This is a genomic window from Acidaminococcus massiliensis, from assembly GCF_900095825.1.
Taxonomy (GTDB): domain Bacteria; phylum Bacillota; class Negativicutes; order Acidaminococcales; family Acidaminococcaceae; genus Acidaminococcus; species Acidaminococcus massiliensis.
Window position 1 is genome coordinate 2,409,567 of sequence record NZ_LT608315.1, and the last position, 112,228, is coordinate 2,521,794.

Here is a 112,228-nt window from a genome sequence, read left to right on the forward strand (position 1 = left end):
CCCCCCCGCCGGTACGGCCGCCGAAACAGTGAGTATAGAAGAAAAAAATCCCTGCCGCAGTTGCGGCGGGGATTTTTTTGTCAATGTTCAATGGCCGATGGAAAGCAAATGCGAACCGCATTTGCCGTTAAATAGAGCGGCCCCCTCCGATCCCGACGTTGCCTTTACTTCCCCTTCATATATCGTTTCAATTCTTCATAAAAATTTTCCCGAGTTCCAGCCATGATCACCACAATGATAGCATCGCCTTCCACAATCACTGTATAGGCCAATTCGTAATTGGTTTTATTGTAATAAACATCATAACTGCGGATACCTGCCAAATCCCCTGTTTTTTCCTGACCAAGGGTGGGATCCTGTGCCAAATTTTCCAAAGCCTTCCGAAACAATCCTTTCAGCTTATTATCCTTTATTTTTTTCAGGAACCTGGCTGCCGGCTTCATAAAGCGGATTTCTGCCATCGGTCAATCCTCCGCCGAAAACACGTCATCCATGGTCTCATATTCCTTTTGCCCTTTGGCCACTTTCCTGGCATCGGACAGCATGGCCATCACAGCAGGGCCCACCTGAGCCTGCTTTTCCCGGAAGGCTTCCAAGAGTTCCTGGCCGGACAGACCCTGTGCGATCAGGTCCGCCAAAATGGATTCTGCCAGTTCTCCGCCCTGGTTGGCTGCAATAGGACGGATGATGATGGCATCTCGGGTCAGGAGGCATTCTGCTTCTTTCCCAAAACCCACCTGGGTAAAATATTTTTGAGGAATGGTAAATTGTCTCTTGGAAGTTATGGTCACCCGTTTCTGATCCAGGACCGGTTCTTTCAGCACCGCATTTGTCATAGTGATTTTCTCCTTTATAAAAAGATGGTAAGATTTCCTTGTTTCAAGGAAATCTTACCATCTTTCGCATCGAAAAACAAGAGTATGCTAGAAATAGCATGCCCCCTGGGCGGCCGGGAAGGTCTCCCCTGCGGCGATCCCCTACACCGTCTCTGGCGATCGTTCGAGAACAACGGGGTGCTCCGACAGTCCCTACAGATCCACATAGGGCTGAACTCCGTCATCGTCCTTACGCTGCACTCTGCACTGTTCTTCTCCCATAAAAAGAACCCGTCCCAAAAGGGCGGGTCCTTTCCATCGGCCGCTGACTTCTGACAGCTGACCGGCTGCTGCCTCTGCAGCAGCCTTCTTACCGATTGTTCTTGAAGAAGGCCAGGGCCACTTCGGGGAACAGTGCGTAGGACAGCACGTCTTCCACGGAGGCGTTGGGATAGCCTTTGGCGGCCAGGTCGGCTTTCATCTTGTCCATTTGCGGCGGAATGTCGTCGGCCGGTCTGTGGGTGATGGGAGCGATCGTGGTCTTGCCGGTCTTCTTGACGATCCAGCGGCGCACCACTTTCTTCAGATCTTCGCTGATAGGCCCCGGAGTCTTGCCGTATTTGCCCAAAACAATGTCCTGGATTTCTTTGGGGATCATCTTGTACCGTCCCATCATTACGTTCATGGTAGCCATGGTGCCAACAATCTGGCTGGAAGGAGTCACCAGGGGAGGATACCCCAGGTCGGCCCGGACTCTGGGCACTTCCTTCAGCACTTCTTCGTACTTGTCGGCCATACCCATCTGGGTCAGCTGGTTCAGCATGTTGGACAGCATACCGCCGGGGATCTGGAAGCTCAGGACCTTGGGGTTGATGCTGATGTTGCTGGGCAGGTTGAAGGTCTTCACCAGGTCAGCACGGACTTTCTTGAAGTGGTCCGCAATGGGCCCCAGTTTGTCCATGTCGATGCCCGTATCTCTGGAAGTCCCTTTCAGGGTGTAAACCAGAGATTCGGTGCAGGGATGGCTGGTGGTTTCCGCAAAGGGAGACAGAGCCGTATCCACAATGTCCGCACCGGCTTCAATGCCCTTGAGCAGAGCCATGGAAGCCATACCGCTGGTGCAGTGGGAATGTACATCGATAGGAATATTGATTTCTTTCTTCAGGGCTTCCACCAGGGAAGAACAGGCATAGGGAGCCAAGAGGCCGGACATGTCCTTGATGCAGATGGAGTCAGCTCCCATTTCCACCAGTTCCTTGGCCAGCTTCAGATAGTCGCTGTCCTTGTGGTACGGGCTGATGGTGTACACCAGGGTGCCCTGGGCATGAGCGCCGGCAGCCTTGGTGGCTTTCATGGCGGTTTCCAGGTTCCGGGTATCGTTGAAGGCATCGAAGATACGGATGATGTCGATACCGTTGTCCACGCTGCGTTTTACGAATTCGGTGACCACATCGTCTGCATAGTGGTTGTACCCCAGGATGTTCTGGCCACGGAGCAGCATCTGCAGCTTGGTCTTTTTCACATGTTTCCGGATGGTGCGCAGCCGTTCCCAGGGATCTTCATTCAGGAACCGCAGGCAGGAGTCAAAAGTGGCGCCGCCCCAGGCTTCCAGGGCATAAAAGCCGCAGTCATCCAGTGCTTCCAGTACGGGCAGCATGTCGCTGGTGCGCATACGGGTGGCACAGAGGGACTGATGGCCGTCTCTGAGAACCGTTTCCACGATTTTAACGGGGTTCGGATTGTTCATTGCTCAACCTCCTATAGTTAAGAACAGCCTAATGGTTTTATACAATATCCATTATAACATACAACTGTTCCAGGTGGTAATACAATGTATTTTATTTTAATTATTAGAATGTTCTTATTGCACCCTGGAAAAGGGCATCGTTTTCAGCAGCTGTACCGCCGGTACCATGCCAGATATTCCTGTTCCACTTCTGCAAAAGGCCGCACCTGGTAATCCACCGGCAGCACCAGGGTCCCTTCCTGTTCTCGATTTTCTGGATGATCCATGAGATGATGCAGATCGCTGAACATGAGCGCCCGATCGATCTGCTTCAATTCCGCCGTCTCTTCCGGCGTCAGCGGTCCCCCCAGGAACCGAGCGAATACCGCCTGGAGGAGGCTTTCCTCCAATTCCCGATAACGGGGCATATTGACCTTGTAGGGATGGGGCACATCGGACAAGTAGCATTCCGTGGCATCATGGAGCAGGGCGCCTAAGATCACCCGGCGGCTGTCCCCCCGGGCTTCCGCCTCTTGGGCCGCAGCCATACAGTGCTGCCCTACGGAATAAAAGGTCTTTACATGGCCATTGCCCCGGCACAGAAAGCTCAAGGCATGGGCAATGTCTTCGATCCGGATCTTCTCCGGATCCGGATGGAGGGGATCGAACTGGATCCCCGTATAAGTTGTGATTTCACCTGCAGTCATAACAGCGGGCAGGCCCTCCTTTCCGTCGTCCATCGTAGGTTTAAGGAGCCAGACCGGCCCTTCGGGCCTTTCAGTTGGGATGATTCTGCCTCCTACCATTTTTCCATTAAACCATAAAATGAGAGAATAGAAAAGGGGGTGCTGCACGTAACATGCAACGCCCCCTCCTCTTCACGCCCCCACCGGCCGATACCGTTCCTGCCCCAGCACTTCCAGCATGAAGGCCATGGGGTCCAGGTTCCCTTCCCGGATCATCTGGAAGATCTGGGGGCTGCAGCCGGAGACCAGCACCGCTCCCTGCTGGTTCTGGGTCACTGGCTGCTGGCGGGTCCGGCTGTCCACATTCCAGAAAATCACCTGGGGCAGTTCGTATCCCTGGGCCCGGAACTTTTCCCGGGCCCGCTGGAAGTTGGTCCCTTCTCCCCGGCAGCAGGCCGCGTCGAATTCCATGTCCGAGATCACATACAGCCGCTGAGGCAGCTCTTCCTGGGTCATCCGTTTCCGGACGGCTTCCCGGAGGAGCAGATCGAATACCCCTTGGAGATCCGTATTGGCCACTTCATTGAAAGACATGGTGTACTGGATCTTTTCGGCGATATCCCGTCCCTTGATCTCCACCAACCGGGGATGTTCGCTGAAAGTGATGAAACGGTTCCGGAAAGGCCCCCGGTTCCGTTCGGCAAAATACACCGCCAGGGACTGGGCCACCGCCGCCGGCAGAGGATGGGACCCGCCATACATGGAACCGGATCCATCCGCCACTACCAGGGCGTTCTCTCCCCGGGTGAAATCTTCTTGGGCATTCCAGGTCACATCCAGGGAACGCCGCTGTTCTTCCGTAAGAGGCTGGGCCGGCCGTTCCCAGAATCCGTTGTTTTCCACCAAAGGAGCCACGATATCGTAGGGAGCCAGGGTGCCGGTGTGGAGCTTCTTCTCTCCCTTTTCCACCTGGTCCAGGAAGGCCTGGTACCGTTCGCCATCATTCCGCCAGAAGGCCTGCCGGTATTTGAACAGGGCTTTGGAAGGCTGCCGGTCATAGGCAAAGGTGTAATCCCGGTTCCGGAGATGGTTCTCCAGGAGATGGATTTCCCGCCGCAGCCCGGTGAGAAGCTGCCGATACTCCCGTTCCGTCAGATGGAACTGCCGGGCCAGGTGGCGGGCCTGGTTCACCGTCCGGGTGCAGGAAGCGTTCACCGAAGGCAGCCATTTGGCCAAAAGGGAAACAGGCTGGCCTTCTTTTGCGGACCGTTCGTCCGCTTCCAGCTTCTGCTGGAAGAAAGAAACTGCCTGTTTTTCACAAGGAGTGCCCAACAATTCCAACAAATCATCATACCGGCCATAGTCCGGCACCAGGGGCAGATTTTTCTCGGCTGCTTCCGGGGCAAAAAGGGCCAGCCAATGGAAGATGATCCGGAACACCCGCCGTTCTCCCAAGCCCCCCCGGATATCCCGGGCAAAGAACAGGGTCTTCAGGGCCAGGTCCCGGTTCTCCCCATAGGCCGCCTGGAAAAGCCGGAGGATTTCCCTTTTGGGACTGTGGCGCAGAGCACCGATAGAAGCAAACAGATCCAGGCACGGAGAGCCTGTGCTGGTATAAGTCAGGGCCCCGTTCTCCGTCCGGGTCCAATTGATTTCTTCCTGCAGCAGTCCTGCCATGATGATTCTCCTTTCCATCCCTGCCAAGGTCCCCTTCCACCCGGAGAAGGGCTGCCGGAGCAGCTCTCCTCGCCGGGCAGACTTTCGGCTATCGCAGTTTCTGAAATAGAAAAGCGCTGTAGGTACCTTTCAAGACACGTTTTCCATAATGATCTTGGAAATGTTGGCTGTCCGTGTCTTCCAAAGCATCAAAAGGTTCGGGATCCCCTCCCGCAGACACTTGAAAAGTGCCCAAACCCATTTTCATACTTGTTTTTGCTGTAGATGCTTTCGATGGTTCCATTCTACCGGAAAAAGCCTTTTCCATCATGGAAAAAAAGGTACGAACGATGTTCGCTACCGTTCGTACCTTTGCTGTCTCTCCAGCCGCTCTTTGATTTTCTGCACCAGTCCCGGCGGATCCACCGCCTTCAGGAAAGGACCGAAGGCCAGGATCCGGATCAGCAGTTCTGTCTCATCCGGTTTGTAGTAAAAAAGGGTCAGCCGGTAATGGTCCTCATCCAGCTGCACCGTTTCCTTTTCCAGATCAGAAAAATGCAGGAGCGCCCGTTCCAGGGCTTTCCGCCGGTCCACCAGTTCCAGCACAGCCCGGGCCTTCCAGCGTTTCCGGTCCCGCTGGCGGGCTGATCCCGGCTCCTTCAAATGGATTGCCTGGAGGGAGGATACCCGGAGGGTATAAAGGGTTCCCCGGTCCGAATGGGCCAGGAACCGGAACTTATCGTCCAATCCGGAATATTCCAGGCCGTCCGGATCCGCCTCCAGGGATTGGATCCCTTTCCGGCCCTGGAACTGGACCTGAAGCTTCCGTTTTTCCCGAAGCGCCGTCAGCAGCTGGCGGAAATGGGCTTGATAGACCGGGTCCCCATAAGGATCCCCATCCTGATACTGGTCATAATAGACGAAGAATTCCCGGGAAAACAGCGGCTCCCCCAAAGAAAAAGGAAGTGCCGGTGGCTGGAACAACTGCATCCGGGGATCCTGGAGGACTGCTGCCAGCCAGCGTTTCTCCAAGACGGTCAGAGGGCAGTCCGGGACACTGGCCAGGGGCGTCTTCCCTTCCCGGGTGAGGAGATGGCTTTCTGCCAGGATCCGAGGCAGTTCTAAGGTGCTTTCCCCGAAGGACCCTTCCTGGATCAGCTGGTAGAGCTTTTCCCGGGTCAGCGTTCCCCGGCAGGCTTCCCGGAGTACTTTTGCCAGCACCTGGTAATACCGGCCGTAGATCTCATGGAACAGCATGGTCACCCCTCCTCATACAGGGCCCGGAGCCGGTCCAGATCCTTCCAGAAACGCCGAGTCACCCGCGGATCGGAACATTCCAGCCGAAGGATCCGGCCGAGGAAAGTCCGGAGCCAGGGCAGCATTTCCCGGGCATCGTACACATCGATGGAAAAACGCCATACCGTTGGGCTCACCTGGACCACTTTCCCCTGCCGCTTTTCCCGCAGGAGCCGTTCCGGGATATAGGACTCTTCCGGACCTGCATAAAGATCCAGTTCCACATGATCCAGCCGGGATTTTTTCCCGGAGCCGGCTCCGATGCCCCACAGATACCGGATAAACTGCTTTCCCTCTTTTTCCCGTTCCGCCCACTCTGGGTCCGTTTCCCCTGGTGCTGCTTTTTCCATCCGGTCCAGGCGGAACAGCTGGGGCCTTTTTCCCTTTCCCCGGCCGGCCAGCAGATAATTCCGCCCCGTAGCCGTGCTGCAGTAGACTTTCAGCGGATAGACCTCCAAGGTCTCTCCAGCTTTTCCTTCCTTTTTCTGGAATTCCAGCCGGACCTTCCGTTTTTCTTCATGAGCAGCTGCCAGCTGGCAGAGGATTTCTTGATCCAACGCCCCGGAAAGGTAATGGTGTTTGAAGGAAAGGAAGGCCTCCTGCTCCGGGCACCGGTCCAAGAGATAGGCTCCCACGATCCCCAGGGGCAGCGCCTCTGAGGCAAAGCACAGGGCAGCGGACCAGCCGGCTGGATTCCAAGCTGCATCTGCCAGACGGTAATACAGGCTCTTCCCCACTTTCCGGCTGCAGAAGATGCCCAATTCCACCCCTTCCTTCATTTTGTTCCGGATGGTGGACGCATCGGGCAGCGGACAGTCCGGATTGGCCTGGAGAAGGGCCCCGCAGACCTGGTCCGCCACGGCTGCAAAGGAAAGTTCTCCCTGCCGATGAAAAAGATCCAGCAGCAGGAAGTGGAGGGCCGCATCCCAGGGGGTGAAGCTTTTGGCCCGGAAAGCCTCGTACAAGGGATTATGCCGGACGGTCCGGCAGTCCACCGTCAGGAACACCACTTTCCCTTCCGGTTCTTGGCGGAAACCCATGGCATCCCGGAGCCAGCTTTCCACCCGGCGCCTTTCATTGTCATAGCTCCGGAGGCTCTTGAGCCGGAAATCCTGCCGGGTATGGAAGCCCTGCACATAGAAATCCCGCAGGACGGAACGGGTGGTGTTGAAATCTTTGATCAATTCCTGATAAGCCATGGTACATCCTTACCTCCCACTCTCTCTACACTCTTCACTCTTGCCTCTCCACTCTGCCCTGTTTCCGCTCCAGATCCCGCATCACCCACTGCCAGGCCAACCAGGCAAAAAGGCCGGCCACCAGCCAGGCCATGGGGTCGCAGGCGGCAGAGATGGCGTAGCTGTGGGTCCGCATCCCCAGAAGAGCCGTAAGGCCCCGGGCCGCCAGTTCGAACACCCCGCACAAGGTGGGTGCCAGGGCGTACCCCACCCCCTGCATGGCGTTCCGGTAGATGAAGATGCTGCTGAGCGGCAGGTAGAACCACATGGCGATATCCCCGTAAGTCTGGGCCCAGGGCAAAAGGGCCGTCGGGTCCGCCTCTCCGGAAAAGAAGAATCCCACCAGGAAGGGCAGCAAAAAGTGGAGCACCACCGCCGCCAAGACCGAATAAAGGACCATCACCCGGAGGGCCTTCTTCACCCCTTTCCGGATCCGTCCCAGGTCCGCCTTTCCGAAGTTCTGCCCTGCATAGGTGGCCATGGTCTGACCCATGGAAAGGCACCCCTGGGTCAGCAGCATGGAGACCTTGGAGGCCGCCGTATAAGCCGCTACCGCCGTGGATCCGAACAGGTTGATGGCAGCCTGGGCGATCATGACCCCGGAGGCAGTGATGGAAAACTGCAGGGCCATAGGGACGCCCATCCGGAGCTGTTCCTTGGTTTCATACCGGTACAGGCCCCAATCCTGGGCTTTGGGCACCAATACCGGCACTTTCTTGAAGATGTAGACTACGCACAGGAGCACGGAGATTCCCTGGCTCAGCACCGTAGCCAAGGCCGCCCCGGCCACCCCCATGCCGAACTGGATGATGCACAATAGGTCCAGCCCCACATTGAGACAGGCGGAAAACACCAGGAAAAACAGCGGTGCCTTGCTGTTCCCCACGGACCGGAGGAACACAGAGGCCATGTTGTAGAACACGTTGGTGAAGAGCCCTTGGAAAATGATGGTGATGTAGGTCCGGGCATCGGTCCAGATGTCCGCCGGGGTGTTCATCAGGTCCAGGAGCCAGGGCACGGCGGCAGTGCTGAGAAGAGTCATGGCAAGGGACAGGAGCACCGCCAAAAGGGTGCCGTTGGCCACGCTCCGCCGGACCCCGGCCTCATCTTTGGCCCCGAACCGCTGGGAGGTGAGGATGCCGAACCCGGCGGTGATTCCCAGGGCAAAGCCCAGGACCAGGAACATCAAGGTGCCCGTGGACCCCACCGCCGCCAGGGCTCCGGCCCCCACATACCGGCCCACGATGATCATATCCGCCATGTTGTACAGCTGCTGGAACACGTTGCCGATGAACATGGGGAAAAGGAATTGAAGGATCAGGGGAAGGATCGGTCCCCGGGTCATGTCTTTTTGCATGGTTGTCACACCTCATAGAAAAAAGGGGCTGTTGCTCACGCAACAGCCCCTTTTTATCAGCACAATTTCGCGCCGGCGGGGATGTGGGGATCCAGCATCAGGAGATGGAGTTTCCGTTCTTCCCCTTCCATATGTTCCGCGCTGAGCAGCATCCCGCAGGATTCGATGCCCATCATCTTCCGAGGCGGCAGATTCACGATGGCCACGCAGGTCTTGCCGATCAGGTCTTCCGGATCGTAGTAGGCCTTGATCCCGCTGAGGATGGTCCGGTCGGTGCCGGTGCCGTCATCCAAAGTGAATTGGAGCAGCTTCTTGCTCTTGGGCACGGCGAAGCAGTCCTTCACCTTCACCACCCGGAAATCGCAGTCCGCAAACTTGTCGAAGTCCACATAGTCGGTGAAGAGCGGTTCAATGGTCACATTGGAGAAGTCGATCTTCTCCGGTGCCGCCGTTTCAAAAGCCGGTGCGGCAGCAGCCGTTTCTGCAGCCGCAGGAGCAGCAGCGGCGGCAGGAGCGGCGGCCTTGGCGGCTTCGTTCTTGCCCCCGTCCAAAGGTTTCATGGTAGGGAACAGCAGCACGTCGCGGATGGATACAGCGCCCGTCAGGAACATCACCAAACGGTCGATGCCGATGCCCAAGCCCCCTGTGGGAGGCAGTCCGTGCATCAGGGCATTGATGAAGTCTTCGTCCATCATGCCAGCTTCGTCATCCCCGGCAGCCCGTTCTTCCACCTGCTTTTCGAACCGTTCCTTCTGGTCCAGGGGATCGTTCAGTTCGGTGAAGCCGTTGCACAGTTCCCGGCCGAAGATATACCCTTCGAAACGGTCGGTGATCTCCGGATCCGCCACGCTGCTCTTGGCCAGCGGGGAGATTTCCTTAGGATGGCCGGTGATGAAGATGGGCTGGATCAGGTTCTTTTCCACGAATTCATCGAAGAAGGCGTTGATGATCTTGCCCACGCCCCAGGCGGGTTCCACAGCAACCCCGGCTTCTTTGGCCATCTGCCGGGCCGTTTCCACGTCCTTGACACCGGTGAAGTCCTTGCCGCTGTATTTCTTCACAGCGTCGATCATGGTCATCCGGGGCCAGGGACCAGTTAGATCGATTTCCGTGCCTTCATACTGGATCTTCAGGGTCCCCAGGACCTTTTCCGCACAGGTGGTGACGATTTTTTCCGTCAGGTCCATCATGGTGTTGAAGTCCCCGAAGGCTTCATAGCATTCCAGGGTAGTGAATTCCGGGTTGTGTTTGATGTCCATCCCTTCGTTCCGGAATACCCGGCCCAATTCGTACACCCGTTCCAGACCGCCCACCACCAGACGCTTCAAATTCAGTTCCGTAGCGATCCGGAGATACAGGTCGATGTCCAGGGCATTGTGATGGGTGATGAAGGGCCGTGCAGTGGCACCCCCGGAGATGGTGTTCAGCACAGGGGTCTCCACTTCCAGGTAGCCCTGGTCGTCCAGCACCTGCCGGATGCATTTGATGATCTGGGTCCGTTTCACGAACACGTCCCGGACTTCCGGGTTCACGATCAGATCCACATACCGCTGGCGGTAGCGGATTTCCTTATCTTTCAATCCATGCCATTTTTCCGGCAGGGGTTTCAGGGCCTTGGAGAGGAATTCCAGTTTCTGGACACGGATGGAGGGTTCCCCCATATGGGTCTTGAACACAGTGCCTTCCACTCCCACGATATCCCCGATATCCAGCAGCTTCACCACGCTGTAGGCCTCTTCGCCCATTTCGTCCTTCCGGACGTACAGCTGGATCTTGCCGGTCTTGTCCTGGAGATCCATGAAACAGGTCTTGCCGTGGCCCCGGATAGCCAGGAGACGGCCGGCCACTTTCACCACGGTGCCTGCTGCTTCCATGGCTTCCACCTGGTCGTGGACTTCCTTGGTGTGGTGGGTCCACTGGTAGGCATGGCCAAAGGGCAGGATACCCTTTTCTTCTAATTTATGCATTTTGTCCAGACGGACCTGCATCTGTTCACTGACGTCTTCGTCCGCCAGTGCTTCTTTTTCTACGTCCGGTTGGTTCTTCTTTGCGTCGGACATGAAACCCCTCCTGCTTCTTTCTTTTTCTTCCCGTCTTTATTTTACAGCCTTGTCCGCAGCCTTCTTCTTGGTGCCGGGCCGGCTCACAGATACGATCTTATAATCCAGTTCCCCGATGGGAGTGGTGACCTTCACCACAGCGCCCACCTTTTGCCCCAGGATGGCTTTGCCCACCGGAGATTCATTGGAGATCCGGGGCGGTTCCGCCATGGGGTCCGCTTCCGTGGTCCCTACGACCGTATATTCTTCCTGATCATGGGTCTCCATGTCTTCGATTTTAACTTTGCAGCCCAAGGAAACCGCATTCTTTGTGATTTCAGAATCCTTGATGACCTTGGCATTGCGGATCATGTTCTCCAGAGTCAGGATCCGGCCTTCCACAAAGGCCTGTTCATTCTTGGCATCATCATATTCGGAGTTTTCGCTGATATCACCATAGGAAATGGCGACCTTCAGCCGTTCGGCAACCTGCTGCCGTTTTTCAGAACGGAGATAATCCAGTTCATCTTCTAATTTTTTGAGACCTTCTTCGGTCAGGATTGTTTGCTCAGCCATGTTTCACGACTCCTTTATAGGCTTATTGGCTTCTGCCATATCTTGTAAATTATAGATTTTTACGGGGGTTTTGTCAATGGGAAAGGCCTGCCGGGGCGGGGCCGTCAATGGTCAATTGTCAATGGCCGGAGGAGGCCAAACGCGGACGGCGTTTGGCTTTTGAACATTGTGGCCCCCTGGGTGGCCGGGTTGGGCTCGCCTTCGGCGAGCCCTTACGGCGTTAGGGTCTGGGGATCTCCATGGAAATGTGGGAACGGGATTATCGGGGAATCCGTTTCTTGGGCCGTTGTGATCGAAATCCGATCCCAGCCAGGCGACCCTTCGATGAAACCCGTTGTTTCCCCACCCTCCGACCCTTACGTGGCCTCCGATTTTCCCATTCAAAACCCTTTGCCCCCGGCAAAGGGTCTCCTTTGGCGTGAGCCGTTTTTCCCATAAAAAGAACCCGCCCCCAAAAGGCGGGTTCTTTCCTTTGGCTGCCGGCTAGTGACTAGTGACTATTGGCTGTTCTTACAGCATCCCCTTTACTGCTGCCAGCACGCCGTCGAAGTCGATAGCGTGGGTCACTTCGGGGACGTATTCCACGTAGGTCACCTGGTCGTTTTTATCGATGACCACCACACCCCGGGCTTCCAGGCGCAGGCCGTCCATCAGGAAACCATAGTTTTTCCCGAAGGAGGCGTCCCGGTGATCGGACAGGGTCACTACGTTTTCCACCCCGGCGGCGCCACACCAGCGGGCCTGGGCAAAAGGCAGGTCCATGGATACCGTCAGCACCACCACATCTGGAGAGAGTCCGGTCACATCCTGGTTGAACCACCGGGTCTGGGCATCGCAGACTCCGGTATCCAAGGAGGGCACTACAGAGATGACTTTGATCTTCCCTGCATAATCCTTCAGGGTCTTTTCGGCCAGTTGGTTATCGATGAGTTTGAAATCGGGAGCCTGCTGGCCCACTTTCACTTCCGGCCCCACCAGGGCCACAGGGTTGCCGGCAAAAGTAACGGTACGTTTTTCCATTGTATATTCCTCCTCTATCTGAACAAATGAAATTTTCTTGGTATGTTTATAGTATATCATTTTAATAATAATTCGTAAATAGGTTTTTTTGTAAAGACATCAGAGATGGAAGAAACCAGAACAGCCCCCTGGGCGGCCGGGTTGGGCGTGCCGCAGGCCCGCCCTTCCGTGGCCTCCGGTTTTCACGTTCAAAACCATTTGCCCCCGGCAAAGGGTCTCCTTTGGCGTGAGACGTGAGGCGCCCGGCGTGAGGCGCAAAAAAATCCCCCTGGTTTCCCAGGGGGATTTTTAAACCCTTACGGTCTGATCTTACATCATCCCGGGCATTACGGAACGTTCTATCGGGATAACACGAAAAATGCTGAAGCACTAGGAAATACGCGTTTTTTCGGCGTTTAGCCTGTCGAAAACGTCTGACATGTGTGGACTTTTTGCGGGATTTTTGCCCAATCCCAGCCCAATTTGCCAAAATGTATAACGATGTATAAAGCCGCCGGGGTGTCCGGCGGCTGGTTTTATTTGAGAAACGTTTCGATCATTTTTACTTTTTCTGCTGCCGTCATGGCATCGATTTTTTTTGCAAGGGCTTCCCGGATTTCCGGCGTTTCCAGAACACTATCCTGGATTTCAAACCCCATGGAATAGATAAATCCCGCGGAAATCTTTGCCCCGGCCAGGACCTCGCCCAGAATGTGCATTTCCTCCTGGGAAAACTTCGGCGGTTCCGGCGTCAGCTTCATTATAATATCGTACCTTTCCACGATTTCGCCCAGGCGGCGGGAAAATCCGCCGCCGTCTGTCTGCTCATTCAGCCTATAAAGAGGGTCGTTCATATAGATGGTTTTTTTCATGGTTATCAGCTCCTTTATTTAAATCTAATCAGCATACCAAGCTCGCCCGCCCGGTAAATCTGAAATCCTGCCGGGTTTTCCAGGTCCAGGGTCTTGCCGTCGTCGTCATAAATCCATAACCAGGACGCTTTCGTGTCCAAAATTAAGCGGCTCTGATAATGCTCAGGCACCGGGGTGTCACTGGCAATCAACCAAGGATAATACGTAGCGTCTTCACCAAACGGGATTTCGCCGATTTCTCCCGGCTTGCTGGTACGATAGGCCAAGGAGGCAATATCGCTGCACCCTGCAAAGGCAGAACAATATTTATAATCATCCGCACGGAGATGGTCATACATTGCTTTGTGGTTTAATACCCATTCTTTCGTGATTTCTTTCATGATTACTCGCCCCCCTTAATCCACAAATTCATAGCCGATGGTTTTCCCATTCTTGCTAATGGGTTTGAGCTTGTAGACGTCGGTTCCGATGAACTGGCTAAGAATCTCTCCGCTTGCCACCTCTGAACAACGTTGGTACAAGTTCCCGTCCCATCCATCCAGGCTGTACCACTTGCCGTCCAGCTTAACATACGGCATGGGGCCGTGCCCAACCCTGTATACGTGCATTGCTTCCAGCTTTTTCATTGCTTTCAGCTCCTTTCAAATGGTGGTGGGGCTTTCGCCCCACCGGTTTACCGTGCTTCTTCAACCAGTTGTTTCAGTTCCTTCATCGTTACCGGCTTTTCAAATTCGCCGATTTTTACGATTTGGGGGTTTTTAAATTCCGTCCAGGAATTGCGCCCCAGGCTTACCTGGAAGCAAGTGAACAGTTCATCGGTTGCCCGATTGTAAAACACTTCGTAATAGGCGCCCATGCCTTGCGGGCAGGTCTTGATTTCGCTAACGGTCTTTTTCAGGTTCTTCATGATTTTTTCCTCCTTTGACGGCTTCCGTTTTCCGGTGCCGTTCTCAAGTTCTCCAGGGCGTTCCTTCTTCCCTGTGACTATATAGTATCACATATACGTATAAATTGCAAGAGTTTATACGTATATTTTTTAAAATTTTATACGTATATTTTCTGAAACAATTCTGAAAATATACATTTGCCTCTATTGTGCTTTTAAACGCTTTTTGGCGCGTTTCCCGTTTCCTGCGATAAATCATAAGCGGACAAAAATAAAAATGCTGTAAAACGATTTAAACGCACGATTTTTTCGTGGCAAACAAAAAAACGCCCGCATAAAGCGGGCGTAATACTTTGCAACGATTTATTTTTTAATTGCAACGCAAGCAAGCAGGGCGGCGGCGGCTTCCCAGGCGTTCCGTTGTCGTTTCAGCCGGAGCCTAGTTCGCTTTTCCTCTTGCGCGAATTTCCGCAATGATTCGTTGGTTCTCTTGATTAAGCTCTGTTGCTCTGCCGATTGCGCTGTTAATCTGTCTATTTGACTTTTCAATTTCTGTGACAGTTCCTGTGCTTGCGTTAACTGTTCCTGCAAGGTCGTTAACTGTACTCCCTGCCCGTTGCAGGTCCTCTGTAATTCCTCGTTGATTCTCGCTAATTCTCTGGAGTTCCTTTCCAGCGTCGTTAACTCCTGCTCGCTCAATGTATACATCTTCTCTGGCCCGGTACTGGTATCCAATGATTGCGCCGCATAACAGGGCAACGCAAACAGCAGCAATGACAGGCAACAGGCCGCGAATACGGTTTTTAATTTCTGCAATTCTATCAACCCCTTTCATTTATTCATCCCTCACTGTCAACATGACGTCGTTCCCGGCGTCGATAATCATACGGGACAGCTCCACCCCGTCGGCGTTCTGCATCCGCAAACAACCGTAGGTCGGCTCCCATCCTTGATAATCCGCGTACGGGTCCTCCAGGTCGCTGCCGCCCCCGTGAATGTCCCGCCCCCGCGGGTCACCGGACGTGATATAAAAATTCCCGTAGGCGGGGCCGTAGCACCCGTCCGTGATTTCCGCGCTTGCGTGGGTATAGTCGCCGTTGGGCAAGCTGCCCCGCGGGTCGCCCTCTTCGTTGTATCCCGGGAAAAAGTCAGAACGGCACTCCCATTGCCCGATTACGTTATAATTTTCGTCCATTGCAAAAATTTCCTGCTTGTTCCTCTGGAACTGGATTTCTTTCAGCATTGTTTTCTCCTTCCAGTTTGTCCGGGATTTTATCGTGGTTGCGATTGACAAGATACCCGGCAATTAAAATTGCCCCGGAAATCACCGCCGGGGCAAAACTGGTATTGACGTTTTTTCGCAATTCGTCCAGCATACGGAAATACCAATCTGAATTTAAGCGGTACACCCACCCCGTTGTCCATGCCATAGGCATAAGACAAAGTTCGAAAAGCAGGGCGGCCGCTATAATCATGATAAAGCCCATGGGGGACAATACCGCGGATTTCCAGCGGTTAAGTTGGCGCAACAGGCGTTTAATCATTTTATCGCTTCTTTCATCCGCAATACCGCATCGTGTTTTGCGTCCATCACCCCGTTATCCGCCAATTTTTCGTAGACGGAAAACATTTCTTCAAAATTCTGTTTTTCGTCCGCTGTGGGCGGCTGTTTTTGAAATTGGACGTACATATCGTTAAGGCAACCACGAAGGATTAACTGCATACCCTTACGCATGGCTTTCAGCCCGGAAAAATACGCATAAGCGTAGCCGGACACGGCCCCGATGAAAAGGCCGATGATTACGTTAAAAACGTTGATAAGAATGTCGGTCATTAATGCACCTCACGCAAATTTTATGGTAAATTTAGCCGCAACGCCGCAACTGGCGTTGTTCGTTTGATTGCTCAAATTTGCCGGACGGTAAAAGTCGTGAAAGCTGTCGTTATGGTCGAAACGTCATTCCCTACAGGTTTAGATAATGGGATGAGAAAATTTACATAAGCCCCACCACCGGTAATAAACCCTACCGTTCTGATTTCACGGGAAATCACATCCCCGGCGTGATATTCCATGTTTGTTTTTAAAGCGGATAAATTCGTGGTTAAATCCTCAATCAGTTTATACGCTTCGGGTAAGGACAGTACCTTGCCCGTCATGCTTCCATCCGTCAATGTTGCCATAAAATCAGCTCCTTTATGCATAAGCAATATAAGCACGGACAGTGTAGGTTAACGGGGTAACGGTATCGCTGTTGCCGTAGATGGCATTGGACGCACTGGCATTAATTTTAATTTCCGCCAGTTTTCCACCAAACGAATCAGTACGAATGTCAACACTGTCTGGGTCGCCGTATTCATTATTCCCGGCGTTGTTTGTACCACCATATTGAAAAGCCCCTGTGAAGGTTTTCTCACCCCTATCAATAAGGAATCCGCCGTCAAACTTCCCTGTAATATTCGGCAACCCGGCCGCCACCATGGTTCCCGGTGTCGTGTCCGCTCTCAGATACCTGCCGTTTAAATCGGGTAGCGTAGTCGTCCCCAGATAATCCACCAACCGTTTGTACGTTGTTCCGTCAATCGTCTGCCCGTCCAACGGCAACAGATACTCATGTTCCCCCGTCTTTGTCAGCGGCTTGTAGACAATATCCCCCACACTGTGCTTGCTCAGTGTATCGTTAATATAAAATGTTACAGTTCCGTCAGTTATTACCCCCCCCAGGCTGGATTTTATGCTACTCCAATCGGGTTCAGCTGTACCCGTTGTACCTGCCGTTGTTACAACGATTACGCATCCCGGGGGAAGGTTCGGGGATTCCAGAACGTCCCCCACGCTGTACGCCGTGGAACGCTTGATGTAGCTGTGGGCGGTGCTGATAGAATTGTCAACGTAGTTTTTATTGACCAGTTCCGTACCGTCACTGGGCGTTTTTTCGTACAGAATCGGCCCCGTGATGGTGTCGCCGGCTTTAGCAACCTTCGCCGCAATCTCGTTTGTTACCGTGGTGGAAAAATTCGCATCGTTCCCCAACGCCGTGGCCAGTTCTTTCAGCGTGTTCAAAGCATCCGGGGCGGAATCCACCAAATTAGCTACCGCGGTCTTGACAAACGCCGTGGTGGCAATCGTGGCGCTGTTGTTGTCGGCGTTCGCCGTGGGGGCCGTGGCTGTTCCGCTGACGGACAGGGAAGCCGTGGTGACAGATTGAGCAAGGGCCGTCTTTGTAACATACGTATCTATAATTTTGTTCCCTGCCCCGTCTGCCGTGGCTTTCGCCGCCGTACCTGCAAGGTCGCCCGTTACATTCCCGGTGACGTTGCCCGTTAAATTCCCGGTCAGCGCCCCTGTGATGGTGTCGGCATTTACCGTGGTGGCGGTGATGTCCGTAATCGTTGCCGTTTTACCCGTGATGGTGTCGGCGTTTACCGTGCTGCCGTCGCCGCCTGTAATATTGTCGTGCAGGTACAGCAGGTTATTATTGATGTAGTCCAACACCCCGTCATTCGTGGCGTTAACCAGGGCCGTTTCCTTACCGTACGTCCCGGCGCTGATGATGTTGTTGTTTTCGTCCCGGATTTCCGGGGCCTGAAATGTTTGACGCTTCATTTACTCACTCCTTTAATATCCCGTAACGTCTATAACCATACAGGCGGCCGGACGCGGTAACCCGTCCCAATAGCTCCCACCAATAGGCGCACCCCTGTAAACGTAATTTTTCAACTTCGTGTATCCGTTTTCTGGCACAACAGCGGAAATACCGTAAATAATCCAACCGCCTTGCGTATTGTTCCCCGGTATAATGCCAGTTTCCCAGTTCACCGAACACGTTACAATGGCAAGTTCCCGGTCTGTCGGCAACTTATAGCCGCCGCTTCCAAAATTTAAAATCCTTAAACGTTTCCACGTGGAATCGTATATGCATTTTCCAGCGGAATTAAAAACCTGTAACCCTGTTCCGTGGGCCGCCGCTGTCTGTGGCTCATTCTTGAACGTGTACGTTTTGTACAGGTTTGAAGAACTGCACCCCACGGCCACGATCTTTTCATTGTTTGACAGCATAATTTCATAAGGCAAACGGCGTTGCTCGCTCGTTTCCGTTCCGTCAATTCTCAATGGGTTTCTGGCAATGGTTCCTTCGTATTTTGTCGCCCTGTAGCCTGTCGTACTGTCAAGATATGCAGGCTCCGCCGTTCCCGTTTCTGTAAGGTAAAAATTTTGGTAATTTTCGTCCAGCACTAAAGCCTTATTAGTATTGTATACGGTTATTCCGCTGGTACTCATTTAGTACACCCCCACTACCAACTTTACCCCGCTGTCAATGGCGTGGCTCTGTGTGTTTCCACTGGAATCAACATAGGATGACGCGCTCCACGTAACTTTTCCGCTTGACGTCGTAATACTGCTAGGTAAATAAATGTTTTGGCTACTGGTGGGCAACAGCAAGGCCCACCAGATACTCGCATTTTTTAACATATCACTGCTATAACTGCCGCCATTCCCGGAAATGTCCAATGTTGCAACGACTTTTGCCAGATTGTCCGTAATATCCAGGTCAACGTTTCCGCTGGAATCGAATACCTGCAACCCCTGCGCCACTTTTAACGTCCCCTCCTTCTTCTGCCCGTCAACGTAATACGTTACGGCAACGGGTTCCGGCGTTTTCCCGGTGATTTTCACGGGTTCTGTCGTCGTTACTGTCGTCGTTTCCGTGGTCGTCGTGCTTTTCTTCTTCTTCTTCTTCGTTGCCGCCAACACCACGGCAACGATTACAGCCGCGATTAAAGCCCAGTACATTACCACACCCCCATGCGCACTCTAAGCACGTTGTTACCGTCGTACACTAAAATCAAGTTATCTTTGATTTCTGTCCGCGCCCCCGTGGTCGCCGTCCGTAACGTGCCGATGGTCGCCGTTATTGCACTCAAGCTGTCAACCGCCATTTTGTCTGCCGTCACGGCCCCGGCCTGAATCATGTCTTTAACTACAACGTTTTTGTCGAACAGGGTATCCCCGGTTACGTGCAGGAGTTTCCCGTCAATCTGCACCCCTTCCTTGCTCAGATTAATCTGGGAAATAATTTCCCCAGATTTAACCCGGAGTGCTATGTCGTCGTTTAACTGCGCGATGGCGCTATAGTTTTCTTTCGCTTTCGCGCTGTCGCCCAGGTTCGTAACAATCGACGTGATACTATCCGCGTTCTGCGTTATCTGGCTGGCAAGCTGTTTTTTATCGTCGGCAACGGTTGCCTGTAGGCTGTCCGTGGTTTTCTTGATTTCTGCAACTTTGCCGGATACCCCTTGCGCTTCTTTTACGGCGTCTTTTATAGTGCTGTCGACTTTGGCCAGGCTGATGGCTTCATCTTTAATATTATCAGCGTCAATGATAATTTTGACTGTCGTCCGGGTTTCGGCGGATTTTTCGCCCTCCCCGAACATATCATAGAACGCCACCCGTACGTCATATACGCCTGGTTCACAGTTATAGCTCAGTACGGAGTTTTCCGTCTTGATGGCGTCCCCGTCGTTGACGTATACCACCATACCGATGGCGTCGGACGGGATACCCTCAGCCGCGGAAACAGCGAACCCGGTCATTGTGTTTTTTACCGTGGGGGCGTCGGGCGTCGCCGGTGCGGCCTTGCTGTAGCTCAGCACCGCCGGGGCGCTGTATTTTCCCAGGGCGTTCCGGGCGAACAGGTACAGTTTCCCCGTCCGTCCCGTCAGCGCTACCGTTGCCTTCGTCCCGGTCGTCCGGGCAAGCAGGCCCGCCGTTTCGGCGCCCGGCACATTGTCCCGGCGGATTTCGTAATACATGACGTCCGTATTGGTGACTTCCGCCCATTCCGCCGTTGCCGTCTTGCCGAACGCAACGGTAAACCCGTCCGGCGTGTTGGGCAACACGGTTTTGATGGCAACAGTGATTTTTACCACGGGCGCCAAGTCGGGGTCGGTGCTGGCCGCCCATTTATCGACGGTGGTAACGGCAATTTCGTAGGTATCGCCGACAACGGCCTGGGGGATGACAACTTCATCCTTGCCCTGTCCGCCGAAAATCCACTTGCCATAAAAGCCCAGTTCACTGACTGGCACACCTTCCACCGCGGCCAGGTCTTGTGCTTGCCCGGCGTTTGTTTTATACCAAACCTGCCCGGCGGCGTACGTGTCCAGGTCGGGGGCGTCCCACTGCACAACAATGTCGTAGCGGCTCACCCCGTCCGCCAGGTGGCGGTAACGGTTATAGGCCCTTACGTTCTTAACCGGCGGAATGTAGTATTTTTTTATGGTGTATTCGTAGGCTTTAACGGCTGACAGGTCTTGCACCCCGGCGCCAAAAACGTTAAAAGACACAAATTTTAAATATACCTTTTTGCCCACGTCCTCACTTAAAAACGGGATACGGAGCAGGCTTGCGTCTAAACGCGCAAATTGCGCTCCGGCGTCATGGGCCGCGGCTGTCGTTGTATGCTGCCCACGGATACAGCCGTCAAGCTGCCAGTGCCCGTTGTCTAGCAACGTGGCGCCCTGATAGCTCAGGCACTCGCCGTCAATCCAGCACAACGTGTTTCCGCGTTCGGCGTCCTGCTGGCTGCCGCTTAAAAACGTTCCATTACAGGCAACCTCTATGCTGGTATCCGTGGCTTTGATAGTTTTGGCCAGTGTCCCTACCCGGGCGCTGCTGGCAATGGTCCCGGCCGCCCGGTAGTTGGTCCCGTCGTCGGCAACGTAGACCTCGCACCCGCCCCACAGGTCGCCCTTGCCTTTGGCGCCTATCCATACTTCCAGGCCGCTTGTGGTCAGTTCCGCGGGCGGCTGCATGATAAGAGGCGTGTCCGTGTCCGGTGCGTCCGCGTTGTAATCAATGTATGGTCTATCGTTTTCGTGTACGTCATAAGCCGGTTTCGTCGCTTTCATCGGCGGGCGGCTGATGGCAGTAAACGTCAGGGTTCCCTCCGTGTTTTCCGTCACGCTGTCAATCATAACGGGCGTCTTATCCAGTCCCAGGGCGCTGTCCGTCAATGTTACCAGGTCGCCCACTTCCAGGCGACAAAACGCCCAGCCCAATTTAAACGTAAATTTGTTACGCCCGTACAGGGCGTCTCTTGCCAGCTGCTCAGCTACTTTAACGGCCCGCTCCTTTGTGTAAAACCAGTGTGCTGTTGTGCTGCTGGCCTGCCGGAGGCCGTATTCGGCTATATCGTCTTTCAGTTCGTAGGCAACGGTTTCCGTCTCGTAGCTGTTTTTTCGACTAATAAATTCTACTGGAAAACGGTTATAGATTTCTGAACTGTCCTTGCGCTGGCACGTCACCAGGGCGCCGTCGGACTCTAAAAAATCATCCGCGGTTAAATCGTATTGGATGGCGGTGTCCGGCGTCCAGCTGCCCACCGGCCGGTCAGCTTTGCATACAATTTTAAATTTATTGTTAGACCAAAACATGTACGCGTTGGTCAACGTCATTAGCTCGTTAATAATGTCGTGGGCCGCCTTTGCCTCGGTGGTGTCCGTGGGGCTGGAAATGAGCAAATCAGCTTCCCGGCAATACTTGCGGTAGTTATCCAGGCCAATGATTTCAACGCCAGACAGCCCTACTTTGTCCAGGATGTCCCGGATTACATCCGCGGGGTTTGCGTCCGTCCCGTCGCCGGTGTTGGTCAGCATCCCGCGGACCTCAAAGTTATAATCAGGCATGGAGCCACTATCGCCCAGGTCGATAACCCCGGCCATATATGCCAAGTTGTTATACGTCAGGGCCTTGTCCGGGTGCTTGCCCTGCACGTACGCCCACGGCGCGGTCTGACTCCCGTCGTACAATGTCATACCGATTTGGTCGGAGGGATACTGATATACGTCTTTTCCTAGCCACACCTTGCCGATACTATGGATAGGCCCCTCACACAACCCCAGGATGACGGCAACGGTGTACGTATACGTAATGGATACAGATTTACTTTTGCCGCCCTTGCCGGTCCGCTGCGTCTCTTTATGCTCATGGGCGGTAAAATCATCATAATAAATTACGTTGCCAGCCAGGCGGCTGGTGCCGTATACTACGGGGACAGCGCCACCGTAGCTAGCTGTGGCAACGGTAAAATCACTGATTTTATTGGCCCGCGTCGTTACGGTCCGGCCTCTAAATAGCCCCATGCGCTCTCACCTCGTCTCGCTTTTTGGTACTAAACCGATAAATCCCCCGGAGGCGGCTGTTGCCGTGGGCGTCTAAAAAATCAACGTCATTTACGGAGGACAGGATAACGCCTTGCTCCACCCGGGCATGGCAGACAACGCCATTGCCCATATAAACGCCGCCGTGACTGACGCAACGTCCGTACTGATACAGTAAAAAGTCGCCCCGCTCCATATCATCCACCTTGTCGCAATATCGCTCCACGATGGATTTAAACCACTCATCCCCATGAGACAGGTGCCACATGTTTGAGTAATGTTTTACTTTGATTTCACCGCGCTTAACCAGTCCGGCGTCCTCCAGGCTACAAATTAACAGCATCCCGCAATCCACGCCGTGACCTTTAGCCTTTCCCTCGTTTACGTGTGGGGTGCCCAACCAGGTTAAAGCAGCGGCGGCGATCTGGTCGCCTTGATTGCTCATAACAGCACCTCCTTGCGTGGGATATACGGCGCAATCACCGCGCTGCTATCTGTTTTGGACGCCGTGATCACGCCGCCGGACCCGGTGGAAAAACTCCCCTGGGGATAATATTTCCGTATGGGGAAATTCATGTTCAGCCCGCTTGTTTCCGCCTTGATGGATAGCTGCAGCTGCAACCCGCCCGCGTTCTTGATTTCGATTTTTCCCGCGAACAGGTCTACGGTTCCCACCACGGAACCGTCCCGGAAAAAGCAGCGTTTTAAATGCAGCCTTGCCCGGTCCATGGTCCCGTCCAGCGCTGCCTTCATGATGGGCTTGCTTTCGATCATATCGTTTTTTCCGGCGTAAATGGTCACGCTCAACGTGTCAACGGTCAGTGTAGAGTTCAGTTTAATTTGCTGCCGTTTAAAAAGCAGCTTGCCGTGTTGGTAAACCGTTCCGCCGTTGTTGATATCAATGTCGGCATCCGTATAGTAATAATGGTTGCCGTTTGCCAGGATAATATCGTATAAATCGCAACTTTGTATTTGTTTTTGTGTGTTCAGATACGCCGTCAGGCTTGCATCTACCTGTTTCATCTCACCACGTCCATCTTAAAGCTAGAGGAATTGTTAACGTTCTCAAAAACTCTGGTTAACTCTCCCCCATCGTCGGAAAACCGGACTTTGAACCAATACGTATAATCAGCCGTGACCACAGCCCCTGTTGCTGGTGCCGTGGAAAAGCTGATGACGCCGCCGGAAACACTGTAGCCGCTTGCCTGCTTTTTACCGTCCACGTAGACGGTCACGTCCTCGATGTATTCCGCCGGTTCCACGTATCCGTCCAGGCTCCAAACCGCCTGATATTTTCCCGGCACGATGACTGGCAACGCCCGGCCGGTCTCCCGGTTGAGTGTGTGGTCAAGCCATAAAAACGGCTCATATCCTCCCTTGACACTGGCAACAAATGCCATTAGCTTGTCGGCGGTATCATCGTCAAGTAATCCAAACGTTTCCGTAATGGTCCATTGCGGGTAAAGCTGGTTCGTCAACGTCCGGACCATACCGGATCCGGACGTCTGTACCTGTGTATTCCATTTTTGCTTAAATTTACTGTTCCAGGTCAGGTGTTTGATTTCCTGGGGGAATTTTTTTAAAGCCATTACCATACCCCGCTTTCGGCGGCAAAATTACGATTGTTATCAAACAACGCCTGCTTGATGGCATCCAGGCCGCCGCGCTGTAAAAATGCGTTGAATCCGGACGCGTCAACCGCTGACACGTTTAACGTGACGTTTCCGCCGGAAATCGCGGTAACGCCCCCGTTGCTCCCCAGGTCAGGCACGCGTCCGGCGTTGATGGCGTCCAGGTTGTCCCGCCCAATTCGGTTGACTGCTTGAGACGTAATAACGTACTCCCCGTTGCTCAGCATGGCGGGGATGGAATCGCTTGTCCCGGTGCCAGGACCGGCAACGTACCCGCCGGTTGCAAAACCAAACTTGCCCTTTGTGACGCTCCCAAAATCCATACCAAACAGGGTGTGCCCTGCCCACCGGGCGGCCAGCTTCGGGTCGCCTACGATAGAGTAGATAGCGAACAGGCCTAACCATTCCGTCGCGATTTTTAAAGCGTTTTGAAAAATCGTCTTTACGAAATCACCCAGAGCCGCGCCCGCGGATTTTGTCCCGGTCAAAATGCTACTGAAAGCCTCGCCCATGCTCTTGCCAGCTTCTTGCCAATAGCTGACCATGGCGTCTTTCCAGTTTTTCGTGTTCTTGACCTGGTTCGTTTCGGCCTCTCCAGCGTCAACCAATTTTTGCTTGTAATTATCTACAAATTCCTGCAACGTCTCGTTTTTGGCGGCCATTTCGTCCTTGATGGCTTCCGGACTCATGCCCAGGACCTTTGCCAGGCCGTTAATGCCTGCTTCTTGATCTTCTCCCGCCGTTGCCATAGCCTGGTCGATTTCGGCCATTGCGTCTGTCACGGTCGTTTTGATGGCGTCCACATAGGCTTTAATGCTGTTCGGGTCGGCGCCAAACGTGGCCATTAGCTCCTTGCTGTTTGCCTGCTGCTGTTTATAGCGTTCGGCGTATTGCAGTGCTTCGATTTGTGCCATGTAAAGCTCTTTGGCGTTTCGTTCTTGCTCACTAATACGGTCAGCAACAGCCTGTCTGGTTTCGTCATCTTCGATTCCTTCGGCCAGCTTGATTTCCTTTTCGTAACTATCAATAAGATCATCATACTGTTTTTTATATTCGGCCAGTTTGACCTTCCGGTCGGCGTCTGCTTTAGCCTCGCCGGTCAGCATCGTTGCCCGGACCTTCATTTCTTCTATGGCTGCTTTTTCGTTTGCCTGTCTGATAGCGATCCAGTCGGAGTATTTCTTAATAAGCGCTTCAATCTGACGTTGTTCTTCGGTTAGCTTTTCCTTCTTTTCCTTCGGCTCTTTTGTACCTTTCTCTTCTTTAGGTGCACGGATAGCGGTGTGGAAGTGGTTATCGTCCTCGTTATATTCCTTGGGCACGCCCTTTCGCGGCCCAACTAGTTCGTCCCACGCGGTCCCGACGTATTCCTGGACAGCGCCGCCCAGAGTGGACACGATAGATTTTACTTTGTCCCAAATAGCTTGCAGGGGTCGGAGGATGGGTGCCAGATAACCGGCAATTGTGCTCCCGATATTCCGGGCGGCGTCATTTAGCTTGTAAAAAATAATGATTACAGCTTTCACCGCTGTCCTGACGACTTCCAGTCCAGCGTCGATGGCATCCAGCGCCCATTGGGCAATGCTGCCAAACTCACTAAATGCGCTGGTTCCGTCGCTCCACACCAGGTCCAGTAAATCCTGGGTAAAATCTACCAGGGTTTGCACAATCCCGGATTTGTCGAAAGCCTCAAAAATGGCGCCGCCAATGCCCGCACAGATAGTCACCATGTTGCCCTCGACGTCTCCCCATTCGTCAATGATGTTTTGCTTGCTTTCAGCCATGGAACCGTCAAACGTGTGCATGTAGTCCGTTAGGCTTTTTACGGCGTCCTGGGCGTTCAGGGTGCCGTCGTCCATGGCCTGCATGGCTTCCTCGGCGGTCATCCCTACGGATTCAAACGCCTTGTCCATATCCAGCCCGGACTGCTGCAATTCTTTCATCTGCCGGGAGGATACTTCGCCCGTTGCCTGGATTCTGGCCAGAGTCCGGATAAGCGTTTCCGCCCCCGCCTGTCCCTTCCCCAACCCGGCAGCGGTATCGGCGCACAATTTAATCATGTGGGCAGCGTTGTTTGCACTATACCCCAGATTAACCAGGTCCATGCCCCACTGCTTGACAGCGGTTAAATCATAGTTAGTGTCACGCCCCACGCTGTTAAACAGCTTCCCGGCTTCCGCCGCGTCTTCTGCCGCCGGTTTCCAGGCCGCGAACATAGCCGCGGATTTTTCGGCTGCCGCCCCCATGGCGGCTACGTCCTGGACAAATTGTGCGATGGCAGAGGCAACCTTGACGGCCAGGGTTCCGGCAAATGCCCCGGCGGCTACGTCCAAGGACGTAAAAGCCGCGGTATTGACGCCCAGTTTCCCGGCCACGTTGTCCATCAGCTGGCCCAGGGCGCTGTGTTTTTCTTCCACCTTTTTCAGATTGTTTACTGTGTCTTTGATGGCCTTGTTATACTCTGCGTTGACCTGCTTCTGGGCGGTTAACTTTTCTCGCAAGTCCTGCATCGCTTTGGCCTGTTCGGAGGTCGCGTTGGTGCCAGATTGCGTGGCTTTTTCCAGGTCGCGCAGTTCCTTTTGCATGGCGGATGCGGCTTGTGTCCCTTCGGCCAGGGCGCTGTTCAGCCGTCTTAGCCCTTCATCATTGGTAAAGGTTTCAAGATTGATTTTTGCGTCAGCCATTTTCTCACCTCCTACAGGTCAATGTGTTCCTTTAAGTAATTTAAAAGGTAATCCGTAAAATATTGTTCAATCGCTTGCGCGTTCTTTTCAAAATAAGTTCCGTGTGGTGCATATTCAGGGCCTTTCATACCTTGCCGCGGTCCTCGTTTTCTGATGGCCCGGCCGTATGCCCCCGTGTTGTACCAACGGGCAAAATAGTTTGCGTAAACTGTGGCGTTAACCACGCCTACGTTTTCAATCGTAAATTTTCCTTTTTGTATGTATTTTGCGATTTCCATCCCGCCGAACCCGGTCTGTGGATGGGTACGCCGGATATAGTCGCAGGTCGCATTTTGCGCTTCCCGGGCGGCTTTAACGACGTCCGCGGTAAACCCTGCATCGGTATATTTTTGTATCCTTGCCTGCAGCTCTGCAATGGTTTCCACGTTATCACCTCAAATAATAATAAAGAAGGGCCGCGGTGGCGGCCCTGTTCAGTTATGCCCCGATGGTAAACCCGGTTTTCGTCTCCGGCTTTCCGGTCCCGGTCGCCTTCATGCTATATTCCACCAGGTCCTCCGCCGCACTGGTTTCTTCAAAGCTCGTAACGACGGCGGTAAACTGCATGTAATCCTTGCTATCTACGTCCACGTAGGCAAACTGCAACGCGTTTTTGTCGGTGCATTTGTCGTCGTAAACAAAGGATTTCAGCACGTTTTGCCCCACATCGCCCGCGATTGCCACCAACTTAGAAGAGATTTCAAAACTTTTTCCAGTCGGAGCAGCAATGGACCAGCCTCCGCTGTCTTTCGTTGTCTTACTCTGGGTGTTTACCGTCGGGCTCATAGTAAAATCCTCAGCCCCGCCGATAAGAGTCCATTTCGGGGCCTCAGCCGTGGCCCCGGTACCATAGTTTACGTATAACAGGCGCTTTTTTCCGGAAATTCCGGTCGCGCCGTCAAATTGCGGCAAATTTTCCGCGGTAATGGTTACGCTCATTAAATTACTCCTCCTTAAATTGTCCTACACGAATTTTTAAATTAATGCTTCCGTTCTGCCACTCTCCGGCGTCGCCTACAATCGGCAAACTGATAGATACGGCGCCGATGGTCAGGTCTACCAGGGTAAAACCGTCAGCATTTAAGCTGGTATTTAACGCCGCTCGTCCGTCCGGGCTTGCCAGGCGGCAAAACACAGCCTCCAACTTTTGGGCAACGTCTTTGCGGCCGCGGTAGTTGCTGTAAATTTGTAGGTTTATGGTCATGGTCCACACGGGGCCTGTTTTGGTGTCCCGCGCGTCCATGTCAGCCGCGCCTAAAATCCCATAAGCAAATTCTGCCTGACTCCGAAAATAGTCCTCGATTTCGGTAATTGGCACCGCGCTGTCGAACCATTCCAGCCCTTGCCCGTTTAACGTGGCATATAGGGCTTTACTGATGGCGGTAAAAGGCAATTTGTACGTCATAATTTGCCGCCTCCCGTAATGGCCGTTGCTGTAATCTGCACATAAGCCGGGCGGCTTTCATCAATCAGTAATACGTCGTTGATTTTATACGCTTTTCCGCCCCATTCCAGGCGCCAGGTGCTGTCCAGGTCAGGGCACGTCTTGCGGGTGTCCCTCACCAGGAAATAACGGGTATCAACGGTCGCATAGTCTCCGATAATCTGCTGTTTGCTTTGGCTTTTGACGGTCACAAGCGCCCGCACTTTTAAAAATTCCGTGTAGGTCGTTGCACTGACGCCGCCCAGGGCGTCCCGTTTAGGGGCGCTGGGCTTCATCAGTTTTATAGTCTCTGTAAATCGTCCCGGATTCCGCCGGAACATATCATGCTCCGGCCTTGCTCAGGACGGTAAAGCACTTGCCGTAGGTGTTCAGGTCGGTAAATCTGGCCACGGCCCGCACAATAGTGCTGTTGGTCCGGAACCCGGCTTCCGTGCTAGACTGTACTTCCAGGGCGGGGAACGCGATGTGATAAAGTGCTCTGTAATCGCCCACAACGGCGGTATTGTCAGCCAGGGCGGCGCCTTCTACTACGTGGATGGGGCGGCTTTCAATCTGCCGGACGGTTTCGTTGTTGGCGTCTCTTGCCAGCAGGTAGCGGCCCTGGGTATCTTTGGCGAGGGCCATTGCGGCGAAAGTGTTCTGGTTGACCACCACGGACGCATTGGCCCCGGCGTCCAGCGGGCAGGTAATGATGGCCTTTTTAATGGCGTCGATGGCGGCGACGGTGCCAAAATCGGCAACGGTGTTTTTCTTGACGTCAGTCGGCGCCACCGCTTTAGCCAAAATGTCCTTGTTAACATCGTTGATGTAAATCCGGTTAAACAGGGTAGCAATCAGTGCCACAACATCGGTGGCGCTGTCCCGAATCAGCTCATTAGACACGGGAATAAGCGCGCCCTTGCTAGCCAGGGTAAATGCCAGCTGGGTAAATGCGGCTTTGCCTTCTTTAATGCTGTTGTTTTCGTCAAACGCTTCCAGGGTCACGCCTGCCTGGTTAGCATAATCGATAACGGGGATTTTGCCGGAACGGGTTCCAACGGTCACGCCGGTTACGATGCTTCTCAGGTCTACGCCCTGCCGGTCATTTTCCACGATAGGAAGCAGGATTTCAGGAATCAGGAACCCGCCGTCAGCAGATACGGCGCCGTTCTGCCCGGTGGCCGTTGCCTGAAACGCTGCTTTCATGGTTGCGTCCAGCTGGTTCATTTTTTCGCGATCACCGCGCAGGAAATCCTTCAGGGCGGCGTTAATCATACCTCTAGTTACTTTTTCCATGTTCGTCTTCTTTCCTTTCTCCGCGGCTTCCGCGGTAACGGCGTTTTTATATTCGTCCAGGGCGGCCTGCAGGCGCTGCTGTTCCTCAGCGCTCACCGGTTCCTGGTTTTCAATCTGCTTTTTCAGGCTGGCCTGGATGGCGGCCAGCTCCCTTTTTAATTCCAGGGAGTGCAACATTCAAGATTTTCCTCCATTTCTCGGCCAGGGCGGGGTCCATCTTCCCCGGCGCTTTATTTTTCCGCCGGTAGGCGGTCAGTTGCTCATAGGTGGGGGCGTGTTTGCCCAGCATTGACTGATACACAGGCAGGGATACGCGCCTGATAAGTATATCTTCTTCCCGATCTACCCTCCGCATGTATCCTTCAAAAAGGGCATCCAGCTCTCCAACTGTCAGCCGCTCGAATTCCCACGGCTTTAGGTTCAGTTCCCCATAAGCAATTTTTTCTAGTTCCGTTGCTAAATCGGCAACGGATTCATAGGATTTTATTTTTTGGTCCCCGGCACCACGTTTTTTGGCACTTTTCCAAACGTCCCGGATTTCATCAGGGCGGGAACCAAAACCTTCATGTACAGGTCTTGGGCGCTCATTTCGGCCAGGGCGGCGCCCCAGATTTCGTCAAACGTTTCCGCCGGTGTGTTTTCTGGCATACCGCCGCCGATAAGGCCCCATTTCAGCATTACATAAAAATTCGTCAGGCTGGCCGTAGCCACGGCCTTAAAAAGGCTGTTGCCCGGCAGTTCCTGTTCTGCCCCCATGACGGCTTTCAGCGGATAGGATACGCTGTATTCTTTACCTCCCGCTTTAAATTTTACGGTCTTATCAATCGTTGCCATTTTCTCCTCCTTCATTTCCTTGTTCATTCCCCGGGCTGTCTCCCAGGGCGCCGGTCCCGCCCCGTTGTGTCAACATATCAGCCTCGGGGCTGTCCAATCGCGGATATTTCAGGCTGGCCCGGGCTTCGTTAGGTGTTAAAATCCCGGCACCGGTATAGCTGCACAGGACGGACGCCTTGCTTTGGGCATCCAGTGTGTCAAACACATCATTTACAGTGCCAAAACGCAACCCGGCGTTTCGCTGCCTCTCAGACAGCAGCTTGACGGATAATTCAGCGGCGTATTGCTCCAAAATCGGGGCAATGGTCTGGGAAAAGAACTGCATCATCTGGGACGCGGAAAACGTCGCCGCGCCGGTTCCGCCCATACGGTTTAACATGGCCAGCGGAATCCCGAATAGCGCAGAAATGTCTTCCGCTTTGGACTCTTTAACGATCTGGTAATAATTTCCGACGTCGTTTGTGATGTTGCTTGCTTCCATCCCGGCGGGTAACGGCAAAATGGTTGCGTTACTGTTAGACAGCAGCTCTTTTATTTGTGCTTGCAGCTCTTTCTGTTTAGTCTTACTCAAGTCGGACGTATACGTCAAAACGATGGTTCCGGAAAAGCCGTTGGAAATGGTGCTCCGGATGGCGCCTTCCACTTCCGCGTTTGCCGCTAAGGTATCGCGCAATACAGCCCCAGCCGGGCGGCCTAAAATTCCGTTGGTGGAAAATGCCCGGAAATGTAAAATTTCTTCCGGCAAAATCGTAAACGTTTGGCCGTTCCGGGGGTCCGTATAGCGGTATACCAGCTTTCGTTGCCCATCCAGGATATTGGCATCATCCCACACTACCTGCATACTTCCGGCGTCCAGGGGCACCAGGGCAGTCAGGGCCGTTGTACGGTCGCAGTTGATATACGCAAAAGCGTTGCCGTATAAAAGCCGCTGTTTCTCCATGTATTCCCAAAACGCATACGCGTTAATTCCCGGGTACGGCTGGTAATTCAGCACGTTTGCGCTGCCGGGAACGGCAGCTGGTTCCGCCGTAGAATCCGGGCGGTAAACGGTCCATCGGAACTGTGCCAGGTTTTGAGCCAGAATTTTAACGCATGTTGCAAAAATCACATCTGCGTTTGGGCTGATGTTAAACGTGCGGCCATATCCTACCGGCGCCAGGTTCTGGTACTGTTTCGCCGGGGGATACCCGCGGATATAGGCTTTGATTTTTTCAAACATTTATGCCTCCAGTTCTTTGTCGACGCTGGCAAATAAAGCAGCTAGGGCGGGTGGGACAACGTACGCCTGCGGCTTTTTATCATCCTCTCCGGAATCTGGATCCGGCTTCTTTTCGCCGTCTTCGTTATCATCCTGTTCAGGGTTTTTCGGCTGGCCTTCGTCAAGTTCCGCGGGTTCATCGTCGCCACCCTCTTCCGGTTCGTCGTCCTTGTTTTCTTCCGCATTTGCCCGGGATTTAATTACCAGGTCGTATAAACTCCCGACGGCGGCCAGAGAACCTTCAGGGCGTTCCACCTTTTTCACCACCACGTTATCAAAGTATTCCGCGGCTTCGTCGGCGGTCATCCAAAAATCCCCCGCGTCCATGGCCGCACTTACTTTGTCGATGTCCCGGCAATGGGCAGACAGGATATTTCGCTGGATGGCGTCAATCCGTTTCATGGCTTCCACGGCGTTCTGCAGTTCCTCTTTATTTCCGTCTGCAACGGTCCAGCAGTTATGCAACATCACGACGCTGTTTTCATCCACCACCACTTCGTCGCAAGCCAGGGCGATGATGGCGGCAATGCTGGCAGCCATAACATGGACGTTAGCCGTTGCCTTGTGCTCGTTGTTCTGGATGGCGTTTACAATGGTCAACCCAGAGAATACGTCGCCGCCCGGGCTGTTGATATCCAGGCTGTAATCTTCCGCAGCGCCCTGGATACCGGCCACAAGTTCATCGGTCGCCTCGCAATCATAAACGGCTCCGGTTAAATTAAAATTTTCCATTCCATCATTCCTTTCTGTACAGCTGTAACTGTGTGATCATGGCGCGGGCGCGTGGGTCCATCCCGGCGCTGCCCTCAGCCCATCCGCCTTCCCGGTTGTCGTAGGCGTCGGGGAGCCAAAAATCAAGCACCCAGGCGTCGGCTTTGGCCTTGAAACTTTCGTTGCTATCATAGATTTCCTGAAAATCATCCACGGCGTCCATCAAGTAGCCGTACCCGGTGGAAATTTCACGGTTCAAAATTTTGTCGTCGTCGTCCCCGACAATGTTTAGGTATTCCTTTACTTCTTCCAGCGTGACCATTTATTCACCTCTCACCATTTCCAGCCAATCGTCCACGGCTTCGTTGCCATCAACGTCGCCCCGGTTCCAATCAATGTACGGGGCAATAAACCCCGTCAGCATGGCGTCCACCGGGTCAATCCGCACGTTGCTGTCAGCTCTCAAACTGATTTTTTCCAGACTATAATAACCCGTCGGATTCTTGACCATTACCGCGTTCATCATGGCTTTTTCTAAAATATCTTCGTTTCCGGCACTGTAGATGATTGCTTTATCCTTCCAGAGACCGGACAGGATTTCGATGTACTGGCTCAACGCCTTGGGGCTTTGGTTCTGCAAAATAAACGTGTCGCACATTTCCGCCAGGTGCTCCTGTATACCCGCGATCCCGTAGGGGTCGGCGGCAATGGTCACATAATGCAGGCTATATTTTTCCATGGCCGCCTGGATGTATTCCAGGACCTGCCCGGCGTCGATGTTTTCCCCGCCCCCGCCGGTACATAAAAATAGCTCTTTATCCACATAATCGCGATACGGAAATTTATCCGCGTCCACGTGCATCTGCAATTTGTTTTTTGGCATCCAGGACACAACGTGGCAAAACATCCGCGGGGTTCCTTTAAGGCTCCCGGCTTTTAAAATTTTTCCGTCCTGCTCCTTAACGATAGCCCCAAACCAAACGGAGGTTAAATCCAGAGTGTGGGACAGGTCAATGCCCAGATACCAATCTTTATAGCCCTTGCCCACAACATCAGCAAAACCGACGGGCGCGCCGCAGGCTTTCATCTGCTCAAACGTACACAGCCCGCGATCTTCCGCGGAATACCAAATATTGCATTGCTTTGTTGCAAATGATTGCAGCTCAAACCCTTTAACCTCGTTTGCCGCCCTGGCTTTAGCCGTGTAGGATTTTTTTATATAATCCTTGACGGTGTATCCGTCCTGCTGAAAAAGCAGGACCGGGTTCGCTTTGCCCCATACCTTGATAGATGAAAAATCTTTTTTCGCTATATCCTCTTTATCCGGTTCGCATAAAAACAAGAAATTTTCGTCCGGCAGTGTTCCCTCAAATAAATTTTTCTCTAAGCTCAGCCATTTTTTGTGGTTCGTCCCGCCGATCTCAAACTGCGCGGTGCTCATAGTCACCAGCAATTTATCCTTATAATGCCCTTGCCCGTCCTGGATGGTTTTGGTAATGATTTCATCGCACAACATTTCTTCATCAATGACGGCAACTCGGTTTGTAAATCCATCCAGGGATTTTTTCGCCCCGCTTCCGGTCCGGAACATATCCAGCTTGTTGTTGGTAATCCGACTTTTCGCCCAGCAAGCGGTCCGGTTTACGTTGGTATACGTTTCCGCCAGATACGGGTCGTTGTCGATAAATTTCACAAATTCATCAAAACAGATTTCCGCGTTCTGCCCTTTGCAGCTGGCAAGGATAATATTCTCGTTTCGGTATTTACTCATTGTCATGAGATAATGCAGGACGCCGGATAATAAAAATGATTTCCCGTTACGCCTGGCAACGTAGATATTTGCGGTATTTACTAGATACCCGCCGTCCGGGCGACGTAAACCGAAAATCCCGCACATGATAAATTTCTGCGCTGGATATAGTTCCAGGTGCTTTGCCTTGCCGTCCTGGTCCACATAAATCAGCAGGTTTAAAAATTTAAACATCGTTGCCATTTCATCAGCGGCAAAACGGTATTTTTTGGCAAGGTTTAAAAAGCGGGTAAAGCACAGCAGCTCCGCTCGCCCCAGCAATCCTTTTTTATCGCGCTCAACCAGCGCCCGGTAGTAGTCGCCTACATAGTTTTTGAGTTCCGCGGGGACCTTGGCGGCCCGCAGTTCCTTTTCGTACATTTTCAACCACCACCAAAACGTTTCCTGAATTCCATAATACCTGCCTGGATTCTTTCCAGAGCTGCTTCTTTATCCTTCTTATACATTGCATGGATTTCCGCGTGGCTCTCAATGCTTACCGTAATCAGATTGTCCAGCCGGTAAGCCAGCTCCGGCGCTTCGTCCCGTTCTATGATGTGGTGGACCACCGGCCGCGCGGGGCGGGAATAAACTCCAATCCCCATCATCCATATATCGTAGCCCATGTATTTAATGAGCACATTTTTACGGCACTTTTCCCATTTCCGGCTTCCATACATCTTCCGTGCTTCGTTGTCCTGCATCCGCTTGTTTTGATATTTCCGGGTGCAGGCGGGGCAACGTTTCCCTGCATACAGCTGGTGGCACGTTGGGCAGCGTTTTTTAATCGCTCCCATTTTTTCGGGCGTCCTCCAATAATTCAAAGTATGGGTTTTTGTCGGCTTTTAATTCCTCTTTAATGGAATCAAATTTCAGGGTTTTATATAGTGCAATGGCAATTTTGTTAAATTCTTTATACAGTCCAATCAGCGTTGCCAGCTCTTCCGGCTTCTTGACGCCCAGTCCGTCCTGGATTTCTTTTGATACCTCGTTGCTCATGATCGTAAACCGGCAATACTGCAGTATCAGGTCTTTGTTGACGTCGTTAATGCTGTCACATTTATTTTTTAGACTGTATATAAATTGATAAAGATTATTGATTTCTCTCGTCCTGCTTGCTTTAGCCATTTGCGTTAACCACCTTAAGAAAAAATGGAAACCTACCGCCGAATTGCAAATTCCGTGCCAACTTTTTCAAACCATACCCCCTATTGTGTGAAATCTTTGTGAACAAATTGTGTAATAAAAATACCGTGCCAACTTAATGACACGGTATTTTTACGCTGTCCGTTGCTATCAGAATGGAGAATGCTATGGAAGTCAAAAGCTCTCACCGATATGCAATAGGGGCTGAAAACCATATGAAAGGGATAAACCTACATAATATATTTTACCTCTTTTATGGTCGCCAGTCTACCAACGCTTTGCACAATGCCTCTTTAGCTGCTGCATAATCGCGGCGCAATGTTGTGTATGGTATTTTGATGGTATTGGATATAGTAAGCAGAGGTACGCCATACATACCACGGGTGTATAGCAGATACCTGTAATGCTCGTTGTCAATCCGTTTAACATATCCTTGCATGACCATCAAGTCACGCTTTAACGCTTTAATGCGCTGTGTGTTATCCTCCAGCCTTGCCACATCGTCAGCCATATCATGAGCGGCCCCGCCCTGCACATAGTCGCGGCTGGGGTCAACAGCCGACGGGGAAGAGATAGCGAGGATAAATTCCTTTCGCTCTCCCTCCAGCTCAATCAGGCGGCGCACGATATGGTAAGCCTTATCCAGAAATTGGTCAGCTACGTTCATGGGCTTCTACCACTTCGGCTAATTCTTCCAGACATTTGATGGCCTTACGAATATCTTTACTCCCACCTTTCCTGGGATAACGGTAAAGATATTTAACATTGTCATATATGTACGGTGCTTCTTCCGCGCTGGCGCCCCAGGCCATAATCCGCTGGATTTCCCGGCACTCGATACCGTCCCTCCACGTGTACCGGTCTGCTGCATCGTTGTCGGTGCTCCCAGCCTTGCCAGCTGGCACCCGGCTAGCTGCCGTAATGACGGGGCACTCGTCAAGTATGGACAGCGGCGTGCCGCAGGTGCTCATGTAATGGCAGCGCGGGTCTAAATATTTTTTGTCAGTACTTAATCTAAAAGTACAATAGCTGCACAGTTTGCAAACATCAATATTCGCAACGTGTGCAGGTGGTGCAGGCGGGTTTTGCAATTTATTTTTCATGGTGTATCCTCCTCGTTAAAAAGTCCTCGTAACATTCGCGACCGCAGAAATAAATCTTTTTCCCGCGCCGGTTTTTCGTCCACCATTTCCAGGTCGGAGTGCAGCGGAAAACACCGCCGCACTCGCTGCACGCCCGGAAAACATCAGGTTTTACACACATAATGCCTCCGTCCTAGGTTGTCCTCTGCCAGCCTCTTGCAATGGTCGCCACAAAACCAATAGCGCTTATGTTTGTAATAAAACGTATACGGATATTTGCCCACCAGCGGGACAATAAACTCCTTGCCGCATTTGTCGCAAACATGGCGCCTAGCCTCAATGCTCCCGGCTCTCGTTGTCCCCATCAGATGGCGCGCCCCCAATCCGTGTAACCAGATAACCCGACTACAGCAATAATTGCGGCAACCAGAATATATAAAACGATACCAGCCAGGGCGATTTTTGCCCTCCATTCGTTCATTTTAACCACCCACCTTTGCTAAATAAAATAATTCGTCAGTCAACGGCTTTGCGTATTTTTTAAACATTTTTAGGCTCTCCTGGTAAACGTCCGCGCGCTCGCAGGGAACGATCCGGAGGCCGAATTTAGTATCCTTTTCCAGCCTTGCTCCGCAATCCCGGACGGTAAACAGCGCCTCGAACAGCTCCCGGCAATCGCTGGCATACGTCAATAGCTTTAACCAGAGTTCGGAATCATCCGGCAGCCGTTCCGCGGCTGGGTCCATGACTACCAGCCCCATACCGTCAAAAATAGCATCGTTGACCATCTTTAACGCGTCGTCAACGCTGTAGGCAACGCAGGCCAGGGCGCCTGACGATTTGGCCATATGGATAAACCGAAGCTGCTCTTCCGTCGGTTTGTTTGGTTTTACCTTGACCTCGATAAAAAACATCCGGCCCGTTGTCGGGATGAATCCGGACAGGTCCGGGCGGCCTTTAGGCGCGCCGGTGGAAAACCACCGGCCGTCCTTTGTCTGCACCTTGCCAACATTGATGCGCTCAACGTAGCACCCGCGTTCGGATAAAGCAATTTCAATTTCGTGCATCAGGTCTGTTTCTGTCATGTTTTCCTCCTCCCGGCGCAGGTTGATACAGCCGTTGTCCAAAAGGTCGTGTAAGGTCATGGCTCCACCCCCTCTGGATTAAATATCTGAATAGATAAAACCGATCTTTTTAATTGCTTGTCGTAATAAGTCACCAGTTCCTTTACTGGTTTATCAAGAACATCCTGGACACATCCATACGGCAGGTATGATATGTCATCTTCAAAAATAATCATTCTTTTAGGCTCTAGTGAAAAATTATCAACGTAGTAAATCCGTATCCTTTGATAATTTTTGAGCATTTTTAAAACTTTATTCAGTCTTATCATGCTTTCCGCCTCCTAAACCATCCCTCGTTAAATTTTCGTGCCACGCCCCTATATTTCGGGGGCAGCTCCAAACCCATTTCCGCAGCCTTGTGTAGGCTCCACCCAAATTTATAACCTTTAGCCTTGCGAAAAATTTCCAGTTCCGCAAACGTCTTACAACGTTTATAGTCTCCATACGGGGATTCTTTGATTTCTTCCAGTGTCAGCCCGTCCACCGTTTCCTGCTCCCTGTCCTTATCTCCGCCGCTATTATCCTTTGCGGCCTTAAATTCATATCCGCAATACGGGCAAACAGGCGCCGGTTTAAAAACGTGGAAGCATACCGGGCACTGGGTCACCGTTGTTTCCGCCTGCTTTTTACGCTTTTTAGGCTTGAGGCTCCATTCTCTGTCGTCGTCCGGGAACCCGTGCCTGGTATAGTTGCCCACATGGTCAAGGATTATAGCCTCTTTTTCAGGGTTGCCAGGGTCCGTCCTCATGGGCCGCATGGCCTGCTGGATATACAGCGTCAGGGATTTTGTAGGTCGCAGCAAACATACGGCCTCGCAATCCGGAACGTCAAAACCCTCTCCGAACAAGTCCACGTTGCACAGCACTAGGACACGCCCGGCACGGAAATCGTCAACGATTTTTTGCCGCAATGCTGTTGGCGTCTGTCCGTCCAGGTGTTCCGCGGGTATCCCGGCGGCCTGAAACGCGGCCGCCGTCCCCTTGCTGGATTTAATGCTTGCGCAGTAAACGATAGTCTTTTTACCGTCCGCATAATGCTTCCAGTTTTTTACCGTGTCGCCGAAAATCGCGCCTTTTTCCATCAGCTCCGCCACCTCTTCTGGGGCATAATCTCCGTTGCGGGTGTGCAGTCCCTTTGGGTCGGCCAGGGGCGCGGAATACAGGTGATACGGTGCCAGATAATGGTTATTAATTAACCATTTCGTGCTTACCGACGTTATGAGTTGCTGGAAAACCTTGCCCAGGCCGCCCTCTCCCATCCGCTGCGGTGTCGCCGTAAATCCTACCACCAGGGCTTTTGGAAAATACTCAATGATTTTCTGGTACGTCCTGGATAAAACGTGGTGGGCTTCATCCACGATAATAAGCACGGGCGGGGCCAGGATGCGCAATCGGCGGCTGGCCGTCTGCACCATCATGACACTGCACAGGTCAGGGTCCACGCCTTGCCGGTGCATGGTCCGTTTGATTTGCTCCACCAGCTCCCGCCTGTGGACTAAAAACAGCACCCGCGCCCCGTTGTCCGTAGACGCCCTGGCAATGGTGGCAATGATAACGGATTTACCACCGCCACATCCCAGGACGGCGCACACGCGTTGGTTCCCGCGGTTAATGGCCGTCCTGATATTGTTTACCAGGTCCCTTTGATATGGTCGTAGCTCCATCCGTTAGCCTTCTTCCTTCTTGTTCTCATGCTGCTTTTTGGCGTGCTCTTTCAACCGATTATTTGCCCATCTCAAAAACGCTTCCGCGTCTTTTTTTGCCTCATATCGTTTATAGATTTTTCGGCCTTGTTCATAAATTAAAATGGCCAGTTCAATCGTTGCAAAAATCATCAAAACGTTAAAAACTGTTTGCATGGTTTACTCCTCCCATTCCGGCACGGGATCCGGCTTTGTTTCCGGGAAATCCGTTCGGCCCGTGCTGCCGAAGCCACCGTTGCCCCGCTCTGTTGGTGTCAGTTCGTCTACCTGCACCAGCTCAACCGGCATGTTAAACAGCAGCTGCGCGATACGCTCGCCGTCATAGATTGCGTCCTCCTGCTTCCAGCTAGGGACGTCATAGTCGGGGTCTATCTCACGATACAGCATACAGACCTCTCCGCGGTAATCGCTGTCAATGAGTCCCACACCGATGGGACAAACCAGCATTGTTTTTACTCCCATGCTGGACCTTGCAAGGATAAACGCATGGATACCCTCGGGCATCTCTAGTGCAAACCCTAACGGGGTTTTTGTGGTACATCCGTTAATTCCAGGGATATAATGCAACTTGCGGCCGGAGTCGTAATACTGGTCCTCCCCCGTCCCATCAATCCGTGCGTAACAGTCATAGGCTGCCGCGCCTTTGGTTTTCTTGACGGGCATGTGCCCGCCGGGGAAAACCTTGATTTTTACCACCGGCAATTTAGTCGTTTTTCTCATTTTCCTGCTCCTTTCTCAGCTCATACCGCGCCCGAATCAGTTTCCGGCGCTGCTTGCGGATTTCCGCTATAATCGCGTCGTAATTTCTAATGCAACTATCCGCAACTGATTCTCCTCGTTCCGGAAATGCATCTAAAATATTTAGGTTCAGTTTCATGGCGTCCGCAAAACAATTTATAAATTTCCGTGTATCTACCCACGCGCCGTGTATATTAATCCTTGCCGTTTCCTTGCTCATTTTTTACCTCCTGCGCTATAGCATCCCGCAAACGATACCGCGCCAATCGTAAACGATCAATCGCATCGGCAACTTCATCCTCTGCGTCAAAAAGCCGCTGCACAGAGTCGTTTAATCTTAGATTGTACCCGTGTCGGTATCTCAGGTTCCAATTCAGATCACGGGCAATTTTTTGTGCGTCGTGCATGGCTACCTTGGCGTGGCAAAAAGCCCTTTGGTCAATCATCCCCGTTCCGTCCTTTCTTTGTGCAGCGCCCGGGTCAACGCCAGGATAATCTTATTGTCGCTGTCAATCGTTGCCCCCAGCTTGTGATTTTCAAGCTCTAATTCCTTGATACGTTCCTGCAAGGCTTCGTTTTGACGTTCCAGGTCGTCGATTCTCTCTTCGTCTGCGTCCAGCATTTCGCGCATTTCATCAAATTCGTCCACTTTTTACACCCACTTCCTTGTTTTCCCCAAAATTCCTACATTTTGAATACCAAAATGTAGGAACCGAAAACCCGCATGGATACTAGCTCCACGGTACTTTTCCTACATTCCTACATTTTTTGCAGGAGGGGGTGCCTATATATTTAAATATATCCGGGAAACAGTACTCCACCGGAATTTATTGATATATACGTACCCTTTATATATGTAGGAAATGTAGTAAATGTAGGAAATATAGTATATATATAGGCACCATGCGGGTTTGCGGGTTTCACAAGTTCCTACATCGTTCCTACATTTCCTACATTTCATAATTTCGTCACATTTTACCGGTAACCAAAACTACATAATATGCCTTTGCTCCGCAAATTGATTTGTGCCATAAATACCTCCCATCTTTGGTAAGCAAAATTTTCCCCGTTGCAGCCCACTTTTTCTTAACCGCGGTAAAATTAAATCCTTCGTCGGCCATAAAACGCATTAGCACGGATCTGTTAATACTCACCTCGTTTCCAGTCCGTCCACCCCAGATACGCCCGTCACAGTCCCTGTGCTCCGCATCGTCCTCGTGGGCAACGTAAAATTTATCGGTGTTTTCAGCGATCCAGTCAATGACGGCGGAATATGCACGTTCCGAAACATCAACCTGCTTTTTACTCAGCAAAAACGGGGCAACGTCTTTAACCATTAGGCCAGGGATTTCCGAATTTAAAAAGTAAATCCGGAAAATATCATCCGCAACCATCAGCAGTGCCATGGTCATTGCCTGTTTATCGGTCGTCCCGGTCTTCATCAGCTCCTGGAACGTCAGGTCGTAGGCAGCGCGGACGTCAACCTGCAATGCTTTCTTGATGTATTCCGGGCCCAACGTCCCGTAATGCTCGTTAATCGCCCGGACCACCTGGTTGCCGTGCTCCACCACCGGCCCGTCGCACTCAATCTCAATCACGCGGTTCTTGACGCCGCCGCCGGAATTTTCTCCGGTAACGGGTTCTTCACCGGTAAATATAAATCCAGTGTTCCAGGTTTCCGGCTTTTCCACCCGCCGGTCTGCTGTCATGCGTGCCCGCCCGGTTTTTTCCGTAATACGATATAACAGGCGGTCGTAGCCGTTAAAACGGTCTTTGATGGTTTGCAGTTCGTCGCCGAAAAACGGGATGTTTCGCAATGTGGACGCAATGCCCACCAGGGCGTTGTCCGTCATGTTCATGGTCCGGACCATTGCGCCAAACTGGGGATTTCCCCACACGCTGGCTGCTACCATAATACCCACTGTCTTGCCGCTGCCTGTGCCGCCCCAAAGATGGAACACGTAGGGAAGCCCCTTGATGATTTCCAGCAGCGGGGCAGCCAGGCTTGCGGCAACGGTCAGACGCAGATAGATGTTATCCATCAGCGGCCGCACGATTTTGAGCCATTCTTCTAGGGTGCCTTTTTGCTTGATCGCATTAACCAGAGCATCTCCGGTCGGGCCGGCGTCGATAGTCAGACCGTCCACATACGGGGCAAAACCTCCGTCCTCAGTCCAGCCAAAATGGTCTATAAACGTTTCCCGTGGCATATCCGCCGGGTTCTCCGTTACGCACTCGCTGATATATTTAACCAGATACTGCGCGTTATCCGTCGTAACTTCTAGGCCGTTGTTTGCCAGGTTAACGATACGGTTTTTACTGGCAACGTCGGACCTGTCGGCCGTTACGCTGGACCACTTGCCAGCCTTGTAAAAATCTAGCCGGATACGTTCCTCGCCGGTTTCGGCGTTTACCAAAATACCTGTAGGCAAGGTGGGAATCCTGGAGGCCCATTGATAGGTAAAATCTCCATTGTTTCCCTTTGCGGTCATGCGACGGATCCCTTCATCATCGGCGATCCAGTCACCACACCGTAATGCCAACGGCTGCCCGGTAAAATTGGTAACGTTTTCATTACCCTTTCGCTCCTGTGCCAGCTTGATTCTAGCCGCCTTCAGGTTTTTGTCAAATTCGCGCTTGATTGACAAATCAGACGCCCGGAACATGGCCAGGCTTTCCGCCCGCTGCTGCTGCACCGGGTCGTCAATCTGAATCAGTTTTAACAGAAAATCCTCAGAAATAAGGTCCGCGCGGTCCAGATTTTGGAAATAATCCTCAGAAAATTCCGTTGTTGGAAATTTGTACTCCCGGATTTTTTCCGGGTCGCCTCCGCGCTCCAGGTAATCGGCAACGTCGCCTTTTACAGGGCACTCAGGCCAGATTTCCGGCAGCGGCAGGACCTTTGCCCCGCGTGCCTCCCATGCCTTGCCGTACTCAGCCCCTGGCCCGTCGTTGTCCGGGATAATAACCTTCCGGGTAAACTTTTCTACGGTTTTACGGTCCGTCTCAGACAGGTTCGGACTTTCCGCCCCCGTGTTGGTTGACGTGGCAAGGAATCCCGCGCTGGTCATGGCGTCGGCGCATTTTTCCCCCTCCACGATGTACAGCGTTTCCGTCTTCTTTGCTGCCGTCAACCGGTCAAGGTTGTACAGATTGTTGCAGGGTTTCGGCTTTTTGTAAACCACGGCCCCATCGGGTTTGGTATATAAAAAGCTGAATTTCTTGTGCCCGTCTGCAAATTTTTCCCGGATTTTGCAATAAGCCTCTTTTCCGTCTGGGTTCCGGTAGGTGTAGACAATCCGCTCTATCCGCTTCCCATGGTCTTTTGGCTTTGCTTGGGCAACGGGTGCAGGCGGTTCCCCACCCACGTCCAGGGCCTTTAGCACAGCCGGAAGGGACGCGTGGCATTTATGGCAAAATGCCAGCGTTTTGTCCCCATCCCGATTTATGTACAGATGGTCTTCATCCCCGCACACCGGACACTGCGCCACCAGGGCGCCTCCGCGCTTATGGACGTTATTCAGTTTTCCAAGGATTTCTTCATACGTCAGAACGGACATTCTTCAACGCCCGTCTCGACGGGGGCGGTTGTTGCCGGATTTTCAGCGGCGGGGGAGGGGGCGCCGCTGTCGCTTCCTTTCAGTTTTTTCAGGGACGGGACTTCGAATTTTCCGGCGCGAATATCAGCTGCGGGCAACGTATCTGCGATGTATTGCCGCACCTTGAGCTTGCCGTCTTTATTGATGTATTCTTCCTCGCCGATCACCGCACCGAACGCAAGGCCGTTCAGCGCCGGAGCCTGCTGTTGGTCGGGCAGCGCGTTCCATTGCTCCATAGTCCAGCCGCGGTTCGATTTTTCCAGGGCAATAAGGAAGTGTTTCAGCATCCCCAGGGCCGCGGGTTTATAAGAACGGAACAGCCGGGGGAACGCCCAGTTATTTTCCACGAAATTTTTCTGGTTGTGTCCAGAATACTGGCCCTCTTTGTAGTCCCATTCGATGATGAAATACTGCTTGTCCGGGCGTTCCTCTGCCTTGACAATTTGTAGCACATAGCCGCCGACGGGTGGACGGTTGCCGTTGCCCGTGCTTTCTTCAATGGTCGTCCAGTTAATTTTTTGCATCTTCAGTAACCCCTTTCGTTTCTTTAGCCGGTTCCGCTTTTACGGGTGCCAGGCCGTAAAATTCTCTAATGGCGGTATCAACTGCCTTTAAATCGTTGTCGATTTTATCCGGGAACAGCCCCATGGGTGCTTTGGCCGGGGTGAACCCGTCGGAAACGGTGGTAAACCAGTGTTCCTTCCCGTCCGTTTCGGCCAGTAGCACGATACTGAACAGGCCCTCCACGGTCAGCTGGTTGTCCAGCATTTTCCCGCTTGTCTTTGCCTTGATATATCCGTTTTCGTCCCGGTCGATATGGTGCAGCAGGTAAACGATCACGTCCGGCCCTGTCTGCCGCACAATGAAGTCAATCAGGTTTCGAAAATCCACCGCGCATTGGGTGAATTTACTGTATCCCACGTCTTTAACGTGGTCGAACAGGTAGAACGCCATTAAATATTGACTGTCGTCGATAACGTACGTTTTTAATTTCGGATTTTTTAAAGCGTTTTCGATACCTTCATAACGCACGTTGTTGTACAGCGGTAATTTCTTTCGGAACGGCAGCGGTTTACCGGCAACGTTAAAAACGCCGATTTCGTCTGGGTCGAAATTTCGCAAGCTAGCAGATTTTCCGCTACCGCTGGCACCTAGGATTAAAACAGGCATACCCATTTTTAAATCACCTCGCACACAAATTTGTCCGGCTGTTCGGTCACTGTCACGCCGGGAACGATTTCCCCGTCCGCTGTTACCATGTGGTCACCGTCGGTCTTGCAGGTCTTTTTCAGCTCTGCCCAATCTACGGATTTTTTCACCTTGACAAATTCCGGTGCGCTGGTTTCCGCATATTCCAGCAGGGCCGCGTCGTCCCGGTCAATTTTCGCCGGAACCTTCCGGAATCCGAATTTTCCACCAGGCAGGGAAATGGTCCGTTTCTTTTTCCCGTTCAGGACTTCCTCTGCATATCCGGCGAGCAATGCTTCAAAATGTTCACAATCCCGGTTGTACGGGGCGATGGTGTTTTCCAGCCATTGGTCAAGTTTCCGCTTCTTTGCCTCATAAAACGCCCGGGCGTCCATGATTTCCATCTTTGCCTCGGAAATTTTCTCCAGGCACCAATTCGCCTGGTCGTCGTTTTGCGGCTTCCAGTGTTCCCAGTTCTCAGCCGGTACGGGAGCTGTAAAATCCAGGTAATTAGATTCAAGCATCCTTGTTCACCCCTTCCGTTTTCGCGTCGTCGACTTCCTCAGCAAGGGCTTTTCTCAGGTTCTCAACGTAGGCCGTTGGGACCTCTTTCATGTCCTCAAACCGCGTTTCGTGTGTGTGTAACAGCAGCTCAACGGCTGCACTCTTCAGGTTCATCGACTCCAACCTCCTTTAATAGTGTTTTATAGTCCAGGCCCAAAACCTTGCAGGCTAGATAAATGGTAGATTCAGCAGGGGCGCCGCCGATACTAATCAGATACGCCCATGAGCTTGCGCTCAGCCCTATTTTTGTAGACAGGGTAAAATTTGCGACACATTTAGCAACCCGGGCACGTTCCAGGATTTCTGCGGCTTTTTTGCGCTGTTCCCGGTCCAGGAACGGAAGCTGCATTGGTGCTGTTTTAACCAGGCTGCGCATGGGCACACCGGGCGCGATATAATCACGGATTTTTAAATATTGCCACGGTTCCAGGATGGTGGCCTGGGGCAGCTTTTCCCACCGTGCCAGCCAGCTTGCGTCGTGATCTGCTTGCCTTGCAACCTCCGTAGCTGTAAACCGACGGGAAATTCTGATGTACCGTTCCCAGTCCCGGAAATTGTTTGCCATCTCATTGTCCACCAGCATCACCTCCTTGCTCCAGCCATTCCAGGAAATGCTCCCTGGTGGCCAGGTATTTTTTCCCAATCCGAAAAACCTTCAGCCTCCCGGATTTCATGATTTCCCGCGCTCTGTATTCGCTACAATCCAGGGCGTTCATGACGGCTTCAATATCCAGGACGGACGGCAGCGCCGCCCCGAACGCTGGCCCGCGGAGTTGTGTTTCCAGGTCTTTCACCCGCTGCTCCAGAATGGCAACGCGGGTATCAATGGTTTCCATGGCTTCACCCCTCCCCTTTAATTCATGGTTTCTGTATCATCGCCCAGGACGGCCTCGGCCAGTTTTAAAACACAATGTGCCACCTTGTCCTTATCTTCCGGGTGTTCCTTTATTAATCGTTCAATGTGGGAACCTACGGACGCCAACATGGTTACGGTATCCATGGCCCGGACGACACGGAGACCGTATTTCTCGACTTCCTTTCGGTCGCTTTTGTTGATTTTTCCCGTGTCTTCGGCGCTGCCTAGACGCGTTGCAAAAATCAACGCTTGCTTGAATCCAGCGCCTTGCAATGCACTGGCTGCCAAATCAAAGGCTTGTTTTTCAGTGGTTTCATTTTCCATGGTTTTTCTCCCTTTCGTTCAGTTCGTCGCAGATTTCCCGCGCCTTTGCCCAGTCGTCTTGACGGTATTCGAAAATTGCCAATTTAGGATTGGTTGTTAGGGTTGCCCAAACCGGAAACCCGTCAATATACAATTTTTTCTGGATTGCATATTGACCAAACAGCCTCCTGACAACCCGCCACCTTGCCCGGCTCATGGTTTTGCACACAGCGCACCGGCGATCATAATCAGTACCGCGATGGTCGTTGCTGCCCCGGCAGCCATACCTTTGGCAAATGCTGGCCAGTCCATAAAGTCGACAATAGGGGCCAGTATCGGCGTTAACAGGATTTCTCCAATTCGGTAATCTCGTTTCATGCGGTTTCCTCCTTTTACTCAATTAAATTTAGCAAATATGGTAAAAAAATAATCTGGGATTGCTCTATACGGAATTTTGAGCAATTCACAAGCAAGGATAATCTCTCGTTGTGTCCAATCCACAGCGTTATTTAATTTTAATGAGACCGTCCGTGCGCTAATGCCCATCGCGGTTGCAAACCGTTCCTGTGTATCAAAAACCATTTTGATACGCCCTTTAAGTCGACTATAGTCGAATCGCATTGTTGCCGCCCCCCTTCTTTGCTCAATTTCTTTTAGCAAAGATATAGTAACATTGTTTTTTAAAAAAATCAATAGAAAAGCTCAAAAAAATTTAGCATTTTTTTATTTTCATGGTATAATATTTCTAACGAAAGGAGGAGCCGTATTATGGATGCCTTGGAAACAACCGCTGCCAGGTTAAAGAAAGCATTGAAAATTCGCGAATTAACACAAGCGGATCTTGCTAGAATGACAGGCTTTGGAACTGGAGCAATTTCTCAGTATTGCACTGGGAAAGTAATCCCCCGTCAAAGGGCTTTGTTTACTTTGTCTCAGGCTTTAAATGTTAGCCCCGCGTGGTTAATGGGGGCAAATGTACCAATCGTGCAGGGAGTTGAAAAGCCCCTACTTAAACGCGTACCCATGTTGGGGTATGCGGCAGCGGGCGCGCCCCTAGAGGATATAAACCAGGACACGCCGTATTACGACGTGGATAACCGTTACAAGGTAGATTTTTGCATTACGGTATCCGGCGACTCTATGGTCAACGCGGGCATCAATGACGGGGATATTGTTTTTATCAAGCAGCAGCCAGAGGTAGAGGTCGGCCAGATTGGCTGTTTTGAGATCGACGGAGAGCGGGTATGTCTCAAACGATTTTATAAAACGGATACCGGCGTTATGTTGGTGTCGGAAAATCCGAAATACGCACCCATGGTTTTTAATGTTGATAATTGCCAGGATTTCCGTTGTCTGGGACTGGCCGTACTAAAACAATCCGTTATTAAGTAAAGGAGGCTACTGCCATGAATAAGAAAAAAATCGCTATTACGAGTATCTGTGCCTTAATTGTTTTGGGTGTTTACGCAGCGTCACCTTCCGGAGAAAAATATGTTTTTGAAAATAATAAAATCGTTAAAACGATACAGCTACAAAATAAAAAACAATTAGATGACATAACAGCTGCCTTGAAATCAACAGAAATAGATCCAGAGAAAATAAAATCTTGGAAGACTACAAATCAGTCAGATACAAGTGGCAGGAAATATTATAGTTTTTCGATGGACGGAAAAAGTTACAACTACGGTGTATGGATAAATCCTAACCTTTCAGTCCATTCTGTTATGTTTTCTGGTATAACATTATTCAAAGATGGAAAATTAATAGAAAAAATCTCTGACAATATTCCATCCGAAAAAGAAATGCAACATATGCAAAAGCAGGTCGAAAAAGTAGTGAAAGCAAACCTAAAAACGCCATCTACCGCAAAATTTAGTGATTTTAGGTTTAGGAAGATTCACGGTGTCGGGATCGTAACCGGCTTTGTTGACGCCCAGAATTCTTTTGGTGCTATGATCCGCACCCCTTTTAGTGCGTCGTTTGACTTTAAACAAAACGGAACAATGACCAAAGCGGAAATTGATGGGAACGAGTTAGTAAAGGATTAATCATGGAAATCATCCACTCGCCCAATGGCACCTGGGGCTTCCGCACTGTCGTTGGGCTTGACCCGGCAACGGGCAAACGCAAGCGCGTGTCCCGGTTTGGCTTCCCGCGTCGCAAAGACGCGGAGGCCGCGCTACGGGAAATCCAGGAATCAGTCAAGAAACAACAATATGTACCCGGATCCGCAATCACTTTTGAAGCTTTTGCCGCCGACTGGCTAAAAATCTATAGCCAGCAGGTAAAGGTATCAACGGTCAGGATACGGGAACATAATCTTGCCTGGTTAAATCGTTATTTTGCTAAAATTCCCCTGCAGCAGATAACCAAACGCGATTACCAGATGTTTTTGCTTGACCTCAAAGATAAATTGCAGCCCAACACGATTTGCGGCGTACACGCTACCGCCAAAATGATCTTTAAAAAAGCCAGGGAATTTGAGCTTATTTACAACGATCCGACGGAGTTTGCATCGCCGCCTCGCCCGTCCCGGAAAATTATTGACCCGGAGGCGGACGTACCCCAGTACCTTGAAAAAGCGGACTTGCAACGTTTCCTGGACGAATCCCGAAAACACACCCAGTACGGCGATTACACAGCACTGTTTATGCTGCTGGCCTATACGGGCCTCCGTATAGGGGAAGCCCTTGCCCTGACGTGGGAAGATATTGATCTGGACGCCGCAACGCTCAAAGTAACCAAAACGCTGTATAATCCCGGCAACCGCTATAATGCTTACCAGCTCTTGCCGCCCAAAACGCGGACGTCAGCGCGGATTTTATCGCTGCCCACTCAGTTAGTCGCGGAACTCAAAAAATACCGCCTGGAGGCAACGTCGCGCCGGTTTACGTTTGGGGAATTATGGCATTATCCCCCAGGCTCCCGGGGCGGCTTCGTGTTTACGGCCTTAATGCACCCGGGGTACCCGCTGACCCAGCGCGTAGTCCAGAACCACATAGACCACATACAGGCGGCCATGGTGCCGCCCTTGCCCTGCCGGGTGCATCCTCATATTTTCCGGCACACTCACGCATCATTATTGGCCGAGGCAGGCGTTGACCTGGTGGATATAATGGACCGGTTAGGCCATTCCGATGATACCACAACACGTAAGATTTACTTGCATGTTACAAAACACATGAAACGCCGGGCGGCGGAAAAATTTGCGGAACTCATGGAACGGTAGTCAATCCCCACGTTTTGCCGTCATTTTTCCCATGTTTTTCCCGCCCAGATTTTCACCAGATTTTTACCAGACTTTCACCAGGTTTTTCCTATTTTTCCTACGGTTTCCTATGGTTTCCTATTTTGTATAAAAATAAAACCACCGTGCATAATATACGCGGTGGTTTTATTTGAAATTTTTCTGCCCAATTTCAGCCCAATTTCGGCCCAATTTTATAGGCTTTCGAATACATAAACCTAGGCGTGGTGCAGTTTTTCTGGTTTCTGTTTACATCATCCCGGGCATCCCGCCGCCCATGGCAGGGGCAGGGGCTGCACCTTTCTCAGCCGGTTTGTCAGCTACGACGGCTTCCGTGGTCAGGATCATGGAAGCGATGGAAGCAGCATTCTGGAGAGCACTGCGGGTCACTTTGCAAGGATCCACGATACCTGCTTTGATCATATCCACATATTCTTCCGTAGCAGCGTTGAAGCCGGTGCCTTTGGCAGCCTTCTTCACGGCTTCTACGATCACAGCACCTTCCAGGCCGGCGTTGTTGGCGATTTGCCGTACCGGTGCTTCGATGGCGCGTCTTACGATATCGATACCGGTCTTTTCGTCCCCTTCAGCCTTGGCTTCCAGTTCGTCCAGTACCGGCTGTACCTGCAGCAGAGCAGTGCCGCCGCCGGCTACGATGCCTTCAGCCACAGCAGCACGGGTAGCGTTCAGAGCATCTTCGATACGCAGTTTCTTATCCTTCAGTTCGGTTTCGGTAGCAGCGCCAACCTTGATGACAGCTACGCCACCGGACAGTTTAGCCAGGCGTTCCTGGAGTTTTTCCTTATCGAACTGAGAAGTGGTTTCAGGGATCTGGGCGCGGATGGAAGCGATCCGGTCAGCCACAGCCTGTTTGTCACCGCCGCCGTCCACAATGGTGGTCAGGTCCTTGGTCACCCGAACCTGGCCACAGGTGCCCAGATCTTCCAGGGTAGCGCTGTCCAGTTTCCGGCCTACTTCTTCACTGATCACGGTAGCACCGGTGAGGGTGGCGATATCCTGCAGCATGGCTTTCCGACGGTCGCCGAAGCCAGGAGCCTTCACAGCCACAGCCTTGAAGGTGCCCCGCAGACGGTTCACTACCAAGGTGGCCAGGGCTTCGCCTTCCACGTCTTCAGCAATGATCAGCAGTTCACGCCCTTGCTGCACCACTTTTTCCAGTACAGGCATAATGTCGTTGATCAGAGTGATCTTCCGGTCCGTAATGAAAACGTACGGATTGCTCATGACGGCTTCCATCTTGTCAGGATCCGTTACCATGTAAGGGGAGATATACCCACGGTCGAACTGCATGCCTTTTACGGTTTCCAGAGAAGTATCCATGGTCTTGGATTCTTCTACGGTGATTACGCCGTCATTGCCTACCTTTTCCATGGCATCGGCAATCAGGCCGCCGATTTCTTCGTCGCCAGCGGAAATGGAAGCAACCTGTGCTTTTTCTTCCTTGGTGCTGACGGTCTTAGCGCTCTTCTGGAGTTCATCCACCAGTGCATCGGTGGCTTTCTTGATCCCTTTCTTCAGGACCATGGGGTTGGCACCGGCCACTACGTTCTTCATCCCTTCATGGACGATGGACTGGGCCAGGACCGTAGCCGTGGTGGTCCCATCACCGGCGATGTCGTTGGTCTTGGTAGCTACTTCGCGGACCAGGGCAGCACCCATGTTTTCGAACGGATCTTCCAGTTCGATATCTTTGGCAATGGTCACCCCATCATTGGTGATGGTGGGAGAACCGAATTTCTTTTCCAGGACAACGTTCCGGCCTTTAGGCCCCAGGGTTACCTTTACAGCATCAGCCAGGGCATTGACCCCGCGTTCCAGGCCGCGGCGGGCATCTTCATCAAATTTAATCAGTTTAGCCATTCTAATCGACTCCTTAATTCCAGATAATATACGGTGTGGTATTCTCTACCAGATACGGGACTTCGGAAAGCTTTCAGTCTTCCACGACAGCCAGGATATCGCTGTCTCTGAGGATGATGTAATCTTTCCCATCCAGGGTCACTTCACTGCCGGAGTATTTGGCGAATACCACAACATCTCCCGCCTTCACTTCGGAAGGGACCCGGGTGCCGTTGTCCAACAGACGGCCGGTGCCTACAGCAATGACTTTCCCAGTCTGGGGTTTATCCTTATGAGCCGTATCCGGCAGATAAATCCCGCTGCTGGTCTTTTCTTCTTGTACAATCGGTTCAACTACAACATGGTCATCCAAAGGTTTTAACATTTTACGTATCCCCTTTCATTCTATGAGCAATGGGTTATTTTTGTTTTTATTAGCACTCATTTCACTGGAGTGCTAACTACAGTATCTATAATACCATGTTTCAAAAAAAAATCAAGCCTTTTGACTATTTTTTGTCAAAAGGCCTGAAAACTTTTTTCTGTAAGGTCTGGATCACCCAATCGTAGTTGTCCGGATCATGGGGCAAAAGGCAGCGGCTGCAGTCCTTGTTCCCATCTGCCAGCCGGGTAAACTCTCCTCCGCAGTCTGGGATCAGGTACAAGGGACAGAAGCAGAAAAGACAGCTGAACCGGTCCGAATCCGCTCCTTGGTGGCAGGGAAAGAATTCACACTGCCGATGGGCAAAGGATTTATACCGGCAGCTCATGGTTCCAGGAGCTGCCCATAGGCCACGGCCAGATTTCCAAATTCTTCCATGGAAAGAGATTCCCCTCTCCGTTTGCCGTCGATCCCCCCAGCAGCCAGCAGCTGTTCCACCTGTTCCCCATTGAGGCCCAGGGTCTTCAGGCAGTTGCTGAGCATTTTCCGCCGCTGGGAAAAGGCCGCCTTCACCACTCGGAAGAACAGTTTCGCCGGTACGTCCACTGCCGGATGCTCCCGTTTGTCACAGACCACCACCATGGAATCCACCTTGGGGGCGGGCATAAAATCCCGGGCCGGCACCGGGATGGCCAGCCTCGGCTGGGAATAATACTGCAGGGCCAAGGACAGCGGGCCGTAGTCCTTCCCTCCCGGAGGGGCGATCATCCGCTCCGCCACTTCCTTCTGGACCATCACCACCAGCCTTTGGAGGGGCAGATCCTCTTCCAAAAGGGCAAAGATGATGGGAGTGGTGATGTAATAGGGCAGGTTGGCAGCCACCGTAAAGGGCCGGTGTTCCGTCACTTCCCCCAGATCCACCTTCAGCACGTCCCCAGAGACGATTTCCACATTGTCATACCCTTCCAGGGTCTTGGCCAGCACCGGCAGCAGGTTCCGATCGATTTCCACGCTCTTGACCTGGGCGCCGGTTTCTGCCAGGGCCTGGGTCAGGGTCCCGATCCCCGGTCCGATTTCCAGTACCAAATCTCCGGGACCCACCTGGGCTTCCCGGGCAATCCCCCGGACCACCTGTTCATTGATAAGGAAATTCTGGCCGAATTTCTTTTTAGCCCGGAGCCCAAAGGTATCGAGGATGTACCGGGTCACTTCCCGGCTGGCGATCACTGGATGCAGCATAGTCATTTCCCTTCCCTTGCGATTTCCTCCAGAGCAGCCTGGAATTCCTCCCGGGTCACTCCATAATTGTTCAGCCGATGGACCATCTGTTTGGCATTCCCATAGCCGATGCCCAGAATGGCGCCCAGCCGGTCCCTTCTGGCTACCGCTTCTGACGACCCTGACAGCCCGGAAACAAATAAGTCCCGAGAGGAAAATTCCTTTCGGGGCTCCATTTCCTGGAAACGCACTTTGGACAGGGCTTTCCGGATGGCCTCCGGCCGGGCCTGTTCGATGCCCACATCATGATGGGCCAGAGCCTCTGCCTTGGGCACAAATGCCTGTCCGGCTTTGGGGAAGCGCTCCGTCAGGAATTTCCGGATCCGCTCTCCCGCGCCGTCGGGGTCCGTCAAAATGATGATTCCCCGTTTCCTATAGGCTGCTTCGATCAGGGCCAGGGTATGGGGTGCCAGGGTGAACCCGCCGGTCTCGATGGTTTCAGCATCCACTGCCTTCTTCACCGCCACGGTATCCATCTTGCCTTCTACTACCAGCACTTCTTTCAGCACGATTTTCTCCTGTCTGTCATTCCAAGAAATAAATGGTTACGTCCCGCCGGCCCCAGGAGATGGCATCGCCATAATCTTCCATATAAAGATCGATGGTGTTGCCGTTGATGGCGCCGCCGCAGTCCGCTGCCACTGCAAAACCGTAGCCGGGGATATACATCCGGGTCCCGTAAGGGATCACATCCGGATCCACGGCCACCACCCCATGATAGGGGACTACACCCGTAGAAGTAAGCCCTGTACCGCTGCCTTCTGCCAGAGTGTAGGCAGATGCTTCCACCGTCCGGGCAGAGCGGTAACGGACGAAACCACGGGAGGTTTCGATCATATTCAGGTTGTTTCCCGTACCCACTTCCACAATTTCCGAAACAGGCTCCGTTACGACCTCCGCATGGAGTTCCTGTCTCACAGTCTCACTGCCCACTTTGATTTCCCGATAGGTGACCTTTTCCACCCCGTTCTTGCCGGCAGAGATCACATTCTGTCTGCCCCGGGGCAGGTTGTCATTGTTCCGCATCTCCACTTCATAGGGGATTTCCCGGGTTTCCGTGGCCAGTTTGTTGGTGGGAGAAATGATATGGATGGTCATATCGGGGGTCACTTCCGTATCCAGCCCCGGATAGACCTGGAATCCGCTGTAATCCACTCCCACAGCATTCAGTACATCTCGCACAGTTTTGCGTCCGATGGTATATTCGGTGGTCCTTCCAGCCTTCCACACCTTCACAGGCATTGCGCGCACAACTTCAATAGTGGCTCCGTCGCTGAATTTTTCATCGCCGACTACATCGTAACCGTCGGCCTTCTGAAGAACTACACCGGCTTCTTCCAGGGCACCCTGAACCGTCAGGGCTCTGGTTTTCAGGTTAATCGTCTGTCCGTCCACCTGGATGCTGACGTTTTTCGGCTGGGATGCAAATCCCAGGAAGTTCACGCTGGCAGCCAGCAGCAGAGAAACGACGACCCACTTATAGGGACGCTTAAAAGGTTGTGATTTTCGCAAAATTTCGCCTCCTTAAAGTGCTTGCATCATACCATAAGGAGGCGGATCCTGTCAAAAACGAATTAGTACCAAGTACTAATTTTGAACATTTTCATTTGGGAAATTTGTGACGTTTTTGTAGACTATACACCTGTTTTATAGGGTTTTTACCCTGAAAAACAGCTTTTTCACATTATTTGATGAACTTTCCATGATTTTTTCCGGCGTGGTCCCCCGAAGTGCTGCAGCCCGCTCTGCCACAATGGCGGTATAGAGAGGATTGTTCCGCTTTCCCCGGTAGGGCACGGGAGCCATGTAAGGGGAATCGGTCTCGAAAAGGATCCGATTTTCGGGCACCCGGGCCAGGATGGATCTTACCCCCCGGTCGTTCTTAAAGGTACTGGTGCCTCCAAAGCCCAGGTACCAACCCAAAGACAGTGCCTCTTCCGCCATGGCCCAGTCGCCGGAAAAGCAGTGGAGCACCCCCCGGACGCCTTTTCCTTCTTCCCGGATGATCCGGAGCACGTCTTCATGGGAATCCCGGTCGTGGATGATCACCGGCAGACCGGTTTTCCGGGCCAGGTCCAGCTGGCGGATCAAAAATTCCTGCTGCTGGTCATGGGGAGAGTGTTCATCGTTGTAGTAATCCAGGCCGATTTCCCCGATGGCCACCACCCGAGGATCGGCGCACCAGGCTTCGATCTGTTCCAAGTCTTCCAAGGAGCTGTGGCTGATTTCTTCCGGATGGATCCCTACTGCCGCCCACACGAAGGGATACTGATGGGCCAGATCCAAAGCCATTTGGGAGCTGGGAATATCACAGCCGGGATCGATGATCCCGGCCATGTTTTCTCCAATTGAACGGAGCAGCTCTTCCCTGTCTGTATCGAAATCCTCCACGTCCAGATGGGCATGGGAGTCGAACAAAGGAAGTTTCTTCATTTTATTTCACCTTGCTGCCAGAAGCGATCCCCGGCACTTCCGCCAGCTTCAGGTTCCCCTTTCCGTCAGAGGCGGCCAGCAGCATCCCCCGAGATTCTACGCCCCGGAGTTTGGCCGGCTTCAGGTTGGCGATGACGATTACGTTCTTGCCCGTCAGTTCTTCTTCCTTGTAATAGGGAGCGATGCCGGAAACGATGGTCCGGACTTCGTCCCCCACCTTCACCTCAATCTTCAGCAGCTTGTCCGCGTTGGGCATTTTTTCCGCCTTCTGGATGGTGCCCACCCGCAGGTCCAACTTGCCGAAATCCTCGATGGTGCACTGGTCCGGAGTCACCACACCGGCAGCTTTTTTGTCGGCTTTCTTTTCCTTTTTGGCCGGTTGGGCTTCCTTTTTGGCTTCTGCCGCCTTGTCTTCCTCTTCTTCCTCGATCCGGGGGAAGATGGGCTGGCCCTTGGCCACTTTGGTACCGTCAGGGAAGTTGCCCCAAGCCACGTCATCCAGGTCGAACTGTTCCGGCGTTTCCAGGCCCAGCTGAGCGAAGATCTTGGGCGCGGTGAAGGGCATCATGGAAGAAATCAGGATGGCGATGTTCCGGACCGCGTCCGCCAGGTTGTACATCACCGCTTCCAGCCGTTTGGCCTGAGCAGGATCTTTGGCCAGGATCCAGGGGGTGGTTTCGTCGATGTACTTGTTGGCGGCCCCTACATAGGCCCAGATGGCCTTGATTCCGTCGTTCAGGGCGTACTTATCCATGGCAGCCCGGTAGTTTTTCAGGGTTTCCGCGGCCAGGCTGCGGAACTTCTCATCGGTTTCGTTATCCACCACCGTCTTGTGGACGATGCCTCCGTGGTATTTGTCAATCATGGAAACGGTCCGGTATTGGAGGTTCCCCAGGTCGTTGGCCAAATCGGAGTTGAACCGCTTGATCAGGCCCTTCCGGGAATAGTTCCCGTCACTGCCCAAGTTGATTTCCCGGAGCAGGAAATACCGGACGGCGTCGGCACCGAATTCCTTGATGGGTTCCACCGGATCCACCACATTGCCCTTGGACTTGGACATTTTGTCCCCGTCCACCACCAGCCAGCCGTGGCCGTACACTTCTTTGGGCAGGTCGAAGCCCATGGCCATCAGCATGGCCGGCCAGATAATGGTATGGAACCGGACGATTTCCTTCCCCACCAGGTGAAGATCCGCCGGCCAGAACCGGTTGAACTTCTCCATGTCCTGACCGAAGCCGATGCCAGTGAAGTAGGCCAAGAGGGCATCGAACCACACGTACACCACGTGTTTGGGGTCGAAGGGCACCTGGATGCCCCAGTCGAAGCTGCTCCGGCTGATGCATAGGTCCTCCAGTCCCTGTTTGATGAAGTTGATCATTTCGTTCCGACGGGATACGGGCTGGATGAAATCCGGATGGGCCTCGATGTATTCCAGGATCCGATCCGCATATTTGGACATGCGGAAGAAATAGCTGCTTTCCTTCATCTTTTCTACAGGACGGCCGCAGTCCGGGCAAACGCCTCCGGCTTCTTCCACCTGGTGTTCGGTCCAGAAGGATTCGCAGGGTACACAGTACAGCCCTTCATAATCCTTCTTGTAGATGTCCCCCTGCTCCCAGACTTTTTGGAGCAGTGTCTGGACGGTCTTTTCGTGTTCCGGGCTGGAAGTACGGACGAAGGAGGTGTAGCTGACCCCCAGCATCTCCCACAATTTCTTGAAATCAGCTACAATCTTATCGGTGTATTCGATGGGCTTCACCCCGAAGGATTCCGCTTTCCGCTGGATCTTCAGGCCGTGTTCGTCACTGCCGGTGATGAACTGGACATCAAAGCCGTTGGCCCGTTTGTACCGGGCGATGGTGTCGGCAATGGTGGTGCAGTAGGCATGTCCAATGTGCAGGTCGGCGCTGGGATAGTAAATGGGCGTCGTAATATAAAAAGCAGGTTTCGTCATGGTCATTCCCCTTTAACAAAAAAATAATTCACTGACTATCTATGATATCACAAAAAAGCCAGAGATGCACGGAAAAGGGTCTGTTGGGTATATGTCATGATAAGCAGATCGGACCTGCTGCTTAACCGAACAAAAGCTGACGTCTGACGTCTCAAGGCCCATCAGGGCCGTATCTGACTTCTTGCCAGTCCCCGCCCCCTTACAACTCTCTGACCTGAATCATTTTGTAAACAAAGGAGGAATGCTCACATGGCAGCAACGAAAGACCTGACTGCAGTGACCCTGCAGCTGGAAGTGAAGAATGGGGTAGACAAGAATGACCCGCCCAAATTCAAGGACATCAGCTACGACAACCTGGACACCAAGGCCACAGCGAACCAGCTGACGAAAACGCCGAGGGCTGACCATGGACGACCTGACCCTGCTGGCCGGCTAGGCTGCTCAGTACGGCTTCCCCATGGTCATCGCCTGGTACCTGTTGGTACGGATGGAAGAGAAACTGGAGAACCTGACCCAGAGCATCGAACGGCTGCGCATGGCAGTGAAGATGGAATAGATATAAGCACAGTCCTGTATTTTATTCGAAAGAACCCGTCAGCCACGGGTTCTTTCCATCGGCCAGTGACCAGTGACCAAAAAGGTGCTGTGAAAAAATGATTCATCGTTTTTTCACAGCACCTTTTTCATTCCCTCACCAAGCGATTGTATAATTCTCGTTTGGGCACTTTATACGCCTTGGCCACCTGGGCCAAGGCCTCTTTTTTATCCATGCCCTGTTCCAGCAGGGCTTTCACCGCATCCAGGGGATCCCCCTGGGGCTCCTGTTTCTCCTCTTTTCCCTGTTCCACCACCAGGACGAATTCCCCCCGGGGCGGATTTTCCAGCAGATGCTGCCGGCAGGTGGAAATGGTCCCCCGGAAGAACTCTTCATGGAGCTTAGTCAGTTCCCGGCCCAGGGTCATTTTCCGGTCCCCCCACACTTCTTCCATATCCTGGAGCACATCCAGGATCCGGTGGGGAGCTTCGTAGAGGACCAGGGTGGCCGGGATGTTTTTCCATTCTTCCAGCTTCTCCTTCCGGTTCTTCCGGCTCTTGGGCAAGAAAGCCCCGAAGAAGAAGGGCGTACTGGGCAGGCCGGAAGCCACTAAGGCCGTGAGGCAGGCATTGGCCCCCGGCACAGGGACAACCTGGAACCCAGCGGCAATGGCTTGTTGGGCGATCATTTCCCCCGGGTCCGAGATCCCCGGAAAGCCTGCATCCGTCACCAGGGCAATGTCTTTCCCGGCGGCCAGGGCTTCCAGCAGCACCGGCCCCTGTTTTTCTTTATTGTGTTCATGGTAGCTGAGCAGCTGTCCGTGGATCCCGAAATGAGTCAGCAGCTGTCGGGTATGCCGGGTATCTTCGGCCGCAATCAGGTCTGCTTCCTGGAGCACCCGTACCGCCCGGGGCGTCATATCTTCCAGGTTCCCGATGGGCGTAGCGCACAGATACAGGGTCCCTTTTTCATTTTCCATGGGCTGTATCCCCTTTCAACGCATAATATTCCAATGTCTGCCGGCTGAAGGAACCGTCTTTTTCATACATGCACAGAGGCGGCAGTACCTCCAGTCCCGGCTTCCCTCCCTTGACGAATTCCGCCAGGAAGATCCAGGCCGGCCGGTCCACATAGGCGTGGACCCATTGGAGCCGCTTCAGTTCCAGCTGGTACTGGAGCCCCAATTTCACCGCATCGGTGAACCGCTCCGGCAGCTGGACCAGGGCGAACCGGCCCCGGGTCTTCAGGGCAAAGGAGGCGGCGGCAAAGAAATCTTCCAGAGAGGTCCCCACTTCATGGCAGGCTGCCTGTCCGATCTGCCGTTTCCTTCCCCCGATCCGATAGGGCGGATTGGCAGCCACCAGGTCCATGGCATCGCAGGGCAGTGCCTGCCGATAGTCCCGCAGGTCTGCCACACGGGCTGCTACCCGTCCTTCCATTCCATTGTCCCGGATGCTCCGCTGGAACAGGTCCACCACATGGGGATTGATATCCACTCCCAGGACCTGTTCCGCTCCCCGGTTGGCCAGGAGGAGGCTCACTGCCCCGGTCCCGCAGCCCAGTTCCAGTACGCAGGCCTTCCGTACCAAATGGGGAAAAGCAGCCAGGAACACCGCATCCGTGGTGAAACAGAATTCCCGGGAATCCTGCCAGATCTTGGTGATCCCGTCAGGCAGGCAGTCCAGCCGTTCCGTCCCTCCCGTCATTTCTCGGCTCGGGAAGATTCCACGATTTCATCCCAGGAAACCACGATCCGGTTCCCAGGAGACAGTTCCACCGTCACCGTCTGTTCTCGCCGGCTGATGTTCATGACCATCCCTTCGCCTCCCGGCGTCACCACTTTCATGCCGGGGCGGGGAACCATACCATGTTCCTTTTTCTTTTCCCGCTTTTTGCAGCAGCTGCCGCAGTACAAGTCGCTTTCATATTTCAAGCAGCACAGGAGCCGCCCGCAGATTCCCGAAATCTTTGTGGGATTCAGGGAAAGATTCTGTTCCTTGGCCATTTTGATGGAAACTGGCTCGAAATCCCCCAAAAAGGTGGCACAGCACAGGGGACGTCCGCAGCATCCGATGCCTCCCAGCATCTTGGCTTCATCCCGTACCCCGATCTGCCGCAGTTCGATTCTGGTACGGAACACCGCTGCCAGATCCTTCACCAGTTCCCGGAAGTCGATCCGTCCGTCCGCCGTGAAATAGAAGATGATTTTTCCTACATCAAAGGTATATTCTACATTGACCAGGTGCATGTCCAGCTTCCGAGCTGCGATTTTCTTTTCACAGATAACAAAGGCTTCTTTTTCTTTTCGGTGGTTTTCTTCCACCTTCCGGGTATCCGCTTCCGTAGCTTTGCGGATCACCGTCTTCAGAGGAGAGACGATTTTCCCCTCCTCCACTTCCTGCCGGGGAATCACCACTTCCCCGTATTCAATGCCCCGGGCCGTTTCCACAATGGCATGGTCGCCTTTTGCCAGATCGTATTCTCCCGGAGAGAAATAATAGATTTTGCCGGCCCGTTTGAACCGGATTCCTACAATGGTAACCAATTTCATATCTCCTTATCCAATTGATGGATTTCCATAAATAATGCTTCTATGGCCATCCGGCGGACCACAAAGGAATTGAGGCCCCGCCGGCAATTTTCGGTCAGTTCCATGGCCTGCCGGATCTTCTTTTCCGACCAGTCGGCGAAGCACAGGCCCAGCCGGTCCCGCAGGTCTTCATTATACAGAGGCTGAGGCAGCCGGCTCTGGAGGATCAGCCCGTCCCGCAGTAGCAAAAGGAGCAGTTCCATCATCACCAGGCTTTCCTCCCGGTCATTCCGGAGCAGCCAGGGCAGCCCGGCCGTATAGACCAGCAGATCTTCCCGGCCCGATTGTTCCAAAAGGTCCAGGATCTCTTCCCGGAGCTCCAGTGCATCCATCCGGAACCATTCCAGGGCTTTTCCCGCCGACCCTCCTGCCAGATGAGCCAGGATGGGCAGTTCCCGCTGCCATTTGGCCTCCGCCTGGGAAAGATCCGCTTCAGCCAAACTTTCCGGCCGGTCGTTTTCTCCCAGCCGGATGGACGCCAAGACCTGTTCCGTTTCTCCTTCTGTGAGAGGATCGAACCGCAGGCCGATGACCCGGGAACGGATGGTGGGCAGCAGCTGTTCCACCTGATCGGCCACCAGGAGGAACAGCCAATACTCGGGCGGTTCCTCCAACAGCTTCAGCAGGCTGTTCTGGGCTTCTTCCCGGAGGGTATGGGCCTTGTCGATGAGACAGACTTTGTAGGGGGACAGCACCGGTCCGAAAGCGGCTTTGGCGATCAGTTCGTGGATGGCATCCACCCCGATGGTCCGGCTCTTTCCCCCCGGCTCCACTTCGATGAAGTCCGGGTGGCTGTCGTTTTCCATGGCCTGGCAGCTCCGGCAGGTACAGGGGACCAGGGGATTTTCCAGACACAGGAAACTCTGGGCAAAGGCCCGTGCCATTTTCCGCTTTCCGATGCCTTCCGGTCCGTAAAAAAGCAGAGAAGGGGTCTTCCGTTGGCCTGTCAGCATATTCCGCAAAAATACTTTCTCGGCCTCATGGCCGATGATGGTATCCCACATGTCCCTTCCTCCTGCTGCTCAGATCCATTTCTCCAGTTTCTTGATGATCTCTTCCGTGACCACTTCCGGCCCCGCCAGGGCATCCACTACCAAGATCCGCTCCGGCTCCCCTTGGGCCAGCTGCAGATAGCCGGCCCGTACCCGATCCTGGAAGGCCAGTCCCTGGAGCTCGAACTTGTCCACGATGCCTCGGTCATTCCGCCGCTTCAGCAGTTCCCGAGGATCTCCGTCCAGGAGCAGGGTCACATCGGGACGCAGGCCCCGGGTGGCGAAATCGTTGAGTTTCCGCAGCTGGTCCAGGTCCATATCCCGAAGGATGCCCTGATAGACCAAGGTGGAATCGCTGAACCGGTCGCAGAGGACCACTTTTCCCTCTTCCAAAGCTGGACGGATCACTTGGCTCACGTGGTCGGCCCTGGCTGCCAGCTGCAGCAGGCTTTCCGTTTCCGGAGACAGCTGCAGGGCAGGGTCCAGGACCAGTTCCCGGATGCTTTCCGCCGTTTCCGTCCCTCCCGGTTCCCGGGTAATCAGCACTTCCCGGCCATAGAGCCGGAACCAGCTGGCCAGCTTCTGGGCTTGGGTGGTCTTGCCTCCCCCATCCGGACCTTCTAAGGTAATGAACAACCCTTTTCTTTTTTTCATCGCAATACCTCGATTTGCTGGAGAGAGCTGTCCCGAGGACCGCTGACCAGCAATTTCTTTTTCTGCATTTCCCGGCAGTACCGGATCAGTTCTTCCGTGATCCGCTCTCCCGGCATCACAAGGGGAATCCCCGGCGGGTAAAAGCTGATGGTCTCTCCGGCAATTTTTCCGGCCGCTTCTTCAAAAGCCACCGGCCCATGGCTGGCAAAAAACGCCTCCCGGGGAGTGACCACCATTTCCGGCAGATCAGCCGCCGGAGGCACCGGCCCAAGTTTCTGTTCCGGTTTACGGATCTCTTCCAGCACCCGGCAGAGGGTTTCTCCCACTTTTTCCAGTTCCGGTCCTTCGTCAGCGTAAGTCACCAGCAGCAGCACATGGTCTTCATCCACCAGTTCCACGGCAATCCCCGCCTGGCGGAAGGCCTCCGCCGCTTCTGGACCGGTGACCCCCAGGGCACTCACCTGAAGGGTGATTTTCCCCGGGTCCAGGGCCGTGACGCCCCCTTTGCCCACCAGTTCCTGTTCCAGGACAGGAAGGCCCGGCACCTGATGGAGCCGGCGCCGCAGGGTTTCCGCAGCCCGCACAGAAGCTTCGGCCATGGCTTTTCCCCGCTCTGCCAGCTGGGCCTGGGCCGCATCCAGGGCCCCCATTAGGAGATAATTGGGGCTGGTGGTGGTCACCAGGCTCATGGCTGCTTCCATGGTTTCCGGACGGATCCTGCCATAGCGGACTTGGAGCAGGCTGCACTGGGTCATGGCTCCCAGGATCTTGTGGGTGCTCTGGGCCGCTGCATCGGCGCCGGAAGCCATGGCACTGGGAGGCAGCTGGCTGGAAAAGCCCAGATGGGGCCCGTGGGCTTCATCCACCAGCAGCACAGCCCCGTGCCGATGGGCGATTTCCGCGATTTTCCGAGTATCCGCTGCCAATCCGAAATAATTGGGGGTGGTCAGGAACACGGCCCGGATCTCCGGATCCTGTTCCAAAGCCGCCTCCACCTGTTCCGGGCTCACTTGGAGAGTCAGACGCCACTGAGGATCATAAGCCGGCTGTACATACACCGGCCGCAGCCCACCCAGGATCAGTCCTCCCAGCACGCTCCGGTGGCTGTTCCGGGGCACCAGGATCTTCTCTCCCGGCCCCATGGCTCCCAGCAGCATACTATGGATCACCCCTGTGGTCCCGTTGACTCCCAAGAAGCAACGATCTGCCCCATAAAGCCGGGCAGCCAGTTCTTCCGTTTCCCGGATGCAGCCCTCGGGAGCGTGGATGTCATCCAGTTCGGCCATCAGGGATACATCGCTGGCAAGGGCCACGTCCCCCACCAGATGGCGCAGAGACGGATCCGCTCCCCGGCCTCCCTTGTGGCCGGGGGTATGGAGAGGATATACATGCTGAAGACGGTAGTTTTCCACTGCCGTCAATAAAGGTCGTTTTGCATTCATGGTTTCACTCCTTGTAACGTCTTATTGTACCATATGGATGAATTTGCCTGCAAATTTTACCAAAATTTAACAGGTCCTTTGCACAATTCCCTTGTAAATTTTTCAGGATAAGGGCATAATGTAACACAGAGATTGATTTTTTGGCAACAAGGAGGATCTTATGCGGGATTTGAATATCATCCGAGAGAAAAAAGGCTTCATCAGCGATATGGATGGAGTCATCTACCATGGCAGCACTCTGCTGCCGGGCGTCAAGGAATTCGTGGCCTGGCTCCAGAAAGAAAAGAAACAGTTTCTGTTCCTGACCAACTCCAGTGAACGTTCTCCCCTGGAACTGCGGAAGAAGCTCCAGGCTATGGGGCTGGATATCGAGGAAAACCATTTTTACACCAGCGCCCTGGCTACGGCCCATTTCCTGAAGACCCAGGCACCGGGCTGTTCGGCCTACATCATCGGGGCCCATGGGCTGATGAATGCCCTCTATGATGCCGGCATCACCTATAATGATGTGAACCCGGAATATGTGGTGGTAGGCGAAACCACCGGCTACAATTATGAGATGATCATCAAGGCCACCGAACTGATCCATAAAGGAGCCAAGCTCATCGGCACCAACAGTGACATGACCGGCCCCAGCGACCGGGGGATCATCCCCGCCTGCCGGGCGCTCATCGCTCCCATCGAACTGGCCACTGGGAAAAAAGCCTATTTCATCGGCAAACCCAACCCCCTCATGATGCGGACCGGCCTGAAACGGCTGGGGGTCCATTCGGAAGATGCGGTCATGATCGGAGACCGGATGGATACGGACGTAATCGGAGGTGTGGAATCCGGCATGGAAACCGTCCTGGTCCTCACCGGCGTCTCCACCCGGGAAAACATCAAACGGTTCTCCTACCAGCCCCATTACATCCTCAACGGCATTGGGGATCTGGTACCTGCTAAATAGCTAGAAAGGCTGTTGCATGACGCAACAGCCCTTTTCGATTCACGCACAAAAAAAACCTGCCCACAGGCAGGTCCTGATTTTGAATGGCGGAGTGGGAGAGATTCGAACTCTCGCGGGGTTTAACCCCCCTAACGATTTAGCAAACCGTCCTCTTCAGCCACTTGAGTACCACTCCGTTTAAATCGGCTGACTCGTTTATAATACAGCATTTTATGACTTCTGTCAACACTTTTTTTGAGGGGCTGTTACCTATGCAACAGCCCCCCTTCTTTTACTTAAACCACTTATCATAGATCTTCTGGTATTCCCCGCTTTTTTTCAGGTCATTCAGGGCCTTGTTCAGCTTGTCGCACAGGTCCTTGTTCTTCTTGGCGGTGGCAATGCCGTACATATCCCCCTTCTTGGGTTCCCCTACGGCCTTGGCATAAGCGCTGCCCCCCTGCTTCAGGAAATACTGGAGCACCGGCAGGTCACTGATCACGGCATCGGCTCCTCCGTTCTTCAATTCCAGGCAGGCTGTATCCGAAGTATCGAAGGTCTTGACTTTGGCTCCCTCGATCTTGCTGGCAGCTTCAGCTCCTGTGGTCCCCAGCTGGACGGCAATGGTCTTGCCCTTCAGGTCATCCAGGCTCTTGATGGTGGTGTTGTCCTTCCCCACAATGGCCATCAATCCAGATTCATAATAGGGGTCGGTGAAATTCACTTTCTGTTTCCGGGCGTCGGTGATGCTCATGCCGGCAATGGCTGCATCGATATTCCCCGCATCCAGAGCAGGGATCAAGGCATCGAACCCCATTCCTTTCACCGTCACCTTGTCATATCCGGCCTTCTTCCCAAGGGCCTTGATCAGATCCAGGTCGAAGCCAGTCAGTTCCCCGCTCTTTTTATCGGGGAATTCAAAAGGAGCAAAGGAAGGTTCCGTCCCTACGATCAATTCCTTCTTTTCGGCAGGCTTGCTTCCTGCGTTCTGGCTGCTGCCGCATCCCAAGGTCCCCATCAGTGCCGCGAAAAGGCAAATCGCTGCTAGAATCTTTTTCATAATAATTCCTCCCTCATTCAGCCCTATCCGTATTGTATGGCTTTGATTGGGATTTATTATACGACTCATTGTATTATTATGCAATATATTTTAAATAAAAATACAAAAAAACAACTCAGCTGACCTGGTTTTCGCCCCCACACCCGCCTGCTGGAAGGTTCGCTCCTAAGCCTCATGCTCCCCACTACTGCTTCTCTCGCTTTTCGCGGCAGGACTTACTTCTAAGCTGCACCGTGCTCACAATGGCTTTTCATTGCTTACGTGGATCGTTTTGCCTGCAACTGGCATCGACTTGCAACCACAGACCTGAGTTGTTTGTTCCATTATAAAAGCCCAGCAAAACTTTAGCAACGGGAAATTCACAAAGTCAGAAAATTATAGTATACTGGATAAAGCAAATCTTACCTTAGAAGCAAAGGTCGATGTCCTATGATCACCATTCCCCAATTCCTGGATTTCCCCACGGATACAGATACCAAGGAAATCGTCCAGGGGTTCCTGAAACTGTTGGAGCTGAAGAGCCATGGCTTGTTCCTCCACAGCCAGCAGGTAGCCAATTACGCAGCGGCCACAGCCATCAAAATGGGGCTCCCCCTGAACGAAGTGGGCTGCATCAAGACAGCAGCCCTCCTCCATGACATAGGGCAGCTTTCCATCCCCAATACCATCCTGGCCAAATATCCCTATTTCAATGTCCGGGAACGGGCCGCTTACCGGCGGCATTGCCAGGCTGGGGCCAGCATGCTGGAAAACATCCCTGCTTTTGCCCATATCATGAAAATCATCCTCCACCATCATGAGAACTGGGATGGCAGCGGCTATCCCAAACGGCTGAAAGGCGTGAACATCCCCATCGGCAGCCGGATCATTGCCGTCTGCAATTACTATGACCGGAAATGCAACCCCTGTACCCGCCAGTGGCAGATCGCCGGCTGCAAGAGCCCCCAAGTGATCCGGGACCTGGCCGGGATCCAGTTCGATCCCGATGTGGTCCAGGCTTTCTTTGCTTCCATTTCCAATCCTGCTTGAGAAAGCACAACCGATTTCTCGGTTTGCCCATAAATCATTTTGAGGAGTATGTGCTTATGAAGAACTATACTGTAAAGACCCAGGGAACCTGCGCCCGTCAGATCGAATTCGGCCTGGAGGACGGCAAGCTCCACCATATCCATTTCCAGGGAGGCTGCCCGGGGAACCTTTCCGCCATCAGCAAACTGCTGGAAGGAGCCGATGCCCACCATGCTGTCGAACTGCTGAAAGGCAATACCTGCGGGGACAAAGCCACCTCCTGTGCCGATCAGCTGGCCAGAGGGGTGGAAGAAGCGCTGAAGGAAGAGTGAGAGAAAGAAGTCAGACCGGCCCTGACTGGCCTTGAGACGTCATAACGAGAAGTCAGAAACGGCCCCAAAGGGGCCTTGAAGCGTCAGACGTCAGCTTTTGTTCGGCTTAGATGCAGGTCCGTCCTGCTTATCGCCAACAAACTTATGTCTGACATCTGAAAGGCCCGCAAGGGCCGGTCTGACTTCTTGTCACGTGCTCCGCTCTTCCCTCTCTTTTTTTTACTCCGAATTTATAGTAAAATAGTAATATTACATATTTTTGAGGGGGAAGTTGTATGCCAATCGGAGTTTTGCTGAACGTAGCTGCGGTGGTGCTGGGAGGGATCCTGGGGAATTTCCTGGGGCCGCGGCTTTCGGAAGATTTTAAGGAAAAATTGACCACGGTGTTTGGTTCCTGCGCTCTTTTGATGGGAGTCATCTCCATTACTTTCATGAAGAACCTGCCAGCGGTAGTATTCGCCGTAATCGCCGGCACCATCGTAGGCCTGGGGATCCACCTGGGGGACCGGATCGTCCAAGGATCCCGGAACCTGGAGAAACTGATCAGCCGAGTGCTCCCCGCTTCTTCTGGGGACAGCCTGATTCCCCGAGAGGAATATGAAAGTCGGCTGATCACCATCATCGTCCTGTTCTGTGCCAGCGGGACGGGCATCTATGGCAGCATGGTGTCCGGCATGGCTGGGGACCACAGCATCCTTATCGCCAAGTCCATCATGGACCTGCCCACTGCGGCGCTCTTTGCCTGCGAATTGGGGATCATCGTCAGTTTCATCGCTCTGCCCCAGCTGGTGATTTTCCTGTGCCTGTTCTTCCTGGCCAATGCCCTGCTGCCCTTCTGTACTCCGGACATGATCGGAGATTTCAAAGCCTGCGGAGGCACCTGCTCCTGGCCACTGGGTTCCGCATGCTCCAGCTGAAAGATTTCCCCATCGCCGACATGATCCCGGCCATGGCCTTGGTGATGCCGCTGTCAGCGGTGTGGGCCAATGTGGTGGTGCCGCTGATGTAAAAAAAAGGTGCTGCACGTTGCGTGCAACACCCTTTTTTCACATCCTCAGCATCAATTCCTTTTCCACTACTTTCCCATTTTCCAGGTACACCCGGGGCACCCGCTTGCTGATGTTGCAGGTGATTTCATACGGGATGGTGCCGGCCAGGGCGGCCAAGTCGTCCAGGGACTGGCGGTTCCCGAACAGTTCCAGTTCACTGCCCACATCCACCTTGGGCTTGCCGGTCAGATCCACCATGCACATATCCATGCAGATCCGTCCCCGCTGAGGCGCCTTCCCTTCTTCCGTCACGAAACTGCACCGGTTGGACAGACAGCGCATGAACCCGTCTGCATAGCCGATGGGAGCCACTCCCATGCGGGTAGCCTTGTCACAGGTATAGATGCCCCCATAACTGATTTTCGTCCCTTCCGGGTAGATCTTGATGGTGCTGATGGTGGTCTTCACGGCCATCACCGGCTTCAGTCCCAGCATCCGGGCATGCTCCCCGTATCCGTAGAGCAGCAGCCCCGGCCGCACCATGTCCAAATAGGTCTTGGGGAACAGGGCAGTGGCGCCGGTATTGGCACAGTGACGGAGCTTGAACTTCTTCCCGGTCCGTTTCTCCACCTCATCACAGACCCTCTTGAACAATTCGAACTGATGCCGGGTATAGGCCAGGGCCTCTTCTCCCGGCTCATCGGCCACCGCGAAATGAGTGAAGATCCCTTCCGGTTCCAATCCCGGCAGGCTGCAGGCATGGATGATGCCCGCCACCCCATGTTCGAAATAGTCTCCCTCGCAGATGTAGCCCAGCCGGGACATCCCCGTATCCACTTTCACATGGATTTTCAGGGTGCCGCCGTATTTCACAGCTTCTTCGCTGTATTCCAGGGCTTTGGCTTCACAGGTCACCGCCTGGGTGATGTTGAAGCAGATCAGCCGGTCCACCTGTTCCCGAGGGGTATGGCCCAGGATCAGGATGGGCATGGTGATGCCGTTGAACCGGAGTTCCATGGCCTCATCGATGCTGCTCACCGCCAGATAGTTGGCGCCTAGGGCCTGCAGCTTCTTGCCCACCTGGACGGCTCCGTGCCCATAGGCATCTGCCTTCACCACCCCAAGGAATTTCACTTGAGGCCCGATATGTTCCCGGATCTTATGATAATTGAATGCCAGGGCGTCCAGATCGATTTCCGCCCAGGTGCGACGCAGTGTAGATTTCATATTCCCCATGCTCCTTTGCCTGTTTTCTCCCGTCTCAGAACCTGACAGGCGCTTTTTTTATGATACCACATTTTCCGCCATCCATCACGGTTTTACCGGGAGAAAGCCTTTTCCAAGGCTCTCCACTGGTACCGGGGATTCACCCCCAGCACCCCATGGACCAATCTCCCCTGGGGATCTTCCTGGAGCTGTCCATTTTTGTCCACGGTGATCCGTTTGTCCTCCACGGCAAATTGGCTGGGATCCAGCTGGTACAATATCGGAAAGATGGCTGGCAGCACCGCAGCCGGTTCTTCGCCCGCCTTTTCATGAGCTGCCTGGTTGGCTCGGATCAATTCCAGGAATTCCGGCCACTTTCCGCTGCGGCCCAGGTTCTGGATTTCCTGTTCTCCGATATACTGGGTCCCGGTAAGCTCCCGGGGAAACAAGGTCAGATCCAGCCCGCTTTCCATCACCGCCTTCACGGCCTTGGGATCCTGGGCAAAATTGGTTTCTGCTGCCTGCCCGGGTTCCGTTTCCGTCAGGGAACCCCCCACCAGGTACACCCGGTCGATCCGGCTCTTCACCTCCGGATCCTGGAGCAGTCCTGCCAAGGTGGACAGAGGGCCTGTGACGATGTAAGTGATGTGCCGACATTTTTTCAGCTGCTTCTGAGCCTCTTCCAAATCGCCTGGCTGGAGCGTTTTCCGGTCCCGTCCCTGGCTCTTTTCCTTCAGCACGCTGGCAAGGCCCAGCAGTCCGTCTTTCCCGTTGAAACCGGGTTCCTTGAATTTCAGCTTCCTGCCTTTCCAGGGACGATCGGCGCCCTGGTAGATGGGCAGATCCATCGCAAGAGCCCCGGTTACCAGCACCATATTGCTGCTCATCTGTTTTTCCGGTCCATTTCCATAGGTGGCAAAGGCCAGATCCGGCACCAGGCTGTTCTGTTTCAGCAGGAACAGCGCCAGGGCATCGTCACTGCCGGGATCGCCGTCATAAACCAGCGCGGGGATCCCCGTTTTCCCGGCTTCTTTTTCAGCTACAGCCAGCACGGTCCCCCAAGCCATCTGCCAGGCACAGCAAAAGCCCAGGACCAGAGCCAGCACTTTTTTCTTCACGTTTTCCAAGACATCATCCCTCCCCGCCTGCAGCCCACTGCAAAAAGTTTCCTGGAATAGTATAGTACGGACGTCCTTCTCTGACAAGGCTTTCCCCCTGCCTTCCCAAGGAAGAATATGGTATAATCGGAAGGAACACAAGAATCTCATCCCAAAGGAGAGGTATCCATGGTAGAATCCAATCCCCTGCAGGGGCAGCCTGCAGAAAATGAACAGGAAGAAAAAAGTAATGCCCTGACGGCTGGGACCGAAACGGCTCCGGCTGTGGGAGCCCAGCCCCAGGAAGGAAGCACCCAGGAGCAGCCGGAAGACGCCGGTCTTTCCTCGGTGGCAGAAGCAGCCCGGGCAGCGGAAGCCCTGGCGGGAGGGACGGACCCAGAAAGCCAGGGAGAAGGCGGTCCGGAGCAGCCCCAGGAGGTGCAGGAAGTCCCCAAAGGCCGTGCTGACCGTTCCCTGATGTACTTTTTCTGGCCCTTGGTGGTCACGCTCCTCTATGTCCCTGTGGGCCTGATTTGGCTGGCCTACCGTTTCCTGGAGTACAAGACCCAGCTCCTTCTTTTGACCAACAAACGGCTGGTCCTGTTCAAGGGAATCATCAAAAAGAAGCAGTACATGATTCCCCTGGAGATGGCCGCCCAGATGACCATCGAACAAGGATTCCTGGGCCGGAAAGCCGGTTATGGGACCCTGGTCATCGGCCAGGGAAAAGAAGCCATCCGGTACAATTACGTACGGGATCCGGAAAAATTCCGCCTGCTCTGCCGGACGGAAGCGTGAAAAATGGGGCTGTGAAGAAATGAGGATTCATTTCTTCACAGCCCCATTTTTTCACTTCCTCACCCACACCCGTTCCTTCACGTCCAGCTTTTCGATGGGTTTCGGGTCAGCGGTGGGTTCCCCGAAAGGCATCTGAGCCACCAGGGTCCAGCTGTCCGGCACCTCAAAAGCCGCTTTGACGGCCTGGTCGATGAGGGGATTGTAGTGCTGGATATTTACGCCCAATCCCAAGTCCGTAAGAGCGGTCCACAGGGCGAACTGGAGCATCCCATTCCCTTGGCTGGCCCACACCGGGAAATTGGCTGCATAGCCGGGGAACTGTCCTTGGAGTTTTTTCACCGTATCCGTTTCCTCAAAATAGAGCAGGGTCCCATAAGCAGCGGCGAAACCTTTCACCTTGGCTTCCGTAGGGGCGAATTTGTCCGCCGGGACGATTTTCCGGAGGGTTTCCATCACGATGTCCCATACCTTGTCATGGTATTTCCCCAAGGTCACAATCACCCGGCCGCTCTGCATATTGAAAGCGGAAGGGACCTCCCGGGTCACCTTTTCCACCGTGTCGATGATCTTTTCTTCTGTCACCGGGATATTCCGTCCCAGGGCATAGTTGGTCCGCCGATGGGCCACCGCTTCATAAAAATTCCGTTCCGTCATGGTATTCATCCCCCTTAACTGTTATTTCATAAAATACATTTGATAGGGATAGTATAGCATATAGGTGGGAAAAAAAGGAAGAGGTCAGACCGGCCCTGCCGGACCTTTCAGATGTCAGACGTCAGCTTGTTGGCGATGAGCAAATCGGACCTGCTGCTATGCCAAACAAAGCTGACATCTCAAGGCCCGTCAGGGCCGTGTCTGACGTCTTATCCTGCCCCTACTCCTCCAGCACTCCCCGGATGCCCTTTTCTTTCAATATATCCCGGTACGTTCCCAGTTCCTGGTGGATCAGAGTATCGATGGTACGCATCCCCAACAGTTCCACCGGAGCCCGGTCATCGGTCAGCCGGTAAGGGCCCGGGTGATAAGGTGCCAGCCGCTGTGCCGTCTCTTCCATCAGCTGCCGCAGTTCCAGATCCTTTTCCCGTTTCCCCTGCAGCCTCAGATTCTCCGCCAGATCATCTTCCATCCCAGCGAACAGTTCCCGATTGGTGGCCTGGGGCACATCCGCCATATATACGGCAGGGAAAACGGAAGCCACGGTGTCCGCCAGATAATCGTTGAGGCTCCCCGGGACACTGCCTTTCATATTCATGTTCAGCACCATGACTCCGCCCGGCCGCAGATGTTCCCGGACACTTTGGAAAAATTCCACGCTGGACATGGAAAAGGGAATGGTGATGTCCTGGTAGGCATCCACCATGATCAGGTCATATTTTTTCCGGTCCCCGCTGAGATACGCCCGCCCATCATAGGCCGTGACGGGAATATCCGGAGGCAGACCGAAATAGGTCCGGGCCAGGGCGGTGATCTGAGGGTCGATTTCCACCCCGGTGATCTTGAGCTCCGGAAAATACCGGCGGCACTGGTGGGCATAGGTTCCCGTACCCATCCCCAGGATCAGCAGTTCCGGATCTTTCTTTTCCCGGATCCGGGCCATATAGGGAGCTGCCAGGGCCACGTCGTAATACATCCCGGTAAGCCCTTCCTGTTTCATTTTGATGGACTGGACCCCGAAGAGCACATTGGTAGACAGGACGATGCTGTCCGGCTCCTCCCGCACTTGGAGGTAATTGTAGGTGGACTCTCCCTCATATTTGATTTTCTCCGGATCTTCCCAAAAGGCAAAAGAAGTACTGTGCCCCAGCACACAGGCAGCAAGGAAAATCACCGCTCCCAGGGCCATTTTTTTCCGGGTGCCGCCGCCAGCGGCAAAATACACCAGGGAAAGCAGCAGCAGGATCCCGGCAAACAGCAGGAAGGTAAGACTGGTCCCCAGGGCGGGAATGGTCAAAAAAGTGGGCAGGAAGGTCCCCAGGATGCTGCCGATGGTATTGGCCGCTCCCAGGCGCCCCACGATGCCTCCGGTCTCTTCCTTTTTCTCCACGCAGTACCGAGCCAGGGAAGGAGTCACCGTGCCCAAAAGGAACAGGGGAAAGACAAAGACCGCCAAGCAGGTCACCAGGGCCGCCAGCACCAGGAAATGGGTATCGATAGCAAGGATCAGGAGGCCGGAGATCCCGATGATCAAGTATTTCCCTACCGCCGGGATCAGGGCCAGCCACAGGGAAGCCAGGAAGATCCGGTCGTACAGTCGGTCGGGGTTGGGATCCTTGTCCGCCCTGCGGCCACCGTACAGATTGCCCAGGGCCATGGCGATCATGATGGTGCCGATGATGATGGTCCAGACGATCTGGGAAGAGGAAAAATAGGGAGAAATCAGCCGCTGGGCTCCGATTTCCACGGCCATCAGCGCCATTCCTGCAAAGAATTCCGTCAGATACAGATACAGATGGCTTTCCAGCAGTTTGTTCTTTCCTGGCATAAAAAATCCCTCCCTTTCAGTTCCTGAAAAAAGTATGGAAGGAAAGGGAGAGTTTGTCAATAGAAAGACGTCAGGGACGAAAGAAGTCAGACCGGCCCTGACTTCTTATCCTACTCCATCTTCTCTGCCAGTTCCTTCAGATACTCCCGGAAGGCCGGCCCCAGATCATTGCGCCGGAGGGCAAACTCCACAGTGGCTTTCAGATAGCCCAGCTTGTCCCCGGTATCGTACCGCTTTCCGTCGAAATTATAGGCATAGACGGATTCTTGATGGGCCATGACCCGCAGGGCATCGGTGAGCTGGATTTCTCCTCCCTTGCCGGGCTTGGTCTGTTCCAAGATGTCGAATACATCGGGAGTGATCACATACCGTCCCAGGGCAGCGAACCGGCTGGGAGCCTCTTCCACGCTGGGCTTTTCCACCATATCCCGCACTTTCAGCAGGTTGTGGTCATCGGTTTCCGCTCCATCGATGATCCCGTAGGCGGAAACCTGTTCCGGCCGGACCACCTGACAGCCGATGATGGTGCCGCCGGTCTTGTCATACTGATCCACCAGCTGCTTCAGGGCCGGTTCCCGGTCCCCGGTATAGACCACATCATCCCCCAAGATGACCCCGAAAGGTTCTCCGTCGATGAAATCCTTGGCGCAGAGGATGGCGTCCCCCAGGCCCCGTTGGTATTTCTGCCGGACATAGTGGATCCGGATATCGGAAATTTTCCGGATCTGTTTCAAAAGGGCGATCTTGCCCGTTTCGTAGAGATGTCCTTCCAGTTCCGGGGAAGAATCGAAATGGTCCTCGATGGCCCGTTTGGCATGGCCGGAGATGATCAGGATCTGTTCGATCCCACTCTGGAGGATTTCTTCCACAATGTACTGGATGGTGGGTTTATCCACGATGGGCAGCATTTCTTTGGGCATGGCTTTGGTTTCCGGCAGGAACCGGGTGCCGAACCCGGCGGCCGGGATCACCGCTTTACGGACTTTCATCATTGGGCATTCTCCTTTGTTTCTTCACTGGTAGGTGCAGCCGGTTCCGTGGCCGGTTTTTTGGGAGCCTTTTTGTTGAACTTCTGCATCAGCTCACCTACATCCGCTCCGGCCATCCAGGCTTCCACCGCATTGGCGGCCTGACTGATAGCTTCCTGGATTTTCTCCTTGTCCGCTCCCCGGAAGGGATGGAGCACATGGCTGATCACCGCCTGTTCCTGATGGACGGGATGGCCGATTCCTACCTTGATCCGGGGATAGGCCTGGCTCCCCAGGGCCCGTTCAATGGATTTCAGGCCATTGTGCCCTCCGGAAGAACCTTTCCGGCGGATCCGCAGGGTCCCCACCGGCAAGTCCATATCGTCCTGGATCACCAGCACTTCTTCCGGCGGGATGTGGTAGAAATTGGCGAAATCCGCCACTGCCGCCCCGCTGTTGTTCATATAGGTGGTGGGTTTGATCAGCCAGCATTTTTCCGGCATGCGCCGTTCTAGGTATGCTGCATTGTCCGCCTTCCGCCAGGCGTTCTCCTCCCCCCACCGCTGGGCCAAGAGGTCCGCAGTCATGAATCCGATATTGTGCCGGGTCCCGGCATATTCCTGCCCGATATTTCCCAGGGCAACGACGAGTTTCATTGGTTTTCTCTCTCCTGTAAACGAAAAAAGGGTGCTGCACCGCAGCACCCTTGCACCCTTTAAATCTCAAACAATTGGCTGATGGACAGCTGGTTGTAAATCCGCAGGATGGTCTCTGCCAGGATTGGAGCCACAGAAAGCTGAGTAATCTTCGGATGCTTTTTGTTGGGCGGCAGAGGGATCGTGTTGGTCACGATCAGTTCCTTGATTTCGGACTGGGCGATACGGCTCAGTGCCGGATCCGTCAGGATGGGATGGGTCACGCAGGCATAGATATCCTTGGCGCCGAATTTCTTCAGAGCCTTAGCCCCTTCGCACAGGGATCCTGCCGTATCCACGATATCGTCCACCATGACGCAGATCTTGCCTTCCACATTCCCGATCAAGTTCATGACTTCTGCCACACCGGGTTCTGGCCGTCTCTTGTCGATGATGGCCAAGCCGCATTCCAGCCGGCTGGCAATGTTCCGGGCACGGCTGACGCCACCCAGGTCCGGAGAGATCACTACCATGTCTTCCGGAGCGAAGCCCTTTTCTTTCACATAATCTGCCAGGATGGGACCGCCGGGCATATGATCCACAGGGATATCAAAGAAGCCCTGGATCTGGGCAGCATGGAGATCCACCGTCACCAGACGGGTGATCCCAGAAACCGTCATCAGGTCTGCCATCAATTTGGCAGTGATGGGTTCCCGGCCCCGGGCTTTTCTGTCCTGCCGGGCATAGCCGTAGAAAGGAACCACTGCCGTGATGTGGCGTGCACTGGCTCTCTTGAAGGCATCGCACATGATCAGCAGTTCCATGACGTTGTCATTGACAGCCGGTCCGCAGGTCGGTTGGATGACGAATACATCCTTGCCACGGACACTTTCATTGATCATGACCTGGACTTCTCCGTTGTTGAAGCGGTTGATCACCGCATCGCCAACCGTCGTCCCCAGATAGGCTGCGATTTCACGCGCCAGATCAGGATTGGCATTTCCGGAGAAAATAGCCATGTCTTCGCCTGTTTTATCACCCAACATACAAATTATACCCCCACTGCTTTATAATTTAAATCTATTAAAAAGTATACAACTCATTAAGGTTTGTGGCAACCCCTTTACTTCCTGTTCCGATACTTCTCTGCCCAGCCAGGTATATTCACCTGTTTTCCCCGGGCTACCCCCAGGGCATTTTCCGGCACATCTTTGGTGATGGTGGAGCCCGCGGCGATGTAGCTGCCCTTGCCGATGGTCACGGGAGCTACCAGGTTGCTGTTGCAGCCTACGAAGGCATCGTCCTCGATCACGGTCCGGTGCTTCACCTTCCCGTCGTAGTTCACGGTGATGGTGCCGCAGCCCATGTTCACCCCGCTGCCGATGTCACTGTCCCCGATGTACTGGAGATGGGGCAGTTTGGTGCCCACCCCTACATTGGAGTTCTTCACTTCTACGAAATTCCCCATCTTCACCTTGTCTCCGATCACCGTATTGGGCCGCAGATGGTCGAAGGGACCCATGTGGACCCCATTGCCCACCTGGCAGTCATGGGCGTAGACGAACTGGATATGGGTGTCGCTGCCCACTTTGACATTGGTGAACCGGACCTGGGGTCCCACTTCACAGTCTTCCCCGATTTCCGTTTCCCCTTCCAACCAGGTGAAAGGATAGAGCACCGTATCCCGGCCCACCTTCACGCCTTTTTCCACAAAGGTGCTGTCCGGATCCATGACGGTGACCCCTTCATCCATGAGTTTCCCCACGATCCGGGCGTTCATCACTTTCTGGGCCACAGCCAGCTGCCGCCGGGAGTTGATCCCCATCACCATGTCGAAATCCCCGGTCTTGATGCCGGCTACTTTCCGGCCCCGTTCCAGGCATTCTGCCAGGATATCCGTCAAGTAGTATTCCCCCTGGGCATTGTCGTTCTTCAGGTTCACCAGCAGGTCGAACAAGAGGGGCATTTCCACACAGTAGATACCGGTATTGATTTCGGTGATCTTCCGCTGTTCCGGGGTGGCATCTTTTTCTTCCACGATCCCGGTCACCTGGCCCGCTTCATCCCGGAGGATCCGCCCGTAGCCGAAGGGATCCGGGGCTTCCGCCGTGAGCACGCTGACCCCAGCACCGCTCTTCAGGTGGGTCTCATAGAATTTCTTCAGTTCGGCTCCCTCCAAAAGCGGCGTATCTCCGCAGAGGATCAGAGCCGTACCTTGGGTATCCCCCAAAAGGTCCCGGGCTTGGAGCACCGCATGGCCGGTTCCCAGCTGTTCACCCTGGACAGCCACCCGAGCCCGGGTCCCCAGGAATTCCGTCACCTTTTCAGAGCCAAAGCCCACGATGACGATCTTGTCATCGGCACCGGCTTCATCCGCCGCCTCCAGCACATGTTCCAGCATGGGCTTCCCACTGAGTTTATGCAGCACCTTCGGGAGTTTGGATTTCATCCGGGTCCCCTTCCCCGCTGCCAGGATAATTGCCGCCAATTCAGACATGATTCCTTGCCTCCTAAAAATTTATCGCATTTCGATCTTGTAGCCGGCTTTGCGCAGGGTATCGGCCACTTCCTTGGCATGCTGCGCATTCCGGGTCTCCAGATCCAGCTCCACACGGGTCACGCCCAGAGGGACGGAACGGTCCGCCCGGTCGTGGTTGATGTAGAGGATGTTGATCTTCATTTCTTCCAGATAGCTGACGAACTTCAGCAGTTCACCAGGGCGGTCCATCATCCAGGTCACCAATTTCACCCGGCGTCCGGTCCGCACCAGCCCCCGTTCGATGATCTGGGAAATGGTGTTCACGTCGATGTTCCCGCCGCTGACCACCGCAGCCGCCCGGTCGCTGCCCGGTACGATATGGTGGAGCAGGGCTGCCAGAGGCGCGGCTCCGGCTCCTTCCACCACCATCTTCCCCCGTTCCAGCATCAGCAGCATGGCAGCGCAGATGTCTTCTTCATTGACCAGGAGCATGTCATCCACATATTGGCTGATCAGTTTCCAGGTCAGTTTTCCAGGCATGCCCACAGCGATTCCATCGGCGATGGTCCTGCCCACCCCGTGGCTCACCCACTTGTTCTCTTTCTTGCACAGATACATGGCCGGAGCCTGTTCCGTCTGGACCCCGTATACCTTCACCTTGGGATTCACCTGCTTGACCGCAGCCGCGATCCCCGCCAAAAGGCCGCCGCCACCCACCGGCACCACGATGCTTTCGATATAGGGATTCTGTTCCAGGATCTCCAGGCCGATGGTCCCCTGTCCGGCGATCACAGCTGGGTCATCATAGGGATGGACAAAATAAGCCCCAGTTTCCTGCTGGATTTCCTGGGCTTTGGCCAAGGACTCGTCAAAAGTCTTCCCGTAAAGCACCACTTCCGCCCCATAGCCCTTGGTGGCTTCCGCTTTGGCCAGAGGAGCCCCTTCCGGCATGACCACAGTGGACTTGCAGTGGGCCATCCGGCTGCCCAGGGCCACACCCTGGGCATGGTTCCCGGCAGAAGCCGCAATGATGCCCCTAGCCTTCTGTTCTTCGCTGAGGGTCATGATGCAATTGGACGCCCCCCGGACTTTAAAAGATCCGGTCCGCTGGAGATTTTCCAGCTTCAGGTACACCTCCCGTCCACTGATCTGGCTGAAAGTATGGTTGCTTTCCAGCGGCGTTTTATGGACCAGCTTTTCCAGCCGTTCCTGGGCGGCCCGGATCGTATCCAGGGGGATCATTTCTGTCATTTCGTCATCTCTCTCCTTTATTGGGCATTTGCCCTGTGCTGTTTTTTCCCTTATAACAGTTCCGGTACGATATCGATGGCCTTGGTGGCATCGTCCACGCCCCGCAGGGTCATCAGGGAGGCATAATCCGTCACGATCTTCTTTTCCGGCATCCGGCTGGCAATGAAGAGATAGGTCCCCACCACTTCAGCGCCCACTTCTTCCGCCAGTTCCTGCATCCCCCGGGCCGTACCGCCGGCCCGCATGAAGTCATCTACCACCAGCACCCGTGCTTTGGCCGGCAGTGCCTTCCGAGGCAGGGACATGGTCTGGATCTTCTTGCTGGATCCGCTCACATAGCTGATGGAAACGGCCGGCCCTTCCGTAATCCGAGCTTCCTTCCGGGCCATGACCATGGGGATGTTGAAAGCCCGTGCCGTGGAAAGGGCCAAGGAAATCCCTTTGGCTTCCACGGTCATGATGTAATCCGGCCGCAGTTCCAGGGTCCGCTGCATGATGATTTCCCCCAGACGGGCCGAAATCTGGGGGCTGAACAGCAGATCGTTCATGTAGATCATGCCCCCGGGCAGCAGCCGGGAGGGGTCATTCAGTTTCTTGGCCAGGGTCCAGAGGAATTCGTTGTCAGATTCCGGGGAATGGTAGGGAATGAAGCGCACTCCACCGCTGGCTCCCGCAACGGTCTCGATGATTCCCAGGTCATAGGCGGCCAGCCCGTTGCGTACCGTCTGGACATCTTCACTGAGGGTGGATTTGGCCACCGTGAATTTTTCACAGAAATAAGAAAATGGGAATAATTGGAAAGGGTGGTCGTTCAGTTCCTTCGTAAGTGCTACAATGCGTTCCAAGCGTTTGATTCTTGCCATTATGCTTTCCCTTCTTTCTTGTCTTTCGCAGACTGTTCTTCCTTGGTCTCAATGACCTTCAGCAAGGTCCGTTCTGCATTTTCCATGTGGATCCGCACCGCTCTCTGGGCTTTTTCCACATTCCGCTCTGCCAGGGCATCGATGATGTTCTGGTGTTCTTTGATCATGTCCACCAGACGTCCGGGATAGGGCATGGAGCGTCCCCGGATGGCCGTGATCTGTTCCCGCAGATTGCTGATGATGTTCATGCACCGCCGGTTCCGGCTGGCCCGGTAGATTACATCATGGAAAGCGGTATCGTTTTCGATGATCTTCGGGTAATTCCGGGCATCGATCAGAGGGATGTCCGCGTCCAACAGGACCTGCATCTCTTTGACTTCTTCATCACTGATCCGTTCTGCAGCCAGTCCAGCCGCCAGCACATCCAGAGCCGTCCGGATCTGGTAGACTTCGTTGATGTCTTGGATGGAAATATCCGCCACATAAGCGCCCCGGCGGGGGATCATGACCACCAGCCCTTCCAGCTCCATTTTCCGGATGGCTTCCCGGACGGGGGTCCGGCTTACGCCCATTTCTTCCGCCAGCTGCAGTTCCATCAGCCGCATCCCGGCCGGGAACTGGCCGCTGACGATGGCCTGTCGGATATTGTCCACCACCACATCCCGCAAAGGTCTGTAACTGTCCAAAGGAATCTTGTTCAAATGCTGCACCATGATACTTTTACTCCTCCTGCACCGTGTGTGCCAATTCGATTTGTATATCCAGATGATTTTCCTGCAGCTCCGCTCCAGCCCCGGCTGCTCTTTCCCGATCCGGGAAGATGCCGAACAGCGTGGGGCCGCTTCCGCTCATCATGACTTTTTCTGCGCCCAGCCGGGAAAGTTCTCCGGCAAGAGCCTGGAGCCGTGGATACCGGGCAAGGGTGACCTGTTCCAAGTCATTGGCCATGCTCTCCAAAAGGGCTTCCCGGCTTCCCTGGCGGATGGCCCGTTCCACTCGGTCGATATCGGCAGTCTCCCGCCGGTCCACCCGGTCGATTTCGCCGTAGACCCAGGCCGTAGAAACCCCCAGGTCCCGGGGTTTCACCAGGACCAGATCCAGCCGGGGAGCCGGCGGCAGGACGGTCATCTCTTCACCCCGCCCTCTGGCCCGCTGGGTCCCTCCCCGTATACAGAAAGGGATATCGCTGCCCAAGGCTGCTCCCAATGTTTCCAGCTCCTCCTGCTCCAGGGGACAGCCGCTCAAGGCATTAAGGCCTCGGAGGACCGCCGCTGCATCCGTACTGCCGCCTGCCAGCCCCGCCGCCAGGAAGATCCGTTTGATGCAGATCAGGCGGTACGGGACCGGCTGACCGGTCCGCTCTGCAAAAGCCCGGGCCGCCTTCACCATTAGATTGCTGCCGTCGCAGGGCAGCTGGGGATTGTCCGTCTCCACCCCGAAAGTTTCCGCTGGTACAAAGGTGATGCTGTCTGCCAGAGAAATGGACTGCATGATCATATCCACCTGGTGGTAGCCATCCGAGCGCTTGCCCAGGACGCTGAGTCCCAGATTGATTTTTCCATAGGCTGTTTCCTTCATTTTTCACTCCCTCTGTCCGACCGCTTTTATCCTGCTTCTCTGCTGCCAAAGCAAAGCCCCTCGATCAACGGTTCCGCATATGTATCCTGTATCCACTTATTGTATCGTGAAATGGTCCTGCCCGCAATAGTTCACAAGTGTTTTTATGAACATTTTTTCAAATTTTTTTCACGAACGTTCTTTATTTATAATTTTCTGCCTTCCTTTGCCGAAAAATGATACAATAGAGGCATATTCCATCGGTGGGAGGAGGTCCCGTCTGTGAAAAAACTGATCATCCGCTATTTTATGACGGCTCTGGGCTGTCTCATCATGGCCCTGTCCATCAACTGCTTCTTCATCCAGCACCGTTTCCTGTCCGGCGGGATATCCGGTGTCTCCATGATCCTTTACTATCTGACTGGCTGGCCCCCTGGCATCACCAGCCTGATCTTCAACATCCCGCTTTTTTATATTGCCTGGAAATACATGAGCCGCCAGTTCTTCATCGACAGCGTCATCGGGACTGTGCTGTTTTCCCTGGCCCTGGACGGCACCGCTTTCGTCCAGGCGTATGTGACTGTCCCGGATAAGCTCCTGTGCTGCATCGCCGGTGGGACCCTCAGCGGACTGGGCGGTGCCCTGGTCTACCGGTCCGAAGCCTCCACAGGAGGGGTGGATATCCTGGGTTTCCTCACCAAGAAATACTACAATATTGCCGTAAGCACCACCAATTTCCTGTTTGATACGGTGGTCATGATGGCCGCCGTGGTATTCCTGGGGCTGACGCCAGTGCTCTACAGTATGGTGCTGTTCTTCATCACCTTCAAAGCCACCAACGTGTTCATGGTGGGCTTCGATTACAAGAAACAGGTCATCATCGTCTCCACCCATGCCGATGAGATCGGCCAGCGGATCATGGATGAAGTGAACCGGGGCATCACGGTGCTCCATGGGGAAGGAGGCTACACCCTGCAGCCGCTGCGGATCATCCTGGTGGTGGTGAAGCTCACCCAACTGGCCCACCTGGAAAAGATCATCAAAGAAGTGGATCCTGTGGCCTTCGTGACCATCCAGGACGCCAACAACGTGTTCGGTCGGGGCTTCACCCAGCCCAATCTGGATCTGGAAGAAGAACAGAAGCTGCGCCGGGACTTGTAGGATGCTTTTCTTCGCTGCAAATATAGAAAATCAAAGCTGTCATTCTCCTGCGGAAAGGATCACCTTATGGAAAACCGTGTACTGCTGGCATTCTGCCTGATTCTGTTTCTCTTTATCCTCTTCCAGGGCCCTCTCCTGGGAGCTCTTTTCCTGGGTTTCCTGCTGTTTTCCGGCTATGCCCTCTGCCAAGGCATTCCCCTTCCCCAAGTCCTTGCCATGGCCTGGAAAGGCGTCCAAGGGGTCCGGACCATCTTTCTGGTCTTCCTGCTGATCGGCATGCTTACCGGAGTCTGGCGTTCTTCCGGGACCATCCCTTATCTGGTGGTCCTCTCTGCCCATTTCATCCATCCGGCCTATTTCCTGCTGCTGGCATTCCTGTCCAACTGCCTGATTTCCTTCCTGCTGGGTTCTTCCTTCGCCACGGCGGCCACCATGGGCGTGATCACCATGAAAATCGGCCTGAACCTGGGGATCCCGCCCCTGTATACCGGCGGTGCCATCCTTTCCGGAGTTTATTTCGGAGACCGGATGAGCCCGGTTTCCACCAGTGCCATGCTGATCAGCGTCTTGACGAACACGGATATCTACCGGAACATCCGCAACATGGCCCGTTCGTCCCTCGTCCCCTTTCTATGTACCTGTGCCGTCTATCTTCTCCTGGGCTTCCGCTCCGCCTCCGGGACGCTGCCGGCAGAAGACGGGCTCCAGTCCCTGGCCACGCTCTATACTTTCTCTTCCTGGCTGCTCCTGCCGGCGTTTTCCATCCTGCTCTGCAGCTTCTTGCGGATCCCTATCCGGTACAACATGGTCATCAGCATCTGCCTGGCCGCCCTGCTTACCCTCCTGATCCAGAGCATGTCCCCTGGAGAAATGCTGGAGACCATGATTTGGGGCTATCGCTCCCCCCTGCCGGAATTGGGCCCCATGATCAACGGCGGCGGCATGGTCTCCATGCTGCGGGTAGGAGCCATTGTCTGTCTTTCTGCGTCCTACGCAGGGATCTTTGACGGTACAGGACTCCTGGACGGCCTGAAAGAAAAGTTCCTGGAACTGGCACGCCACTGGGGCGAAGCACCGGCCATTACCCTGGCCGCTCTCTTTACCTCCCTCATCGCCTGCAACCAGTCCTTCTCCATCATCCTGACCCATCAGCTCTGTCGGGCATTCCGCCTTTCTCCAGAAAAACTGGCCCTAGCCCTGGAAGATACCACGGTGGTCCTCTCTCCTCTGGTCCCCTGGTCCATCGCCTGTGCTGTGGTCCTGGACTCCACCGGTTCTCCCAAGAGTTCCGTATTCCTGGCCTGCTACCTGTATCTGATTCCTCTCTGGGGTCTGGTCAGAGCAAGGAGAAAAAAATGAAGAAGGGGTTGCTGCACGCAACGTGCAGCAACCCCTTCTTTTTTTATCGATTGATCAAATTGATGAACACCATCAAGATCCCAGAATTGCAGAAGTCGATGAACATGGCTCCCACCAAAGGCACCGCGAAGAATGCCCGGGGGGCCGGACCGTAATTGGACGTGATGGCACTCATGTTGGCCATGGCATTGGGGGTAGCTCCCATCCCGAAGCCGCACACCGCCGAGACTTCCACAGCTGCATCATAATCCTTACCCATGGCATTGAATACCACAAAAGTGGTATAGAGTGCCATGAAAATGGTCTGGGCCACGGCAATGATGAAAAGAGGACCGGCGATATCGAACAGTTCCCAGATCCGCAGGCTCATCATGGCCAGGGACAGGAAGATGTTCAGGCTCACATCCCCCACCGTCCCCAGTTCCTGCATGGGGACCAGCAGGCTCCCGTGGGAATGATCGGAGATATTCCGGATCACCGCGGCCACCAGCATGGATCCGATGTAACCGGGGAAAGTCAGCCCCACACTGGTGAAGAACTTGCTCACCAGGGTCCCCAGCCCCATGGCCACCAAGATTTCCCCATAGGCCAGCATGAATTTTTCAGCCGTCATGACCAGAGGGGCATTCTTTTCCATGCTCCGGGCTTTTTCCAAAGATTCATCCTCATCTTCCTGGGTGCTGTGGAGATGATATTTCTCCAGCAGCCGGTGAGCCACCGGACCGCCCATCAGGGATCCAGAGATCAGGCCGAAAGTAGCCATGGCAATGGCCACCGTGGTCGCCCGCTCCGCTCCCATTTTTTCCAGCATGGGCCCAAAAGCCCCGGAAGTACCGTGCCCGCCCACCAGAGGGATGGACCCGGCACACAGTCCCAGAAGGGGATGGAGGCCGGTGATCTTGGCCAAGGCCACCCCCAGGATATCCTGGAAAGTGATCAGGACAGCACAGACAACAGTCAGGACCAGGACGTCCCGGCCCCCCTTTTTCAGCAGTACATAGCTGGCGCTGAACCCTACGCTGGTAAAGAACATATTCATGAAAAAGCTCTGCTGGACCGTATCCAGCTTGATGGCTCCAACTCCGGATTCAAACAGAGCCAAGTTGAGCAGGGCGAAGAGCACGCCTCCGATGACCGGGTTAGGGATACAGTACGTCTGGAGGAACCGGATGTTCTTTTTCAGCAGCTTCCCCAGATAGTACAGTAAAATCCCCACCGCAAGGGTTTGATATGAATTCAATGCAAGCATCTTTATGCTTTTCCTCCTTCTTTATCTTTGACTGATCAGAGCGATCAACACTTCCTCGAGCCGCGCCCAGGTACGTCCTCCCTGACGGGATTCCGCAGCCAGCCTGGCAAGCCGGACCATGCATGTTTGTAAGGATTCAACAGAAAAAAGATGGCTGTGCTGCATGGCCAGTTTCACCCCATAAGGATGCATTTTCAGAGCAGACGCGACTGCCTCTTGCTGAGCACCTTTCCCCATCATTTCCTTTACCTGGAGCAGGCGCCGGAGGGAAGCAAAAAGACGCAGGATCAGGACCGATAGGCCTTCACTGCCGTTTTTCTTTTTTTCTTCCTGTAAAAGAGTCAGGACTTTGTCCAGTTTCTTTTCTTCCACCGCATTGCCCAGGGCAAAGCCGGAAATTTCCGGCAGCTGGGAAAACATCTGCGTCACATCGTCTGCCTGCCACAGTTTTCGTTTCCCTGCATACAGGGCGATTTTTCCGATTTCCTGCTGCAAAAACAACAAGGGGACCGGGTCGGCAGCCGACACGTATTCCTGGATCAGGTTGATGGCCTCCGGTGTGAACCGGGCGCCATAGGAATCCGCCTGGGTCCGAAGCCAGGGCTGCAGCTGATAGGGGCGAAGAGGGGAACATTCTACCACCGGGGCCTGTTTGCTCATGGTTTTATAGAAAGCTTGTCTTTTGTCAAGTTTTCCGCATATATAATAAACAAAGGCATAATCCGGCACATCCGTCAACAGCTGGATCAGCTCATCGACGGAAGTGGAACCCTTCTTTTTACCCTTCACACCTGCCCTGCGGCTTCCCGTTTTTTCTTTCTCAGCCAAAATCTTGGGGTCTTCCAGGACCACCCAGTTCTGGCCGCCGAAAAAAGGGACGCTGTTGATGGCTTCTCTCAGTGCTTCAAGCTCAAAGTCCCGTTGAAAGATCCATTCGGTGGGTTCCTCCCCGGAAGCGAACGCTTTTTCCCGGAAGGCCTTCCCGATGGCTTTCTTGAAATACTCCTCCTCTCCCCAGGCGATGACAACGTGGGGACACGCTGGATTTTTCCGCAGATTTTCCAGAAACACATCTGCTGTTGTATTCACATCTGATTCACTCCTAGAAACAATCTTGTTGCCAGCGATAACTATACCATACTGGACCCCATTCGTCAAAAATCACTTTGATGGCACCTTCCTGATCCGTCCGTGCCAAGGGGATCCCGAATTGTTCCAATCTGTCCAGGGTTTCCGGGTGGGGATGGCCGAACCGGTTCCTTCTGCCGGCGGAAATCACTGCCAAACGGGGAGCCGCTGCAGTCAGGAATTCAGCTTCTGAAGAAGTCTTTGAACCATGGTGGGCTACTTTGAGCACATCGCTCCGGATGGGCTTTTGGGCCGCGGCCAGTTCGGTTCCTGCCGGAGCATCTCCGGTAAACAGGATGCTGCGGCCTTGGCAGCTCACTCGGACGATGGCAGAGTTTTCGTTCTCCTCACCTCCCTCGTTCTGTGTTTTAGGTGCTTCCACGATTTCTAGTATACTCTTTTTTCGCCGTATTTTCTGGTTTGTTTGTATTTTATATACAATTTTAACGTTTTCTCGCAATTTTCTATCGTATAATACATTTTTCACGTATTTACTGCCTTTTTCCTGTGTAATCATCAGTTCATTCACAGGTAACCACCGTACCAATCCGGCCAGTCCTCCGGCGTGATCCTGGTGTCCATGGCTTAAAAGGACCAAATCCACTTTTTCAGCTCCCAAATAGCGGAGGAAGGGGACCAAGATCCGTTCCCCCGGATCGAATTTCCCATTCAATCCCCCCGTATCCACCAAGATGATCTCCCGCTCCGGTGTGACCAGGACGGCGCAGTCCCCCTGCCCCACATCCAGGAAATAGGCCGTAAAAGGCTGCTGCCGGAAGCGGGGAAGCAGCATTTCCAGGCAAAGAGCCGTACCGGCAGCAGCCAGGGTCCAGCGGCGGAGTCTTTCCCGTCGGGGCAGGAACCAGCCTTTTCCCAGGAGACCTATGACCAGCAGGAGATACAAAGGCCAAAGCCAAGGGCTGGGCGATCCGGTGACCAGTTGGGTCCCAGGCAGCTGGGCGATCCATTTCCCGGCCCAAAGGGCAAACCGCAAGAGACAGGAGACCCCTGCCAGCACAGGCCTTGACAGGAAATCCAGGCCGGCCATCCCTAGGAGCGCTCCGACTGTACTGCCGGTCAGGCAAAAAGACAGCAGGGGGACCAGGAGCAGGTTGGCCAGCAGGGAAACCAAAGAAAGCATATGGAAATGGTGTACCAGAAAAGGCAGGCTGAGCAGCTGGGCACTGATGGGGACGGCCAGTCCCCGTGCCAGGAGGCCGGGAAGGAAATGCTCCAAGCCTTCTGCTGCTGGCTGCCGCAGTGTCATCAGCCCCAGGGCTGCGGAAAAAGACAGCTGGAACCCCGGATCCAAGATCCACCAAGGATGCCAGGACAGCAGCAGGATCCCGGCCAGACCCAGGAAAGCCGTGCTTTCTGCCCTGCGTCGGCCGGTCTTTCCCCATAAAGTGCCCAGGCCCAGGATGACGGCCCGGCAAACAGAGGCCCGCAGGCCGCACAGGACCCCGTATCCGGCCAGGATCAGCCCCAAAAAGGGCAGAGCCGCTTTTCGGGGGATCCGGAGAAAAGAAGCTGTGCCGGTCAAAAGGCCCAGCAGCAAAGCCACATGGCTCCCAGATACGGAAAGGAGATGGCTGAGGCCGCAGCGTTGGAACAGCCGCAGGACTTCAGGGGAAATCTGGCCGCTGCCCCCCAGCAGCATGCCCTCCAACAAGGCACTTTCTTCCGGAACCATGGACTGCCGCAGTGGTCTCCGGAACGCTTCTCCCCACAGCCAGATCCGATCCTGCCAGGAAGGCACAGCCGTGAGGATCTGGAAATGATTCCCGTCACTTTGGAGTTTTCCCCCTTCCCCTTGGATGGCAGCCCGTTCTTCCGGACGCTGGCAGCCTGGATTGTAGAAACCTTCTGGAGGCAGGAATGATCCGGTCACCTGGACCCTGCCCACCTGCAGGGGGAAAGAGGCTTTTTGCAGGAACACCCGGACCCGGCCCCGTTCTTCGTCTAGCAAGAAAGCCATCCCTCCCTGCCGGGTACGGACAACGGAACCGGGAACCACCCGGCCGGTCATAGCGACAGTCCGTCCCTGGAGGGGAGCCATCCGTCGGGCAGCAGGGACCCGCAGCCCAGCCTGCAGCCCTCCGGCGCAGAACAAACAGCCTAGGAAGGCCAGCTGGAGGAGGGCCTTTCCTTTCCGGCGGTCCCAAGCCCCTGCTGCCAGAAGGAAAAAGCCCAGAAGGCCCAAACTCCAGTACTGCCAAGGACTGGCAAGGGTCAAACCGGCCCAAGTCCCGGCAGCGTACCCCAGACTTCCTTGAAGGACCAGATTCATGTCACACCTCCACCCATTCCCGGAGCTTCTGGAATTTGGCTGGCCCGATGCCGGAAACCTGCTGGAGGTCTTCCGCCTTCCGGAAAGGCTGCGTCTTCCGATATTCCACGATCCGCCGGGCTAGAGCCGGACCGATGCCAGGCAGTTCCGTCAGTTCTTCGACCCCCGCCTGGTTCAGATTGATCCTCCGGGCTGCGCCCTGGCCTGGACCATTCCCTGCCCCGGCAGAGGGGACAGCTTCCCGGCTGCTGGGAGCTGTCCCAGCCTTTTGGGCTTTTTTCTTTAGGAAAGGCACATTGATCTGGCAGCCATCCTTGCACTTCCTGGCCAGGTTGACTCGAGTCAGGTCCGCTTCTTCCGTCACACCCCCCGCTTCTGCCAGTGCCTCCTGGAAGCGGATGCCGGGCGGCACCTGGTAGAGCCCCGGTTCCTGGACCGCCCCGCTGATGTAGATGGTGATCCGGGGAGGCTTTTCTTTGGTTGCCTTTTCCTGCTGCACCACAGCTTGGGGTTCTGGCCCCTCCGGCAGAGCCTTTCTTTCCTGCCAGATACTGCCTCCCACACAGACAAAGACAAGGGCCAGGACCACCAGCCATTTCTTCTTTTCCCATGGATCCATCGAGAATCCCTCCTTTTGCAATGATCATAAGGATGCCTTTCGACATCCGAAGAGGAACTCCTTCCTAGGTGGAAAAAGAGCGGCAGTAAGTGGAAAAAGATGCAGTAAAGGGGGCTGTTGCGTATGCAACAACCCCCTTTGTCTTACTTCGCTACGATATTCACCAGCCGGCCGGGAACGGCGATGACTTTCATCACTTTTTTATCCCCGATGGCGGCCTTTACTTCGACCTGTTCCAGGGCCAGGTTCCCCAGGTCCTCTTTGCTGATTTCCGGAGCAGTCATGATCCGAGCCTTGGGCTTCCCATTTACCTGGATCAATACTTCCACCTCTTCCACCTTGATGGCTTCCGGATCGTAGGTGGGCCAGGTTTCCTTATGGATGCTGGTCTCGCTGCCCATGGCGTCATGCCACAGTTCCTCGGTGATGTGAGGAGTGAAAGGAGCCAGCATCAGCAGCAGTTTGGAAATGGCTTCGTACACCAGCCCGGCGTTCACCGGTTCCGCCTTTTCCCGGTACGCATACAGGGCATTCACCAGTTCCATCAGGGTGGAAATGGCGGTGTTGAAATTGAACCGCTTGTCGATGTCCTCGGTGACCTTCTTGATGCTCACATGGAGGATGTGGCGCAGTTCTTCGTCTGCTTCGTTCAGGTTGGCCGTATCATAGGAAGTGACCTTCTGGGCCAGTACATCCTTGAAGTAGTACACGATCCGCCATACCCTGTTCAGGAACCGGAAGGACCCTTCCACACCCTGGTCACTCCATTCCAGTTCCCGTTCCACAGGAGCGGCGAACATGATGAAGAGGCGGGCGGTATCGGCCCCGAACTTCCCGACGATTTCTTCCGGAGAGACCACATTCCCCAGGGATTTGGACATCTTGGCCCCATCTTTGATCACCATGCCCTGGGTCAGCAGGTTGGTGAAGGGTTCATCCGCTTCCACCAGGCCGGCGTCGTGGAGCACCTTCATGAAGAACCGGGAGTACAGCAGGTGCAGGATAGCATGTTCGATGCCCCCGATGTACTGATCCACCGGCATCCAATGATTCACAGCCTCTTTGCTGAAGGGAGCCTTGTCATTGTGGGGATCCGCATAGCGCATGTAGTACCAGGAAGAGCACAGGAAGGTATCCATGGTGTCCAGTTCCCGTTTGGCCGGGCCGCCGCATTTGGGGCAAGTGCAGTTGACGAACTGTTCACTGGTGGCCAGAGGAGACTTGGCCCCAGCATCGAATTTCACATCCAGGGGCAGCTTCACCGGCAGATCCTTTTCCGGCACCAGCACTTCCCCGCAGTGCGGGCAGTAGACCACCGGGATGGGGCAGCCCCAATACCGCTGCCGGCTGATCAGCCAATCCCGGAGACGGTAGTTGATCCGCCGTTTCCCCAGGCCCTTTTCTTCCATATAATCGATGATGGCCTTCATGGCCTTGTGCATTTCCATGCCCGTGAAGGGACCGGCATTCACCAGGACTCCGTCCTTTTCCTCATAGGCATCGGTCATTTCTTCCAGCTTCAGTTCCTTGTCCTTGGGCTGCAGGGTCAGGATCTTCTTGATGCCGTATTTGGTAGCAAACAGCCAGTCACGATGATCCCCGGTAGGTACGCCCATGACGGCGCCGGTGCCGTAATCCACCAGTACATAGTTGGTGATCCAGATCTGGACCTTTTCCCCAGTCAGTGGATGGATGCAGTCCACCCCGGTGTACATGCCCAGCTTTTCCGATTCGCTGGAAGTCCGTTCAATATCGGAGGTATTCTTCACTTTGTCGCAGAAGGCTTCCAATTCCGCCTTCCGGGGATTGTCCTTCAACAGTTCTTCCACCATGGGATGTTCCGGCGGGATGACCACGAAAGTGACCCCATAGATGGTGTCCGGACGGGTGGTATACACGTTCAGTTTCTTGTGGAGGCTGGGGACCTCGAAGCCGAATTCCAGGCCTTCGCTGCGGCCGATCCAGTTCTTCTGCATGGTCTTGACCCGTTCCGGCCAGCCCGGCAGTTTTTCCAGGTCATCCAGCAGCTGCTCCGCATAGTCGGTGATCTTGAAGAACCACTGGCTCAGCTGCTTTTTTTCCACCGGCTGGTGGCAGCGCCAGCATTTGCCGTCTTCCACCTGTTCGTTGGCCAGCACCGTGCCGCAGGTGTCGCACCAGTTGACGGAAGCTTCCTTCTTCACCGCCAGGCCCCGTTTGTACATCAGCTCGAAGAACCATTGGGTCCATTTGTAGTAATCTTCTTTGCAGGTGATTACCTTCCGGTCCCAGTCATAGGACAGCCCCAGTTCCTTCAGCTGCCGGGTCATGTTGGCGATGTTCTCCATGGTCCATTTCGCAGGGGGGATATGGTGTTTGATGGCGGCATTTTCCGCAGGCATGCCGAAAGAGTCGAAGCCCATGGGATGGAGCACATTGAAGCCCCGCATGGTCCGGAACCGAGCCACTACATCACCGATGGAATAGTTCCGTACATGGCCCATGTGCAGGTTGCCGGAGGGATACGGGAACATTTCCAATACATAGGATTTGGGCCGAGGATCCTCATTGCTGACCTTATAAGTCTGGTTCTCTTCCCAATACTTTTGCCACCGAGCCTCGATCTCATGTGGTTCGTACTTTTCCTTAAACATGAACATACCTCCTAAAAAGAAAACCCCTCTGAAACACCTTGCATAAGTTCCCTGGATTCAGTAACATATGAGTATTACAGTGGTTTTTATCATGTGCAATAGATTCATTATATATTTCGCGTCTCATAAAGTCAACGCAGGAAGGAGTGGGAACTATGGCGATCTATGCCATGGGAGATTTGCATTTTTCCGGAGAACCGCCCACCAAACCCATGGAAGTGTTTGGACCCCAGTGGCTGGGCCACCGGGAAAAAGTCATCCAATATTGGAAAGGAACCGTCAAAGAGGGGGATACCGTCCTCCTGGTGGGAGATACCTCCTGGTCCATGGACCTGCCGGATGCGGTGGAAAAGGACCTAGGTGTCCTGGCCGCCCTGCCGGGAGATCTGGTGATCCTCAAAGGGAACCATGACTATTGGTGGTCTTCCCTCACCAAGATGCAGCAGGCTCTCCCCCCCAAGGTCCATTTTCTCCACAACACTTTTTATTTGAAAGGAGATGTGGCCCTATGCGGAACCCGGGGCTGGAATCTGCCCAGCATGCCCGGTTTCGGAGACCATGACCGGCTGATCTACCAGCGGGAATGCCAGCGCCTGGAACGGAGCCTGGCAGAAGCCCGGGAAGCCGGAGCCAAGCATCTCATCGCCGCCCTCCACTACCCGCCTTTGTACAAACCAGATGAAGTCACAGGCTTTACGGAACTGTGCCGGGAATATCAGGTAGAACAGTGTATCTACGGCCATGTCCACGGGGACGCTGCCCATTTCCTGAACCTGTTCCAAGGCGTCCAGGATGGCACCCGCTACCGGCTGGTGGCAGCAGATTACGTGAAATTCCACCTGGTGAAGATTTTATAGACAGAAAGGAACCATCGTGCATCAGTATCTTTTTTTCATTGGAAATTTTCCCATCCGCATGTACGGCCTCATGCTCTGCACCGCCATTTTCATGGCCACGGCCACGGCTTATTTCCTGGCCTGGCGGGACGGCCGGGGCTGGGAAAAGTACTTGCCGGACATCGGTATCTACGGCGGCTTCTGCGGGCTCATCGGCGCCCGGCTCTGGGATGTGTTCTTCTTTGACTGGGGATACTACAGTGATCATCTGCTGGAAATCCCCTACGTATGGCAGGGAGGCATGGCCATCCAGGGAGGCATCCTGGGAGGCGTCCTGGGAGGAGCCGTCTACTGCTGGCGGCACAAGGTGGACTGGATCGATATGCTGGACGTGATCTGCCCCTCTCTTTTCATCGGCCAGAGCATCGGCCGGATGGCCAATCTGCTGAACGGAGATGCCTTCGGGGCCCCTACGGGAGGTGATTTCGGCATCCTGTACCCGGCTGGCACCCTGGCCCGGAACACCTACGGGGCGGTACCCCTTTGGCCGGCAGAAGTCTGGGAAGGACAGATCGACGTGATCCTTTTTGCCCTGCTGCTGCTGTTCCAGACTACCCGGCCAAAAAAAGGTCAGCCCTGCTGTCTGTATGTAATGCTTTACAGCCTGCTCCGCTTCTTCCTGGAATTTCTCCGGGGAGACTATGTGGAGCCCATGCTGTGGGGACTCAAAAGCGCCCAGGTCACTGCCTTGGTGTCCTTTTGCATAGCCCTGCTCCTCTTTGTGTGGGCGGGGATGAGAAAAAAAACGGCAGCCTGACAGGCAGCCGTTTTTTTCTCAGTATGACGTCAGACCGGCCCTCCGGGCCTTTCAGACACGGCCCAAGAGGCCTTCAGCCATCAGCTTAGTACGACTAAGATCCACGTCCAATCTTTTTATCGCCAAACAAGCTGACATCTGACTTCTGAAAGGCCCGCAAGGGCCGATCTGACGTCTTTTATTTCATTTCTTCCGATTGTAATTGATCAAGCAGCCGGCCTTGATGATTTCTTTTTCTTCCTGGGTCAGGGGTTTGATATAGAGAGCCAGTTCCACAGGGCCCTGTTCCTTCAGTACCCAGGCCCGGATCTGGTCCAGATCCCCTTCCAGGGCTTCCCGGATCCCCGGCACATAGATCCAGTCTCCTACGCCAAATCCTGTAGGTTCTCCCTTCAGATGGAAGGGCAGCATCCCCCAGTTGATCACATTGCTCCGGTACCGCTTGGTGGCGTAATCCTGGGTGATGTTGGCAAGGCCCCCGATGACCCGCTGGCAGCTGGCCGCCTGTTCCCGGGCAGAACCATCCCCCGGACGGGTTGCATAGACCAGAGAGCCGATTTCCGTATTGGCCAGAGAGGCCTCTCCCGGCAGACCCTGCATCTGAGCAAAGACCTTTTCCAATTCCGGCAGCTCCCTACCTGCTTCCCGAGCCAGTTCCAGTTCCTTCACTGCCTTGGTCCGGCCCACATATTCCGGATCCCGGCGGGAGAGAGTGAATTCTGCCAGCCCCAGAGGATTGGATCGGTAAGAAGAGGTCTCCCCGGAAGGGATCAATTCGTCAGTGGTGGTCACCGGGTCCAGGATCTTGGAGCACACCTGGAGCAGCACATTTTCACCCAGTTCCGGCATTTCCGGCCAGTCCTTGATATTGGGGCCGTAGAACAGCTTCTGTTCCGGTTCCGGTTTGCCGAATCCGTTGTAGACCCGTGCTTTGTAGGCACTGTCGTCGAAATGGTACGCAGGTACCTTGCCGAAGACCTCGCCATATTCCTCGGCAGAAGTCAGCCGTCCATTGTTGGCAGCCGTGGCCGCAATGCTCCGGGCATCCATGAGCGCCACAGCGGACATCTGCCCCTGCCCCGGTTTAGACCCTTCCCGGTTGGGGAAATTCCGGGTATTGTGCCGGATGGAAAGACCGTTGTTGTTAGGGGTATCCCCTGCCCCGAAGCAGGGTCCGCAGAAAGCGGTCTTCACCACTGCGCCGGCGGTCATCAGATCTCCCAGCACGCCTTTTTTCATCAGATCCATATACACTGGCAGGGAGGAAGGATACACATTCAGGGCAAATTCTCCGGAGCCGATGGCTTTCCCCCGCAGGAGATTGGCCGCTTCCACTACATTGGAGTAATTTCCTCCGGAACAGCCTCCGATGACTCCCTGCTGGACCTGGAGCTTCCCATCCCGGATCTTGTCAGTGAGGGTATAGGGAGCCCGTCCCTGGGACACTTCTTCCGCTTTCTTTTCCGTTTCTCGGAGGATGTCTTCCAGGTTGGCGTTCAGTTCGTCGATGGTGTAGGCGTTGGAAGGATGGAAAGGCAGGGCAATCATGGGCTTCACCTGGGACAGGTCTACCTGGATGCAGCCATCATAATAGGCCGCTTCTCCCGGGTTCAGTTCCCGGTAATCGGCTTCCCGGCCGTGTTCCTTCAGGAAAGCCTGGGTATCCTCATCGGTCCGCCAAATGGAAGACAGGCAGGTGGTTTCCGTGGTCATCACATCCACTGCATTCCGATAGTCCGTGGACATAGTGGAGACCCCAGGACCCACGAATTCCATGACTTTGTTCTTCACATAGCCGTTCTTGAACACCGCCCGGCACAGGGCCAGGGCAATATCCTGGGGCCCTACCCAGGGCTGGGGCCGTCCGGTCAGGTATACAGCCACCACTTCCGGGTATTCCGTATCCCAGGTATCTCCCAGAATCTGTTTGTCCAGTTCCCCGCCCCCTTCGCCTACGGCCAGGGTCCCCAGAGCCCCGTACCGGGTATGGGAGTCGGAGCCCAGGATCATCTTCCCGCAGCCGGCGTGCATTTCCCGCATGTACTGGTGGATCACGGCCACATGGGGCGGTACGAAGATGCCCCCGTATTTCTGGGCGGCGGTGAGGCCGAAGAGATGGTCGTCCTCATTGATGGTCCCTCCTACGGCACACAGGGAATTGTGGCAGCAGGTGAGCACATAGGGCATGGGGAAATGGTCCATGCCGGAAGCCCGGGCAGTCTGGATGATCCCTACATAGGTCAAATCATGGGAAGTCAGGGCATCATAGCGGATCTTCAGATGGTTCGGGGACCCGCTCACATTGTGGGCCTGGAGGATGCTCCAAGCAATGGTCCCCTTCCGGCCATCTTCCTTATCCAGTTTCCGGCCCAATTTCTGTTCCGCCAAGGCCTTGTTTTCTTCCGGGATCAGATCCCGGCCGTTCAGCAGATAAGCACCTTTTTTAAACAATTGGATCATTTCATTCACCTCATTGAAAAATTACTGGAACAGTCCGCCCAGATTGAATACGTGGAGAGCCGCCATGAGCACATTGACCCCCACATTGGCCACGCTGAGCAGGAAAAGGGTCCGGAACATGGTGTTCATTTCATAGATGGTGGTTTCTTTGGCCGCCGAGTAAGAGGACATGATGATGGCTCCACCGGTAGAAAGCGGGCTGATGGCCGCTGCAAAGGAAGTGGCGGTGATGGCGGAAATCAGTTCCACATAGCCGACGCTGCCTCCAAAATTCCCGGTAATCTGATGAGCAATGGGATACAGGGCCGGCATCACCACGCCAGTGGTGGAGCTGACCCAGGACAGGATCCCGGAAGTAGCAGCCATGATGGGCACAGCCGTGGATGCGGTCATGAAAGAAGCCAGGAAATCAGATACCAGTTTGATGCCCCCCAGTTTGGTGATCACGCTGACCAGCATCCCCACCCCGCAAATCAGCATCAAGGTGCCCCAAGGGATCTGCCGGATGGCTTGTTTTTCGTCAGCGCATTTCAGGAGGATCAGCACGGCAGCCGCTACGAAAGCGAAAAGCCCCGTATCCATCTTGAAGCCGATGCAGAAGATGACCATCACGGCGATGGCTGCCATGGTGATTTTTTGTTCCCGGTTGAAGGCAGGGATATCCGACAGTTTCAGGGGATTGTCCCCGTTCACCTTGTACCCTTTGTACAGCAGATAGACAACCACCGTGAACACAAAGCCGGACAGCAGGGTGGTCAGGAACAGATGGAGGCCGAAGCCGTCGATGCCATAGGGTTCCGAAAGGTTCCGGGCCAGGATCCCGGTCAGGGACAGAGGGGACGCACAGCCGGCGTTGGCCCCTAGTTTGGCATAGAGGGCTGTGGCCATGGGGTTGATTTTCAGCTCAAAGGCCAGGTACACGGCGAAGGTGGTCATCAGGATCCCAGCGGCAATGTGTCCGGGACCGATGGCTGAAATGAACGCACTGAGTACAAACATCAGGATGGGGATCAGATAGGTCCGTTTCCCCACCAGGGCCACCACTTTTTTGGAAAACAGGTCCAGGGTGCCGTTGGCGGAAGCCATCCCGAATAGAAAGGTAACACCCACCAAGGTCACGAACATGGAACTGGAAAACCCGCCCACGATGGTCTTTACAGGGACCCCTCCCGCCATGCCCAGCAGAAAGGCAGCCCCTACAGAGAAAAATCCGATGTTGATTTTTTTGATGAACCCTACGGCGACCACCAGGGCCAATACCAGCAGGGAAATGACACTAAAATCCATAACCATTCTCCTTTTTCTGAATCAGACTCGTACCCGAGCCAAGCCTTCCAACAACAGGTTGGCCGTCCGGTAGCCGAAGGTATCCACGATTTCCGGCACGGGTCCATTTTCCTTCCAGTCTACGCCGCAGGGCAGGATGCCTCCGGGATGGCCGATCCGGATGTTCTTCAGGTCTCCATCCGGACGGAATACCCGTTGGACCAGAGTGCCGGGGACCGCTGCAGCTGCTGCGGTGCACATAGCTCCTGTCATGGCATAGCTGGGGTGGGCCTTCTGCATGGACATCATACGAGCCGTCAGATCCACTTGATCCTTCCGGACGGTTTCCCCAGCAGAAGTGGTGTAATCTGCCGACGGTGCCACCAGGGTCATCTTGGGCAGGCCCGGTGTCACCCAGGCTGCTTCTTCCGATTTTTCACAGAGTCCCAGTTTCACCGCCGCCAGCCCCCGGATGGTTTCCAGCAGCCGGAGCAGTTCCGGATTCCCGTTGATGGCATCGGGCAGTTCCGTCCCGGCAAGGCCCAGATCGGAAGCCCGGACGAATACCAGAGGGTTGGCCGCGTCCACCAGGGACACTTCCAGGCTTCCTTTTCCTGGTACTTCCAGCACATCCACCGGATTCCCAGTGGGCAGCAGGCCCTTCCCCAAAGTCCCAGCCGGTTCTACGAACTTCAGTTTCAAAGGAGCTGCTGTCCCAGGCACTCCCGCGATCCGGAAATCTCCGTCATACTGGACCTGTCCGTCACGGGTGGGAACTTCTTCCTGGATCACCTTGCCGGTGTTGGTATTGTAGATCCGCACCAGGGTGGTGCCTTCCAGAGCCGGCACCAATTTCTTTTCAATGGCAAAGGGCCCTACCCCGGAAGAAATGTTGCCGCAGTTCCCTCCATAGCTGACCACAGCCTTGTCCACGGAAACTTGGGCAAACGTGTAATCTACATCCGCGTCAGGCCGGTCCGATTTCCGGAGGATGGCCACCTTGCTGGTCACCGACTGGCTGCCTCCCAATCCGTCGATCTGCTTTTTGTCCGGACTTCCCATGAGCCGAAGCAGCAGAGCATCCCACTGTTTCCGGTTGGCCGGAAGATCTTTTTCCAGCAGGTAGACCCCTTTGCTGGTCCCTCCCCGCAGCAGTGTCACTGGCAGTTTATATACTTTCTCCATATTCTGTACCTCCCTGACTTCCTGAGCACCGTTCTTTTGTTGACTCTATGGTAGCAGAATTTTCAGAATGGGTTAAATTCATCTTTTTATAGTTTATTATGAATTTCATTCATGATATGGAGCAAGATATACTTCTTTGAGGAAGATTTCTGAACAGTTTCTTTTTGGGAAACAGCCCTTTTGTCACTTTTTTACGGTTCTTTTCCATCTCTTCCAAGAAAAGAAGGAAATTTTCATTTTTTCAGTGTAATAAAAGCAATTCATTGTTTTTATATTTACTATGGTTTTTAGGAATGGTTTGGGATATAATCGAAGAAAAAACCAAGGAGGATGCTATGGACTTCAAAGAACTGAATTATGTATTGGCCATTGCCCGGCATCAGAATATCACCAAAGCCGCAGAAGCCCTCCATCTTACCCAGCCCACTCTGTCCAAATTCCTGAAAGCCCTGGAAACAGAACTGCACCAGCCCCTGTTCCAGCGCCTGGGAAACAAGTACCAGCCCACTTACGCCGGTGAACGGTACCTCCAGCGGGCTCGGGAAATCCTAGAGGCCAAACGGGCCCTGGACCAGGAGATGGGAGATATCATCAAAAACAACGAAGGCTATCTGAAGATCGGTTTCCCCACCATGCGGGGCACCTATATGCTGCCCATCACCCTGCCCATTTTCCATGAGCGGTATCCCAATGTGCGGATCGATGTCCACGAAGCCAATTCAGAACACCTGGTCCGGCTGCTCCTGGATGGAGACATCGATCTGGCATTCTTCAACTATCTGGATCCGGAACCGGGACTGGCCACCACGGTGATCAGCCGGGAAGAAGTGGTGCTGGTGATGACCAAAGACAGCGAATTCACCCGGTACGGCCGGAAGAAGAAGGACTGCCGGTATCCCCATATGGATCTCCGGCTCCTGAAGGACCAGGGATTCATCGTCCAGAACTCCAGCCAGCGGACCCGTCAGGTGGTGGACCGTCTGTTCCGGCAGCAGCATCTGGAACCCCGGATCATCCTGGAAACCAAGAACATCCAGGCGGAAGCGGAGCTGGCGGCCCGGGGCTATGGATTCACCTTCATTACCGAAACCCATCTGAAGTACATTCCGGACCGGAGCCAGCTGGCCCTGTTTTCCGTAGGCAGCCCCAACACCACCGTCACCTTTGTAGCCGCCTACCGGAAGAATGGCTATCTCCCCTTCCACGCCCAGGAATATATCAAGATTGTGAAGGAGTTTACGTAAGAAAGACGTCAGACCGGCCCTCCAGGCCTTTCAGACACGGCCCAAGGGGCCTTCAGCCATCAGCTTTGTACGACTAAGATCCACGTCCGATCTTTTTATCGCCAAACAAGCTGACATCTGACTTCTGAAAGGCCCGCAAGGGCCGGTCTGATATCTTTTATTTCACTTCACTGCCTGAATCATCTCCGGCAGATAGAACTTCCTGCCTTCTTCCAGGATCTGTTCCGGGATACCGAAGAAAGGCTCGGCGATGCTGCCGGCAATGGCTGCCAAGGTATCCGTATCCCCTCCCAGGGACACAGCGTTCCGGATGGCATCTTCGAAATCTTTGGCTTCCAGGAAGCTCTCCAGCGCCTGGGGCACAGAACCGCTGCAGGTGGCGTCCCCCTGATAGCTGTCCCGGATTTCCTCCAGCCGGAAATCCAGGGGATAGTACGGGCGGAGATAGGTGCGGATCTGGTCTTGGGTCCTGTGCTGCCGGGCCAGGAACACCGCTCCCGCCACGGCCTGGGCAGCTCGGTAGGAATCTGGATGATTGTGGGTCACCTGGCAGGACAGGACAGCCAGCTGCCGGGCTTCTTCCAGAGTGGAAGCGAACCAGCCAGCCGGGGAGACCCGCATAGCCGCCCCGTTGCCGAAACTGCCGTAAGCCCCCATTTCCGGGTGGAAGAGCCAATAACGGAATTTGCCGCCGAACCCGGCGTCGGGATATTTCTGCCCGATGCGCCGCATTTCCCGAGCCAGGAGTGGCAGCACGGTATCCGCTGCCAGCAGTTTCCCGGCCTGTTGGGCCTCCTGGAAGGCCCTGGCCACGGCCAGTGTCATCAGGGAGTCATCCGTCGCCCGGCAGCCGGGAGCAAACAGTGGAAATCTTTTCCCCTTATGGTCCTTCCACTCATACACCGATCCCACAATATCTCCGATAAATGCCCCTTCCATGTTCCGGGCCTCCTATTTCCAGTCCAATTCCACCGGGCAGTGATCGCTGCCCAGCACTTCATTGTGGATAATCACATCCTGGATCCGTTCCTTTCCATTGGCAGACACCAGGAAGTAGTCGATCCGCCACCCGGCATTCCGTTCCCGGGCCTTGAACATGTAGGACCACCAGGTGTAAGCCCCGGTTTTGTCCGGATACAGGCTCCGGAAGGAATCTACGAACCCATGGTCCAAGAACTGTTGGAACTTGGCCCGTTCCTCGTCGGAGAACCCGGCGTTCTTGTGGTTGCTGTCCGGGTTCTTCAAGTCGATGGGCTGGGCAGCCACATTCATGTCCCCGCATACAATCACCGGCTTTTGTTCCGCCAGACCGGTGCAGTAGTCCTGGAAAACATCTTCCCATTCCATCCGATAGTCCAGCCGGGTGAGCCCCCGCTGGGAATTGGGGGTATATACGTTCACCAGGATGAAATCCGGGTATTCAGCGGTGATCACCCGTCCCTCCTGGTCGTGTTCCGCCAGGCCCAAGCCATAGGTCACCTTCACCGGTTCCTTTTTAGAAAAGATGGCAGTACCGGAATACCCCTTCTTCACCGCACTGTTCCAATACTCATGGTAGCCGGGGAAAGCGAAGGAAGCCTGTTCCCTCTGCATCTTGGTTTCCTGGATGCAGAAGATATCCGCATCCGCTTCTTTCATGAAATCTCCAAAGCCTTTGTTCATACAAGCCCGGAGGCCGTTTACATTCCAGGTGATCAGTTTCATAGGTATACCTCATTCATCGTTCATCGTTGGTCGTTCATCGTTCATCGTATCTGACGTCTGATGTCTCAAGGCCCATCAGGGCCGTGTCTGACTTCTTGTCCCATCCCGTCCTTCACTCTTCACTAGCTTCTCCCCAGCTCCGGGAAGATCCAATTCAGCACACCCAGCCAAGCAGCCCACAGTGCCGGATACACCGGCTCTGGCAGGACGAATGCAAAGGCCGTCAGACAGCTCCAGAACGCCGCCGTGAGCAGCAGCAGCCCGCCGTTGAACAGCATCCTGTGCTGGTAATGGGCCCCGCAGCGGCAGTATTCCAGTCCCAAGGCCAGATAGAACAGCTGCTGGAGGAAGGCGGCCCCCAAGGCTCCCCGATCCGGATCCGCAACGGCCCAACAGCCTCCCAAGGTCAACAGTACCGGCCAAATTGTCCACAAAATCCCCCGAGGCTGGCACATCTTCCGCCGGCCGAAAAAGTGCCAGACACTGTACCAAGTGCAGGGCACCGTCACCAAGAACCAAAGCTCCAGCAGGGGGTATTCCACCTTCAAGGGCCAGGCAGCCGGGAACAGATACAGGCTGCCCAGTACCAGAGCCAGAAAGGCCAGATGCCAGGCCCGTTCCCGTTTCTTCAGCCGTTCGATGACGGGCAGGGCCAGCCAGACACCGGACCCCACCCAGAACAAGAGGACCAGTTTCAGGGGAAAATACCAGTCCACCGCCGGCGTAGCAAAGGTGGTCAACGTGTTGAACACCAGCACCAGCCAAAAAATCAGGTCTTTCCGCTGGCGCAGGATCAGTTTGCCCAGCTGCCGGTTATCCATGATTCTGTTTCTCCATCTTCGCCAAAAATTCCAGGCTCCGCAGAGGCCGATCCGTCTGGTAGAGGATGAACTGGTAGAGGATTTTTTCCAAAGCCATCAGTTCCCTGCCCCGGACCGTGAAATCAGGAGGCGCCGCCAGATCCAGATGGAGCAGCTGGCCCATCAGGTCCCGGGTAGGCACTGTGAAGGGCAGTTCATCTCCCATGGCACATTTTTTGCACAGGAAGCCCCCCTCGACCAGGCTGAAATAGCCGTCTTCCTCCACCGGTTCCCCGCAGCTGGTGCACTGGTCTAGGATGGGGTTCAAACCGCACAGGGCCAGGAGCTTCAGCAGGGTGCTGTCGGTGACCAGCCGCCGGTTCCGTTTCCCCAGCAACCGGAACGCTTCCAAGAGAAGTTGGAACACTTCCTCCTGGGGTTCTCCTTCCCCCAGGAGATTTTCCGCCGCCTCCCCTATGATGGCCCCGTAGGCTAGGTTCTCCCAATCCATGGGAAGAGGCATTTCCAGGCTCTCACAGCTCCGGAGAGAAGCCACTTTCCGGCCGGGATTCAGCGTCACCTGGAGATGGGCAAAAGGCTGGACCAGCCTCCCGCTCTGGCTCCGGGGATAGGCCGCCCCGTAAGCCACAAAAGGGATCTTTCCATGTCCACGACAAAAGCAGACTGCGTACTTATCCGCAGTCTGCCAGTTTTTGACTCGGAGGATCACTGCTTCGTCTTGGAACACTTCACTGCTCATGGACAGCCGCTTCCTTCTTATCTTTTTTCAGAGGGATCACCCGCACCCGGAGGACCCGGAACCCGGTAGAATCCAGCACTTCGAATTTATAGCCGTTTTCCTCTACGCTGTCCCCTACCACCGGCTGCCGGCCGATGAGGCCGAACACATATCCTCCGATCGTGTCCTCTTCCGGATCGTCGAACTGGATCCCCATGATCTCCGAAACTTCATCCAGGAGTACCAGCCCATCGAACACATAGGATCCATCGGGCATCTTGTTGATTTCCGGCATATCCGCATCATGTTCGTCCTGGATATCCCCTACGATTTCTTCCAGCAGGTCCTCCATGGTCACCAGCCCTGCCGTACCCCCGTATTCATCTGCCACGGCGGCCATCTGCACATGCTTGTGCTGCATCAGCTGGAGGATCTTGGCGATGGACATGCTTTCCGGCACCACATCGATTTCCCGCATGATGGACCGGAGATCGAAGCCCGGCTGCTTATAGTCCGCATTCATGAACTCCCGGATATGGATCATCCCCAGGATATGGTCCCGATCCTCTTCACAAAGGGGATAGCGGGTATGCCCCGATTCCCGGATGACTTTCATATTTTCCTCGATGGGATCATCCACGAACAGGCAAACCATATCCTGCCGCGGCACCATCACCTCCCGGGCTACCCGGTCAGCAAAATCGAACACATTGTCGATGAGCCGGCTTTCCACCGGATCGATGCTGCCGCCTTTTTCACTGGCACTGACCATTTTCCGGATATCATCCTCCGAATGGCTGGTTCCCCGGTGGATCGGTTCTTCCCCCATGAAATGGTACAGGGCTTCCCCCACATGCCAGAACAGAAAAGCAAAAGGATATATGATTGGTTTCAATATGCGCCCAAGCGCAGGTCCCGCGTCTATAGGACATCTCTCCTTTAATCAGTTTGCTGGGAACTTCCCAGACAGTTACACTTTAAAATTATACACTTTTCTCCCGTACCCGGTCAATATGGATCAATATTGGGGACGCTCTCCGGCCAGTCCCAGCCGTTTCAGGTCCCCTTCTTTTTCCCGCCACTTGGGCCGCACCTTCACCCACAGTTCCAAGTACACCCGGCAGCCTAGGAAAGCTTCCATATCCGTCCGGGCCCGCTGGCTGATTTCTTTCAGCATCTTCCCTTTGGCTCCGATCAAGATGGCCTTCTGGGAATCCCGTTCCACGAAGATATCTGCCCGCACATACACCAGGCCGTTGGGCCGGTCCTTCATCTCCTGCACCTGGACAGCTACCGCATGGGGAACTTCATCCCGGGTCAGCTGGAGGACTTTTTCCCGGATGATTTCTGCGGCCATGACCCGTTCCGTCTGATCCGTATACATATCTTCCGGATAGAAGCTGGGCCCCGCCGGCAGGCAATGGATGATTTCCTGGAGCAGAGGGGTGAAATCCTGGTCTTCCAGCGCCGAAAGGGTCAGTACGCTGTGGAAGGGATATTCCTTCCGGAACTTGTCGATCAATGGCAGCAGTACCGCTTTATCCGTCAGCTGGTCGATTTTATTCAGGACCAGGATGACCGGGACTTTGCATTCCCCTTTCAGCCGGTCCAGGATCACCTGTTCTCCCTTTCCTCGTTTTTCCGAAGCATCCACCACAAAAAGCACCACATCCACTTCTTTGATGGCGTTGATGGCCGCCTGGACCATATGTTCTCCCAATTTATCCTGGGGTTTGTGGAGACCAGGGGTGTCCAGGAATACGATCTGGGCCTCTGGGGTACTCAGGATGCTCAGGATCCGGTTCCGTGTAGTCTGGGGCCGGTCAGAAATGATGGCCACTTTTTCCCCCACCAGTTGGTTCACCAGGGTGGATTTCCCGGCGTTGGGACGTCCCACAATGGCCACAAATCCAGAGCGATGCTGTTTGCTCTTCTGTTCTTCCATGATTTCCTCTTCTCTTATAATTCAAAAGCGTAGGGCAGCAGTTCCGCTGCCGTCATTTCTTTGCAGGCTCCCTGGAGGTTGGTCAAAAAGATCCGGGTGATGGCAAATTCCGCCATCACCTGCCGGCAGGCCCCGCAGGGAGAAACCGGTCCCGGCGTATCGGCCGTGACGCAAAGAGCCGTGAATTCCCGTACTCCTTCTTTCACCCCGGCAAAGATGGCACACCGTTCCGCGCACAGGCTCAGGCCATAGGAAGCATTTTCGATGTTGCAGCCGGTAAAGATCCGGCCGTCCGCCGCCCGGACGGCCGCTCCCACTGCAAAATGGGAATAGGGTGCATAGGCCTTCTCACGGGCTTGGCAGGCCGCTTCATACAGTTCCCGGTCCAGTTCAGCCTCCATAGTTTTCCTCCGCCAGGTCCAGTTCCCGGAGGATTTCCTCTTCCCGGGCCCGCATCACCCGTTTGTCCGCTTCTTCCATATGGTCATAGCCCAATAGATGGAGCATGCCGTGGACTGCCAGATAGGTCATTTCCCGGGTCAGTCCGTGGCCGAATTCTTCTCCCTGTTCCACCGCCCGGGGCGCAGAGATGATCACATCCCCCAGCAGGTGTTCCGCTTCCCCGTCCTCTACTTCCGGTTCTTCATCCCCTTCGTCCAGGGCAAAGGAAAGCACATCCGTGGGCCGGTCGATACCCCGGTACTCCCGGTTCAGGGTATGGATCTCTGCATTGTCCACAATGGTGATGTCCACTTCCGTATTGGGTCCCAAGGCTTCCTTCTTGGCCACGATTTCCATGGCCTTTTTCAGCGTTTCTTCCAGTTCTTCCGGAATGGCGATTTCCGTCTGGTTGTTTTCTAAAGTAACGATCATTTTCCTGCTCCTTTGTCCTTTCCCTCAGCCGCCGGCCGGTGTTCTTTCTTGGCCCGGTCGTATTTCTCATAGGCTTTGATGATGGCCCCGACGATTTCATGGCGGACCACATCGTGTTCTGAAAAAGAAACGATCCCGATCCCCGGCACGTCCCGGAGCACCTGGGCCGCATTCACCAGGCCGGACTGGCGTCCGCTGGGCAGATCCACCTGGGTAGCATCCCCGGTGACCACCAGCTTGGACCCGAACCCGAACCGGGTCAAGGCCATCCGCATCTGCTCTGCCGTGGTATTCTGGGCCTCGTCCAGGATGATGAAGGCATCGTTCAAGGTACGGCCCCGCATGTAAGCCAGAGGAGCCACTTCGATGATCCCCCGCTGGAGGTTCTTCTGGAACGCTTCCATCCCCAGCATCTCATAAAGGGCATCGTACAGGGGCCGGAGATAGGGATCCACCTTTTCCTGCAGGTCCCCGGGCAGAAAACCCAGCTTTTCCCCGGCTTCCACTGCCGGACGGGTCAGGATGATCCGCTCCACTTCCTTGTTCTTCAGCGCTTTCACCGCCATAGCTACAGCCAGATACGTTTTCCCGGTCCCGGCCGGACCGATGGCAATGGTGATGTCGTTTTGGGCGATGGTCTTCAGATAGCGCATTTGGCCCAGAGTCTTGGCCTTGACCTGCCGTCCCCGCACCGTTGTCAGCACCGTATCGGTAAAAAGCCGGTGCAGCTGCTCTTCCTGTCCTTCCAGCACCAGTTTCAGGCTGTATTTCACGTCATGGGCCGTTACCGGCAGGCCCTGCCTATACAGGTAAAGCAGTTCCTGGATCAGCTTCCCGGCCAGTTCCACATCCTGTTCCTTTCCCTGGGCGATCAGTTCGTTGCCCCGGGGGATCAGCTGGCAGCCCAGGCTCCTTTGCATCTGTCTCAGGTATTCATCCGTTTCTCCCAGCACCGCCACCATTTCCCGGGCGTCCTGGAAGACAAACCGTTTTTCCGTCACTTCAGACAAACTCCATTCCTCCTACTTCTCCAAGGATTGATTGACTGTCCTCTCCATTATATCGTTTCCCTGAAAAAAAAGAAACAGGAAACCCTATTGACAAAATGGCTCCTATCGTTTAGAATAGCATTGTTGCTTATGGAACTATAGCTCAGATGGTTAGAGTATCACGTTGACATCGTGGGGGTCACTGGTTCGAATCCAGTTAGTTCCACCATTTAAAAAGCAAAGAGGCACTGGCTCAGAGACGGGCAGTGCCTCTTTTTTGTCAAAGGACAGTCCAGGCAGCTTGTCATGATTCCATAATTTCCTGCAGCAAAAAAGGCTGCGGATCCTCCCGGCATTCCTGCCGGTAGCTTCCGCAGCCCTTTTGTATCGATTTCTTTATTTCTTTTCTTCCCCATCCCCTGCATTCAGCTGATGGTCTGCATCATAGGAGGATTTCAGGGCATTCCCATTGTCCTTTACGGCGCTCAGGGTCTTGGTCAGGTTCTCTTCCAGATAATTGAACACATCCATAGCGTACTGCATGGATTCGCTGTGGAGCTTCTCTGCATAGGCATCCGCAGCAGCCCGCATATCCCGGTCGTACTGCTGGGTGGTGGCGATGATGCCGTTGGCCTTTTCCTCGGCCGCCTTCACCACTTCTTCCTGCCGGACCAGACGGTCCGCTTCTGCCTTGGCCAAATCCACGATCCGTCCGCCTTCTGCATGGGCCTGTTCTACGATATGGTCTGCTTCTGCCCGAGATTTATCGATGATGTTCTTCTGTTCTTCCAACAGGTCATGGGCCCGTTTCACTTCCAGGGGCACAGCCGCTCTCAGCTTGTCCATCACCATGGTGATTTCGTTCTCGTCGATTACCACTTTGTTGACAAGCGGGATTCTCCAACCATCCGACAGAATGCTTTCCATTTCGTCCAAGATCTTATCTAATTCCATGACCATCTATCCTTCCTTTTTGTATTCAGTCTTCCTGTTCGAGGGTTTCCCCCGTTGCATGACCTCCGCCCGGATACAGTCCGGGACGAATCCAGTGATATCACCGCCAAAATAGACCATTTCCCGTACTCCGGAAGAACTGAGATAGGAATACTTGGCATTGGTCATGATGAACACCGTTTCCAGCCGTTCATCGATTTCCTTCATGAGCAGGGCCCGCTGGAATTCATATTCGAAATCCGTGAAAGCCCGCAGCCCCCGTACGATGAATTTTGCGCCCTCCTGTTCACAGAATTCATTCAGCAGACCGGAAAAACAGGTTACCCGTACATTGGGAATATGAGCCGTTGCCTTTCGGATCATGGCGACCCTTTCCTCCATGGAAAACATGGCCTTGTCTTTCGTCGGATTCACAAAGACGCTGATGATCAGTTCATCGAACATCCTGCTGGCCCGTTCAAAAATATCCAGATGTCCCATGGTAACCGGGTCGAAGCTGCCCGGACATACAGCTTTGCGCACGTTGTACCTCCAAAAGAAGCAGATTTGCTAAGTACCATTATAACAAAAACAATTCAGCTTTTCCACACTATTAAGGAGATTTTCGTATCTCCGTACTTTTCCTGCCGGAATTCCGTCCCTTCCGGCAGATAGCTTCCCGGATCCTCTCCCAGGGAATGTTCCAGCACCAGGAGCCCTCCCGGCTTCAATACCGGCCATTTTTCCAAAGCCTCCACCACTTTCTGGTTCAGCCCCTTATCATAGGGAGGGTCTGAAAAGATTACATCGAACTGTTTCCCCTGCTGCTCCATCATGGCCAATCCGTTCACCGCATCCGTGTGGATCAGTGTCACCGCTTCCCCTGCCCTTGCCTTCTCCACATTGGCCCGGACCAATTTCAGGCTCTCCCGGCTTTTGTCGAAATAGACGATCTGTTCCGCTCCCCGGCTCCAGGCCTCCAGCCCCAGATTCCCAGTGCCCGCAAAAGCATCCAGCACCTGGCTTCCAGGGATCCTGGCCTGGATGATGTTGAACAGGGCTTCTTTGACCCGATCCGCTGTAGGACGCACCAGATAATTTTTCGGTGTCACCAGTTTCAGTCCCCTGGCTTTTCCCGTAATGATCCGCATACACAAAACCTCTTCCGTAGGATATAATAGTATTTATCATTTTATGAAAGGAGTCCCCTGCTGTGAAGAAGAAACCCCTCCTGGCTTTCGCCCTGGGCTGCATCGCTGCTGCAGGTGTATTGTACCATACTCTGGCACCCAGAGGGGTTGTTTTTTCTCCCGGACAAGTACCTGCGGCGGAGAATTGGGCCCTTCTGCCCCTGGACAATCGGCCTCCCTGCCGGGATTTCACTGAGGAACTGGGAGCCCTGGGAGGCATCCATTTCACCGCACCTCCCAATGAGATCATGGACTGGTATGACGAACCGGCCCGTGTGCCGGAGCTGAAGAGTTGGCTGGCCGGCATCCTGCCCCAGCAGCAGGGAGCTTTGCTTTCCAGCGATCTCCTGATTTTCGGCGGCCTCCTCCATTCCCGGATGGAACCTCTTACGGACCAAAAAGCCGGAGACTTCTTCACCTATTTGGAAGAGCTGAAGGAAAACAGCCCGGATAAGCAATTCTACCTGTATTCCATCATCCCCCGGCTCCTGATCAGTGATCACGTGCTGCCCGACCGGTGGTACCAATGGCATCTCATGACCTGGACCATCAATATGGACAAAAAGATCCGGGGACTGCCCTACGACAAAGAGAACTACGAAGAAGTGAAGGCCCTGATCCCTATGGACCTGAAATGGAAATACATCACTCTGTACCGAGACAACGACCGGTTCAACCAGGAACTGGTCCAGTTCGTCACAGAAGAGAATTTGACGGATCTGGTGATCGGCCAGGACGATGCCCATCCCTACGGCCTGCCCAACTACAACCGGCTGAACGCTGGTGCCTACCCCCAGGCCTACGACCTGCACCCGCCCATCTACACTTCCCAGGGAGCGGACGAACTTGGAGCCCTGGCCGCCGCCCGGATCTACAGCCGACGCACCGGCTACCGGCCGAAGATCAAAGTCCTTTACGGGTCGGAGAAGATGAAGGACTACACCCTCCATTTCGTTCCCCTGACCCTGGGCCAGATCGCCGCCGAAAAGATCCAGCTGGCCAACGGCACCGCCACAGACTCCCTGGAAGACGCAGATTTCGTCCTGTATATCCACTGCGGCAGCGAAGAGCCGGAAGCCTATACGGCCATCGCCCAGGAGATCAAAAGACTGATGGACCGGAAGCCGGTGGCCCTGGTGGACCTGTCCACCCGTTTTTCCGCCGGGGACTGCATCCTGCCCCACCTGATGGCCAACGGGACGCCGCTCCCCCAGCTGCTGGCCTATTCCGGCTGGAATACCGCTTCCAACGCCATCGGTACGGCGGTGGCCCAAGGGACCATCGTATCCGGCCAGGCCCGAAGACTGCCCAAAGACCAGCTTCCGGCCTTGTACAGTGCCAATTTCCGGTTCAACTATGCCCGTTTCCTGGATGACTGGGCCTACCAGAAGCTGATCCGTCCCCACATGGCCGAGCTCCAGGAGCTGAACGGAGTGGACCCGGAAAAAGGCGGAGACTACCCCAACGCCGCCACCTGCTACCTGTCCCGGGAACTGGGGATCTATCACCAGGTTTTCCTGTGGTATTGCCGTCAGTTCCCCTATTACCAGGACGGCCGGAATGCCTATTGGTTCCGGGATGCCCAGTTCGCCGTGAACCTGCCCTGGGAACGTCCTTTCGAGATCCGGCTGAAGATTTTCCCGGAATTTGGCAAAGAACAGTTGACAAAAGCCAACTGAACCTCTATAATCTATTTGTGTTGTCGGGGCGTAGCGCAGTTTGGTAGCGCGCTTGGTTCGGGACTAAGAGGCCGCAGGTTCGAATCCTGTCGCCCCGACCATATTTTAAAAAGGACAGCCGTCACCTTCGGGTGGCGGCTTTTTGTATAGAAAGACAACAGAAGCCAGACCCGGCCCTTCGGGCCTGTCAGAAGTCAGATGCCAGCTTGTTGGCGATAAGCAGAAGGTCCCTGCTGCTACGCCGAACAAAGCTGACATCTGATGTCTCAAGGCCCGTCAGAGCCGTTTCTGAATTCTTATCAGGCCCGACCGGCGGCCGGGATGGGTTTGCCTTCGGCGAACCCATCGTATAATAGAGTTGTACCAGATATTCCCTTTTATAGTGAATTACGGTACGATTAGAATGGAGCTGTGGATCGGTTGCGAACCCCTCGTATAAAGAGCCTTTCCGCCCATGGCCATTTCTAAGCTACCTTCACGGTAGTAAGCAATCTATTTGACTGTCTTTGGAGCCACCTATATTTCTAAGCTACCTTCACGGTAGTAAGCGCCCCATTTAGCAATCTCTGGGGACTGCTTCGTTTCTAAGCTACCTTCACGGTAGTAAGCGCCCCATTTAGCAATCTCTGGGGACTGCTTCGTTTCTAAGCTACCTTCACGGTAGTAAGCATGCCGTACCGCAACGAAAAAAGACGGATACATTTCTAAGCTACCTTCACGGTAGTAAGCTATGGCTTATCTGGAAAGCCCGCTTCTCCCATTTTCTAAGCTACCTTCATGGTAGTAAGCTAGAAGTTGCCGGGGCTGGCGGAAGTAGTGGATTTCTAAGCTACCTTCACGGTAGTAAGCCCCACGTTCTTGCGCTCGGTACAATCGAGTATTTTCTAAGCTACCTTCACGGTAGTAAGCACGTCAGCAGCTTCACCTTTCCTTCCTCCAAATTTCTAAGCTACCTTCACGGTAGTAAGCCCACCTGTTTTGTGGCTGGCTGGCCAGTCGTCTTTCTAAGCTACCTTCACGGTAGTAAGCAAGGCACTGAAAACGGAGCGCTATCGCTACATTTTCTAAGCTACCTTCACGGTAGTAAGCTTTACCAAGGCTGTAGTTGACTCTATGGGAATTTTCTAAGCTACCTTCACGGTAGTAAGCCCATTGCTCTTGACCCACATCTTTTCGTTTTGTTTCTAAGCTACCTTCACGGTAGTAAGCGCACATGCAGAGAATCATTATCTGGACTGTGATTTCTAAGCTACCTTCACGGTAGTAAGCGATTTGGAGCGTACTACCGTGACGAAAGCAATTTTCTAAGCTACCTTCACGGTAGTAAGCGGAGATATTTGCAAGGACCAGAACGGCTACGTTTTCTAAGCTACCTTCACGGTAGTAAGCAGATGCCTTGAGGCCGTTGGTCCGTGCCAGCATTTCTAAGCTACCTTCACGGTAGTAAGCGAGGGTAGATCGGGAAGAAGATTTGTTAATCATTTCTAAGCTACCTTCACGGTAGTAAGCGAATATATCGTTTTTATAAAGTCGACACAGGTTTTCTAAGCTACCTTCACGGTAGTAAGCAATCATCTGTGCGCTGTTGTGAATCAGTCTAATTTCTAAGCTACCTTCACGGTAGTAAGCGGCATTGCCGTAGTGGTTCCGACAGCGCTCAATTTCTAAGCTACCTTCACGGTAGTAAGCTCCATCTTGTTGTCCCCGCTCGATGGGTTCATTTTCTAAGCTACCTTCACGGTAGTAAGCGTACCCACGTGCAAGACAATGCATTTCTTCCATTTCTAAGCTACCTTCACGGTAGTAAGCTTGGTATCCCGCTGGCCATGTTGAACC

At 54.1% G+C, this 112,228-nt stretch carries 121 protein-coding genes, 3 tRNA genes, 3 pseudogenes and 1 CRISPR repeat array (1 of these 128 running past the window's edge); of the genes and pseudogenes, 18 read left to right on the plus strand and 109 right to left on the minus strand.

The features are described 5' to 3' along the window. Positions 1-164 precede the first annotated feature (164 nt). The 61 genes from BQ2657_RS11530 to BQ2657_RS13810 form a co-directional block, all read right to left on the minus strand. The gene (locus tag BQ2657_RS11530; protein ID WP_075580739.1) at positions 165-461 is read right to left on the minus strand and encodes a type II toxin-antitoxin system RelE/ParE family toxin; all 297 of its coding nucleotides are present in this window, start codon (positions 459-461) and stop codon (positions 165-167) included. Between the two features lie 3 nt (positions 462-464). Further along, positions 465-836, minus strand: coding sequence for an AbrB family transcriptional regulator (locus BQ2657_RS11535; RefSeq protein ID WP_075580740.1), 372 nt, complete (start codon positions 834-836; stop codon positions 465-467). Positions 837-1,185: 349 nt separating this feature from the next. After that, complete coding sequence (locus BQ2657_RS11545) at positions 1,186-2,562, minus strand: pyruvate carboxylase subunit B (RefSeq protein ID WP_075580742.1); 1,377 nt, start codon at positions 2,560-2,562, stop codon at positions 1,186-1,188. Positions 2,563-2,705: 143 nt separating this feature from the next. Continuing rightward, on the minus strand, positions 2,706-3,248 hold the full coding sequence (locus BQ2657_RS11550; RefSeq protein WP_075580743.1) for a hypothetical protein: 543 nt from the start codon (positions 3,246-3,248) through the stop codon (positions 2,706-2,708). A gap of 171 nt (positions 3,249-3,419) precedes the next feature. Beyond that, positions 3,420-4,904 carry a DUF2828 family protein gene (locus BQ2657_RS11555; RefSeq protein WP_075580744.1) on the minus strand — a complete coding sequence of 495 codons (1,485 nt, stop codon included), beginning with the start codon at positions 4,902-4,904 and terminating at the stop codon, positions 3,420-3,422. A gap of 88 nt (positions 4,905-4,992) precedes the next feature. Then, positions 4,993-5,214, minus strand: a complete 222-nt coding sequence (locus BQ2657_RS13345; protein ID WP_143224885.1) for a hypothetical protein — start codon at positions 5,212-5,214, stop codon at positions 4,993-4,995. Between the two features lie 26 nt (positions 5,215-5,240). After that, positions 5,241-6,140: a WYL domain-containing protein gene (locus tag BQ2657_RS11560; protein WP_075580745.1), complete on the minus strand. Its 900-nt coding sequence runs from the start codon at positions 6,138-6,140 to the stop codon at positions 5,241-5,243. Positions 6,141-6,142: 2 nt separating this feature from the next. Next, complete coding sequence (locus BQ2657_RS11565; RefSeq protein WP_075580746.1) at positions 6,143-7,378, minus strand: WYL domain-containing protein; 1,236 nt, start codon at positions 7,376-7,378, stop codon at positions 6,143-6,145. Positions 7,379-7,412: 34 nt separating this feature from the next. Then, positions 7,413-8,774 carry an MATE family efflux transporter gene (locus BQ2657_RS11570; RefSeq protein WP_075580747.1) on the minus strand — a complete coding sequence of 454 codons (1,362 nt, stop codon included), beginning with the start codon at positions 8,772-8,774 and terminating at the stop codon, positions 7,413-7,415. A gap of 56 nt (positions 8,775-8,830) precedes the next feature. Further along, a complete protein-coding gene (gene lysS, locus BQ2657_RS11575) occupies positions 8,831-10,834 on the minus strand; it encodes a lysine--tRNA ligase (protein WP_075580748.1) in 2,004 nt (667 codons plus the stop codon). A gap of 36 nt (positions 10,835-10,870) precedes the next feature. Further along, a complete protein-coding gene (gene greA, locus BQ2657_RS11580; RefSeq protein WP_075580749.1) occupies positions 10,871-11,389 on the minus strand; it encodes a transcription elongation factor GreA in 519 nt (172 codons plus the stop codon). A 510-nt stretch (positions 11,390-11,899) separates the two neighbouring features. Then, positions 11,900-12,409 (minus strand): thiol peroxidase, encoded by a 510-nt coding sequence (gene tpx / locus BQ2657_RS11585; protein ID WP_075580750.1) that lies wholly within the window; start codon positions 12,407-12,409, stop codon positions 11,900-11,902. Positions 12,410-12,924: 515 nt separating this feature from the next. Further along, positions 12,925-13,260 (minus strand): hypothetical protein, encoded by a 336-nt coding sequence (locus BQ2657_RS11590; protein WP_075580751.1) that lies wholly within the window; start codon positions 13,258-13,260, stop codon positions 12,925-12,927. A 14-nt stretch (positions 13,261-13,274) separates the two neighbouring features. Then, positions 13,275-13,640, minus strand: coding sequence for a hypothetical protein (locus tag BQ2657_RS11595; RefSeq protein WP_083236262.1), 366 nt, complete (start codon positions 13,638-13,640; stop codon positions 13,275-13,277). A 15-nt stretch (positions 13,641-13,655) separates the two neighbouring features. Next, the gene (locus tag BQ2657_RS11600; protein WP_075580752.1) at positions 13,656-13,886 is read right to left on the minus strand and encodes a hypothetical protein; all 231 of its coding nucleotides are present in this window, start codon (positions 13,884-13,886) and stop codon (positions 13,656-13,658) included. 47 nt (positions 13,887-13,933) lie between these two features. Next, complete coding sequence (locus tag BQ2657_RS11605) at positions 13,934-14,167, minus strand: hypothetical protein (protein ID WP_075580753.1); 234 nt, start codon at positions 14,165-14,167, stop codon at positions 13,934-13,936. Between the two features lie 418 nt (positions 14,168-14,585). Beyond that, positions 14,586-14,981, minus strand: a complete 396-nt coding sequence (locus BQ2657_RS11610; protein ID WP_143224886.1) for a hypothetical protein — start codon at positions 14,979-14,981, stop codon at positions 14,586-14,588. After that, the gene (locus tag BQ2657_RS11615; protein ID WP_075580755.1) at positions 14,982-15,389 is read right to left on the minus strand and encodes a hypothetical protein; all 408 of its coding nucleotides are present in this window, start codon (positions 15,387-15,389) and stop codon (positions 14,982-14,984) included. Next, on the minus strand, positions 15,325-15,690 hold the full coding sequence (locus BQ2657_RS12920) for a hypothetical protein (protein WP_143224887.1): 366 nt from the start codon (positions 15,688-15,690) through the stop codon (positions 15,325-15,327). Before BQ2657_RS12920 ends, BQ2657_RS11615 begins: the two co-directional genes overlap by 65 nt. Continuing rightward, entirely contained in the window at positions 15,687-15,980 is a 294-nt protein-coding gene (locus BQ2657_RS11620) for a hypothetical protein (protein WP_075580756.1), read from the minus strand. The genes BQ2657_RS12920 and BQ2657_RS11620 overlap by 4 nt, the downstream gene beginning before the upstream one ends. A gap of 71 nt (positions 15,981-16,051) precedes the next feature. Then, a complete protein-coding gene (locus BQ2657_RS11625; RefSeq protein ID WP_075580757.1) occupies positions 16,052-16,327 on the minus strand; it encodes a hypothetical protein in 276 nt (91 codons plus the stop codon). Between the two features lie 13 nt (positions 16,328-16,340). Next, positions 16,341-17,750 (minus strand): hypothetical protein, encoded by a 1,410-nt coding sequence (locus BQ2657_RS11630; protein ID WP_075580758.1) that lies wholly within the window; start codon positions 17,748-17,750, stop codon positions 16,341-16,343. A 12-nt stretch (positions 17,751-17,762) separates the two neighbouring features. Then, the gene (locus BQ2657_RS11635; protein WP_075580759.1) at positions 17,763-18,425 is read right to left on the minus strand and encodes a hypothetical protein; all 663 of its coding nucleotides are present in this window, start codon (positions 18,423-18,425) and stop codon (positions 17,763-17,765) included. Beyond that, complete coding sequence (locus BQ2657_RS11640) at positions 18,426-18,938, minus strand: hypothetical protein (protein WP_075580760.1); 513 nt, start codon at positions 18,936-18,938, stop codon at positions 18,426-18,428. Further along, positions 18,938-22,288, minus strand: a complete 3,351-nt coding sequence (locus BQ2657_RS11645) for a phage tail protein (protein ID WP_075580761.1) — start codon at positions 22,286-22,288, stop codon at positions 18,938-18,940. Before BQ2657_RS11645 ends, BQ2657_RS11640 begins: the two co-directional genes overlap by 1 nt. After that, positions 22,275-22,751, minus strand: a complete 477-nt coding sequence (locus BQ2657_RS11650) for an NlpC/P60 family protein (RefSeq protein WP_075580762.1) — start codon at positions 22,749-22,751, stop codon at positions 22,275-22,277. Before BQ2657_RS11650 ends, BQ2657_RS11645 begins: the two co-directional genes overlap by 14 nt. Beyond that, on the minus strand, positions 22,748-23,329 hold the full coding sequence (locus BQ2657_RS11655; protein ID WP_075580763.1) for a baseplate hub domain-containing protein: 582 nt from the start codon (positions 23,327-23,329) through the stop codon (positions 22,748-22,750). The genes BQ2657_RS11650 and BQ2657_RS11655 overlap by 4 nt, the downstream gene beginning before the upstream one ends. Further along, positions 23,326-23,895, minus strand: coding sequence for a DUF2460 domain-containing protein (locus tag BQ2657_RS11660; RefSeq protein ID WP_075580764.1), 570 nt, complete (start codon positions 23,893-23,895; stop codon positions 23,326-23,328). Before BQ2657_RS11660 ends, BQ2657_RS11655 begins: the two co-directional genes overlap by 4 nt. Next, positions 23,895-26,621 (minus strand): hypothetical protein, encoded by a 2,727-nt coding sequence (locus BQ2657_RS11665; protein ID WP_075580765.1) that lies wholly within the window; start codon positions 26,619-26,621, stop codon positions 23,895-23,897. The genes BQ2657_RS11660 and BQ2657_RS11665 overlap by 1 nt, the downstream gene beginning before the upstream one ends. A gap of 11 nt (positions 26,622-26,632) precedes the next feature. Then, complete coding sequence (locus BQ2657_RS11670) at positions 26,633-27,046, minus strand: hypothetical protein (RefSeq protein ID WP_075580766.1); 414 nt, start codon at positions 27,044-27,046, stop codon at positions 26,633-26,635. Between the two features lie 52 nt (positions 27,047-27,098). Beyond that, entirely contained in the window at positions 27,099-27,599 is a 501-nt protein-coding gene (locus tag BQ2657_RS11675; protein ID WP_075580767.1) for a phage tail tube protein, read from the minus strand. A 4-nt stretch (positions 27,600-27,603) separates the two neighbouring features. Next, positions 27,604-28,065 (minus strand): hypothetical protein, encoded by a 462-nt coding sequence (locus tag BQ2657_RS11680; protein WP_075580768.1) that lies wholly within the window; start codon positions 28,063-28,065, stop codon positions 27,604-27,606. Further along, positions 28,062-28,424, minus strand: a complete 363-nt coding sequence (locus BQ2657_RS11685; RefSeq protein WP_075580769.1) for a phage head completion protein — start codon at positions 28,422-28,424, stop codon at positions 28,062-28,064. Before BQ2657_RS11685 ends, BQ2657_RS11680 begins: the two co-directional genes overlap by 4 nt. 1 nt (position 28,425) lies before the next feature. Next, a complete protein-coding gene (locus BQ2657_RS11690; RefSeq protein WP_075580770.1) occupies positions 28,426-29,556 on the minus strand; it encodes a phage major capsid protein in 1,131 nt (376 codons plus the stop codon). A 306-nt stretch (positions 29,557-29,862) separates the two neighbouring features. After that, positions 29,863-30,213, minus strand: coding sequence for a hypothetical protein (locus BQ2657_RS11695; protein WP_075580771.1), 351 nt, complete (start codon positions 30,211-30,213; stop codon positions 29,863-29,865). Then, entirely contained in the window at positions 30,200-31,432 is a 1,233-nt protein-coding gene (locus BQ2657_RS11700) for a phage portal protein (protein WP_075580772.1), read from the minus strand. Before BQ2657_RS11700 ends, BQ2657_RS11695 begins: the two co-directional genes overlap by 14 nt. Then, positions 31,433-32,203 carry an ATP-dependent Clp protease proteolytic subunit gene (locus tag BQ2657_RS11705; RefSeq protein WP_075580773.1) on the minus strand — a complete coding sequence of 257 codons (771 nt, stop codon included), beginning with the start codon at positions 32,201-32,203 and terminating at the stop codon, positions 31,433-31,435. It abuts the gene before it with no gap. 4 nt (positions 32,204-32,207) lie between these two features. Beyond that, positions 32,208-32,504, minus strand: coding sequence for a head-tail connector protein (locus BQ2657_RS11710; RefSeq protein ID WP_075580774.1), 297 nt, complete (start codon positions 32,502-32,504; stop codon positions 32,208-32,210). Further along, positions 32,505-34,352 carry a terminase TerL endonuclease subunit gene (locus BQ2657_RS11715; RefSeq protein ID WP_075580775.1) on the minus strand — a complete coding sequence of 616 codons (1,848 nt, stop codon included), beginning with the start codon at positions 34,350-34,352 and terminating at the stop codon, positions 32,505-32,507. Positions 34,353-34,354: 2 nt separating this feature from the next. Next, positions 34,355-34,675 carry a hypothetical protein gene (locus BQ2657_RS11720; protein WP_232709085.1) on the minus strand — a complete coding sequence of 107 codons (321 nt, stop codon included), beginning with the start codon at positions 34,673-34,675 and terminating at the stop codon, positions 34,355-34,357. 79 nt (positions 34,676-34,754) lie between these two features. Beyond that, positions 34,755-35,099, minus strand: coding sequence for a hypothetical protein (locus BQ2657_RS11725; protein ID WP_075580777.1), 345 nt, complete (start codon positions 35,097-35,099; stop codon positions 34,755-34,757). A 271-nt stretch (positions 35,100-35,370) separates the two neighbouring features. Next, a complete protein-coding gene (locus BQ2657_RS11730; protein WP_075580778.1) occupies positions 35,371-35,784 on the minus strand; it encodes a hypothetical protein in 414 nt (137 codons plus the stop codon). Continuing rightward, the gene (locus BQ2657_RS12745) at positions 35,771-36,220 is read right to left on the minus strand and encodes a hypothetical protein (RefSeq protein WP_083236263.1); all 450 of its coding nucleotides are present in this window, start codon (positions 36,218-36,220) and stop codon (positions 35,771-35,773) included. Before BQ2657_RS12745 ends, BQ2657_RS11730 begins: the two co-directional genes overlap by 14 nt. Before the next feature lie 461 nt (positions 36,221-36,681). Beyond that, on the minus strand, positions 36,682-37,344 hold the full coding sequence (locus tag BQ2657_RS11740) for a VRR-NUC domain-containing protein (protein ID WP_075580779.1): 663 nt from the start codon (positions 37,342-37,344) through the stop codon (positions 36,682-36,684). Next, entirely contained in the window at positions 37,341-37,592 is a 252-nt protein-coding gene (locus BQ2657_RS11745; protein ID WP_075580780.1) for a hypothetical protein, read from the minus strand. Before BQ2657_RS11745 ends, BQ2657_RS11740 begins: the two co-directional genes overlap by 4 nt. Beyond that, a complete protein-coding gene (locus BQ2657_RS11750; RefSeq protein ID WP_075580781.1) occupies positions 37,589-38,986 on the minus strand; it encodes a DEAD/DEAH box helicase in 1,398 nt (465 codons plus the stop codon). The genes BQ2657_RS11745 and BQ2657_RS11750 overlap by 4 nt, the downstream gene beginning before the upstream one ends. Positions 38,987-38,989: 3 nt before the next feature. Next, entirely contained in the window at positions 38,990-39,181 is a 192-nt protein-coding gene (locus BQ2657_RS11755) for a hypothetical protein (RefSeq protein ID WP_075580782.1), read from the minus strand. A 3-nt stretch (positions 39,182-39,184) separates the two neighbouring features. Then, positions 39,185-39,745, minus strand: a complete 561-nt coding sequence (locus BQ2657_RS11760) for a dUTP diphosphatase (protein WP_075580783.1) — start codon at positions 39,743-39,745, stop codon at positions 39,185-39,187. Beyond that, positions 39,729-39,983, minus strand: a complete 255-nt coding sequence (locus tag BQ2657_RS11765) for a hypothetical protein (protein WP_075580784.1) — start codon at positions 39,981-39,983, stop codon at positions 39,729-39,731. Before BQ2657_RS11765 ends, BQ2657_RS11760 begins: the two co-directional genes overlap by 17 nt. Next, positions 39,958-40,209, minus strand: coding sequence for a hypothetical protein (locus BQ2657_RS11770; protein ID WP_075580785.1), 252 nt, complete (start codon positions 40,207-40,209; stop codon positions 39,958-39,960). The genes BQ2657_RS11765 and BQ2657_RS11770 overlap by 26 nt, the downstream gene beginning before the upstream one ends. Continuing rightward, a complete protein-coding gene (locus tag BQ2657_RS11775) occupies positions 40,206-40,412 on the minus strand; it encodes a hypothetical protein (protein ID WP_075580786.1) in 207 nt (68 codons plus the stop codon). The genes BQ2657_RS11770 and BQ2657_RS11775 overlap by 4 nt, the downstream gene beginning before the upstream one ends. Positions 40,413-40,731: 319 nt before the next feature. After that, the gene (locus BQ2657_RS11780; protein ID WP_075580787.1) at positions 40,732-43,323 is read right to left on the minus strand and encodes a DUF927 domain-containing protein; all 2,592 of its coding nucleotides are present in this window, start codon (positions 43,321-43,323) and stop codon (positions 40,732-40,734) included. After that, the gene (locus BQ2657_RS11785; RefSeq protein ID WP_075580788.1) at positions 43,311-43,886 is read right to left on the minus strand and encodes a hypothetical protein; all 576 of its coding nucleotides are present in this window, start codon (positions 43,884-43,886) and stop codon (positions 43,311-43,313) included. The genes BQ2657_RS11780 and BQ2657_RS11785 overlap by 13 nt, the downstream gene beginning before the upstream one ends. Continuing rightward, positions 43,873-44,538 (minus strand): hypothetical protein, encoded by a 666-nt coding sequence (locus BQ2657_RS11790; RefSeq protein ID WP_075580789.1) that lies wholly within the window; start codon positions 44,536-44,538, stop codon positions 43,873-43,875. The genes BQ2657_RS11785 and BQ2657_RS11790 overlap by 14 nt, the downstream gene beginning before the upstream one ends. Positions 44,539-44,540: 2 nt before the next feature. Then, the gene (locus BQ2657_RS11795; protein WP_075580790.1) at positions 44,541-45,074 is read right to left on the minus strand and encodes a host-nuclease inhibitor Gam family protein; all 534 of its coding nucleotides are present in this window, start codon (positions 45,072-45,074) and stop codon (positions 44,541-44,543) included. Further along, positions 45,067-45,228 carry a hypothetical protein gene (locus BQ2657_RS13025; RefSeq protein WP_154667115.1) on the minus strand — a complete coding sequence of 54 codons (162 nt, stop codon included), beginning with the start codon at positions 45,226-45,228 and terminating at the stop codon, positions 45,067-45,069. Before BQ2657_RS13025 ends, BQ2657_RS11795 begins: the two co-directional genes overlap by 8 nt. After that, positions 45,203-45,691, minus strand: a complete 489-nt coding sequence (locus BQ2657_RS11800) for a hypothetical protein (RefSeq protein WP_075580791.1) — start codon at positions 45,689-45,691, stop codon at positions 45,203-45,205. Before BQ2657_RS11800 ends, BQ2657_RS13025 begins: the two co-directional genes overlap by 26 nt. Further along, positions 45,681-45,950 carry a helix-turn-helix domain-containing protein gene (locus tag BQ2657_RS11805; RefSeq protein ID WP_075580792.1) on the minus strand — a complete coding sequence of 90 codons (270 nt, stop codon included), beginning with the start codon at positions 45,948-45,950 and terminating at the stop codon, positions 45,681-45,683. Before BQ2657_RS11805 ends, BQ2657_RS11800 begins: the two co-directional genes overlap by 11 nt. A 17-nt stretch (positions 45,951-45,967) precedes the next feature. Further along, positions 45,968-46,294, minus strand: coding sequence for a hypothetical protein (locus BQ2657_RS11810; RefSeq protein ID WP_075580793.1), 327 nt, complete (start codon positions 46,292-46,294; stop codon positions 45,968-45,970). 192 nt (positions 46,295-46,486) lie between these two features. Continuing rightward, positions 46,487-46,651 carry a hypothetical protein gene (locus BQ2657_RS13030; protein ID WP_154667116.1) on the minus strand — a complete coding sequence of 55 codons (165 nt, stop codon included), beginning with the start codon at positions 46,649-46,651 and terminating at the stop codon, positions 46,487-46,489. 18 nt (positions 46,652-46,669) lie between these two features. Further along, entirely contained in the window at positions 46,670-46,894 is a 225-nt protein-coding gene (locus tag BQ2657_RS13810) for a DUF739 family protein (RefSeq protein WP_075580794.1), read from the minus strand. Between the two features lie 147 nt (positions 46,895-47,041). Between BQ2657_RS13810 and BQ2657_RS11820 the strand changes: the two genes are divergently transcribed. The 3 genes from BQ2657_RS11820 to BQ2657_RS11830 are packed head-to-tail and all read left to right on the plus strand — an operon-like array spanning position 47,042 to position 49,502. Next, entirely contained in the window at positions 47,042-47,665 is a 624-nt protein-coding gene (locus BQ2657_RS11820) for a LexA family protein (RefSeq protein WP_083236264.1), read from the plus strand. A gap of 14 nt (positions 47,666-47,679) precedes the next feature. Continuing rightward, positions 47,680-48,321 carry a hypothetical protein gene (locus tag BQ2657_RS11825; RefSeq protein ID WP_075580795.1) on the plus strand — a complete coding sequence of 214 codons (642 nt, stop codon included), beginning with the start codon at positions 47,680-47,682 and terminating at the stop codon, positions 48,319-48,321. A 2-nt stretch (positions 48,322-48,323) separates the two neighbouring features. Further along, on the plus strand, positions 48,324-49,502 hold the full coding sequence (locus tag BQ2657_RS11830) for a site-specific integrase (protein WP_075580796.1): 1,179 nt from the start codon (positions 48,324-48,326) through the stop codon (positions 49,500-49,502). Positions 49,503-49,769: 267 nt separating this feature from the next. Here the strand turns inward: BQ2657_RS11830 and groL are convergent, their stop codons facing one another. The 8 genes from groL to metG all read right to left on the minus strand — a co-directional run bounded on the left by groL (position 49,770) and on the right by metG (position 57,427). Then, positions 49,770-51,401, minus strand: a complete 1,632-nt coding sequence (gene groL, locus BQ2657_RS11835) for a chaperonin GroEL (protein ID WP_075580797.1) — start codon at positions 51,399-51,401, stop codon at positions 49,770-49,772. A 73-nt stretch (positions 51,402-51,474) separates the two neighbouring features. Further along, complete coding sequence (gene groES / locus BQ2657_RS11840; RefSeq protein ID WP_075580798.1) at positions 51,475-51,765, minus strand: co-chaperone GroES; 291 nt, start codon at positions 51,763-51,765, stop codon at positions 51,475-51,477. 124 nt (positions 51,766-51,889) lie between these two features. Beyond that, positions 51,890-52,150, minus strand: coding sequence for a cysteine-rich small domain-containing protein (locus BQ2657_RS11845; RefSeq protein ID WP_075580799.1), 261 nt, complete (start codon positions 52,148-52,150; stop codon positions 51,890-51,892). Continuing rightward, positions 52,147-53,001: a 16S rRNA (adenine(1518)-N(6)/adenine(1519)-N(6))-dimethyltransferase RsmA gene (rsmA, locus tag BQ2657_RS11850; protein WP_075580800.1), complete on the minus strand. Its 855-nt coding sequence runs from the start codon at positions 52,999-53,001 to the stop codon at positions 52,147-52,149. Before rsmA ends, BQ2657_RS11845 begins: the two co-directional genes overlap by 4 nt. A gap of 2 nt (positions 53,002-53,003) precedes the next feature. Continuing rightward, positions 53,004-53,549: a ribonuclease M5 gene (gene rnmV, locus BQ2657_RS11855; RefSeq protein ID WP_075580801.1), complete on the minus strand. Its 546-nt coding sequence runs from the start codon at positions 53,547-53,549 to the stop codon at positions 53,004-53,006. A 16-nt stretch (positions 53,550-53,565) separates the two neighbouring features. After that, complete coding sequence (locus BQ2657_RS11860; RefSeq protein ID WP_075580802.1) at positions 53,566-54,552, minus strand: 3D domain-containing protein; 987 nt, start codon at positions 54,550-54,552, stop codon at positions 53,566-53,568. Between the two features lie 135 nt (positions 54,553-54,687). Then, positions 54,688-55,473 (minus strand): TatD family hydrolase, encoded by a 786-nt coding sequence (locus BQ2657_RS11865; RefSeq protein ID WP_075580803.1) that lies wholly within the window; start codon positions 55,471-55,473, stop codon positions 54,688-54,690. 1 nt (position 55,474) lies between these two features. Continuing rightward, positions 55,475-57,427, minus strand: a complete 1,953-nt coding sequence (gene metG, locus BQ2657_RS11870; RefSeq protein ID WP_075580804.1) for a methionine--tRNA ligase — start codon at positions 57,425-57,427, stop codon at positions 55,475-55,477. Positions 57,428-57,676: 249 nt separating this feature from the next. On the opposite strand from metG, the pseudogene BQ2657_RS13815 reads away from it, so the two are divergent. Further along, positions 57,677-57,805 (plus strand): annotated as a pseudogene (locus tag BQ2657_RS13815) (DUF1659 domain-containing protein); the annotation flags it as partial. A gap of 73 nt (positions 57,806-57,878) precedes the next feature. Continuing rightward, a pseudogene (locus tag BQ2657_RS12930) lies at positions 57,879-57,983 on the plus strand (YvrJ family protein); the annotation flags it as partial. A 127-nt stretch (positions 57,984-58,110) separates the two neighbouring features. Here BQ2657_RS12930 and rsmI read toward each other — a convergent pair. Genes rsmI through BQ2657_RS11905 form a run of 6 tightly spaced genes read right to left on the minus strand, consistent with a single transcriptional unit; the run spans position 58,111 to position 63,640 of the window. After that, positions 58,111-58,941 (minus strand): 16S rRNA (cytidine(1402)-2'-O)-methyltransferase, encoded by an 831-nt coding sequence (gene rsmI, locus BQ2657_RS11880; protein WP_075580806.1) that lies wholly within the window; start codon positions 58,939-58,941, stop codon positions 58,111-58,113. Next, complete coding sequence (locus BQ2657_RS11885) at positions 58,931-59,668, minus strand: tRNA1(Val) (adenine(37)-N6)-methyltransferase (protein WP_075580807.1); 738 nt, start codon at positions 59,666-59,668, stop codon at positions 58,931-58,933. The genes rsmI and BQ2657_RS11885 overlap by 11 nt, the downstream gene beginning before the upstream one ends. Further along, positions 59,665-60,507: a PSP1 domain-containing protein gene (locus BQ2657_RS11890; RefSeq protein WP_075580808.1), complete on the minus strand. Its 843-nt coding sequence runs from the start codon at positions 60,505-60,507 to the stop codon at positions 59,665-59,667. Before BQ2657_RS11890 ends, BQ2657_RS11885 begins: the two co-directional genes overlap by 4 nt. 2 nt (positions 60,508-60,509) lie before the next feature. Beyond that, on the minus strand, positions 60,510-61,556 hold the full coding sequence (locus tag BQ2657_RS11895; protein WP_075580809.1) for a DNA polymerase III subunit: 1,047 nt from the start codon (positions 61,554-61,556) through the stop codon (positions 60,510-60,512). An 18-nt stretch (positions 61,557-61,574) separates the two neighbouring features. Further along, positions 61,575-62,198: a dTMP kinase gene (gene tmk, locus BQ2657_RS11900; protein ID WP_075580810.1), complete on the minus strand. Its 624-nt coding sequence runs from the start codon at positions 62,196-62,198 to the stop codon at positions 61,575-61,577. Then, complete coding sequence (locus BQ2657_RS11905; RefSeq protein ID WP_075580811.1) at positions 62,195-63,640, minus strand: aminotransferase class I/II-fold pyridoxal phosphate-dependent enzyme; 1,446 nt, start codon at positions 63,638-63,640, stop codon at positions 62,195-62,197. The genes tmk and BQ2657_RS11905 overlap by 4 nt, the downstream gene beginning before the upstream one ends. 160 nt (positions 63,641-63,800) lie before the next feature. On the opposite strand from BQ2657_RS11905, the gene BQ2657_RS11910 reads away from it, so the two are divergent. Next, a complete protein-coding gene (locus BQ2657_RS11910; RefSeq protein ID WP_075580812.1) occupies positions 63,801-64,589 on the plus strand; it encodes an HAD-IIA family hydrolase in 789 nt (262 codons plus the stop codon). A gap of 84 nt (positions 64,590-64,673) precedes the next feature. On the opposite strand, the gene BQ2657_RS11915 is transcribed toward BQ2657_RS11910, so the two are convergent. Beyond that, positions 64,674-64,764 (minus strand) — tRNA-Ser (locus BQ2657_RS11915). A 96-nt stretch (positions 64,765-64,860) separates the two neighbouring features. Continuing rightward, a complete protein-coding gene (locus BQ2657_RS11920) occupies positions 64,861-65,628 on the minus strand; it encodes a basic amino acid ABC transporter substrate-binding protein (RefSeq protein ID WP_075580813.1) in 768 nt (255 codons plus the stop codon). A 429-nt stretch (positions 65,629-66,057) separates the two neighbouring features. Between BQ2657_RS11920 and BQ2657_RS11925 the strand changes: the two genes are divergently transcribed. The 3 genes and pseudogenes from BQ2657_RS11925 (at position 66,058) to BQ2657_RS11935 (ending at position 67,977) form a co-directional block, all read left to right on the plus strand. Continuing rightward, the gene (locus BQ2657_RS11925; RefSeq protein ID WP_075580814.1) at positions 66,058-66,657 is read left to right on the plus strand and encodes an HD-GYP domain-containing protein; all 600 of its coding nucleotides are present in this window, start codon (positions 66,058-66,060) and stop codon (positions 66,655-66,657) included. Positions 66,658-66,713: 56 nt separating this feature from the next. Next, positions 66,714-66,968 carry a TIGR03905 family TSCPD domain-containing protein gene (locus tag BQ2657_RS11930; protein WP_075580815.1) on the plus strand — a complete coding sequence of 85 codons (255 nt, stop codon included), beginning with the start codon at positions 66,714-66,716 and terminating at the stop codon, positions 66,966-66,968. 275 nt (positions 66,969-67,243) lie between these two features. Further along, positions 67,244-67,977 (plus strand): annotated as a pseudogene (locus BQ2657_RS11935) (DUF554 domain-containing protein). Between the two features lie 37 nt (positions 67,978-68,014). On the opposite strand, the gene alr reads toward BQ2657_RS11935, so the two are convergent. Both alr and BQ2657_RS11945 read right to left on the minus strand, forming a co-directional pair. Next, positions 68,015-69,184, minus strand: a complete 1,170-nt coding sequence (gene alr / locus BQ2657_RS11940) for an alanine racemase (protein ID WP_075580816.1) — start codon at positions 69,182-69,184, stop codon at positions 68,015-68,017. 92 nt (positions 69,185-69,276) lie between these two features. Continuing rightward, the gene (locus tag BQ2657_RS11945) at positions 69,277-70,281 is read right to left on the minus strand and encodes a nucleoside hydrolase (RefSeq protein ID WP_232709110.1); all 1,005 of its coding nucleotides are present in this window, start codon (positions 70,279-70,281) and stop codon (positions 69,277-69,279) included. A gap of 168 nt (positions 70,282-70,449) precedes the next feature. Here BQ2657_RS11945 and BQ2657_RS11950 point away from each other — a divergent pair, with 168 nt between their 5' ends. Continuing rightward, the gene (locus BQ2657_RS11950) at positions 70,450-71,058 is read left to right on the plus strand and encodes a PH domain-containing protein (protein WP_075580818.1); all 609 of its coding nucleotides are present in this window, start codon (positions 70,450-70,452) and stop codon (positions 71,056-71,058) included. A 51-nt stretch (positions 71,059-71,109) separates the two neighbouring features. On the opposite strand, the gene BQ2657_RS11955 is transcribed toward BQ2657_RS11950, so the two are convergent. The 10 genes from BQ2657_RS11955 to ispE form a co-directional block, all read right to left on the minus strand. Beyond that, positions 71,110-71,712: a nitroreductase family protein gene (locus tag BQ2657_RS11955; protein WP_075580819.1), complete on the minus strand. Its 603-nt coding sequence runs from the start codon at positions 71,710-71,712 to the stop codon at positions 71,110-71,112. 220 nt (positions 71,713-71,932) lie between these two features. Next, entirely contained in the window at positions 71,933-73,540 is a 1,608-nt protein-coding gene (locus BQ2657_RS11960; RefSeq protein ID WP_075580820.1) for a spermidine synthase, read from the minus strand. Between the two features lie 110 nt (positions 73,541-73,650). Continuing rightward, the gene (gene galU, locus BQ2657_RS11965) at positions 73,651-74,532 is read right to left on the minus strand and encodes a UTP--glucose-1-phosphate uridylyltransferase GalU (RefSeq protein ID WP_075580821.1); all 882 of its coding nucleotides are present in this window, start codon (positions 74,530-74,532) and stop codon (positions 73,651-73,653) included. Further along, a complete protein-coding gene (gene pth, locus BQ2657_RS11970; RefSeq protein ID WP_075580822.1) occupies positions 74,529-75,164 on the minus strand; it encodes an aminoacyl-tRNA hydrolase in 636 nt (211 codons plus the stop codon). The genes galU and pth overlap by 4 nt, the downstream gene beginning before the upstream one ends. A 59-nt stretch (positions 75,165-75,223) precedes the next feature. Next, positions 75,224-76,189: a ribose-phosphate diphosphokinase gene (locus BQ2657_RS11975; protein WP_075580823.1), complete on the minus strand. Its 966-nt coding sequence runs from the start codon at positions 76,187-76,189 to the stop codon at positions 75,224-75,226. A 77-nt stretch (positions 76,190-76,266) separates the two neighbouring features. After that, positions 76,267-77,640, minus strand: coding sequence for a bifunctional UDP-N-acetylglucosamine diphosphorylase/glucosamine-1-phosphate N-acetyltransferase GlmU (glmU, locus tag BQ2657_RS11980; RefSeq protein WP_075580824.1), 1,374 nt, complete (start codon positions 77,638-77,640; stop codon positions 76,267-76,269). A gap of 21 nt (positions 77,641-77,661) precedes the next feature. Beyond that, positions 77,662-78,873 carry a threonine ammonia-lyase gene (ilvA, locus tag BQ2657_RS11985; protein WP_075580825.1) on the minus strand — a complete coding sequence of 404 codons (1,212 nt, stop codon included), beginning with the start codon at positions 78,871-78,873 and terminating at the stop codon, positions 77,662-77,664. 50 nt (positions 78,874-78,923) lie between these two features. Then, complete coding sequence (gene purR, locus BQ2657_RS11990; protein WP_075580826.1) at positions 78,924-79,736, minus strand: pur operon repressor; 813 nt, start codon at positions 79,734-79,736, stop codon at positions 78,924-78,926. Then, positions 79,736-80,449, minus strand: a complete 714-nt coding sequence (locus tag BQ2657_RS11995; protein ID WP_075580827.1) for a GntR family transcriptional regulator — start codon at positions 80,447-80,449, stop codon at positions 79,736-79,738. Before BQ2657_RS11995 ends, purR begins: the two co-directional genes overlap by 1 nt. 7 nt (positions 80,450-80,456) lie before the next feature. Further along, a complete protein-coding gene (gene ispE, locus BQ2657_RS12000; protein WP_075580828.1) occupies positions 80,457-81,314 on the minus strand; it encodes a 4-(cytidine 5'-diphospho)-2-C-methyl-D-erythritol kinase in 858 nt (285 codons plus the stop codon). A gap of 261 nt (positions 81,315-81,575) precedes the next feature. On the opposite strand from ispE, the gene BQ2657_RS12005 reads away from it, so the two are divergent. Both BQ2657_RS12005 and BQ2657_RS12010 read left to right on the plus strand, forming a co-directional pair. Next, entirely contained in the window at positions 81,576-82,454 is an 879-nt protein-coding gene (locus BQ2657_RS12005) for a YitT family protein (protein ID WP_075580829.1), read from the plus strand. 66 nt (positions 82,455-82,520) lie between these two features. After that, complete coding sequence (locus BQ2657_RS12010) at positions 82,521-83,813, plus strand: Na+/H+ antiporter NhaC family protein (protein WP_075580830.1); 1,293 nt, start codon at positions 82,521-82,523, stop codon at positions 83,811-83,813. A 43-nt stretch (positions 83,814-83,856) separates the two neighbouring features. Here the strand turns inward: BQ2657_RS12010 and gltS are convergent, their stop codons facing one another. The 5 genes from gltS to leuS form a co-directional block, all read right to left on the minus strand. Beyond that, positions 83,857-85,062, minus strand: coding sequence for a sodium/glutamate symporter (gene gltS / locus BQ2657_RS12015; RefSeq protein ID WP_075580831.1), 1,206 nt, complete (start codon positions 85,060-85,062; stop codon positions 83,857-83,859). A 21-nt stretch (positions 85,063-85,083) separates the two neighbouring features. After that, a complete protein-coding gene (gene holA, locus BQ2657_RS12020) occupies positions 85,084-86,151 on the minus strand; it encodes a DNA polymerase III subunit delta (protein ID WP_075580832.1) in 1,068 nt (355 codons plus the stop codon). A 13-nt stretch (positions 86,152-86,164) separates the two neighbouring features. Beyond that, a complete protein-coding gene (locus BQ2657_RS12025; protein WP_075580833.1) occupies positions 86,165-88,480 on the minus strand; it encodes a DNA internalization-related competence protein ComEC/Rec2 in 2,316 nt (771 codons plus the stop codon). Between the two features lies 1 nt (position 88,481). Continuing rightward, entirely contained in the window at positions 88,482-89,099 is a 618-nt protein-coding gene (locus BQ2657_RS12030) for a ComEA family DNA-binding protein (RefSeq protein ID WP_075580834.1), read from the minus strand. Between the two features lie 143 nt (positions 89,100-89,242). After that, the gene (gene leuS, locus BQ2657_RS12035) at positions 89,243-91,732 is read right to left on the minus strand and encodes a leucine--tRNA ligase (RefSeq protein WP_075580835.1); all 2,490 of its coding nucleotides are present in this window, start codon (positions 91,730-91,732) and stop codon (positions 89,243-89,245) included. Between the two features lie 155 nt (positions 91,733-91,887). Here leuS and BQ2657_RS12040 point away from each other — a divergent pair, with 155 nt between their 5' ends. Then, the gene (locus BQ2657_RS12040) at positions 91,888-92,589 is read left to right on the plus strand and encodes a metallophosphoesterase (protein ID WP_075580836.1); all 702 of its coding nucleotides are present in this window, start codon (positions 91,888-91,890) and stop codon (positions 92,587-92,589) included. A 16-nt stretch (positions 92,590-92,605) separates the two neighbouring features. Beyond that, positions 92,606-93,385 (plus strand): prolipoprotein diacylglyceryl transferase, encoded by a 780-nt coding sequence (gene lgt, locus BQ2657_RS12045; RefSeq protein WP_075580837.1) that lies wholly within the window; start codon positions 92,606-92,608, stop codon positions 93,383-93,385. A 183-nt stretch (positions 93,386-93,568) separates the two neighbouring features. On the opposite strand, the gene BQ2657_RS12050 is transcribed toward lgt, so the two are convergent. The 3 genes from BQ2657_RS12050 to BQ2657_RS12060 are packed head-to-tail and all read right to left on the minus strand — an operon-like array spanning position 93,569 to position 98,296. Then, complete coding sequence (locus BQ2657_RS12050; RefSeq protein ID WP_075580838.1) at positions 93,569-95,845, minus strand: hydratase; 2,277 nt, start codon at positions 95,843-95,845, stop codon at positions 93,569-93,571. A gap of 21 nt (positions 95,846-95,866) precedes the next feature. Next, positions 95,867-97,132 (minus strand): SLC13 family permease, encoded by a 1,266-nt coding sequence (locus tag BQ2657_RS12055; protein ID WP_075580839.1) that lies wholly within the window; start codon positions 97,130-97,132, stop codon positions 95,867-95,869. Between the two features lie 21 nt (positions 97,133-97,153). After that, a complete protein-coding gene (locus tag BQ2657_RS12060; protein WP_075580840.1) occupies positions 97,154-98,296 on the minus strand; it encodes a 2-methylaconitate cis-trans isomerase PrpF family protein in 1,143 nt (380 codons plus the stop codon). Positions 98,297-98,631: 335 nt separating this feature from the next. Between BQ2657_RS12060 and BQ2657_RS12065 the strand changes: the two genes are divergently transcribed. Then, positions 98,632-99,540 (plus strand): LysR family transcriptional regulator, encoded by a 909-nt coding sequence (locus BQ2657_RS12065; protein ID WP_075580841.1) that lies wholly within the window; start codon positions 98,632-98,634, stop codon positions 99,538-99,540. Positions 99,541-99,702: 162 nt separating this feature from the next. On the opposite strand, the gene BQ2657_RS12070 is transcribed toward BQ2657_RS12065, so the two are convergent. The 9 genes from BQ2657_RS12070 to BQ2657_RS12110 all read right to left on the minus strand — a co-directional run bounded on the left by BQ2657_RS12070 (position 99,703) and on the right by BQ2657_RS12110 (position 106,611). After that, a complete protein-coding gene (locus tag BQ2657_RS12070) occupies positions 99,703-100,479 on the minus strand; it encodes an ADP-ribosylglycohydrolase family protein (protein WP_075580842.1) in 777 nt (258 codons plus the stop codon). A 12-nt stretch (positions 100,480-100,491) separates the two neighbouring features. Beyond that, the gene (locus tag BQ2657_RS12075) at positions 100,492-101,244 is read right to left on the minus strand and encodes an exodeoxyribonuclease III (RefSeq protein WP_075580843.1); all 753 of its coding nucleotides are present in this window, start codon (positions 101,242-101,244) and stop codon (positions 100,492-100,494) included. A 122-nt stretch (positions 101,245-101,366) separates the two neighbouring features. Further along, entirely contained in the window at positions 101,367-102,065 is a 699-nt protein-coding gene (locus BQ2657_RS12080) for a hypothetical protein (RefSeq protein ID WP_075580844.1), read from the minus strand. Next, positions 102,058-102,804 (minus strand): DNA repair protein RecO, encoded by a 747-nt coding sequence (gene recO, locus BQ2657_RS12085; protein ID WP_075580845.1) that lies wholly within the window; start codon positions 102,802-102,804, stop codon positions 102,058-102,060. The genes BQ2657_RS12080 and recO overlap by 8 nt, the downstream gene beginning before the upstream one ends. Continuing rightward, on the minus strand, positions 102,794-103,678 hold the full coding sequence (locus BQ2657_RS12090) for a hemolysin family protein (RefSeq protein ID WP_075580846.1): 885 nt from the start codon (positions 103,676-103,678) through the stop codon (positions 102,794-102,796). The genes recO and BQ2657_RS12090 overlap by 11 nt, the downstream gene beginning before the upstream one ends. 123 nt (positions 103,679-103,801) lie before the next feature. Continuing rightward, complete coding sequence (era, locus tag BQ2657_RS12095; RefSeq protein WP_075580847.1) at positions 103,802-104,728, minus strand: GTPase Era; 927 nt, start codon at positions 104,726-104,728, stop codon at positions 103,802-103,804. 14 nt (positions 104,729-104,742) lie between these two features. Beyond that, positions 104,743-105,129, minus strand: a complete 387-nt coding sequence (locus tag BQ2657_RS12100) for a cytidine deaminase (protein WP_075580848.1) — start codon at positions 105,127-105,129, stop codon at positions 104,743-104,745. Then, a complete protein-coding gene (gene ybeY / locus BQ2657_RS12105) occupies positions 105,119-105,601 on the minus strand; it encodes an rRNA maturation RNase YbeY (protein ID WP_075580849.1) in 483 nt (160 codons plus the stop codon). Before ybeY ends, BQ2657_RS12100 begins: the two co-directional genes overlap by 11 nt. Next, complete coding sequence (locus BQ2657_RS12110; RefSeq protein WP_075580850.1) at positions 105,598-106,611, minus strand: PhoH family protein; 1,014 nt, start codon at positions 106,609-106,611, stop codon at positions 105,598-105,600. The genes ybeY and BQ2657_RS12110 overlap by 4 nt, the downstream gene beginning before the upstream one ends. Positions 106,612-106,742: 131 nt before the next feature. On the opposite strand from BQ2657_RS12110, the gene BQ2657_RS12115 reads away from it, so the two are divergent. Beyond that, a tRNA-Val gene (locus tag BQ2657_RS12115) sits at positions 106,743-106,819 on the plus strand. Between the two features lie 167 nt (positions 106,820-106,986). Here the strand turns inward: BQ2657_RS12115 and BQ2657_RS12120 are convergent. The 3 genes from BQ2657_RS12120 to rsmD are packed head-to-tail and all read right to left on the minus strand — an operon-like array spanning position 106,987 to position 108,674. Continuing rightward, positions 106,987-107,550 carry a hypothetical protein gene (locus BQ2657_RS12120; protein ID WP_232709087.1) on the minus strand — a complete coding sequence of 188 codons (564 nt, stop codon included), beginning with the start codon at positions 107,548-107,550 and terminating at the stop codon, positions 106,987-106,989. After that, complete coding sequence (gene coaD, locus BQ2657_RS12125; protein WP_075580851.1) at positions 107,551-108,066, minus strand: pantetheine-phosphate adenylyltransferase; 516 nt, start codon at positions 108,064-108,066, stop codon at positions 107,551-107,553. Between the two features lie 53 nt (positions 108,067-108,119). Next, a complete protein-coding gene (gene rsmD / locus BQ2657_RS12130) occupies positions 108,120-108,674 on the minus strand; it encodes a 16S rRNA (guanine(966)-N(2))-methyltransferase RsmD (protein ID WP_075580852.1) in 555 nt (184 codons plus the stop codon). A gap of 62 nt (positions 108,675-108,736) precedes the next feature. Between rsmD and BQ2657_RS12135 the strand changes: the two genes are divergently transcribed. Together BQ2657_RS12135 and BQ2657_RS12140 are read left to right on the plus strand one after the other, a co-directional pair. Continuing rightward, complete coding sequence (locus BQ2657_RS12135; protein WP_075580853.1) at positions 108,737-110,392, plus strand: DUF4127 family protein; 1,656 nt, start codon at positions 108,737-108,739, stop codon at positions 110,390-110,392. Between the two features lie 24 nt (positions 110,393-110,416). Beyond that, positions 110,417-110,493: transfer RNA gene (locus tag BQ2657_RS12140), tRNA-Pro, on the plus strand. Positions 110,494-110,853: 360 nt separating this feature from the next. Then, positions 110,854-112,228: direct repeats of the CRISPR family, unit length 28 nt; unit sequence TTTCTAAGCTACCTTCACGGTAGTAAGC; it runs 93 nt beyond the window's last position.

Coding starts and splice junctions, on each gene's coding strand:
- BQ2657_RS11530 (WP_075580739.1), bottom strand. CDS start 461: ATGGCAGAAATCCGCTTTATGAAGCCGGCAGCCAGGTTCCTGAAAAAA.
- BQ2657_RS11535 (WP_075580740.1), bottom strand. CDS start 836: ATGACAAATGCGGTGCTGAAAGAACCGGTCCTGGATCAGAAACGGGTG.
- BQ2657_RS11545 (WP_075580742.1), bottom strand. CDS start 2,562: ATGAACAATCCGAACCCCGTTAAAATCGTGGAAACGGTTCTCAGAGAC.
- BQ2657_RS11550 (WP_075580743.1), bottom strand. CDS start 3,248: ATGACTGCAGGTGAAATCACAACTTATACGGGGATCCAGTTCGATCCC.
- BQ2657_RS11555 (WP_075580744.1), bottom strand. CDS start 4,904: ATGGCAGGACTGCTGCAGGAAGAAATCAATTGGACCCGGACGGAGAAC.
- BQ2657_RS13345 (WP_143224885.1), bottom strand. CDS start 5,214: ATGATGGAAAAGGCTTTTTCCGGTAGAATGGAACCATCGAAAGCATCT.
- BQ2657_RS11560 (WP_075580745.1), bottom strand. CDS start 6,140: ATGCTGTTCCATGAGATCTACGGCCGGTATTACCAGGTGCTGGCAAAA.
- BQ2657_RS11565 (WP_075580746.1), bottom strand. CDS start 7,378: ATGGCTTATCAGGAATTGATCAAAGATTTCAACACCACCCGTTCCGTC.
- BQ2657_RS11570 (WP_075580747.1), bottom strand. CDS start 8,774: ATGCAAAAAGACATGACCCGGGGACCGATCCTTCCCCTGATCCTTCAA.
- lysS (WP_075580748.1), bottom strand. CDS start 10,834: ATGTCCGACGCAAAGAAGAACCAACCGGACGTAGAAAAAGAAGCACTG.
- greA (WP_075580749.1), bottom strand. CDS start 11,389: ATGGCTGAGCAAACAATCCTGACCGAAGAAGGTCTCAAAAAATTAGAA.
- tpx (WP_075580750.1), bottom strand. CDS start 12,409: ATGGAAAAACGTACCGTTACTTTTGCCGGCAACCCTGTGGCCCTGGTG.
- BQ2657_RS11590 (WP_075580751.1), bottom strand. CDS start 13,260: ATGAAAAAAACCATCTATATGAACGACCCTCTTTATAGGCTGAATGAG.
- BQ2657_RS11595 (WP_083236262.1), bottom strand. CDS start 13,640: ATGAAAGAAATCACGAAAGAATGGGTATTAAACCACAAAGCAATGTAT.
- BQ2657_RS11600 (WP_075580752.1), bottom strand. CDS start 13,886: ATGAAAAAGCTGGAAGCAATGCACGTATACAGGGTTGGGCACGGCCCC.
- BQ2657_RS11605 (WP_075580753.1), bottom strand. CDS start 14,167: ATGAAGAACCTGAAAAAGACCGTTAGCGAAATCAAGACCTGCCCGCAA.
- BQ2657_RS11610 (WP_143224886.1), bottom strand. CDS start 14,981: ATGAAAGGGGTTGATAGAATTGCAGAAATTAAAAACCGTATTCGCGGC.
- BQ2657_RS11615 (WP_075580755.1), bottom strand. CDS start 15,389: ATGCTGAAAGAAATCCAGTTCCAGAGGAACAAGCAGGAAATTTTTGCA.
- BQ2657_RS12920 (WP_143224887.1), bottom strand. CDS start 15,690: ATGATTAAACGCCTGTTGCGCCAACTTAACCGCTGGAAATCCGCGGTA.
- BQ2657_RS11620 (WP_075580756.1), bottom strand. CDS start 15,980: ATGACCGACATTCTTATCAACGTTTTTAACGTAATCATCGGCCTTTTC.
- BQ2657_RS11625 (WP_075580757.1), bottom strand. CDS start 16,327: ATGGCAACATTGACGGATGGAAGCATGACGGGCAAGGTACTGTCCTTA.
- BQ2657_RS11630 (WP_075580758.1), bottom strand. CDS start 17,750: ATGAAGCGTCAAACATTTCAGGCCCCGGAAATCCGGGACGAAAACAAC.
- BQ2657_RS11635 (WP_075580759.1), bottom strand. CDS start 18,425: ATGAGTACCAGCGGAATAACCGTATACAATACTAATAAGGCTTTAGTG.
- BQ2657_RS11640 (WP_075580760.1), bottom strand. CDS start 18,938: ATGTACTGGGCTTTAATCGCGGCTGTAATCGTTGCCGTGGTGTTGGCG.
- BQ2657_RS11645 (WP_075580761.1), bottom strand. CDS start 22,288: ATGGGGCTATTTAGAGGCCGGACCGTAACGACGCGGGCCAATAAAATC.
- BQ2657_RS11650 (WP_075580762.1), bottom strand. CDS start 22,751: ATGAGCAATCAAGGCGACCAGATCGCCGCCGCTGCTTTAACCTGGTTG.
- BQ2657_RS11655 (WP_075580763.1), bottom strand. CDS start 23,329: ATGAAACAGGTAGATGCAAGCCTGACGGCGTATCTGAACACACAAAAA.
- BQ2657_RS11660 (WP_075580764.1), bottom strand. CDS start 23,895: ATGGCTTTAAAAAAATTCCCCCAGGAAATCAAACACCTGACCTGGAAC.
- BQ2657_RS11665 (WP_075580765.1), bottom strand. CDS start 26,621: ATGGCTGACGCAAAAATCAATCTTGAAACCTTTACCAATGATGAAGGG.
- BQ2657_RS11675 (WP_075580767.1), bottom strand. CDS start 27,599: ATGAGCGTAACCATTACCGCGGAAAATTTGCCGCAATTTGACGGCGCG.
- BQ2657_RS11680 (WP_075580768.1), bottom strand. CDS start 28,065: ATGACGTACAAATTGCCTTTTACCGCCATCAGTAAAGCCCTATATGCC.
- BQ2657_RS11685 (WP_075580769.1), bottom strand. CDS start 28,424: ATGTTCCGGCGGAATCCGGGACGATTTACAGAGACTATAAAACTGATG.
- BQ2657_RS11690 (WP_075580770.1), bottom strand. CDS start 29,556: ATGTTGCACTCCCTGGAATTAAAAAGGGAGCTGGCCGCCATCCAGGCC.
- BQ2657_RS11695 (WP_075580771.1), bottom strand. CDS start 30,213: ATGGCAACGATTGATAAGACCGTAAAATTTAAAGCGGGAGGTAAAGAA.
- BQ2657_RS11700 (WP_075580772.1), bottom strand. CDS start 31,432: ATGTTTGAAAAAATCAAAGCCTATATCCGCGGGTATCCCCCGGCGAAA.
- BQ2657_RS11705 (WP_075580773.1), bottom strand. CDS start 32,203: ATGGAAAATTTTAATTTAACCGGAGCCGTTTATGATTGCGAGGCGACC.
- BQ2657_RS11710 (WP_075580774.1), bottom strand. CDS start 32,504: ATGGTCACGCTGGAAGAAGTAAAGGAATACCTAAACATTGTCGGGGAC.
- BQ2657_RS11715 (WP_075580775.1), bottom strand. CDS start 34,352: ATGTACGAAAAGGAACTGCGGGCCGCCAAGGTCCCCGCGGAACTCAAA.
- BQ2657_RS11720 (WP_232709085.1), bottom strand. CDS start 34,675: ATGCAGGACAACGAAGCACGGAAGATGTATGGAAGCCGGAAATGGGAA.
- BQ2657_RS11725 (WP_075580777.1), bottom strand. CDS start 35,099: ATGGCTAAAGCAAGCAGGACGAGAGAAATCAATAATCTTTATCAATTT.
- BQ2657_RS11730 (WP_075580778.1), bottom strand. CDS start 35,784: ATGAACGTAGCTGACCAATTTCTGGATAAGGCTTACCATATCGTGCGC.
- BQ2657_RS12745 (WP_083236263.1), bottom strand. CDS start 36,220: ATGAAAAATAAATTGCAAAACCCGCCTGCACCACCTGCACACGTTGCG.
- BQ2657_RS11740 (WP_075580779.1), bottom strand. CDS start 37,344: ATGACCTTACACGACCTTTTGGACAACGGCTGTATCAACCTGCGCCGG.
- BQ2657_RS11745 (WP_075580780.1), bottom strand. CDS start 37,592: ATGATAAGACTGAATAAAGTTTTAAAAATGCTCAAAAATTATCAAAGG.
- BQ2657_RS11750 (WP_075580781.1), bottom strand. CDS start 38,986: ATGGAGCTACGACCATATCAAAGGGACCTGGTAAACAATATCAGGACG.
- BQ2657_RS11755 (WP_075580782.1), bottom strand. CDS start 39,181: ATGCAAACAGTTTTTAACGTTTTGATGATTTTTGCAACGATTGAACTG.
- BQ2657_RS11760 (WP_075580783.1), bottom strand. CDS start 39,745: ATGAGAAAAACGACTAAATTGCCGGTGGTAAAAATCAAGGTTTTCCCC.
- BQ2657_RS11765 (WP_075580784.1), bottom strand. CDS start 39,983: ATGAGCAAGGAAACGGCAAGGATTAATATACACGGCGCGTGGGTAGAT.
- BQ2657_RS11770 (WP_075580785.1), bottom strand. CDS start 40,209: ATGATTGACCAAAGGGCTTTTTGCCACGCCAAGGTAGCCATGCACGAC.
- BQ2657_RS11780 (WP_075580787.1), bottom strand. CDS start 43,323: ATGTCCGTTCTGACGTATGAAGAAATCCTTGGAAAACTGAATAACGTC.
- BQ2657_RS11785 (WP_075580788.1), bottom strand. CDS start 43,886: ATGCAAAAAATTAACTGGACGACCATTGAAGAAAGCACGGGCAACGGC.
- BQ2657_RS11790 (WP_075580789.1), bottom strand. CDS start 44,538: ATGGGTATGCCTGTTTTAATCCTAGGTGCCAGCGGTAGCGGAAAATCT.
- BQ2657_RS11795 (WP_075580790.1), bottom strand. CDS start 45,074: ATGCTTGAATCTAATTACCTGGATTTTACAGCTCCCGTACCGGCTGAG.
- BQ2657_RS13025 (WP_154667115.1), bottom strand. CDS start 45,228: ATGAACCTGAAGAGTGCAGCCGTTGAGCTGCTGTTACACACACACGAA.
- BQ2657_RS11805 (WP_075580792.1), bottom strand. CDS start 45,950: ATGGAAACCATTGATACCCGCGTTGCCATTCTGGAGCAGCGGGTGAAA.
- BQ2657_RS11810 (WP_075580793.1), bottom strand. CDS start 46,294: ATGGAAAATGAAACCACTGAAAAACAAGCCTTTGATTTGGCAGCCAGT.
- BQ2657_RS13030 (WP_154667116.1), bottom strand. CDS start 46,651: ATGAAACGAGATTACCGAATTGGAGAAATCCTGTTAACGCCGATACTG.
- BQ2657_RS13810 (WP_075580794.1), bottom strand. CDS start 46,894: ATGCGATTCGACTATAGTCGACTTAAAGGGCGTATCAAAATGGTTTTT.
- BQ2657_RS11820 (WP_083236264.1), top strand. CDS start 47,042: ATGGATGCCTTGGAAACAACCGCTGCCAGGTTAAAGAAAGCATTGAAA.
- BQ2657_RS11825 (WP_075580795.1), top strand. CDS start 47,680: ATGAATAAGAAAAAAATCGCTATTACGAGTATCTGTGCCTTAATTGTT.
- BQ2657_RS11830 (WP_075580796.1), top strand. CDS start 48,324: ATGGAAATCATCCACTCGCCCAATGGCACCTGGGGCTTCCGCACTGTC.
- groL (WP_075580797.1), bottom strand. CDS start 51,401: ATGGCTAAACTGATTAAATTTGATGAAGATGCCCGCCGCGGCCTGGAA.
- groES (WP_075580798.1), bottom strand. CDS start 51,765: ATGTTAAAACCTTTGGATGACCATGTTGTAGTTGAACCGATTGTACAA.
- BQ2657_RS11845 (WP_075580799.1), bottom strand. CDS start 52,150: ATGAGCTGCCGGTATAAATCCTTTGCCCATCGGCAGTGTGAATTCTTT.
- rsmA (WP_075580800.1), bottom strand. CDS start 53,001: ATGCTGCATCCAGTGATCGCCAGCCGGGAAGTGACCCGGTACATCCTC.
- BQ2657_RS11865 (WP_075580803.1), bottom strand. CDS start 55,473: ATGAAGAAACTTCCTTTGTTCGACTCCCATGCCCATCTGGACGTGGAG.
- metG (WP_075580804.1), bottom strand. CDS start 57,427: ATGACGAAACCTGCTTTTTATATTACGACGCCCATTTACTATCCCAGC.
- rsmI (WP_075580806.1), bottom strand. CDS start 58,941: ATGGAAAATGAAAAAGGGACCCTGTATCTGTGCGCTACGCCCATCGGG.
- BQ2657_RS11885 (WP_075580807.1), bottom strand. CDS start 59,668: ATGACGGGAGGGACGGAACGGCTGGACTGCCTGCCTGACGGGATCACC.
- BQ2657_RS11895 (WP_075580809.1), bottom strand. CDS start 61,556: ATGTGGGATACCATCATCGGCCATGAGGCCGAGAAAGTATTTTTGCGG.
- tmk (WP_075580810.1), bottom strand. CDS start 62,198: ATGAAAAAAAGAAAAGGGTTGTTCATTACCTTAGAAGGTCCGGATGGG.
- BQ2657_RS11905 (WP_075580811.1), bottom strand. CDS start 63,640: ATGAATGCAAAACGACCTTTATTGACGGCAGTGGAAAACTACCGTCTT.
- BQ2657_RS11910 (WP_075580812.1), top strand. CDS start 63,801: ATGCGGGATTTGAATATCATCCGAGAGAAAAAAGGCTTCATCAGCGAT.
- BQ2657_RS11920 (WP_075580813.1), bottom strand. CDS start 65,628: ATGAAAAAGATTCTAGCAGCGATTTGCCTTTTCGCGGCACTGATGGGG.
- BQ2657_RS11925 (WP_075580814.1), top strand. CDS start 66,058: ATGATCACCATTCCCCAATTCCTGGATTTCCCCACGGATACAGATACC.
- BQ2657_RS11930 (WP_075580815.1), top strand. CDS start 66,714: ATGAAGAACTATACTGTAAAGACCCAGGGAACCTGCGCCCGTCAGATC.
- alr (WP_075580816.1), bottom strand. CDS start 69,184: ATGAAATCTACACTGCGTCGCACCTGGGCGGAAATCGATCTGGACGCC.
- BQ2657_RS11950 (WP_075580818.1), top strand. CDS start 70,450: ATGGTAGAATCCAATCCCCTGCAGGGGCAGCCTGCAGAAAATGAACAG.
- BQ2657_RS11955 (WP_075580819.1), bottom strand. CDS start 71,712: ATGACGGAACGGAATTTTTATGAAGCGGTGGCCCATCGGCGGACCAAC.
- BQ2657_RS11960 (WP_075580820.1), bottom strand. CDS start 73,540: ATGCCAGGAAAGAACAAACTGCTGGAAAGCCATCTGTATCTGTATCTG.
- galU (WP_075580821.1), bottom strand. CDS start 74,532: ATGATGAAAGTCCGTAAAGCGGTGATCCCGGCCGCCGGGTTCGGCACC.
- pth (WP_075580822.1), bottom strand. CDS start 75,164: ATGAAACTCGTCGTTGCCCTGGGAAATATCGGGCAGGAATATGCCGGG.
- BQ2657_RS11975 (WP_075580823.1), bottom strand. CDS start 76,189: ATGTTGGGTGATAAAACAGGCGAAGACATGGCTATTTTCTCCGGAAAT.
- glmU (WP_075580824.1), bottom strand. CDS start 77,640: ATGTCTGAATTGGCGGCAATTATCCTGGCAGCGGGGAAGGGGACCCGG.
- ilvA (WP_075580825.1), bottom strand. CDS start 78,873: ATGACAGAAATGATCCCCCTGGATACGATCCGGGCCGCCCAGGAACGG.
- purR (WP_075580826.1), bottom strand. CDS start 79,736: ATGGCAAGAATCAAACGCTTGGAACGCATTGTAGCACTTACGAAGGAA.
- BQ2657_RS11995 (WP_075580827.1), bottom strand. CDS start 80,449: ATGGTGCAGCATTTGAACAAGATTCCTTTGGACAGTTACAGACCTTTG.
- ispE (WP_075580828.1), bottom strand. CDS start 81,314: ATGAAGGAAACAGCCTATGGAAAAATCAATCTGGGACTCAGCGTCCTG.
- BQ2657_RS12010 (WP_075580830.1), top strand. CDS start 82,521: ATGGAAAACCGTGTACTGCTGGCATTCTGCCTGATTCTGTTTCTCTTT.
- gltS (WP_075580831.1), bottom strand. CDS start 85,062: ATGCTTGCATTGAATTCATATCAAACCCTTGCGGTGGGGATTTTACTG.
- BQ2657_RS12025 (WP_075580833.1), bottom strand. CDS start 88,480: ATGAATCTGGTCCTTCAAGGAAGTCTGGGGTACGCTGCCGGGACTTGG.
- BQ2657_RS12030 (WP_075580834.1), bottom strand. CDS start 89,099: ATGGATCCATGGGAAAAGAAGAAATGGCTGGTGGTCCTGGCCCTTGTC.
- leuS (WP_075580835.1), bottom strand. CDS start 91,732: ATGTTTAAGGAAAAGTACGAACCACATGAGATCGAGGCTCGGTGGCAA.
- BQ2657_RS12040 (WP_075580836.1), top strand. CDS start 91,888: ATGGCGATCTATGCCATGGGAGATTTGCATTTTTCCGGAGAACCGCCC.
- BQ2657_RS12050 (WP_075580838.1), bottom strand. CDS start 95,845: ATGATCCAATTGTTTAAAAAAGGTGCTTATCTGCTGAACGGCCGGGAT.
- BQ2657_RS12055 (WP_075580839.1), bottom strand. CDS start 97,132: ATGGATTTTAGTGTCATTTCCCTGCTGGTATTGGCCCTGGTGGTCGCC.
- BQ2657_RS12060 (WP_075580840.1), bottom strand. CDS start 98,296: ATGGAGAAAGTATATAAACTGCCAGTGACACTGCTGCGGGGAGGGACC.
- BQ2657_RS12065 (WP_075580841.1), top strand. CDS start 98,632: ATGGACTTCAAAGAACTGAATTATGTATTGGCCATTGCCCGGCATCAG.
- BQ2657_RS12070 (WP_075580842.1), bottom strand. CDS start 100,479: ATGGAAGGGGCATTTATCGGAGATATTGTGGGATCGGTGTATGAGTGG.
- BQ2657_RS12075 (WP_075580843.1), bottom strand. CDS start 101,244: ATGAAACTGATCACCTGGAATGTAAACGGCCTCCGGGCTTGTATGAAC.
- BQ2657_RS12080 (WP_075580844.1), bottom strand. CDS start 102,065: ATGGATAACCGGCAGCTGGGCAAACTGATCCTGCGCCAGCGGAAAGAC.
- recO (WP_075580845.1), bottom strand. CDS start 102,804: ATGAGCAGTGAAGTGTTCCAAGACGAAGCAGTGATCCTCCGAGTCAAA.
- era (WP_075580847.1), bottom strand. CDS start 104,728: ATGGAAGAACAGAAGAGCAAACAGCATCGCTCTGGATTTGTGGCCATT.
- BQ2657_RS12100 (WP_075580848.1), bottom strand. CDS start 105,129: ATGGAGGCTGAACTGGACCGGGAACTGTATGAAGCGGCCTGCCAAGCC.
- ybeY (WP_075580849.1), bottom strand. CDS start 105,601: ATGATCGTTACTTTAGAAAACAACCAGACGGAAATCGCCATTCCGGAA.
- BQ2657_RS12120 (WP_232709087.1), bottom strand. CDS start 107,550: ATGGTCATGGAATTAGATAAGATCTTGGACGAAATGGAAAGCATTCTG.
- rsmD (WP_075580852.1), bottom strand. CDS start 108,674: ATGCGGATCATTACGGGAAAAGCCAGGGGACTGAAACTGGTGACACCG.